Source organism: Bradyrhizobium sp. LM2.9 (assembly GCF_054056555.1).
Window position 1 is genome coordinate 230,685 of the sequence record NZ_JBSRYJ010000001.1, and the last position, 100,882, is coordinate 331,566.

Annotated in this window: 88 protein-coding genes and 20 pseudogenes (1 of these 108 running past the window's edge); 51 read left to right on the top strand and 57 right to left on the bottom strand. The window is 60.3% G+C overall.

Annotated features, from left to right (window positions below):
* The gene (locus ACVWW3_RS01010; RefSeq protein WP_247396284.1) for an IS3 family transposase occupies positions 1-24 on the bottom strand (it extends 1,109 nt beyond the left edge of the window). Within the gene, positions 1-24 belong to an annotated coding region that runs on past the window's edge; the region does not span the whole gene.
* Between the two features lie 61 nt (positions 25-85).
* Positions 86-328 (bottom strand): annotated as a pseudogene (locus tag ACVWW3_RS01015) (antitoxin Xre/MbcA/ParS toxin-binding domain-containing protein); the annotation flags it as partial.
* A gap of 7 nt (positions 329-335) precedes the next feature.
* On the opposite strand from ACVWW3_RS01015, the pseudogene ACVWW3_RS01020 reads away from it, so the two are divergent.
* A pseudogene (locus ACVWW3_RS01020) lies at positions 336-383 on the top strand (hypothetical protein); the annotation flags it as partial.
* Between the two features lie 76 nt (positions 384-459).
* On the opposite strand, the gene ACVWW3_RS01025 reads toward ACVWW3_RS01020, so the two are convergent.
* From ACVWW3_RS01025 to ACVWW3_RS01035, 3 genes and pseudogenes are all read right to left on the bottom strand, one after another.
* Complete coding sequence (locus tag ACVWW3_RS01025; protein WP_456647562.1) at positions 460-606, bottom strand: hypothetical protein; 147 nt, start codon at positions 604-606, stop codon at positions 460-462.
* A 66-nt stretch (positions 607-672) separates the two neighbouring features.
* Positions 673-891 (bottom strand): hypothetical protein, encoded by a 219-nt coding sequence (locus ACVWW3_RS01030; protein WP_456647497.1) that lies wholly within the window; start codon positions 889-891, stop codon positions 673-675.
* Positions 892-1,260: 369 nt separating this feature from the next.
* Positions 1,261-2,751: pseudogene (locus tag ACVWW3_RS01035) on the bottom strand (CoA-acylating methylmalonate-semialdehyde dehydrogenase).
* A gap of 106 nt (positions 2,752-2,857) precedes the next feature.
* Between ACVWW3_RS01035 and ACVWW3_RS01040 the strand changes: the two are divergent.
* Positions 2,858-3,743, top strand: a pseudogene (locus ACVWW3_RS01040) (LysR family transcriptional regulator).
* On the opposite strand, the gene ACVWW3_RS01045 reads toward ACVWW3_RS01040, so the two are convergent.
* Positions 3,694-3,969 (bottom strand): hypothetical protein, encoded by a 276-nt coding sequence (locus ACVWW3_RS01045; RefSeq protein ID WP_456647563.1) that lies wholly within the window; start codon positions 3,967-3,969, stop codon positions 3,694-3,696. The pseudogene ACVWW3_RS01040 and the gene ACVWW3_RS01045 sit on opposite strands and share 50 nt — an antisense overlap.
* 1,117 nt (positions 3,970-5,086) lie before the next feature.
* Here ACVWW3_RS01045 and ACVWW3_RS01050 point away from each other — a divergent pair.
* The 8 genes and pseudogenes from ACVWW3_RS01050 to ACVWW3_RS01085 all read left to right on the top strand — a co-directional run bounded on the left by ACVWW3_RS01050 (position 5,087) and on the right by ACVWW3_RS01085 (position 14,070).
* Positions 5,087-6,445 carry an NtaA/DmoA family FMN-dependent monooxygenase gene (locus tag ACVWW3_RS01050; RefSeq protein WP_456647498.1) on the top strand — a complete coding sequence of 453 codons (1,359 nt, stop codon included), beginning with the start codon at positions 5,087-5,089 and terminating at the stop codon, positions 6,443-6,445.
* Positions 6,446-6,492: 47 nt separating this feature from the next.
* Positions 6,493-8,196 (top strand): annotated as a pseudogene (locus ACVWW3_RS01055) (ABC transporter substrate-binding protein).
* Positions 8,193-8,669 (top strand): hypothetical protein, encoded by a 477-nt coding sequence (locus ACVWW3_RS01060; protein ID WP_456647499.1) that lies wholly within the window; start codon positions 8,193-8,195, stop codon positions 8,667-8,669. Before ACVWW3_RS01055 ends, ACVWW3_RS01060 begins: the two are co-directional and overlap by 4 nt.
* Positions 8,670-8,719: 50 nt before the next feature.
* A complete protein-coding gene (locus ACVWW3_RS01065) occupies positions 8,720-9,148 on the top strand; it encodes an ABC transporter permease subunit (protein ID WP_456647556.1) in 429 nt (142 codons plus the stop codon).
* Positions 9,145-10,017 carry an ABC transporter permease gene (locus ACVWW3_RS01070; protein ID WP_456647500.1) on the top strand — a complete coding sequence of 291 codons (873 nt, stop codon included), beginning with the start codon at positions 9,145-9,147 and terminating at the stop codon, positions 10,015-10,017. The genes ACVWW3_RS01065 and ACVWW3_RS01070 overlap by 4 nt, the downstream gene beginning before the upstream one ends.
* Position 10,018: 1 nt before the next feature.
* The gene (locus ACVWW3_RS01075) at positions 10,019-11,737 is read left to right on the top strand and encodes a dipeptide ABC transporter ATP-binding protein (RefSeq protein ID WP_456647501.1); all 1,719 of its coding nucleotides are present in this window, start codon (positions 10,019-10,021) and stop codon (positions 11,735-11,737) included.
* 593 nt (positions 11,738-12,330) lie between these two features.
* A complete protein-coding gene (locus ACVWW3_RS01080) occupies positions 12,331-13,281 on the top strand; it encodes a phosphotransferase (RefSeq protein ID WP_456647502.1) in 951 nt (316 codons plus the stop codon).
* Between the two features lie 15 nt (positions 13,282-13,296).
* Complete coding sequence (locus ACVWW3_RS01085; RefSeq protein ID WP_456647503.1) at positions 13,297-14,070, top strand: MFS transporter; 774 nt, start codon at positions 13,297-13,299, stop codon at positions 14,068-14,070.
* 243 nt (positions 14,071-14,313) lie between these two features.
* Here ACVWW3_RS01085 and istB read toward each other — a convergent pair whose 3' ends face one another.
* Both istB and istA read right to left on the bottom strand, forming a co-directional pair.
* Positions 14,314-15,057 (bottom strand): IS21-like element helper ATPase IstB, encoded by a 744-nt coding sequence (istB, locus tag ACVWW3_RS01090; protein ID WP_334518610.1) that lies wholly within the window; start codon positions 15,055-15,057, stop codon positions 14,314-14,316.
* 11 nt (positions 15,058-15,068) lie between these two features.
* A pseudogene (gene istA / locus ACVWW3_RS01095) lies at positions 15,069-16,608 on the bottom strand (IS21 family transposase).
* Between the two features lie 174 nt (positions 16,609-16,782).
* On the opposite strand from istA, the gene ACVWW3_RS01100 reads away from it, so the two are divergent.
* Complete coding sequence (locus ACVWW3_RS01100; protein WP_456647504.1) at positions 16,783-17,364, top strand: hypothetical protein; 582 nt, start codon at positions 16,783-16,785, stop codon at positions 17,362-17,364.
* A gap of 96 nt (positions 17,365-17,460) precedes the next feature.
* Here the strand turns inward: ACVWW3_RS01100 and ACVWW3_RS01105 are convergent, their stop codons facing one another.
* Both ACVWW3_RS01105 and ACVWW3_RS01110 read right to left on the bottom strand, forming a co-directional pair.
* The gene (locus tag ACVWW3_RS01105) at positions 17,461-17,724 is read right to left on the bottom strand and encodes a hypothetical protein (protein WP_456647505.1); all 264 of its coding nucleotides are present in this window, start codon (positions 17,722-17,724) and stop codon (positions 17,461-17,463) included.
* The gene (locus ACVWW3_RS01110) at positions 17,724-18,314 is read right to left on the bottom strand and encodes a hypothetical protein (protein ID WP_456647506.1); all 591 of its coding nucleotides are present in this window, start codon (positions 18,312-18,314) and stop codon (positions 17,724-17,726) included. Before ACVWW3_RS01110 ends, ACVWW3_RS01105 begins: the two co-directional genes overlap by 1 nt.
* A 112-nt stretch (positions 18,315-18,426) precedes the next feature.
* Here ACVWW3_RS01110 and ACVWW3_RS01115 point away from each other — a divergent pair, with 112 nt between their 5' ends.
* A complete protein-coding gene (locus tag ACVWW3_RS01115) occupies positions 18,427-19,284 on the top strand; it encodes a protein-L-isoaspartate O-methyltransferase family protein (protein WP_456647507.1) in 858 nt (285 codons plus the stop codon).
* 88 nt (positions 19,285-19,372) lie between these two features.
* Here ACVWW3_RS01115 and ACVWW3_RS01120 read toward each other — a convergent pair whose 3' ends face one another.
* Together ACVWW3_RS01120 and ACVWW3_RS01125 are read right to left on the bottom strand one after the other, a co-directional pair.
* Positions 19,373-19,669, bottom strand: a complete 297-nt coding sequence (locus ACVWW3_RS01120; protein WP_456647508.1) for a chorismate mutase — start codon at positions 19,667-19,669, stop codon at positions 19,373-19,375.
* A 441-nt stretch (positions 19,670-20,110) separates the two neighbouring features.
* Complete coding sequence (locus tag ACVWW3_RS01125) at positions 20,111-21,328, bottom strand: MFS transporter (protein ID WP_456647509.1); 1,218 nt, start codon at positions 21,326-21,328, stop codon at positions 20,111-20,113.
* A 516-nt stretch (positions 21,329-21,844) separates the two neighbouring features.
* Here ACVWW3_RS01125 and ACVWW3_RS01130 point away from each other — a divergent pair.
* The 4 genes and pseudogenes from ACVWW3_RS01130 to ACVWW3_RS01145 form a co-directional block, all read left to right on the top strand.
* Positions 21,845-22,333 (top strand): GNAT family N-acetyltransferase, encoded by a 489-nt coding sequence (locus tag ACVWW3_RS01130; protein ID WP_247396684.1) that lies wholly within the window; start codon positions 21,845-21,847, stop codon positions 22,331-22,333.
* 821 nt (positions 22,334-23,154) lie between these two features.
* Positions 23,155-23,388, top strand: coding sequence for an NUDIX hydrolase N-terminal domain-containing protein (locus tag ACVWW3_RS01135; protein ID WP_456671813.1), 234 nt, complete (start codon positions 23,155-23,157; stop codon positions 23,386-23,388).
* Positions 23,370-23,780 (top strand): NUDIX domain-containing protein, encoded by a 411-nt coding sequence (locus ACVWW3_RS01140; protein WP_456671814.1) that lies wholly within the window; start codon positions 23,370-23,372, stop codon positions 23,778-23,780. The genes ACVWW3_RS01135 and ACVWW3_RS01140 overlap by 19 nt, the downstream gene beginning before the upstream one ends.
* Before the next feature lie 1,053 nt (positions 23,781-24,833).
* Positions 24,834-24,980 (top strand): annotated as a pseudogene (locus tag ACVWW3_RS01145) (IS3 family transposase); the annotation flags it as partial.
* 498 nt (positions 24,981-25,478) lie between these two features.
* Here the strand turns inward: ACVWW3_RS01145 and ACVWW3_RS01150 are convergent.
* Positions 25,479-25,667 carry a hypothetical protein gene (locus ACVWW3_RS01150; protein ID WP_354105587.1) on the bottom strand — a complete coding sequence of 63 codons (189 nt, stop codon included), beginning with the start codon at positions 25,665-25,667 and terminating at the stop codon, positions 25,479-25,481.
* Positions 25,668-25,964: 297 nt separating this feature from the next.
* Here ACVWW3_RS01150 and ACVWW3_RS01155 point away from each other — a divergent pair, with 297 nt between their 5' ends.
* On the top strand, positions 25,965-27,239 hold the full coding sequence (locus ACVWW3_RS01155; RefSeq protein WP_456647511.1) for an IS256 family transposase: 1,275 nt from the start codon (positions 25,965-25,967) through the stop codon (positions 27,237-27,239).
* Between the two features lie 142 nt (positions 27,240-27,381).
* Here ACVWW3_RS01155 and ACVWW3_RS01160 read toward each other — a convergent pair whose 3' ends face one another.
* Positions 27,382-28,794, bottom strand: a complete 1,413-nt coding sequence (locus ACVWW3_RS01160; protein ID WP_456647558.1) for a caspase family protein — start codon at positions 28,792-28,794, stop codon at positions 27,382-27,384.
* 344 nt (positions 28,795-29,138) lie between these two features.
* On the opposite strand from ACVWW3_RS01160, the gene ACVWW3_RS01165 reads away from it, so the two are divergent.
* The 3 genes from ACVWW3_RS01165 to ACVWW3_RS01175 all read left to right on the top strand — a co-directional run bounded on the left by ACVWW3_RS01165 (position 29,139) and on the right by ACVWW3_RS01175 (position 31,682).
* On the top strand, positions 29,139-30,233 hold the full coding sequence (locus ACVWW3_RS01165; RefSeq protein WP_456647512.1) for a DUF2336 domain-containing protein: 1,095 nt from the start codon (positions 29,139-29,141) through the stop codon (positions 30,231-30,233).
* Positions 30,230-30,574: a PilZ domain-containing protein gene (locus ACVWW3_RS01170; protein ID WP_354105586.1), complete on the top strand. Its 345-nt coding sequence runs from the start codon at positions 30,230-30,232 to the stop codon at positions 30,572-30,574. The genes ACVWW3_RS01165 and ACVWW3_RS01170 overlap by 4 nt, the downstream gene beginning before the upstream one ends.
* A 61-nt stretch (positions 30,575-30,635) precedes the next feature.
* The gene (locus tag ACVWW3_RS01175; protein WP_456647513.1) at positions 30,636-31,682 is read left to right on the top strand and encodes an HD-GYP domain-containing protein; all 1,047 of its coding nucleotides are present in this window, start codon (positions 30,636-30,638) and stop codon (positions 31,680-31,682) included.
* A gap of 258 nt (positions 31,683-31,940) precedes the next feature.
* Here the strand turns inward: ACVWW3_RS01175 and ACVWW3_RS01180 are convergent, their stop codons facing one another.
* From ACVWW3_RS01180 to ACVWW3_RS01195, 4 genes are all read right to left on the bottom strand, one after another.
* Positions 31,941-32,711 carry a molybdate ABC transporter substrate-binding protein gene (locus ACVWW3_RS01180; protein WP_456647514.1) on the bottom strand — a complete coding sequence of 257 codons (771 nt, stop codon included), beginning with the start codon at positions 32,709-32,711 and terminating at the stop codon, positions 31,941-31,943.
* 791 nt (positions 32,712-33,502) lie between these two features.
* Positions 33,503-33,829: a WGR domain-containing protein gene (locus ACVWW3_RS01185; RefSeq protein WP_456671815.1), complete on the bottom strand. Its 327-nt coding sequence runs from the start codon at positions 33,827-33,829 to the stop codon at positions 33,503-33,505.
* A 289-nt stretch (positions 33,830-34,118) separates the two neighbouring features.
* Positions 34,119-34,988, bottom strand: a complete 870-nt coding sequence (locus ACVWW3_RS01190) for an ImmA/IrrE family metallo-endopeptidase (protein ID WP_456671816.1) — start codon at positions 34,986-34,988, stop codon at positions 34,119-34,121.
* Entirely contained in the window at positions 34,988-35,311 is a 324-nt protein-coding gene (locus ACVWW3_RS01195; protein ID WP_247821888.1) for a helix-turn-helix domain-containing protein, read from the bottom strand. Before ACVWW3_RS01195 ends, ACVWW3_RS01190 begins: the two co-directional genes overlap by 1 nt.
* Positions 35,312-35,473: 162 nt before the next feature.
* Between ACVWW3_RS01195 and ACVWW3_RS01200 the strand changes: the two genes are divergently transcribed.
* From ACVWW3_RS01200 to ACVWW3_RS01215, 4 genes are all read left to right on the top strand, one after another.
* Positions 35,474-35,929, top strand: a complete 456-nt coding sequence (locus tag ACVWW3_RS01200; protein ID WP_456647517.1) for a multiubiquitin domain-containing protein — start codon at positions 35,474-35,476, stop codon at positions 35,927-35,929.
* Positions 35,904-37,109: a ThiF family adenylyltransferase gene (locus ACVWW3_RS01205; RefSeq protein ID WP_456647518.1), complete on the top strand. Its 1,206-nt coding sequence runs from the start codon at positions 35,904-35,906 to the stop codon at positions 37,107-37,109. Before ACVWW3_RS01200 ends, ACVWW3_RS01205 begins: the two co-directional genes overlap by 26 nt.
* Complete coding sequence (locus ACVWW3_RS01210; protein WP_456647519.1) at positions 37,106-37,516, top strand: DUF6527 family protein; 411 nt, start codon at positions 37,106-37,108, stop codon at positions 37,514-37,516. The genes ACVWW3_RS01205 and ACVWW3_RS01210 overlap by 4 nt, the downstream gene beginning before the upstream one ends.
* 297 nt (positions 37,517-37,813) lie before the next feature.
* Positions 37,814-41,638 (top strand): nSTAND3 domain-containing NTPase, encoded by a 3,825-nt coding sequence (locus ACVWW3_RS01215; RefSeq protein ID WP_456671817.1) that lies wholly within the window; start codon positions 37,814-37,816, stop codon positions 41,636-41,638.
* Positions 41,639-41,905: 267 nt separating this feature from the next.
* On the opposite strand, the gene ACVWW3_RS01220 is transcribed toward ACVWW3_RS01215, so the two are convergent.
* From ACVWW3_RS01220 to ACVWW3_RS01235, 4 genes and pseudogenes are all read right to left on the bottom strand, one after another.
* Positions 41,906-42,397, bottom strand: a complete 492-nt coding sequence (locus ACVWW3_RS01220; RefSeq protein WP_456671818.1) for a hypothetical protein — start codon at positions 42,395-42,397, stop codon at positions 41,906-41,908.
* Between the two features lie 261 nt (positions 42,398-42,658).
* A pseudogene (locus ACVWW3_RS01225) lies at positions 42,659-43,691 on the bottom strand (nucleotidyl transferase AbiEii/AbiGii toxin family protein).
* A gap of 35 nt (positions 43,692-43,726) precedes the next feature.
* On the bottom strand, positions 43,727-45,103 hold the full coding sequence (gene ltrA, locus ACVWW3_RS01230; RefSeq protein WP_456647524.1) for a group II intron reverse transcriptase/maturase: 1,377 nt from the start codon (positions 45,101-45,103) through the stop codon (positions 43,727-43,729).
* A 471-nt stretch (positions 45,104-45,574) separates the two neighbouring features.
* The gene (locus ACVWW3_RS01235; RefSeq protein WP_456647525.1) at positions 45,575-46,168 is read right to left on the bottom strand and encodes a DUF6088 family protein; all 594 of its coding nucleotides are present in this window, start codon (positions 46,166-46,168) and stop codon (positions 45,575-45,577) included.
* Between the two features lie 773 nt (positions 46,169-46,941).
* On the opposite strand from ACVWW3_RS01235, the gene ACVWW3_RS01240 reads away from it, so the two are divergent.
* Genes ACVWW3_RS01240 through ACVWW3_RS01255 form a run of 4 tightly spaced genes read left to right on the top strand, consistent with a single transcriptional unit; the run spans position 46,942 to position 48,570 of the window.
* Positions 46,942-47,367: a hypothetical protein gene (locus ACVWW3_RS01240; protein WP_456671819.1), complete on the top strand. Its 426-nt coding sequence runs from the start codon at positions 46,942-46,944 to the stop codon at positions 47,365-47,367.
* A complete protein-coding gene (locus ACVWW3_RS01245) occupies positions 47,364-47,516 on the top strand; it encodes a hypothetical protein (protein ID WP_456671820.1) in 153 nt (50 codons plus the stop codon). The genes ACVWW3_RS01240 and ACVWW3_RS01245 overlap by 4 nt, the downstream gene beginning before the upstream one ends.
* Positions 47,513-47,758 (top strand): hypothetical protein, encoded by a 246-nt coding sequence (locus ACVWW3_RS01250; protein WP_456647527.1) that lies wholly within the window; start codon positions 47,513-47,515, stop codon positions 47,756-47,758. Before ACVWW3_RS01245 ends, ACVWW3_RS01250 begins: the two co-directional genes overlap by 4 nt.
* Positions 47,755-48,570 (top strand): hypothetical protein, encoded by an 816-nt coding sequence (locus ACVWW3_RS01255; protein ID WP_456647528.1) that lies wholly within the window; start codon positions 47,755-47,757, stop codon positions 48,568-48,570. The genes ACVWW3_RS01250 and ACVWW3_RS01255 overlap by 4 nt, the downstream gene beginning before the upstream one ends.
* 569 nt (positions 48,571-49,139) lie before the next feature.
* Here ACVWW3_RS01255 and ACVWW3_RS01260 read toward each other — a convergent pair.
* The 7 genes and pseudogenes from ACVWW3_RS01260 to ACVWW3_RS01290 form a co-directional block, all read right to left on the bottom strand.
* Positions 49,140-50,324, bottom strand: a pseudogene (locus tag ACVWW3_RS01260) (extracellular catalytic domain type 1 short-chain-length polyhydroxyalkanoate depolymerase); the annotation flags it as partial.
* Between the two features lie 3 nt (positions 50,325-50,327).
* Complete coding sequence (locus tag ACVWW3_RS01265; protein ID WP_456647529.1) at positions 50,328-50,747, bottom strand: CopG family transcriptional regulator; 420 nt, start codon at positions 50,745-50,747, stop codon at positions 50,328-50,330.
* 126 nt (positions 50,748-50,873) lie between these two features.
* Positions 50,874-51,707, bottom strand: coding sequence for a L,D-transpeptidase family protein (locus ACVWW3_RS01270; RefSeq protein WP_456647530.1), 834 nt, complete (start codon positions 51,705-51,707; stop codon positions 50,874-50,876).
* 183 nt (positions 51,708-51,890) lie between these two features.
* Positions 51,891-52,118 (bottom strand): hypothetical protein, encoded by a 228-nt coding sequence (locus ACVWW3_RS01275; protein WP_456647531.1) that lies wholly within the window; start codon positions 52,116-52,118, stop codon positions 51,891-51,893.
* Between the two features lie 144 nt (positions 52,119-52,262).
* Positions 52,263-52,877, bottom strand: coding sequence for a trimeric intracellular cation channel family protein (locus ACVWW3_RS01280; protein WP_456647532.1), 615 nt, complete (start codon positions 52,875-52,877; stop codon positions 52,263-52,265).
* 17 nt (positions 52,878-52,894) lie between these two features.
* Positions 52,895-54,142 carry a M20 family metallopeptidase gene (locus ACVWW3_RS01285; RefSeq protein ID WP_456647533.1) on the bottom strand — a complete coding sequence of 416 codons (1,248 nt, stop codon included), beginning with the start codon at positions 54,140-54,142 and terminating at the stop codon, positions 52,895-52,897.
* 101 nt (positions 54,143-54,243) lie between these two features.
* Positions 54,244-54,810, bottom strand: a complete 567-nt coding sequence (locus tag ACVWW3_RS01290; protein WP_456647534.1) for an NADPH-dependent FMN reductase — start codon at positions 54,808-54,810, stop codon at positions 54,244-54,246.
* Between the two features lie 285 nt (positions 54,811-55,095).
* On the opposite strand from ACVWW3_RS01290, the gene ACVWW3_RS01295 reads away from it, so the two are divergent.
* Both ACVWW3_RS01295 and ACVWW3_RS01300 read left to right on the top strand, forming a co-directional pair.
* Positions 55,096-55,326, top strand: a complete 231-nt coding sequence (locus ACVWW3_RS01295) for a hypothetical protein (RefSeq protein WP_456647535.1) — start codon at positions 55,096-55,098, stop codon at positions 55,324-55,326.
* Entirely contained in the window at positions 55,319-55,570 is a 252-nt protein-coding gene (locus ACVWW3_RS01300) for a hypothetical protein (protein ID WP_456647536.1), read from the top strand. Before ACVWW3_RS01295 ends, ACVWW3_RS01300 begins: the two co-directional genes overlap by 8 nt.
* An 85-nt stretch (positions 55,571-55,655) precedes the next feature.
* On the opposite strand, the gene ACVWW3_RS01305 is transcribed toward ACVWW3_RS01300, so the two are convergent.
* From ACVWW3_RS01305 to ACVWW3_RS01350, 10 genes and pseudogenes are all read right to left on the bottom strand, one after another.
* A complete protein-coding gene (locus ACVWW3_RS01305; RefSeq protein ID WP_456647537.1) occupies positions 55,656-56,177 on the bottom strand; it encodes a GSU2403 family nucleotidyltransferase fold protein in 522 nt (173 codons plus the stop codon).
* 58 nt (positions 56,178-56,235) lie between these two features.
* On the bottom strand, positions 56,236-56,685 hold the full coding sequence (locus tag ACVWW3_RS01310) for a hypothetical protein (RefSeq protein ID WP_456647538.1): 450 nt from the start codon (positions 56,683-56,685) through the stop codon (positions 56,236-56,238).
* 576 nt (positions 56,686-57,261) lie between these two features.
* On the bottom strand, positions 57,262-58,194 hold the full coding sequence (locus tag ACVWW3_RS01315) for an alkaline phosphatase family protein (protein ID WP_456647539.1): 933 nt from the start codon (positions 58,192-58,194) through the stop codon (positions 57,262-57,264).
* Positions 58,195-58,274: 80 nt separating this feature from the next.
* Entirely contained in the window at positions 58,275-58,778 is a 504-nt protein-coding gene (locus tag ACVWW3_RS01320; protein WP_456647540.1) for an alkaline phosphatase family protein, read from the bottom strand.
* Complete coding sequence (locus tag ACVWW3_RS01325) at positions 58,775-59,632, bottom strand: ABC transporter permease (RefSeq protein ID WP_456647559.1); 858 nt, start codon at positions 59,630-59,632, stop codon at positions 58,775-58,777. Before ACVWW3_RS01325 ends, ACVWW3_RS01320 begins: the two co-directional genes overlap by 4 nt.
* A 24-nt stretch (positions 59,633-59,656) precedes the next feature.
* Positions 59,657-60,591 (bottom strand): annotated as a pseudogene (locus ACVWW3_RS01330) (ABC transporter permease).
* On the bottom strand, positions 60,591-61,589 hold the full coding sequence (locus ACVWW3_RS01335) for an ABC transporter ATP-binding protein (RefSeq protein ID WP_456647541.1): 999 nt from the start codon (positions 61,587-61,589) through the stop codon (positions 60,591-60,593). Before ACVWW3_RS01335 ends, ACVWW3_RS01330 begins: the two are co-directional and overlap by 1 nt.
* A pseudogene (locus tag ACVWW3_RS01340) lies at positions 61,586-62,573 on the bottom strand (ABC transporter ATP-binding protein). Before ACVWW3_RS01340 ends, ACVWW3_RS01335 begins: the two are co-directional and overlap by 4 nt.
* A gap of 128 nt (positions 62,574-62,701) precedes the next feature.
* The gene (locus ACVWW3_RS01345) at positions 62,702-63,832 is read right to left on the bottom strand and encodes an ABC transporter substrate-binding protein (RefSeq protein ID WP_456671821.1); all 1,131 of its coding nucleotides are present in this window, start codon (positions 63,830-63,832) and stop codon (positions 62,702-62,704) included.
* 173 nt (positions 63,833-64,005) lie between these two features.
* Positions 64,006-64,281: a hypothetical protein gene (locus ACVWW3_RS01350; RefSeq protein ID WP_456647334.1), complete on the bottom strand. Its 276-nt coding sequence runs from the start codon at positions 64,279-64,281 to the stop codon at positions 64,006-64,008.
* Positions 64,282-64,627: 346 nt separating this feature from the next.
* On the opposite strand from ACVWW3_RS01350, the gene ACVWW3_RS01355 reads away from it, so the two are divergent.
* The 4 genes and pseudogenes from ACVWW3_RS01355 (at position 64,628) to ACVWW3_RS01370 (ending at position 67,084) form a co-directional block, all read left to right on the top strand.
* Positions 64,628-64,867, top strand: a complete 240-nt coding sequence (locus ACVWW3_RS01355) for a hypothetical protein (protein WP_456647335.1) — start codon at positions 64,628-64,630, stop codon at positions 64,865-64,867.
* Between the two features lie 32 nt (positions 64,868-64,899).
* A pseudogene (locus tag ACVWW3_RS01360) lies at positions 64,900-65,303 on the top strand (CopG family transcriptional regulator).
* A gap of 69 nt (positions 65,304-65,372) precedes the next feature.
* Positions 65,373-66,124, top strand: a protein-coding gene (locus ACVWW3_RS01365) for an IS5 family transposase (RefSeq protein ID WP_247772603.1) whose coding sequence is annotated in 2 segments (ribosomal slippage) — positions 65,373-65,703 and positions 65,703-66,124 — 753 coding nt in all. Because the reading frame shifts where the segments join, the coding sequence is not laid out codon by codon here.
* A 204-nt stretch (positions 66,125-66,328) separates the two neighbouring features.
* Positions 66,329-67,084 (top strand): SDR family NAD(P)-dependent oxidoreductase, encoded by a 756-nt coding sequence (locus ACVWW3_RS01370; protein ID WP_354051472.1) that lies wholly within the window; start codon positions 66,329-66,331, stop codon positions 67,082-67,084.
* A gap of 818 nt (positions 67,085-67,902) precedes the next feature.
* On the opposite strand, the gene ACVWW3_RS01375 is transcribed toward ACVWW3_RS01370, so the two are convergent.
* From ACVWW3_RS01375 to repA, 7 genes and pseudogenes are all read right to left on the bottom strand, one after another.
* Positions 67,903-68,481, bottom strand: coding sequence for a UPF0149 family protein (locus ACVWW3_RS01375; RefSeq protein WP_456647336.1), 579 nt, complete (start codon positions 68,479-68,481; stop codon positions 67,903-67,905).
* Between the two features lie 29 nt (positions 68,482-68,510).
* Positions 68,511-68,816 (bottom strand): transposase domain-containing protein, encoded by a 306-nt coding sequence (locus ACVWW3_RS01380; protein ID WP_456671822.1) that lies wholly within the window; start codon positions 68,814-68,816, stop codon positions 68,511-68,513.
* Between the two features lie 67 nt (positions 68,817-68,883).
* Positions 68,884-68,991: pseudogene (locus tag ACVWW3_RS01385) on the bottom strand (hypothetical protein); the annotation flags it as partial.
* Positions 68,992-69,281: 290 nt separating this feature from the next.
* A pseudogene (locus ACVWW3_RS01390) lies at positions 69,282-69,404 on the bottom strand (DUF736 family protein); the annotation flags it as partial.
* 513 nt (positions 69,405-69,917) lie between these two features.
* Entirely contained in the window at positions 69,918-71,150 is a 1,233-nt protein-coding gene (gene repC, locus ACVWW3_RS01395; protein WP_456647337.1) for a plasmid replication protein RepC, read from the bottom strand.
* Between the two features lie 264 nt (positions 71,151-71,414).
* Positions 71,415-72,431: a plasmid partitioning protein RepB gene (gene repB, locus ACVWW3_RS01400; RefSeq protein ID WP_456647338.1), complete on the bottom strand. Its 1,017-nt coding sequence runs from the start codon at positions 72,429-72,431 to the stop codon at positions 71,415-71,417.
* Positions 72,431-73,635: pseudogene (gene repA, locus ACVWW3_RS01405) on the bottom strand (plasmid partitioning protein RepA). The gene repB and the pseudogene repA overlap by 1 nt, the downstream one beginning before the upstream one ends.
* Positions 73,636-75,933: 2,298 nt before the next feature.
* Here repA and ACVWW3_RS01410 point away from each other — a divergent pair.
* Entirely contained in the window at positions 75,934-77,112 is a 1,179-nt protein-coding gene (locus tag ACVWW3_RS01410; protein ID WP_456647339.1) for an RHE_PE00001 family protein, read from the top strand.
* A 1,110-nt stretch (positions 77,113-78,222) separates the two neighbouring features.
* On the opposite strand, the gene ACVWW3_RS01415 is transcribed toward ACVWW3_RS01410, so the two are convergent.
* Entirely contained in the window at positions 78,223-79,512 is a 1,290-nt protein-coding gene (locus tag ACVWW3_RS01415; protein WP_456647340.1) for an IS4 family transposase, read from the bottom strand.
* 290 nt (positions 79,513-79,802) lie between these two features.
* Here ACVWW3_RS01415 and ACVWW3_RS01420 point away from each other — a divergent pair.
* Positions 79,803-80,515, top strand: a pseudogene (locus tag ACVWW3_RS01420) (IS5 family transposase).
* A gap of 171 nt (positions 80,516-80,686) precedes the next feature.
* Here ACVWW3_RS01420 and ACVWW3_RS01425 read toward each other — a convergent pair.
* A pseudogene (locus ACVWW3_RS01425) lies at positions 80,687-80,779 on the bottom strand (carboxylating nicotinate-nucleotide diphosphorylase); the annotation flags it as partial.
* 27 nt (positions 80,780-80,806) lie between these two features.
* Positions 80,807-81,961, bottom strand: a pseudogene (locus ACVWW3_RS01430) (IS3 family transposase).
* 141 nt (positions 81,962-82,102) lie between these two features.
* On the opposite strand from ACVWW3_RS01430, the gene ACVWW3_RS01435 reads away from it, so the two are divergent.
* Positions 82,103-82,984 carry a hypothetical protein gene (locus ACVWW3_RS01435; RefSeq protein ID WP_456647341.1) on the top strand — a complete coding sequence of 294 codons (882 nt, stop codon included), beginning with the start codon at positions 82,103-82,105 and terminating at the stop codon, positions 82,982-82,984.
* Between the two features lie 57 nt (positions 82,985-83,041).
* On the top strand, positions 83,042-83,599 hold the full coding sequence (locus ACVWW3_RS01440) for a hypothetical protein (protein ID WP_456647342.1): 558 nt from the start codon (positions 83,042-83,044) through the stop codon (positions 83,597-83,599).
* A gap of 178 nt (positions 83,600-83,777) precedes the next feature.
* Here the strand turns inward: ACVWW3_RS01440 and ACVWW3_RS01445 are convergent, their stop codons facing one another.
* Together ACVWW3_RS01445 and ACVWW3_RS01450 are read right to left on the bottom strand one after the other, a co-directional pair.
* Positions 83,778-85,001: a type II toxin-antitoxin system HipA family toxin gene (locus ACVWW3_RS01445; RefSeq protein WP_456647343.1), complete on the bottom strand. Its 1,224-nt coding sequence runs from the start codon at positions 84,999-85,001 to the stop codon at positions 83,778-83,780.
* Positions 84,994-85,569: a helix-turn-helix domain-containing protein gene (locus tag ACVWW3_RS01450; RefSeq protein WP_456647344.1), complete on the bottom strand. Its 576-nt coding sequence runs from the start codon at positions 85,567-85,569 to the stop codon at positions 84,994-84,996. Before ACVWW3_RS01450 ends, ACVWW3_RS01445 begins: the two co-directional genes overlap by 8 nt.
* Before the next feature lie 321 nt (positions 85,570-85,890).
* On the opposite strand from ACVWW3_RS01450, the gene ACVWW3_RS01455 reads away from it, so the two are divergent.
* Positions 85,891-86,301, top strand: coding sequence for a hypothetical protein (locus tag ACVWW3_RS01455; RefSeq protein ID WP_456647345.1), 411 nt, complete (start codon positions 85,891-85,893; stop codon positions 86,299-86,301).
* A gap of 32 nt (positions 86,302-86,333) precedes the next feature.
* Here the strand turns inward: ACVWW3_RS01455 and ACVWW3_RS01460 are convergent, their stop codons facing one another.
* Both ACVWW3_RS01460 and ACVWW3_RS01465 read right to left on the bottom strand, forming a co-directional pair.
* Positions 86,334-87,113: an integrase core domain-containing protein gene (locus ACVWW3_RS01460; RefSeq protein WP_456647544.1), complete on the bottom strand. Its 780-nt coding sequence runs from the start codon at positions 87,111-87,113 to the stop codon at positions 86,334-86,336.
* A gap of 119 nt (positions 87,114-87,232) precedes the next feature.
* Positions 87,233-87,514 (bottom strand): helix-turn-helix domain-containing protein, encoded by a 282-nt coding sequence (locus ACVWW3_RS01465; protein WP_456671823.1) that lies wholly within the window; start codon positions 87,512-87,514, stop codon positions 87,233-87,235.
* Between the two features lie 261 nt (positions 87,515-87,775).
* Between ACVWW3_RS01465 and ACVWW3_RS01470 the strand changes: the two genes are divergently transcribed.
* The 6 genes and pseudogenes from ACVWW3_RS01470 to ACVWW3_RS01495 all read left to right on the top strand — a co-directional run.
* On the top strand, positions 87,776-88,306 hold the full coding sequence (locus tag ACVWW3_RS01470) for a hypothetical protein (RefSeq protein WP_456647346.1): 531 nt from the start codon (positions 87,776-87,778) through the stop codon (positions 88,304-88,306).
* Positions 88,306-88,575: a hypothetical protein gene (locus ACVWW3_RS01475; RefSeq protein WP_456647347.1), complete on the top strand. Its 270-nt coding sequence runs from the start codon at positions 88,306-88,308 to the stop codon at positions 88,573-88,575. Before ACVWW3_RS01470 ends, ACVWW3_RS01475 begins: the two co-directional genes overlap by 1 nt.
* Before the next feature lie 201 nt (positions 88,576-88,776).
* A complete protein-coding gene (locus tag ACVWW3_RS01480) occupies positions 88,777-90,111 on the top strand; it encodes a hypothetical protein (protein ID WP_456647348.1) in 1,335 nt (444 codons plus the stop codon).
* A 60-nt stretch (positions 90,112-90,171) separates the two neighbouring features.
* Complete coding sequence (locus tag ACVWW3_RS01485) at positions 90,172-90,552, top strand: hypothetical protein (protein WP_456647349.1); 381 nt, start codon at positions 90,172-90,174, stop codon at positions 90,550-90,552.
* A 131-nt stretch (positions 90,553-90,683) separates the two neighbouring features.
* Positions 90,684-90,839: a hypothetical protein gene (locus ACVWW3_RS01490; RefSeq protein WP_456647350.1), complete on the top strand. Its 156-nt coding sequence runs from the start codon at positions 90,684-90,686 to the stop codon at positions 90,837-90,839.
* Positions 90,835-91,206: pseudogene (locus tag ACVWW3_RS01495) on the top strand (pantoate--beta-alanine ligase); the annotation flags it as partial. The gene ACVWW3_RS01490 and the pseudogene ACVWW3_RS01495, both read left to right, overlap by 5 nt.
* A 654-nt stretch (positions 91,207-91,860) precedes the next feature.
* On the opposite strand, the gene ACVWW3_RS01500 reads toward ACVWW3_RS01495, so the two are convergent.
* The 4 genes from ACVWW3_RS01500 to ACVWW3_RS01515 all read right to left on the bottom strand — a co-directional run bounded on the left by ACVWW3_RS01500 (position 91,861) and on the right by ACVWW3_RS01515 (position 95,135).
* A complete protein-coding gene (locus ACVWW3_RS01500; RefSeq protein ID WP_456647351.1) occupies positions 91,861-92,466 on the bottom strand; it encodes an anthranilate synthase component II in 606 nt (201 codons plus the stop codon).
* Complete coding sequence (gene pabB / locus ACVWW3_RS01505; protein ID WP_456647352.1) at positions 92,463-93,857, bottom strand: aminodeoxychorismate synthase component I; 1,395 nt, start codon at positions 93,855-93,857, stop codon at positions 92,463-92,465. The genes ACVWW3_RS01500 and pabB overlap by 4 nt, the downstream gene beginning before the upstream one ends.
* Positions 93,858-93,972: 115 nt before the next feature.
* Positions 93,973-94,332, bottom strand: a complete 360-nt coding sequence (locus ACVWW3_RS01510) for a Dabb family protein (protein WP_247401011.1) — start codon at positions 94,330-94,332, stop codon at positions 93,973-93,975.
* A 164-nt stretch (positions 94,333-94,496) separates the two neighbouring features.
* A complete protein-coding gene (locus ACVWW3_RS01515) occupies positions 94,497-95,135 on the bottom strand; it encodes a GntR family transcriptional regulator (RefSeq protein ID WP_456647353.1) in 639 nt (212 codons plus the stop codon).
* Between the two features lie 126 nt (positions 95,136-95,261).
* On the opposite strand from ACVWW3_RS01515, the gene bioB reads away from it, so the two are divergent.
* The 6 genes and pseudogenes from bioB (at position 95,262) to ACVWW3_RS01545 (ending at position 100,637) form a co-directional block, all read left to right on the top strand.
* Entirely contained in the window at positions 95,262-96,257 is a 996-nt protein-coding gene (bioB, locus tag ACVWW3_RS01520) for a biotin synthase BioB (RefSeq protein ID WP_456647545.1), read from the top strand.
* Between the two features lie 49 nt (positions 96,258-96,306).
* Positions 96,307-96,660: an aspartate 1-decarboxylase gene (gene panD / locus ACVWW3_RS01525; RefSeq protein ID WP_456647354.1), complete on the top strand. Its 354-nt coding sequence runs from the start codon at positions 96,307-96,309 to the stop codon at positions 96,658-96,660.
* Positions 96,661-96,742: 82 nt separating this feature from the next.
* Entirely contained in the window at positions 96,743-97,897 is a 1,155-nt protein-coding gene (locus ACVWW3_RS01530) for an 8-amino-7-oxononanoate synthase (protein WP_456647355.1), read from the top strand.
* Positions 97,894-98,526, top strand: a complete 633-nt coding sequence (gene bioD, locus ACVWW3_RS01535; RefSeq protein ID WP_456647356.1) for a dethiobiotin synthase — start codon at positions 97,894-97,896, stop codon at positions 98,524-98,526. Before ACVWW3_RS01530 ends, bioD begins: the two co-directional genes overlap by 4 nt.
* A pseudogene (locus tag ACVWW3_RS01540) lies at positions 98,526-99,789 on the top strand (adenosylmethionine--8-amino-7-oxononanoate transaminase). Before bioD ends, ACVWW3_RS01540 begins: the two are co-directional and overlap by 1 nt.
* A 653-nt stretch (positions 99,790-100,442) precedes the next feature.
* Positions 100,443-100,637 (top strand): hypothetical protein, encoded by a 195-nt coding sequence (locus tag ACVWW3_RS01545; RefSeq protein ID WP_456647357.1) that lies wholly within the window; start codon positions 100,443-100,445, stop codon positions 100,635-100,637.
* Positions 100,638-100,882: the final 245 nt, after the last annotated feature.

Below are 100,882 nucleotides of genomic sequence, written 5' to 3' on the forward strand. Positions count from 1 at the left end.
GTTCCGGCGTGCTCGTCTGCTCATAGTCTCTCCTGTTCACGGCGATTATCGCCGCCTTCAGGCAGAAACTCCACTTAGCGACCTGTTCAAATTTGCGAAGCCGGCTCTGAACGAGCTCGATGCCCGCCGGAGTGGCAAGCAGGTCGATCGGGCGACGCTCGTCTAGACCGATGGCGGGACGCTCGAGCCACTGCTCTGCTTCTTCTTGCGAACCGAACACGTCCGTGGCCTTGGCCAGAACTTCGGCAAACTTCCAGGTCCGCCCACTTTGCTCCTGGCTGAGCGGCTTGTCCGGAGCGTCCTTGCGTCGCTGAAAGGTGCGAAGGCTTCGCGTCGTGTATTGCGCGCTTGATCCAGCGACCGCGATACTCGAAGTGCGGTTCACAAAGGCTTCAGAACGCCAATTGGCTGCGACCGGAAACGCCAGGCGCAGGCCAGCAGGCGTTCGGGGATGCGCTCTCAGCCAAGCACAAATTCGTCGTGATCCCAAGTGTGGTGTCCAATCACAGCTGGAATCTGATCTTCGACCCGACCAGGGCGAAAGGCGCGTACCTGCAGCAGCTTCAGGAAGCGTTCGCGCTCGATAACGCCTTCATCCTTCGACATCACCGCCCTAATTCGGGCGCGTAGCAGCGACTGACCGCGTGTGAAATATCGAAGAGGGGCAGACGTCTACGAGTGATAACCTTCGGAGGTCTGGCGGACCTCGGGAGCGAGTAAAAACCGCCAATCCCACCAAACGGAATGCTGGACATCTCTCATCTTATTGACGTTCTCCCAAATTCGATTGGCCAGCGCCATCGCTTCCTTCACTCGCGTGACCGTGAAGACATTGGGACCGTGCTCAGCTGAAGATCTTTTCGTCCAAAGCCCTTTCGAGATGTCGTTCACGTGCGTCTTCGGCGATCTCGACTGTAAATAAGCGCCGAACTCTCTGACCGCCCATCGGCTTACAACATTGACCCATACATGATGAACATTCCGTTGTTGGTTCAACGAGTTCGGCTGTGTTGGCCGGGGTCAGACCGTGCGGCCAATAACAAGGGAGCGAGCATGACAACAGAGGCCCTCGAGCCGCCGATGGAGATCGACACGGCAAATTTCGAGTCTGGTCGGACGATTGTACAGCGATATTCACGGATTGATGCCGGTGCGACCTCTCTGGCCGCGATGTGCCGGAGTTTGCCAGTTGAGAAGGGACGCGCCAACTGGCGGGCTGAGAAGGCCATGGAGCTGCCACGGCCTTCCATTTGGAGAAGATCAGGACATCGTCGGCATCACAAACTCGGCGCCTGCCCGGATGCCGGTCGGCCAACGGGTCGTGATCGTTTTCAGCTTGGTATAGAAGCGAACGCCCTCGGGGCCATGCATGTGATGGTCGCCGAACATAGAGGCTTTCCATCCCCCGAACGAATGGAATGCCATCGGCACCGGGATCGGTACGTTGATGCCCACCATGCCGACCTGGATCTGATGCGCGAACTCGCGCGCTGCATCGCCGTCCCTGGTGAAGATTGCGGTGCCGTTGCCGAACTCGTGCTGGTTGATCATGTCGGCCGCATCGTCATAGGACTTGGCCCGAGCTACCACGAGCACCGGTCCGAAGATCTCTTCGCGATAGATTTTCATGTCCGTGGTCGCGCGATCAAACAGGCTGCCGCCGATGAAGTAGCCCTTCTCGTAGCCCTGGCGATGGAAATCGCGCCCGTCCACAATCAGCTTCGCGCCTTCGTCAACGCCGGCGTCAATATAGCCTCGGACCTTGTCGAGGTGTTGCTTCGTCACCAGCGGGCCCATCTCGGCCTCGGGGTCGGTACCGGGACCAATGTTAAAGCGCGCGGACCTTGGGCGCCAGCTTTTCGATCAGACGGTCGGCGGTCGTGTCTCCGATCGGGACGGCTACCGAAATTGCCATGCAGCGCTCGCCGGCAGAGCCGTAAGCCGCGCCCATGAGAGCGTCGACCGCCTGGTCCATGTCGGCGTCAGGCATCACGATCATGTGGTTCTTGGCGCCGCCCAGTGCCTGGCAGCGCTTCCCGTGGCTGGTCGCCTGTATCGCGCAATCGGCGTCGAGCCGACGAAGCTGACCGCGACGATATCCGGATCGGTTAGAATGGCGTCCACCGCCTCCTTGTCGCCATGCACGACGTTGAACACGCCGTCGGGCAGCCCGGCCTCCTTCAGCCACTGCGCAAGCACGAGCGAGGCCGAGGGATCGCGCTCTGACGGCTTAAGGATAAACGTATTGCCGCAGGCCAGCGCAACCGGGAACATCCACATCGGGACCATCGCCGGGAAATTGAAAGGCGTGATGCCAGCGACCACCCCGAGCGGTTGACGCAGCGAGTGGCTGTCGACACGGGTACCGACATTCTCGCTGATCTCTCCCTTGAGCAGTTGCGGCGCGCCGGTCGCGAACTCCACCACCTCCATGCCGCGTTGGATCTCGCCCGTGGCATCGGAAAGCACCTTGCCGTGTTCGGCGGTGATCACTTGGGCAAGTTCAGCGATTCGGTCCTCCATGATCCGCAGGAAACGGTTGAGAATACGAGCACGGCGCAGTGGCGGTGTGTTCGCCCAGGCCGGGAAGGCCTTGCGGGCCGCCGCGGCGGCGGACCGCACGTCTTGCGTCGTAGCAAGTCCGAGCGTTGCCGATTGCTCGCCGGTCGCGGGATTGTAAACCGGCGCGGTGCGAGCGCCCCGGCTCGGCACCAACTCGCCATTGATGAAGTTCAGAATAGTCACGGGCATTGGCTGCTCTCCCTAACATGACGCTTGATCGAGCTAGATATGCAGCGCATAAAAATGCGGCATCAACCGCCGAATTCGCGGGCTCCGTTGTGCGGAAAGTGTAGCAATGGATTGGGAGCGCGTTCGTATATTCCTGGAGGTAGCGCGTGCTGGCCAGATTCTGAGGCCTCGAAAAGCCTACGGCTGAATCATGCAACGGTCGCCCGGCAACTGACCGCGCTGGAGAGTTCCTTGAATGCCAAACTGCTCGAACGACACACTACCGGCTGCACGCTGACGCCGGCGGGCGAGGCACTTGTCGCGGCTGCCGAGCGCGCAGAGAGCGAGTTCCTCAAAGTGGGATCGAGCATTGGAGGTGCCGCCGAGGCCCTCACCGGAACGGTGCGCGTAGGGGCGCCGGACGGACTTGGCAACTACTTCCTGGCCGATCGGCTGGGCGCGCTGGCCGCGAAGCACCCGGGCCTTGTCATTCAACTCGTGCCGCTTCCGCGCACATTCTCGCTGTCAAGGCGCGAGGCTGACGTTGCGATCACGCTGGACCGGCCCAAGCAGGGCAAGCTGATCCTGTCCAAACTCACTGACTACACGCTCAGTGTCTATGCTGCTGATGCCTATCTGGCGCGCGAGGGTCTCATCAAAACGCAAGCCGATCTTGCCGGCCGCCTGTTCGTCACCCAGGTCGAGGATTTCGTCTACAGCAGGGCATTGGACTACGCCTCGGTGCTCGGCCGGCTCATGTCGCGACGCTATGAATGCGCAGCGTCGTTGCGCAGATGGAGGCCGTTCGTGGTGGACACGGCGTCGGAATCCTTCATGATTATGTGGCCCACCGCTATCCCGAATTGCGGCGTCTCCTTCCCGACATCCGCTTCGTGCGGAATTACTGGCTGACGTCACATCCTGATACGCACGAAACGCGGCGCATTGCAGAAGTGCATCGCTTCATCGTTGCATCAGTGAAGGCGGCGAGGTTGTCTTTCGAGGCTGCTTGAGCGCCACTGCCGGTTGCACGGGCGGGGCTGTCTGGTTCGTTCCCGCTCCGGCGCATTCCATGAACGCCCGCGCGGAGTACACGAATGCGTCCTTGCGATGAACAACAACCGTGGTGGCCCTGCCGGTCCGTTCGGCAGCGAATGCAGGTGAAGCGACGACGCGCGGCACCAACGACAGCCCGACCGAAGCCGCCACGCAACCGATGATTCCGTCGAGCGTTCCCATTCCATCCAGCGCAGGCTGAAACCAAGATGCGCAAGATATTCCGACAGGCGTCGGGCAGCCTCTGCGGCATCTCCGACGAAGTCGTCACCGCCCCGCCTCGATCAAGACGGTCGTGAGCAACGTTGGAGAATATGTGACGCCGGCAGCCCGCGGCCATTGACGAGCAACGCGCGGCGACGACGAGCTATCGACCAGCGGGCAGCGACGTCGCTGCTGCGTTCGCGGAGCGCCTTCTCTCAGTTCCCTGTTGATCTGTCCGGTTATCGAGAGACATGCGAGCGCAGGCTTGGCCAGGAGGCAAGGAACTTGCTCAAGACGCTTGATCGCGCGCGCCCAAGTCAATCACGTTTCGACGAACTTGACACGGTTTGAACGTCACACCACAGAGGCAAGCGAAGCCACTAAAGCTCATGCTGGCGATGCTCGGGCGGAGAGCGCTGCCCGCGCAACGAGGGTGCCCGGCACACGGCGGGGCTGTGTCCGTTGCCGATCGGTCTGAAAGTTCTTCTATCCTATCGAGGGATACTCGCTAAGGACTCCCATCGCTGACACCTTGCGCGCGCCCGAATCGATGGTGCTCGAGGAGACATACGAGATTTGCAATTGCTCGCCGGGGCATGACTTTGGGATCGAGCTCCGAAAATGCGATAAGCAGGCTGAGGCGCACAAATGCTGCTACCTCGCAGACAACGAGACTGGTCGTAGAAGAGTATGCCAGCGCGCGGTAGCAGATTGAAATACGCAACTATTGCGTTTGATGTCCGCTCGCTTGATCCTGTCGCGATCGAAGGCCGCTGGTGTCGGCCGGGGAGAGGTCATGACAGCCGCTTTGGTCATCGCGCGAGTTGCACGCATTGTAAGGCTCACCAGCAGAGTCTTGGCCAACTACAATAGACGATGTGCCCCGGCCGACCGCCGCTCGACTCATTCGTCAGTGGTCCGGCGGGCTCGCGCTTGGGCAAGTGTTGGACCTTTTCGAGCGCGCGGCTTGCTTCACCTGATCCGCTAATCTCGACCGGCAGCCTCGCCGCGTCCTCGGATGCCGTTCGCTGTCTGCGCGACACCGCAAGAAGCAGCGAGATCGCGTAGCCGAGCCAACACACCCCTTGAACTGCGCATGCCTTTCCGCGCCTGGAGAATTCATGTCTGCTGCAATCCGAACGCTCATCTCGGGCTTAATCTTCACGGCGCGGGCGGACACGCCGCAGCATGGCGTTGGCCGAGCACCAATCCGAGCGCTTTCTTTGACATCGAGCATTATCTTCGCGCAGCGAAGGTGGCCGAGCGCGGCTTGCTCGACGCGGTATTTCTTGCAGATACCCCGGCAATATCTTGGGATATTACCCGCCGACCGCCACTCAACGGGCTTGAACCTACGCTTGTTCTCACCGTAATCGCACGTGAGACGAAGCACATCGGACTGATTGCAACCGCATCGACGACGTACAATGAGCCGTACAACCTGGCGCGTCGTTTCCAATCACTTGATGTCATCAGCGGCGGCCGCGCCGCCTGGAATGCTGTCACGACCTCCAGCCCCGCGACGGTCGGCAATTTCGGTGGGCGCGAGCTCGGCCGCGAGGAGCGCTACAAGCGCGCCGAAGACTTCGTCGAAACCGTCCGTGGACTATGGCTGAGCTGGGGGGATGGAATAATCATCGGCGATCAGGCATCTGGAATCTACGCCAATCCCCAGTTTCGACTGCTCGACCCGAACAGCAATATCTTTAGTGTCCGCGGTCCGCTCACGCACCCCGGTTCGCGACAAGTACATCCGATCATCGTTCAAGCAGGAGGCTCGGACGATGGATTGCGCCTCGCTGCGCGCAGCGCCGATCTGGTGTTCGCTGCTGCCGGCGACCTGGAGACGGCGCTGCGCGAGGCCGGACGCCTGCGTGCGCTGTCGCACCAATTCGGCCGGCGGACAGCGCCGATCATCCTGCCGGGCCTGGTCACCTTCGTTGGCGGCACGGAAGAGGAAGCATATCGCCGCAAGAGAGCGATCGACGAGTTACTCGATCTGCCCGGCGCGCTCGTCGCTTTGGCGCGAGGCATCAATGTGGCGCCCGAAAAGCTCAGCCTGGACAAACCCATTCCCGAAGAGCTGCTGCCCGATCCGAATGACGTCCCATTTTCGGTCGGACATCACCGCACCATCGAAAGCTTGGCGCGCCAAGGCCGGACAGTTGGTGAGATCATAAGCAGCGTTCAAGGCTTCGGCCATCGCGTGATCGCGGGCGCTCCGGAACAGATCGCCGATTCGATCGAGGCATGGTTCCGCGCGGGCGCGGTTGATGGCTTCAACATCATCCCAGATGTGTTGGAGGATGGTGCGCCCGCCTTCATCGATCATGTCGTTCCAATGCTGCAGCGCCGCGGACTGTTTCGCACCGAGTATCGGGAAGAAACCTTGCGTGACCGTTTTGGGCTTGCGCTCCCAGCGGGCGTTGCGTCGCAAGAGCGGGCGACGGCCTGATCAGCCGACGGGCTCGCGGTTTCACTATCAATAGCTTGGAGTTCGATATGTCTCTGTCCGACACACAATCATCTGCGTTTCTCACGGGCCAGCCACACGCTTACAGAAAGCAAAAGGCAACAGCCATTGCAATAGCGCTCTCCACGCTCTCGCAGATCGCCTGTGCGTCCAGCACTTTTGCTCAGGACGGTTCGAGCGACAGTACGAGGCGCGGCGGCATTATTCGATATGGCCACTTTCAGGAGCCGCCTTGCTTGTTCGGAGGATGGGTCCAGCAATGGTATCTACAGCGGCAATATAGCGACAATCTAGTCGCCCGGACCAAGGACGGGGAGATTGTGCCATGGCTGGCCACATCATGGACCATCTCCGACGACAAGAAGGTCTACACGTTTGAGATTAAGCCAAACGTGAAATTCACCGACGGGACACCGCTCGATGCACAGGCAGTCGCCGACAACATCAATGGCTGGCTCAGCAACAATCCGGACCTCCGCAATCCGACGGCCGCTCCTTACCTCAGCGACAACTTTGAATCGGCAGCGGCAATCGCGCCCGCGACACTTCGACTAACGCTAAAGGCGCCGTTCCAGCCGTTGCTCAATGTTCTCGCCCAGTCGTCCCAGGGCATTCTGTCGCCAACCGCGCTCAAGCGTGGACTTGCGGTGAACTGCGAGAACCCGGTCGGATCGGGTCCATTCATCGTCCAGAAGTGGAATCGGGGAAAAGAGGTTATATTCCGCCGCAATCCCGACTACAACTCGGCGCCGGCAACTGCCAAGCACCAGGGACCGGCTTACGTTGACGGGATCCAGTGGAAGTTCTTCCCTGATCAGACCGTTCGGTATGGCTCTCTGCTAACCGGGGAATCTGATGCAGCTTACGACGTTCCAGCCGTCGCTTGGAAAGATGCCAACTCGCGCTTCACTGTCTTGCGGCACATTACGGGTGGCACGCCCCTGCGCTTGGCGTTGTATACGGCTCGCTCACCTTTTGACGATCTGCTCGTTCGCCAGGCGTTTGCCTATGCCGCCGATCGAAGAGCAGCGGTCGAGTCCTCGTTCCTGGGCTCCCTGCCGTTTGAAGGCAATGCTGCGCTAAGCCAAAGCTCGCCCGAATATATCACCGAGCTTGCCCCGTCATACACGTAAGACGTCGGGAAAGCCAATCAGCTCCTGGATCGGGCAGGTTGGACCGAGCGTGACAGCAGGGGTTTTCGCCTCAAGGATGGCAAGCCGCTCGTCGTGCGCATCTCCTATTCGAGCTCATTCCTAAAGCCCGATGGTGAGCAGGCCTTGCAGGTGATCCAACAGCAGGCAAAGTCTGCCGGTTTCGACGTGCGGCTTCAGCCAACGAACCAGGCCGATTTCTTCGCCGGGAAAAACCTCGGTCCGAACGATTACGAGGTCGTCCTTCTCTACTGGGTTGCTCCCGGCGCTGAAATCTTCCGCATCTCCTGGAAGCCTGACCTTAATGGTGAGCTCAATCGCTTCAATCCCTCACGCTACCAGGACCTGGCACTGTGGGACATTATTCAGAAGGCCGAAAAACACTTCGACAATGCCGAGCGAACCGCGCTCTATCAGGAAGCAGAGCGCAAGATCGTCGCTGACGCTCCTGTCGTGGGCTTCGCCGTCCTGGACGTCACTCTAGCTGTGCAAGCACATCTAAAAGATATTTGGCTCGACCGCGGCTCCGTCGGCGAGCCGGTCTTCCATGATAGCTATTTCGACAAGAAATCCGCGCTGTGAAAGTCGCAGCCCGCAGACAGGCCGTGTGGCTCGCACATGGCATCCTGTCCGCCGCAGCGACCGTATGGGCTGCGGCAACATTCACCTTCCTTGTCCAATGTCTGCTGCCAGGTGACCGCGCCCAGATCATCCTCAACGTCGTCAGCGGCAATGTAGGGGCGGCCCCTCGACAAGAGCTTGCGGCGATCAACGCACAATATGGCTTCGACCAGCCGATTTTCTTGCAGTACGCGAAATACATCTCCGGGATCTTGCAGGGGGACCTTGGCCAATCCTACCACCAGCATCGGCCAGTGGCAGCCATCATTGCCGAACAGATTGGGCCAACCGTCCTCCTTGCGGTCGCCGCGCTCGTAACCGCGTGGGTGATCACTATTCTGACCACAGTTTTTGCAGCCGGCAGAGATAACTTCTGGGCGAAGCTGCTGAGCGGGATGCAGGTTCTGTTGGCGACCGTGCCGCCTTATGGCTAGCTACCATCCTGCTCGTTGTCTTTGCCGTACAGCTTCGCATCTTTCCTGTGGTGGGAGGAAATTCGGCGATCGGCCTCATTCTTCCGACCCTGGCGCTGGCGTTGGAACTGTCTGGGCTCTTCGGGCAAGTCGTTACGAGCGAGTTCACGCGTTTGCTCGAGTTGCCCTTTGTAACTTCGGCGCGAACGCGAGGCATGGGCGATCTCGGCGTCCGGTTTCGTCACGTCCTGCGCCATGCAGCTTTGCCAGCAATCACCTTGTCAGGCTGGGCGTTCGGTAAGCTTCTGTCCGGTGCCGTTTTAATTGAGGCCGTCTTTGCCCGACAGGGACTTGGCGGCGTCCTGGTGGCCGCTACATCCACACGCGACGTTCCCGTCGTCTCCGGCGTCATTCTGGTCTCCGCTGGCCTGTTTGTCATTGTCAGCGCGTTCGTCGATTTCGCCTACAGTATCGTTGACCCAAGGATCAAATTGGCATGACTTGCTCTGCCGCGCTGCCACACGTCGTCAAATCCCGCTATTGGAAGGAAGCACTTTCAACGGCACAAGCAATTCCTTTGCGGGTTTGCCTGGCCATAACCATCGTTACGTTCTTTCTCACAGCGGCGGCCGCGCCAAGGCTGCTACAGACTCATGATCCGCTGGCGATTGACCTGGCGTCCTCACTACAGGCCCCGTCGCTCAGCCACTGGCTGGGCACTGATCAGTCCGGTCGCGATTTATACTCCCGCATTGTTGAAGGGGCAGGGCAGTCCCTGGCCATCGGTCTTGGCGCGACCGCGTTGAGCGTGTCGATTGCGCTCGTTCTGGGGTTTGCCGCCGGTCTTTGCGGCGGAGCCATCGATAATGTTTTCAGCCGTTTGCTCGACGCGCTCTTCGCGCTTCCGGTGCTTTTCCTTGCGCTTCTGTTCGTGGCCGTTTTCGGCACGACTGTGCTGACGTTGGTCATCGCGGTCGGGATCGGGACGGCGCCGGGTTATGCCCGGATGATCAGGGGGCAGGTGCTGTCTGTTAAGGGCGCAGGATATGTGGAGGCAGCCAAGGCGCTTGGACATCCGTATTGGCGTATCGTGCGACGGCACATCCTCCCCAATGCCATGAACCCGTTGACCGCGATGATCACGCTTGGCGTCGGCCAGGCCATCATCTGGGCGTCGGGTGTTGCGTTTCTGGGACTCGGTGTTCCCCCTCCAGCCCCTGAATGGGGCGCGCTCCTGAATGCTGGGCGCAACTACGTGATCTATGCGTGGTGGCTCGAGATCATGCCGGGTCTGGCAGTGGTGATCTTTGCTCTCAGCGTGACGGTGATCGGACGTTATCTGCAGAACCGCCTCGAAGGAAAGGGCTGACATGTTGCATGTTCTTCCCCCCCAGCTTCCTCAGCCAAGTCTTCTCAACGTAGATTCGTTGCGCGTGTCGTTCGGACGCGACAATCCAGACGGCACGGCCGTGCGTGGCGTATCGTTCTCGCTTCGACCGGGGCGTTGCCTCGCGATCGTCGGCGAATCCGGCTCGGGCAAGAGCGTAACCGCGCGCGCTCTCGTCGGGCTTGCGGGCCATGGGGCACATGTTCATGCGCACGAGATGAACTTCACAGGCACAGACCTGACTGACCTCAATGAACGTTCATGGCGGCTCATCCGGGGCAAGAAGATCGGCTTCGTGCTGCAGGACGTCCTTCTCTCGCTCGATCCACTCCGTCAGGTCGGCAGGGAAATCGGCGAGGGCCTCCTTCTCCATCGTGCTGTCCACTCCCGTGAGGAACTCAAACGCCGCGTGGTTGAGCTGCTCGAACTCGTTGGGGTTCCTGAGCCTGAGATCAACGCCTGGCAGCTGCCGCATCAATTGTCCGGTGGCCAACGCCAGCGAGCCCTCATTGCGTCGGCGCTCGCACTCGATCCAGACCTCTTGATCGCCGATGAGCCAACCACCGCGCTCGACGTGACCGTGCAGGCACAGGTGCTGGCGCTGCTCGAGGAAACCAAGGTACGGGGCAAGGCTCTGATCCTGATCAGCCATGACCTGGCGGTGGTCTCGCGCATGGCGGATGATGTTCTGGTCATGCGCGAAGGCGAGGTCGTCGAGCGTGGACCAGCTGCGCAGATCTTCGGCGACCCGCAACACGATTACACCTCGCAGCTCCTGAACGCGGTACCCTCGGGACGTCCCCGCGGCTCCCGTTTGTCGTCCACGGCGATTGCACGGCTACCCAAGTCTCTGAGCCCGCTGCAACAACAACCCTCGCCTAAATCCACTGCAATCATCCTCAGTGCGACCAATCTTGTGAAGCGATTCAACGGCCCTGATGGCGTCCCGCGGACAGTGGTTGATGGTGTGTCCTTCGAGCTTCGGTCAGGCGAAACGCTGGGCCTTGTGGGGGAATCAGGATCAGGTAAATCCACCACAGCCCGCCTGGCGATGGCTCTGGATACTCCCGACGAGGGAGCCGTTCTGTTCCAGGGAGAGGCGTGGAGCGAAATCGCCGAACGAAAGCGTAGGGCGCGACGCCGCTCGATCTCCGTGATCTATCAAGATCCGCTCAGCTCGTTTGATCCACGCTGGACCGTCGGCCGCATCATATCTGACAGCCTCCTTGATGTGGACACCGGGTCGGAGCGTCGCCTGCGCGTTATTGAGCTGCTCGAGTCGGTGGGCCTATCGCCAGCATTCCTGGATCGCCGGCCGCTTGAGCTCTCGGGCGGCCAGCGCCAACGCGTCGCGATCGCGCGTGCGATCGCGCCAAAGCCAGCCGTCATCGTCTGCGATGAACCGGTTTCCGCTCTGGATGTCTCGATCCAGGCGCAGGTGCTCGATCTACTCGGCGATCTCAAGGCGCAGCTCGGTATGAGCTATCTCTTCATCTCGCACGATCTCGGCGTTATCCGCCATCTCAGCGACCGGGTCATGGTCATGCGCCATGGACGCGTCGTCGAGAGTGGCGACACGGATGAGGTTTTCCTCAATCCGCGAGCGGACTATACCAAGCGTCTGATTGCTGCCGTACCGCGCCTCGTCCGACCTGTCGTAACCGATCGCTCATCGAGCCTCGTCAGCGGAGAAGTCGCATGAAATGCGCCAGGACTTTCGATTTCGCAAGCCAAGAAGGCGCATAGGGCTAGCGTGCATTGAGGACCAATGCTGCCCGCCGACACCATGTCCCGCCAATCCCATCGGAGCTACTGCTACCTCTTGCCCGCAAACGGACGGAGGACGCGCCTCAACTCAATGGACCACACAGATCCTGATAGGTTGCTGCTGCTTGTAAGGACAGCTCCAAAACGACTCGGCCAGGCGTGGTCGCGCCGGTCCATTGAAGGCGCGCATGCGGTAACTCCAAGCCGCGCAAGCTAGAGTCTGTACTCATAACCCTTGCTGATTGGCGCGAAGCCGGATTCAAAGGCTCATGCACTTCCCGCCCCGCGCATTCGGCACACTCTTGCCGACAGGGCGACGCCACTTGCAATCCCGGTTTGGAATTTCGGACAAGCGCGCAGGCTCAACCTGAGCGCCCTCTGGCATTGCGCCGTTCACACCTGCTTATCCGACCAGAATTCTACACACTCGCATATCTGCTCTGCTCGGCGCATGTCGATCGGCCGTGTCAGGACGGGGCATGGTGTTCGTGTTATCCGAGTGACACCTCGGCAATGGGACAGGTGGAGATGGAACAGAAACTACGCGCGGCTGTCGAGCGAACGATTCACGCCTACGTTGCCGATACCTATGGCCTAACGGGCAGGGTCTCGACAGTTGTGAAAGGTGCGAATTGGACGTTCGTGGTTCGTGACGGCGCCCAAGATCGGGCTTTCGTTCGTCTGTATCGAACGTGGGGCCGCTCCGCTGCCGACGTGGCCAGCGAAATGGCCGTGCTCCGAGCCCTTCAAAGTACGCCTGCGCTTGACGCTTCTCGGCCCCTCATCGACCATGAGGGAAGGTCGTTCTCCACATTCGAATTGCCTGACCGCACCAAGCGCCTTCTTGGCGTCTTCGCGCCGGCTGCGGGGCGGGAACTCGCGGCTACACCGGCCGACTGGTATCGCGCCGGCGTTGCCCTGTCCGATTTGCACCGCCAGACCAGGCTCACGAAACTGGCGCCGAGCAGGGAACTTCTGAGCGAGGCGAGAGACAAGGAGACGCTCGCGATGATCGCCGAGAGGTCTCCAAGGCTTGCCGACGACATCAGCAAATCACTAAATCTGCTCCTGGGCGCCGGTGCAAGCCAGTCGATTGGCCCGACAGGGCTTTGTCATGGCGATGTCAGGCCGATGAACATGCGGGTTCAGGACGAGCGCGTCACATTCTTCGATTTCGATGATTGTGGCCGCGGCCCTCAATGGCTCGACGTGGCGGCCATGGTGCTTTGGCTAGAACTCACGGCCGATGGCCATGTTGGCGCACAGTGGAAGGCCTTCCTGACCGGATATGGCTTGGACGAAAGTGAGTCCTTTGTCTATTTTGTGTGCCGGATGGTGGCTGGACACCAGCTGCGCATACTGCGATTCTTGTTTGACTATTGCGAGCTCGACGGGGCGCTGTGGGCTGATGTTCTGACCCAGGCCAAGACGACCGTGAGCAAGGCAGCCCACCGCCAGCTTCGCGCATTTGTCTCCTGATGCGAGGATCTATTCGTGATTGCCCGCAGCACTCGCGGATACTCAGGCGTAAACTGTGACCGCACCGGCGGGCAGGTTTTCCGAGATCGTTTTGCAGTGAGCCAAGCGAGAGAGATGCACGGGTTCCATTCGCAAGTAATGCAGCGACGTTGCTTCATTGGCTTTTCTTCCATCTCCTTCTTCATCGTCGGCGCCGGGATTGTCATGCCAGCGTGGGTTGCGTTCGATGTGGGCGGATCGAACCTAGTGGGCCTGGTTCTGCTGGCCTCCAGTCTTGCCGGTTTTGCCCTGGCGCCGCTTAGCGGACATCTCGTCGACCGTCACAATCGCCTCAGGGTCACCGCATCGGGACAACTCGTCAGAGCTGTAGGCTTGCTAATGTTGGCTCCGGTACAAGTTTTGCCCGATGCACTCTCGCGTCCTATCCTCCTTCTATCCGCAGTTCTCGGAGCTTTCGGCTACGCGCTTCTAGCAGGCGCGACGAGCGGCATCCTGCAGTCGCTGATTCCCGAGACCGAGCGCATGCGCTTTAACCTGCGATTGTCGTTCTTCAATCAGGGGGGGATGGCTTTGGGCACAGGTGCGGCCGGCTACGCCATCGCTCACGTCGGCAGCGCGACGACCGCCGCCCTGTTTGCCTTCGTGGCGATCTCCGTTCTGCCCCTGTTGAGGAATCTGACCGCGGATCCTAGCGGCACACACCTAGCGAAACGCCTCAATCTGTTTTCGGCTTCTCGTGAAGCGATCAACTATCTTGTGAACGAGCCACAAAGCTGCGGATTCCGATGATCTCGCCCGGGTGTACCGATTTGATCTCGCCCAGGATTCCGAGATGATCTCGCCCACCCTTCCGATTTGATGTCGCTCGGGGCGCGAGGCGTTCTGGCTGTCTGGTTTCTGGCATCGCGAAGCCGCGTGGTCAATCTTGAATCGCGGCTCGAAGGACTTGTTTTTTGCTACTCCTGCTGTGGGCATGTGGGCAACGCCCTTCGCGTTGTCCAAGCGCAGCGGCATGTCCACAGGGCCACGGGCTCAGGCCTTTCGGCCGGGCTTACGGGTTCGCCGCAGGCTCTCGCCGTTGAGATCGATCCGGTGGGCGTTATGGACCAGGCGGTCGAGAACGGCGTCGGCGTAGGTGGGGTCGCCGATCAGCGCGTGCCATTGATCGACGGGAAGCTGGCTGGTGACGATGGTGGAGCGGTGGCCGTAGCGGTCCTCGAGGATCTCCAGGAGGTCGTGGCGGGCCGCGGCGTCGAGCGGCTCGAGGCCCCAGTCGTCGAGGATGAGGAGATCGACGCGGCCGAGCGCGCGCAGCAGGCGGGGGTGGCGGCCGTCACCGCGCGCCAAGGCCAGATCGCTGAACAGTCGCGGGACGCGCTGATAGAGCACGGAGCGATTGTCGCGGCAGGCCTTGTTGCCGAGCGCTGAGGCGAGCCAGCTCTTGCCGACGCCGGAGGGCCCGCAGATCAGCAGGTTGGCGTGGTCATCGATCCAGCGGCCTTCGACCAGCATCGTCAGCAGGCTGCGGTCGAGGCCGCGTGGAGTGCGGTAGTCGATGTCTTCGACGCAGGCCTCCTGGCGCAGCTTGGCGTATTGCAGCCGCTTCGACAGCCGCTTGTCGCGTCGCAATGACGCTTCGCGTTCGAGCAGGAGCGCGAGCCATTCGGCGTGGCCGAGGCTTGCGGCGTCGCCGCCGGCTTCGATGTCGGCGAAGGCCTTGGCCATGCCGTGAAGGCCGAGCGCGTGGAGCTGATCGAGGGTCGGATGGGTAAGCAAGATGAGATCTCCTAATTGTAGTAGCGCGGCCCGCGGATGTTGGGATGAAGGATCGGCGCGTCGTCCGCGGAGCGCTTGGGTGAAGGACGCCGATCGAGATTGTTGGCGAGGATCGATTTGACCGAGCCGTAGGTGCGCGCGCCGATATCGATCGCCCGCATGGCGGCGGCATCGAGCCGCTCGTGCCCGTAGGATCGGGCGAGCCGGATGATGCCGAGACAGGCGCGGAAGCCCTGTTCCGGATGCGCGCGCTCGTCGAGGATCAGGTCGCACAGCGCCGCGGTCGCCGGCCCGATCGAGGCTGCGTCCCTACGGATGCGCTCGATGGTCCAGCCGGCGTAGCGCCGATGACTGGATGCCATGTGCTCCGGCACGGTCGTGTGCTTGTGGTTGCCGCTCATGCGCTGATGCGCGGCGATCCGCTCACCCTTGTGGAATATCTCGACGGTGCGGGCCGTGAAGCGCACCTCGACCTCGGCGCGGACGAAGCGATGCGGAACGCTGTAATAATGCGCCTCGATCTCGACGTGATAATCGATGCTGACCCGGCAGATCCGCCACTCAGCGAACACGTAAGGGCTCTCCGGCAAGGCCTGGAGTGCCGGCCGGTCGATCTCCTCCAGCAGCTTGCGGCGAGTGACGCCGAGCCGCCGGATCGGCCGCTCCTCGTTGAGCCGGGTCAGCAACTCGGCGATCGCCGCGTTGACCTCGGCAAGGCTGTAGAACGTGCGGTGGCGCAGCCGCCCGAGCAGCCAGCGCTCAACCATGAGGACCGCCTGCTCGACCTTGGCCTTGTCCCGTGGCCGTCGCGGCCTGGCCGGCAGAATGGCGGTGCCGTAATGCGCCGCCATGTCGGCATAGCTGCGGTTGATCTGCGGATCGTAGAGGCAGGCCTTGATCACGGCGACCTTGGTGTTGTCCGGCACCAGCAGCGCCGGCACGCCGCCGATCGCCTCGAAGGCACCGACGTGGCCGCTGATCCAATCGGCGAGGCCCTGCGTCCAGGTCGCCTGCGCGTAGGTGAAGCTCGATGCGCCGAGCACTGCGACGAAGATCTGCGCGGCGCGCCGCTCGCCGGTCAGCCGGTCGATCACCACCGGCACGCCGTCGCCGGCATAGTCGACGAACAGCTTGTCGCCGGCCGCATGCGACTGGCGCATCGTCACCGACAGGCGGCCTTCCCAGGCCCGATAGAGCTCGCAGAACCGCGAATAGCGATACCCGCCGGGTTCGCCCGCGATGTACTCCTCCCACACAATCGACAGCGTCCACGTGCTTGCGCTTGAGCTCGCGATGCACCGCCGCCCAGTCCGGCTCGGCCTGCCGCCGATGGCCCCGCCGGGTGCCCGGACCGGCTCCGGCGCTGGCGAACAGCCGGGCCTCCAGCACCGTGTCGGTGACGTCGTCTGGCAACGGCCAGGTCAGCCCCGCCGCCTCGAACCGGCGGATCGTCAACCGCACCGTCGAAGGGGCCGTGCCGACCCGCCGCGCAATCTCGCGGGTCGGCATCCCGGCCGACTTCAATCTGATCACCTCGCGCACATGGCGCATCGCAAACCTCTCCGTCGGCATCCAGGTCCCCCTTCGCAAAGCCGAAAGGCGGGACCGTAGCGGAGCCAGAAGAGGCCTCGTCACCCCGGGCGACATCATCCCGGAATGGTGGGCGAGATCATCTCGGAACGGCGGGCGACATCAAATCGGAACGGTGGGCGAGATCATTCCGGAATGGTGGGCGACATCGAGCGGAATCAGCAACAAAGCCTATCCGCGTCGGTATCAGTGGGCCTGGTATTTGCCGTAATTCAGATCACAAATCTGTTGTTACCTGGATTCGTCAGTCATTCGCTCGGCGGAGGTAGTCGCCTCTTCGGTACACTCGAGATGACGGCTGCGATTGCGGGCATGGCCGCTCTAGCCGCTGCGGGGATCCCAGCGGTGGCCAGAAGAATGGCTCGTATGACGACGCCCCTTGTGGCCGGCGCGGCGGGCTCGTTGCTCATCCTGGGCTTTGCGACCGACCCGCTTGTCGCAATTGTGCTCTATGCGGCGGCTGGGATGCTGTGGAACCTGTCGCGGGCGGCGGCGAACGGAGATCTCTTAACCGTGGTCGATTCGGCGCTAATCGGACGCGTTCAGGCCTTTACTAGTCTTTTAACCGGAGCGGTTGGTGCGCTGATCTTCCTGCTTCCCACTTTGCTTCCGAATACGACGGAAGCTCAGCTCTACATGGCATGCGGCGTGATGATCTTAGTCGCGACCGCGCTCCTCGCTCTCTGGACTCGCCGCGGCAGACCCGCTCGCACCTGACAGGTCAGCATCGACGATGGGCGATGCCGCCGAGTTCTGGGGCCGAAGGGCGACATCGTGGACGCTCGCGGACGATATCCCCCGGCATACTATTGTCTATTGCTGATTTTTCTCCGCTTGCTCAACGCCGCCAATACTGCCGCCGACGCCAGTTCTCCCGCGCCCGTCGCGGTCTTGTTTCACGCCAACATCCGCCCCCGCAGCCCTGATGAGTTTTCTGAGCTCTTGAGCCGTATTAGCGACCTTCCATCCTTGACGGTCGGACATCTGGCGCACCTCCTCATCGGTGGCGGAAAGGATTTCCACGCTCAGCGATTCGAACAGTCGCTCCAGATCGAGACTCGGGTGCCAGCGTGTCATCACTTGTTCCAGTACTGGTGTTGGCGCAGCAACGTGCGCCTCATCCGTCGTCGTGTCGTGTCGTAATCGAGCTCGGACATCTCATGGATCTTGCAAATCTCTCTAGCCGCCAGACCATCAGCCATGCCTGCCATGATTTTCAGCGCCAGTGGATCACCCTCAAACAGCCGATAGATGTTGGCCAGCGTCTGTGCGGCAACCAAGATCCGCTCCGGATCGGGCACCTCGTCGGCATCTCCACCGGGCCCGCTCCGCTGGTCCTCGTTATCGCGGCTCACGAACAGCCTTTGCTCAAGCCGCGCACGACGCCAATGGTCGTTGCAGATGCTGCGCATCACGCCCGACAGGAAGCCCAGGATGGGCACGCCGGGCGGCCAGGGGCGCGAGCCGTCGAGGGTGCGTGCAATCGCCTCGTGGAGGATGTCGCTCCAGGAGAGCCCTCCCGGGAGGTCGCGGCTCCACAATCGTGCAAGAGCTTTGAGCCGCACGAGATCGATATCGGACAGCGCATCTATCGCAGATGCGACATCAGTCGCATGGGCGACCGCGTTGGCAGGATGGGGAGTAATAGTCAATGGTTCGATGTTCACACTGCTATGCGCTCCAGCTAGCCCAGTGCGGACAGCCGAAGAAAAACATTTCTGACGTGTCTGCCCGACCGGAGTTCAGACGCATCGTCTGTATCGAAACAGGAGAGCCTTCATGGACGACACGTTGGCAGCGGCGCGCCGTTGGTATGCAGAAGACCTGCGATACAAAGTCCCGGTCCTGCGTAACCCGAAGCTGATCGAGGCTTTTGCCACCGTTCGGCGCGAGCAATTCGTAGGTCCCGGACCGTGGAGCATCATCTCCGACCCATACAGCGACCCATTTCTGACCCCTGATGACGACCCGCGCTGGCTCTACCATGACGTTCTCGTGACGATCGATGCGAGTCGTAACCTCAACAATGGAATGCCCAGCTTCTGGGCCCGCAATTTTGACCATCTTAACATCGCCCGCGGCGAGCAGGTACTTCAGGTCGGTGCCGGCACCGGATACTATTCGGCGGTGCTGGCCGAGATTGTCGGACCCGCTGGTCGTGTGACGGCGATCGAAACCGACCCAGAGTTGGCGTCGCGGGCCCGAGTAAACCTCGAGAGCTGGCCCCAGGTCGATGTCGTCTCGGGCGACGGCCGGACGGTAGATGTCGGCGAGCTTGATATCGCCATCGTGTTCGCTGGAGCCACTCACCCATCCCGTGTCTGGCTTGATCGCCTTGTCGAAGGTGGCCGGCTTCTGATGCCTATGACCGACGAAACCTGGAAAGGCTTTCTTCTCCATGTGGTACGGCGTCGAGACCACTTCGAGGCCTCTTCCATTGGTGCCGTCTCCATCTATCCTTGCACGGGTGGACGCGATGCGGACGCTGCAAGACGTCTACATGACACGATCGACGGGTTGCCGCTTCGCAACCTTCCAATTCGCGCGTTGCACGTAGGTGAGCCGAGATCTAGCGACTCAGAGAATGTGTGGTTTAAGGGCCCGGGCTTCTGGTTGGGGCGTGATCCTCCAGACTAAGACGGTCAGCACTGATCGAGCGCATACGGCTTCAGCCAAGCTTGAAGATCGGCGGCTCGGACGAGAGCGCGCGGGCGGTCGCGCATTTTTACACGTCGGCGTTTGCTCCACGAGTAAGGTCGTGATGCAGGATCACTTCTTTGATAATGAATGATAGGAACTTCTCGGCGAACTCTGGGTCAAGGCTAGCTGCCTGTGCGAGCGTACGTAGTCTTTCTATCTGGCGTTCCTCACGAGCTGGATCTGCCGAAGGCAATTGAAGTCGCGCTTTTAGTTCTCCGACCTGCCGAGTGCACCTGAAACGTTCCGCGAGAATGTGGATAAGGGCCGCATCGAGATTGTCGATGCTGCTCCGCAGTTCGTTCAATTCGGACGGAGGTTCCAAGTTCGCGTCTCCTTTCTATGCAACCATACTTTCCAGCTTGACAACAGGTCTCTGCCTGAAACATTTTCAGGCTTTCCGAGTCACTGGGCCCTGACAGCCCGGTCTGATTGAACGAATTCGATCAATCTCAGTACGCCACCTCGGCATTGAAAGCATTTCTGACTCTGAGCGCAGTAAATCAGTATTGACCCATGTGGCCATCGAGGCCGGCGGGTGCTGGATAGCCAGGTGGCCAACAATCTCAAGAATACGTTACTGCACTTTCAGTGCTCGGCATAATAACCGCATCCGCGGCGCCTAGCCTGCTGCCAGGCGCCGCGGTGCGGGCCAGCGCATTTTTACTTTCGAAGAGATTGAGTAGATGGGCGCGGTGAAGGATCGTCGAGCGTGCCAAGTGGTGGATGCCGTTGCTCTATGAGGTCTGGTCATAGGGTCGTATGCCTAGTCGAACCCGCGGAATGCCGGAGTGGCAGCTTCTGCAGCTGCAACTTCACTCATAAAGGCAACAGCCAGTCCGAAGCCGATGAGGCCAATCAGGATCGACCCTACAGCAAGGGATGTGACCCCGCTAGTTTCAACGAGGATACCGCCGAGAAAGGCCCCGCTGGCTATTCCTGCAAAGGTGGTCGAGCTGTTCATTGCCAAAACTAGCTTCGACCTCTCCCCGGCTAGATCGAGAAGCCGGTGCTGGATCGGAACGAGATACATGTAACTCGCGTTGCCCCAAAGAAATGCGATGAGCACGGTTAAGGCACCATGATGCCCGAACCCTACCAGAGCTACGAGAACGATTAGTTGTGCGCCGATCACCGCAATGAGAACTTTGTAGGGGCCGAAGCGATCAGTTAGAAAGCCGCACGCTGCGTTTCCTGTCACAGCTCCGAAACCGTACGCAAAGAGCGCGCCTGAGAGCAGCGGCACGCCTGTAAGCAGAGAACCGGTGATAATGACGCTCACATAGGAGTAAACAACGAACTCGGAAATGACCACGAATAGGGTAACCGAAAGAACACCGTAGATAGCCTTGGGGAAGTCTTTCGAAGCCGGGCCATTTCCGCGCTCCGGCGCCTTTGCAGAGACACCGGACATCATAGGGGCAAAGATCAGCAATGCCAGGAGCCCCGCAACTGCCACGAAACCGAATGCGAAACGCCAGCCGATGGCATCAGCGATCCAGCTGGTCGCCGGAACACCCGCGACTTGTGAAACGGTCATACCACCGAAGATAAGGGACAACGCCGACCCTTTGCGACCGGGCGGCAGGAGCTCGGTTGCCAATGCGGTGGCCGCCGGGGTGAACATGGCTGCGCCGTAGGCTGAAATGACGCGAGCTGCAGCCAGGGTTGCAAAGTTCGGAGCGATCGCACAGATCACGTTGCCGATGATGAAGATTGAAACGGATAGGATCTGGACATTGCGGCGGCTTGCGGCCCGGAACATCCAGGCATTCAGCGGCGCAAAAACCGCGTAGGAGAGTGCGTAGATTGAGATTATCCATCCCGCCGCACCGGTTGAAATGTTGAGGTCACGAGAAATCACTTCTAGTGCCCCGATGATGACAAACGTATCTAAGCCAATAGCGAACGCAGCGATCATCAGAGCGGCAAGGATTAGCTTTGTTCGTTTATCAGGAGGAGATAAGCTCATGATTCTGGCCATTCAGTTCATCGCGAGGTGTTCAACGCCGTCATGCAACTCAGGATAAGGGCCGGCCGATGGTCGTGCCTGAATACCCGGGGACGACGGCCAAGCTGCCACGGCCCCAGCACCTCTCCACATCCTGTGTGATCTCAAGCTCGGCGGGATATTCGAGCACCAATCTGCGTAAGCCCCGCATCATACAAGCCTTCCAGAAGTTTTTTCGCTACAACCGGCGCTGTTGTTTCGAAAAGCGGCTTATTTGATGCTTTTGCGTCGATCTACCCCACCCCGGCGAGCTCGGCGAGTATGACGTCTCGCAGCTTGGCCCCTTCGAAGTGGAGATATTTCACGCTGGCATGACGCGTACATCTTCTCGCCCGGCCGGGCGTGCAAATGCGGAGCGTCAGGATGCAGCGATTCGGTGCACGCGACCCGCTACAGATCACGATTTGGCTCATCCCGCTGCAATTTTGCGGGAATGCTGCGGCCACAATCTGAGATAAGTTTTGGTGGATGGTTGCGAAGGAATCACCAATGAGCAGCACAAAAGTTGATGGCGAAACGGTATTGCGCGCGGCTTGCACTGGCGATGCCCAGGCGCTCTATGACGTGACGGCACAATCGGTTCAAGAACTGGCAATCACCCATTACAAGCCCGAGCAACTGGAGGGGTGGATGGGAGAACGTACTGCCAAATATTACGAGGATGTCATCGCTGCGGGCACCACGATCATAGCCGAGCAGAACGGCGAGGTATTGGGGTTCGTCGACTCAGTTCCTGGCGAGGTGACCCGCCTTTTCGTTTTGCCGAAGGCAGCAGGCCGCGGAATTGGTGAGCGATTGCTCAAAGCTGGTCTTGAAGCCGCGGCAAAGGAACACCCAGGACCAATCAAAATCGAGTCAACCTTGAACGCGCAACGGTTCTATGAACGTCATGGCTTCAGGGCCATCCAGAAGGGCTACTTCTCTCATGGGCTTGGCGGAGATCCGATCGAGATTGTCCTCATGGAAATGGCACGATAGAGCAGAGTGCAGAGCACTTGGTCCTCAGATATCATCTCTATCTGCAGGCCGGCGCGATTTCGAAACATCATGATCGAGCCTTCCTCCTAAGCCGCACGACGTGCCGCCATGAACAACCTAGACCATCGTCTCACCTCTTCCGATCGCACGTACGAAGCTCATTTCGACCGCTCGAACCATCGGTGCCTTCGGTGCCTTCGCCATTGGTTCGAACACATTTGTCATCATCGAAGCAGTCGATGTCAGCTTGCCCACTATGCTGCGCCTTAGACCCCAATTCGCTCTTCGGACCGGCCACCCTGCCACAGCGGAGCTAGTTTTTAATCAGTCGCCGCCGCGTAGCCTCGAGTTCGGCGATTTGCGAGGACGCGCGGTATGGAGGCGACCGGCGCAAGCATTCACGCGGGCCTCTGATGCAGGCCGATCTCCAGGACATCCCGCCAAGCGCAAACTGCGGACTCGTGCGCTGGAACTTGCGACCTCATAACATCGCTCACGCCGCACAAGCGCGCTCAGCTCAAAATGACGTACCAGGGGCCGTCACAGGACCCGTACACAGAAGCTGGGGCAGGAGATCCCGATCTTCAGGAGGCCGCGTCGCGGCGAATTCCGCCCTTCGTTGTCCGATGATCGCCGCGCTGGGCATTCAAGACCCTGCCTCGCAATCCGTTTTTGCGGGAGCGACTTCGCTGGAATGCGCGGCGACTCGGGATTGGTCATTTATGGCTGTTTGCGCTGACTCGGGCTGAATTCCAAAGCATAAGCTTTCGCCTCAATGCGCCGCTTGCTATGATATCACCGGAATGATGACGGAGTGCGCTATGGAGCCTCAGTGGCTGACGTATGGGAAGCGATTGCAAGCTATTGCGTCTAGTGGGCTCCATTTTGCGCGAGATCAATTTGATCGAGAACGTTACGAGGAGATTGCCTCCATAGCCAATGAAATGCTCGCCGACTTGGGAAGTGTTCCCATCGAGAGGATAGAAGGGCTCCCATCTCTGATTTCGCGAAGGGCTATGCGACACCGAAAGTCGATGTGCGCGGAGCGATCGTAGAAGAGAACAAGGTCCTTCTGGTCCGTGAGAAGAGCGATGGTCTTTGGGCCTTGCCTGGCGGCTTTGCAGACGTTGGCCTTTCTGCTGCCCAAAATATCGCAAAGGAGTTGTACGAAGAGGCCGGATTGAAAGTGTCTGTTCGTCGCCTCTACGGGGTCCGACACAAGGCCGGCGCTTCCTATTCGCCTGATGTCCGGGATTTCTACAAAGTTTTCTTTCTTTGCGATAGGCTCTCAGGCGGTGAGGCCCGGCCCAGATTGGAGACGAGCGAGGCGATCTTTTTCCCGAAAGATCGGCTACCTCCGCTGTCGCGAGGTAGAACTATCGAGAGTGACGTTGAAGCAGCCTTCGCATTCGCAACTGACGCGAACAAACCTGCCTTCTTCGATTGAGAGCTCGATCCATTCTCTTGGTCCGCACTCTTTCGTCCGTCAACAACGATGTTGCCGAATGAAGAGCTCCGCATGACAGAGAGAATCATTCGGGCGCCATCAACCACGGCGCCTTGCGCGTGCTTTTGAAAGTCGGTCGCTGGTCGCTATCTTCACTTCTAGTGAACGTCGCGACCGAGCCCTTCGGCACTCATTCGGTGGTGTAGTGCGGACGCGCACAACGCTCAATGGGTTTCGGGTGCGTCATCGCAGCTCAACGTAGCTGACATTGGTCAAGCAGCTTCATTAGCGATCACGTCGACCAACAAAAGTAAGGGCGCTGAAATTCGACTGCATTGGTGACCGCCTCTATGCCACGCTCAAATGCGTTCGCCTCGCTCGCGAGCAATCATAATTGCGCATTCGATACGACCCAAACGTGTGGCCTCTTGACCTTTGCAGGAGCCCGCTCTACCCAGCTGAACTAGGTGTGCATCTCTTTTCGCAGCCTACCTGTCTTCGAAGTTCAAGTGTTGGAAAACCTTCAACTCAGCGAGTTTTCAAAGAACAGCCCTCGCTACCGGCGTACGTGGCGCTAACGGCTCCCTTACTGTTCATCTGCTTACGAGGTACTTACACGAAGAGCCTTCCGGCTGGAGCAGCTTGCGGACAGTCTCTCAAAGCACAGAAATTTCAGCTCCGTCGAATCGAAATGCCCTTTGACGCCCACACTCGGAGAACGATCACGTTACGCGGCGCTGCTTATCTAGCCCACCGGAGACGTTCGCTGCGGCCATCTATCAACGGGCACAGGAAGCCGTCTCGTGCGCTCTCGGAACGCAGTGCCGATAGGGGTCCCAGTCGAACGCCGATTGACAGGTTCGTCGGCAGATGCGGCTTTCTTTGAACCCACTGCTTGTCGTTGAGCCAGAACAGTCCTTTGCGCATCGAAGCCCCCGTCCGAATCACTGTTGGGCACGGGAATCAGAATGGGCAAATTAGGTACAGACCCTAGCTAGGCCGGTGAACCGTCTCGGGTTTGCCGGAGGCTCCAACTCCTGAGAGGACGGAGCCATGACGAGCAAGACGACGAACAAGTTTTCACCCGAGGTCCGGACCCGAGCGGTTCGGATGGTTTTGGATCACGCCGGCGAGCACCCGTCGCGCTGGGCGGCAGTGAGGACAATCGCGGCCAAGATCGGCTGCACGTCGCAGACTGTGCCGCCGAAGCAATTGAAACGATCGCCGCCGCCGCGCCTCAGCTTGAACGCGTCGCTGACGCCCTGGAGACGATCACTGCTTTGCTTGCGAGCTGCATCGGGGTTGGCTCAGCTCGGTGCTACGCCGACGGCGAGCGGTTTAGCAAAGAAGTGCCGACGAACTATCTGCGCACCGGCAACGGCGCCAAGCCGTTTACGTGAGACGCGGACAACGCGGAGAGCGGCAATGACTGATCGCGACGTAGTTAAAGCACTGAACGCACTCGCAGAAACGCCCAATCAAGCAGCGGTGAAGCTAGACGCGATTAGCCGCAGCGTTGTCGCGAGCGGGCTCTTGCCGCACGTTGCACCGGGCTCGCCAGTCGCGCGCATGGTAGAGCAGGGTGAGCGGTACGCCGCAATGCTGCCGCAACCCGCTGAGCGCACGAAGTGGACACCGCCGAAAGTATAGTTCAAGGGCAGGCCGCGCAGCATATTCGCTGCGCAGCTCTGTTTTTTGTCAGCGTTGGTGACCCAGGCCGATGCCCAACACGAGGGCCTTTTGGCGCAGAGAACCGATAGTTCGCTTCATCTCCTTCGAGATTTTCAGGACTGGCGTTCGATCCTTCGAGTACTTCTTGAGCGACCGTAAATCAGCGGGTGTCCACTCGCGGCGCGTCGGCTTCTTCTTCTTGGCAGGACGTTTCAAGTTAGCTCCTTAGTTCTTCGAGGGACGGCGCTGTTAGCACAACGACTGCGATCTACAAACTAACAAGTAGGTAATAGCGAGCGGGCCGCAGGACATCAGCCAGTTAACACTGAACTTGATCGTCATCGTGTCGGCAATGGCTGCCAGCGGTCCAATCTCGTCTCCCCACCGGATCCACTGACAGAGTTCAATTTCTAGGGGGATGCCCCGGGTTCTCTTGAATTTCTGAAGAGGTCGGCGTTGCCCACCTTGAGCCGGTAGGCTCGGGGAGCTGATTCCACAAAGGAGAGCAACGCCATGACGAGAGATATCACACCGGCTGGTTGGCCGGCGACCGGGGCTGTGGACGAAGCGTTTGCGGAAGTGCGAGCGAGCTTCGATCGGTTCTGCCTTGCGGCAGGGATCGAGGCGCTCGGCACGATGATGGAGGCGGATGTGACGGCGGCCTGCGGGCCGCGCCACGGTCGCGATGTGGCGCGGCGGGCGCACCGTTGGGGCCGAACGCGGGGAGGGATTGGTTTCCACGGCGGCAAGATCGAGGTCGAGCGCCCGCTGATCCGGGGCGTGGATGGCCGCGAGGTCACGATCCCGAGCTGGGAAACGGCGGCGCAGGAGGACTGGCTCGGTCGCTGGGCGATTAACCTGATGCTGATCAATGTGTCGACGCGCCGGTTCGGCCGCGCTGTCCGGCTGCCCGAGGGTGACGTGCCGGCACCGCCCGGATCGGGAGTTTCGAAGTCGGCGGCCTCGCGGCGGTTCGTAGCGCTGTCGGCGGCGCGGCTAGCCGACTTCATGGCTGCCGATTTGTCCGCGCTCGACCTTCTGGTGGTCCAAATCGACGGGCTGCATCTCGGCGGCGATCTCGTGCTAGTCGCCGCGATCGGGGTTGATGGCGAAGGCAACAAGCACCCGCTGGCGCTGGTGGAAGGGGCGATCGAGAACGCCGCAACGGTTCAGGCCCTGCTGGACAACCTGGTCTCGCGCGGGCTCGACCCGACCATGCCAAGACTGTTCATCGTCGACGGAGCGAAGGCGTTGTCGAAGGCGATCCGCCGCACCTTCGGTTCGGCCGCTGCGATCCAGCGCTGCCAGATCCACAAGGCGCGCAACATCATGGAACGCCTGCCGAAAGAGCATCATGCGGCCACCCGTCGGGTGCTGCGCCAGGCCTGGGAGCTCGATGACGCCGACAAGGCTGAAAAATTGATCCGCAATCTCGCGCGTCGACTCGACCAGCAATGGCCCGGCGTAGCGGCCAGCATCCTCGAAGGCCTCGACGAAATCCTGACTGTCGTCCGGTTGAAGCTGCCGAAGGAGCTTCGTCGATCGCTCGCCTGCACCAACATCGCCGAGAACATGATGGGCACCATTCGCCGCGTCACGCGCAACGTCAAACGCTGGCGCGATGCCGGTATGGCCTTGCGATGGGTCGCGGCCGGCATGATCGAGGCCAACAAGGGCTTCCGACGATTGAAGGCGCGTAAGCAATTGTCGGTTCTGCGTGCGGCCCTTCAAGCTCGCCACAATCGCATGACGATCAATCCCGTTGCCCACGTCACGAGGGCAGCGTAACATTCATTCCGGCAACGTCGGCCCGACGTAGTTCAACACCGATCGGGACATCCCCATTTCTAGCGGCGCAAGCTCACCCAAGAATTGGGTCCCTCACTTTGCAAAGGTCTTAGAATTTCAACCTGGACTTGTTGATCACGGGCTACCGTCGGAACATACCGTGCATCATACCTCCGAAAAGTTGCCCCGGACCGGCAAACGGTCCGCCACCACTGCCACCGCTACCGCTACCGCCCCGGCGCGCTCGCCGGGCGGGCTTGTCCTCGGAAGGTTCGTCGCTGCTTCCCGAGTTGCTCGCAACAATTTCCCCAAGTAACGCCTTGTGCTGGAGCTTGTTGAGATAGCCGGTCGACGGATAGCCGCGGGCGGCCTGCCATCGCTTGAGTACCGAGCGGGTATCACCGTTGAATGCACCCGTCACCTTGATGTCAAACCCGAGCCCGTTGAGACGACGCTGCACGTCGCGGCGTTGACCCTTGTCGAGGCCGATCTGATCTTCGGTGAGCTGGCTGGCATCATCGGCGAAGGTGGCAGGATCGACACCGGAGGTAAGGTTACGGGCAGTGGTCGACGGGCCGTTCTCGATGGCCGCGAGCCGCGCCAGCGCCAACGCCCTGAACTGACCGTTTGGGTATGCCGAGATATATGCGTTGAGTTCTTCGGGCTTGTTGGTCTCTTTCACCGAACGCCAGTACTCAAGCTCGATACCGTCGGAATGACTGCTGGTGTTGGCGGCCGGTGCGCTGGTGGAGTTGCTCGGTGTGGCGTTGGCAAGCTGGGTCTGCTGCGCTGGATTGAGGTAGACGGCACCGATCAGGTTGGTGTGGCCCCAGGGAAGCTGACCTTTTTGCGTCTCCTCGTTGACCTGCGCGCGGACTGAGGTCATGGCCTGCTGGATCTCGACCCCCGGCTTGGTGATGTTGTCGATCAGCGCGCGGGTGAAAGGGCTATTGTTGCCCTCCTGGCCGTCGAGCGCTGTTTGGTCTGGGCCAGTTGCAAACGCGATCAGAGTGCCTTCGCCGGACTTCATTTCGGCCAAGCCGCTCTGCACGTTGACGCCACGGGTCGTCGAGTTGGCCTTGATCTTGGCAGCGAAGGGATTGTCTCGGCAGGCATCGAGAAACACCAGCTTGACTTTGGCGGCGCTCATGGTCTGGTCGAGGGTCAGGTCGATGTTGATGGCCGCGCCAAGCTTGACGTCCATCTCGGACTTGATGTCGGCGTCGACGGGCAGCAAATAGTTGCTGCCGTCAACCGCGATGCCGTGGCCGGCATAATAAAACACTGCGACGTCGGAGCCCTGTGTTTTGCGGCCGAAGTCCAGCAGCTTGGCCGTCATCTGATCGCGGGTGAGGTTCGAGCCTTCGATTACCTCGAATCCGACATTGCGCAGCGTCGCCGCCATTGCCTTGGCGTCGATCGGCGGGTTGGGCAATGGCGTCACCTGCCTGTAGGCGCCGTTGCCGACGACGAAGGCGACGCGCTTCTCAGCAAGGGCTGCATTCGCGCTCGCTAGAAGAGCTGCTGCCGTTGATGTTGCGATGAAAAAGCGCACGAATGTTGCAAATAAGAGGCGCATGATCTTGTCTCCTCGCTTGCCTGCAAATGATGCTCCATTCCCGCCAACCTGACAGTTGAGTGCAATACTGAACCGATCCCGGAGAGCGGATTGTGATCTAAATCACGCCGGTATCGTGGGCCTTCATCGAACTGGCGGCGCGCTCTCCCGGAAGCGCAAGCTTATTCTTCGTGAACGCGACCGCCAAGCGCCAAGGTCGAGCGACGAAGCGGTGCTGAAGCGAAGCGCTGTTCAGGCGAATAAGAACATACTGCACGCATGTCAGGTATCGCATAAAAGGTATCTTAACAACTTTAGCGCGTAATACCTTCGATATTAGAATGAATCTGGGCCAGCCAATGAGGGCAATTTCTGCGGCCGATCTCATTACTGAGTTGGATGCCACCATCGCGAGGAGCTCATCCGAACGTTGTGCGCGCATGCTCTGGCGCACCACCGAGCTGCTCGTCGACGGTAATAACCGATTGCAAGAGCCGCAGGTCGGCCTGCTTGACGACGTTCTAATGCGCTTAGCCCGGCGGATTGCGCCGGGGACGCTCGCCGAGCTCAGCACGACGCTCGCCGAGCTGGGTACTGCGCCGATGAAGACCCTGCGACGTCTCGCCTCGTGCGGCGATCCGGCGGTCGCAGTCCCGATCCTTATGAAATCTCCCGCCCTATCGCCGGCTGATCTCGTGGCGATCGCGACGTCCGGCAGCGAGGATCACCTTCTCGCCATTGCTGGCCGGCGCAGGATCGAAAGCCCAGTGACTGAGGCAATATTGCAGCGCGGCAGCAGCAAGACTTGTCTGGCCGTCATCAGCAATCCGGGCGCTGAATTCTCAGGCGCGGCCTATGCCAACTTGGTCCGTAGGGCTGTGGAGGACGACGAGATCACGAAAGCGCTGACGCTGAGGCCAGACACCCCGGACATGGTGGTTCGGGAGCTGCTGTCGGCATCGCCACGGCCAGCGAATAAGGCTTCCAACGCAACCGCTTCCTCGCAAGTATTAGCGACAGCGAAGCGACCTTACGACACTGAGTACGCCGCTGCGAGGCCGGAGATCATATCGCTCAATCGGAGCGGAAAGCTGAGCGACTCGACTGTCAATCGGTTCGCGATCCGGCGTGAGAGAGCCAACCTGTTCACGGCGTTGTCGGTGCTGTCGGGAGCACCGATTGAGGCCATCGAGCTGCTTATGGCAGAGTCCGGTTACGAAGGTCCGGTTATGGCGTGCCGGGCATCGCGCTTGGATTGGCAGACCACGTTAGCCGTCCTCAACACTCGCGGCGCGGGGCTTTCATTAGGCGAACGCGCACGAGCTCAGGAGCTGTTTGAAGCGCTTCATCTCTCGACCAGCCAATGGTCCGTTCGTTGGGGAGAAATGTCCGCCGGCGCCCATGGTCGTACTGCAAGATCGGCAGGAAACCAATGAAATTCCACGGTCGCAAGGCGTCTCGGGTGCGCATGGACAACAGACAGCCCGTGAACCTGATGGGCTCCGACGGCACTTGGCGGCGAAGCTGCGTCTTGCTCGATATCTCGAACACCGGCGCCAAGATCGAAGTCGAAGGGACGCTCGATGTTCTTTCGGCCAAGGAGTTCTTCATGCTGCTGTCGTCGACGGGACTGGCCTATCGACGCTGCGAGCTGGTCTGGATCGACGGAACCACGGCTGGCGTCCACTTTATCCAGGCAAATGGCAAGAAGGCCCAAACGACAGCGAGCCACAGAGGCGTGCAAACCAACTTGAGCCGAGCAGTGTCATCGAAGTGAGCCAATAACCTTGCACCACCGGCCCATTCGGACCGGCACCCGACGAACGCAGGCACCAGTCATGCTCGTGCACGTATTGGCCGACACTTCCGAGAAGCTCTTCGGGCTCTGCTCGCTTTTTGGAGGGCAGTTCACCGTTGCCGGCGAGCGGCTCGATGTAGAAGCAAAGCTTCCGCACGCTGCTGCTGCGGTCGTCGTCCGTGCCGACCTGCGGGCGGTCGAAAACATTGCCGCACTGAAAAGGAGAGCTGCGCGGTTCGCCAAAGCAAAGAAGCGCATCTTCCTCGTCGAGCAAACCTCCCACTTTTGCATCTCGCAAGCTTATGCGCTGGGCGCAACGTTGGTGTTGCCTGGCAAGATCGACGTGACCAAGCTCCTGGCCGCTTTGGCTGATCCAGGCCACGAAACTGGGTCGACGAGCGGCATCTCGCAGCCTGACAATACGGTTGAGGCCGCAGCAACCGCCATTGCGTCGATGTTCACCTCGATCACCCTCGGGGAGCGGGTTGACGTCGCCGGTCCCAAAGAGGCCGGCCGCAAGATCACCAACCGAATTTCCGAGCATGGGCTATCCGATTGGCTGGCCACTGTGCGGCGCCATCACGAGGGAACGTTCCAGCACTGCCTGCTCGTGACCGGCGTCGCGGTCGATTTCGGCCTCAGTCTCGGCTTCCGTAACAGTGACATTGAACGGCTCTCCACTGCTGCCATGTTCCACGACATAGGAAAGGCGAGGGTGCCCTTGGCGATCCTGGACAAGCCAGGACGCCTCGACGACAACGAGCGAGCGTTGGTCGAAACCCACCCGGCGACGGGTTACCATGTGCTGAAGGGGCACAAGGACATCTCACCTGAAGTCCTCGATGCGGTCCGGCACCATCACGAATATCTCGATGGCAGCGGCTATCCTGACGGCCTTTGCGCCGAGAACATCACCGACATCGTTCGCATTCTCACCATTTCGGATATCTTTGCGGCGCTGATCGAACACCGGCCGTACAAGCCGACAATGCCGCGCGCGGCGGCATACGAGATTCTCTGCGGCATGAGGGGAAAGCTGGAGAGGGCGCTAGTGGCCTCCTTCAAGCATGTTGCGCTTACGAGATGAATTCTGCTGAAACCTATGCAGGGATACTCCAACTCTCGACTCAAGGCGTGATCGGAGACGGTCTCATTTCCATGCACTTCGGCTTCTGGCCCATCGCGTCCCTCCGCGCGGTGCAGCCGCTGGTCTGGAGTCCAGCGGAAAGCGGAAGTCACCGGCCGAGGGGCGAACCGACGCGGTTGACCCAACTCGGACATCTCCATTGGGAGGAAAAATAGTCTCCGAAGGCGCGCAGCCGTGTGGCGCGCCACTCGCTCCTATTCAAACCCCTTTGCTCCTAACGGTCTGGGCGGCAGGCGAGGTAAGGAATGTGACCAACGTTCTTGCGGCATCAGTCTGGTTGCCGCCGGTAACGACGCCAGGGGCGAATTGGGTGTAGTTCTGAATCGTCGACGGCAACGGGCCAACGAACTCGACGGATGGCTGGGCCAAGACTTCGCTGATTTGATTGAACCCGATCTCAACATCGCCGCTGGCAACGCTTGCGTACAGCACTTTCCCGGGCGGAGAGAGCTTGGTCTTGGGTTTCATTTCCTCAGCGATGCCCAATCGTTCGAGCAAGCTGGCCATGTAGATGCCACTGGCACCCCCACCGGCCGGATCAGGATAAGTAATCGAGCTTGCGGCCAACATCGCACGTTTGAAGGCGTCGGCTGAACTGATGTCGGGCTTCGCGGCACCCTTGCGCACAAAGGCACTAACACCGCCCTTCGCGATGACGATGCGGTCGCCCGCCATGACTTTGTCTTGCGCTCGAAGTTGGCCCATCAGTGGCGCAGCGTTTATCACAAGATCGGCAGCCTCACCCTTTTGAAAACGGTCCGCGATAGCGCCCGCATTTCCGTAAGCTACGGTTACTTTGTGTCCCGAGGATCTTTCAAAATCCGGGACCAGTACGTCGATCGCCGGGTGCAAAGCCACGGCGCATAGAAGCTTGATTTCGGCACCGCTGGCGGCAAACCCAGTGACGCCGATAAAGGCAACTCCAAGTACGAGTTTTGCAGAGAATCTCAGTATGATGCGCCCATTCATCTTCTCTCTCCCTCAGAACCTTTGAACTGACCGCTCTATTGCGCACGCAGCTTAGTGAGAGTTTGGAATGTGCGGCCGATGGCACCGAGGTGAGCCTAGAATTAATAGAAATTGCATCGCCGGCACTTCTTCTATCAAATTTATCTCAGTCCGGCACCGACCCGGAAGTTCTTTAACGACTGATATCGGGCACAAGCCGGATGGCGTGCGCTGCGAGGGATAGCCGGACGATTTCCGTGCCTTCACCCGCTTCGCCGGAAAGGCTCGCGAATCTGGCTGAGCCGCAACAGACGTCGAAAGCACAGGGACAATTCTGCCTGCAGTCAGCACCGCCGCGTGAACGTGCCAACGCGGACCGCGAGGCGAGCCACGCTTGAAGCTTAGGACCTTATGGGCGGCATAGTTGTCGACGCGAGACGAAGCGGTTTAGAAGAGGAGGTCTGGGAAATTGCCGCAGCATCGCGACAGCGTGCCAGCGCGCAATGGCTGCTACTAGAACTCGACGACCGCATGATATTCGCTCGCCGGCCGGCGATTGAAGCGGGCACTCGGTCACGTCCACGAAAGGACCTTCCATGCAGAGCGGGGTTATCGGAGCTCGGAATATCGGCGCGACTTTGACGCAGAAGCTTTCGGCAACCGAGCGAGAAGCCTGCCGAGCACATGGCGTAAGACGTTATGGGACTAACCAAGTCCATCCATTTGAAATTATTACAGAATTGTAGTTCGCATAACATAGATTATGGAATACTTTCGCAATTCTTTGCGAAGCTGGTCGAAACGACTTCCGATTACTCTAATATACTTTCTTTGGCCTTTCGTCCATCCCAGCCATCTCGCGTCGGTTCGTACGCTCGCTCCAGGCATGGCGAATGCCGCTGGACGTAACCACGACGGGTTTTTCGGCTGAGCCAGGACTCGAGGGCTTCGACGGCCTGCACGTGACCATCGAACAGATCGAGCCGCCGTCGACCGCGCCCGCCGAGACGACCCCATTCGCGCACCAAGGCCGTATCGCCAAACAGCGTCGGCTCGATCGTGAGCACGTAGAACCGAGCCATGTTGCGGGCCGGATCGCGACGCTCGAGCACGAGATATTGCACCGTGAGTTCAGACATGCGCCAGAATCGCAATTAGCGAATCGACCGTCCAATTAAATAAATGAATCGATCAGGACCAAGGATTCAGAAATTTCATGCGGGCAGGCAACGAGACAGTCGCGGTCAGGCTCACGATAGCCGGCTGAGCTGAAGCCCGCAGGCTCTGGCCGCGCTGTTGGCGGCGTACGCCTTAGAGGCTCGGCAGGAAGTTTGTCCAGATCTTGCTTCCAGCGGACCGCAGGCAGCGTCGCCGCGCCGGGGCGCACGGGGCTGGCGCTGAGGCTGGTGTCCTGCAGTTAAGCTTACGTCAGCGACGATTCCAGTTGCTGTCGTCATCTTCATCATCTTCCTCCGAAGGCTCCGCGGAAAGAAGAATGAGTGCGTAGCCTTGTTGTTGGCGATGGACTTGCTCGAACAAGGTTGGTGCGCGATGGCCGCGAGAAACATCCAGCCATTGCGCCGCATCGGTCTCCTCAATCTCGCTCGTGACCGATTGTTCGTGGTTTTTGCGAATGAGAAGGGAAGCCTTAGGAACTGGATCGCCCCACCGGACTGAAATGAACGGGAAAGAGCCCTTACGGTAAAAGTAACGCAAGACGCGCCTGTTGTGCGTAACGACGAAAGCGACAGGCTCTTCACGATAGTCGACATAAGCGCGCCCGAGAACCTCTTTGCTTACTTCGTACCGCTCAGCAAGTCGAACGACCTCCCCCAAATCGGGATCACGGCTCGAGTTTGCCTCCTTGCGAAAATGATGCGGTGGCACAAGCAGCAAGGACGAGAACCGATTGGCCTCGGCCTCCCAACGCCGGCGCATGTCGGCGATTTTCGGATCGAGTTCCAAGAGATCGCTCATCGAACAAAGGAAGCGGTCTTCTTTCCCGGGCCGGTGCGCCGGAATCAAGAAATGCCCCAGCTCGTGGCCGATGGTGAACCGTCGCCGCTCGGCCTTCATTCGTCGTTGCACCAGAACGACGCCGCGCGATTTTGTCTCGTTGGTGATCAAACCGCCTATGAATCCGTCGCTCTCAAGCTCTTTGATTTCTTCGATGCCGAGCTGGATCGCTAGCTTTTCAACCGGGATCGGGATCGGGAGATCAGGCTCGGCTTTGAAGATCTCAATCACGAGTCTTTCCGGCGAGCCGACATCGGCGAGATCGATCCGTGATACGGCCATTACTCTTTCTTCGCTTCTTTTAGGCCACGCATGATGGTCTCGATGGTTTTTAGATCCGACTTACTTAGCGTCTTCAAGTCGCGGTAGAGCGCGACCAGCTCGGAAGGCTCGCTCGATGCGTTCGGATCTTCTTCCAATAGCTCTGACACACTAATCCTGAAATGCGTCGCCAGCCGTTCGATGAGTTCGCGAGAGGGGTTGGCACTGTTGCCCTGCTCGAGGTCCCAGATGTGGGTCTTCGACGTTTGGACCCCGTCGGCAACCTGCTGAAGAGATTGCCGTCTGGCAGCGCGCAATTCCTTGATCTTCGTCGCGAGTGACATTCCAGTTCCTTCATGGATTCAGTTACTTATACCCCCACTCTGTTCGATCTGTCGATACGAAATCGTAGGCTATTGACAGCCCGGCCGTTAGATATTACATGACGATTACGTTCAACAATGGCGGGACACCTGAGCAGCGCCCCGATGAAGAGGATCTTTGGAATGTCTGAGGCTGAAGCTGAAAAGAACCATCTGGTTCGCATCCATATCGATCGTCAGACCTTCGAGTCGCCGAACCCGACAACGGGAGCTGCTCTCTACGCACTGGGCGACGCGGGGCCGCATAAGAAGCTGTTCCGCGAAGTCGACGGCAATCACGACGACGAATTCATCCCGCGCGAAGATGAACATGTGCGCCTCAAGGAGGATGACCATTTCTATTCGCAGAAGGCGACGACGATCTTCGTGAACGGAACGCCTGAAGCGTGGCCGCATCGGAAGATTTCTTACGACCAGGTTGTAAAGCTAGCCTTCCCTCACGGCCCGACCGGCGGCGATATCCGCTACAGCGTGTCATGGACGAAGCCCGACGGACAGGAAGGATCTTTGCGCCCCGGCCAGTCGGTCGCCGTTGTCGAGGAGATGATTTTCGATGTCCGTAACACCGATAAATCCTAAGCTCAGCGCCGACCTGACGAAGCTTGAGGCGGAAGGCTTCCGCCTCAAGCTCGTTCAAGGTTCGGCCTACCATCTTCTGATCGAGGGCATTCCGGCCGTCACATCAAAGCGCGAGGTGGTGCTCGGAACACTTTATACCACGCTCGACATCGGTCCGAACGGTGTGACGGTCAATCCCGTCGCCGACCATCAGTGCTGGTGGATCGGAGAGCCCCCCTGCAATGCCGACGGCGAAGTTATGCAGGAAATGATCTCGAACAAGGACCCTGCAGATAAGGGTGACGGCATCAGGACGACTGTAGGCTTTTCGCGGAAACGCGGCGACAAAGGTTCCTATCCGGATTATCATGAGAAGATTTGGACCTATGTGCGCTTGATCTGGCACGAGGCCCAGGCTATCGACCCTGACTGCGACCCGCGCAGCGACAAGCCCGTGCCGGCGATCGTTGAAGTCTCGCGGCGAGTTTTTCATTATCCAGACATGGCGACAACGCGGGCCGGGATTGGCGCGGCGACCACGAAGCTGCTTGCTAATCGGGTTGCGATCATCGGCCTCGGCGGCACGGGGTCCTACATTCTCGACCTTATGGCCAAGACGCCCGTCGCGGAGCTTCATCTGTTCGACGGCGATGTGTTCGCCGTCCACAATGCCTTTCGCTCCCCTGGCGCTCCCGCGAAGGAAGAACTAAAAGACCCAAGGAAAGTCGATTGGTTCGCCGACATTTACGATCGGATGCGCACCGGCATTATCCGGCACCCGTACTACGTAGGCACCGAGCAGCTTGCAGAGTTGAAGAAATTTGACTTCGTTTTTGTCGCGATCGACAACGCCAAGGCACGAAAGGTCATCCTCGAAGGCCTGATCGCCTTCAACATCCCCTTCATCGATGTCGGAATCGATATCTCAATCGACAATCAGGGGTTCCTGCGTGGCCAAAGCCGTTTCACAGTCGGCACGCCAGAGCATTATAGTCATATCCCGGAGGTCGTATCGTTCGACGTTCCGGCCGAAAACGATATCTATCGAAATATCCAAGTGGCGGACCTCAACATGCTGAATGCCGCCATGGCCGTCAAGAAATGGAAGAAACTACGCGGCTTCTACGCTGACGATATACGCGAGCATCACTCGCTCTACACCGTTGCGACCCACGGCCTGACTAAGGAAGACAAAGCGTGAGAATTAACGAGTTCAGGCCCGCATTCGCCGATTTCATCCCGAAGACATTGGACGACGGGGTCCTTTATATTTCGCGGCGCTTTAGCACAGCAAGCCACCGCTGCGCATGCGGATGCGGCACCAAAATCGTGACGCCAATCCGCGAGACGGACTATCACCTCACCGAACGTGCCGGGCTGGTTTCCTTGACACCGTCGATCGGCAATTGGGACCATCCTTGCCAATCGCACTATTGGATCCGAGACAACAAGGTCGTATGGGTCGGCGCTATGTCGAAAGATGCGATCCGTGCGGGACGCATTCGCGACGATGCCGATCGAGGGGCCTATTTTGCACAAGTGGCATGGCCTTGGTGGCGTCGTTTGGCACGCAGCTTGACGGATTGGTGGAACAGGATGTTTGGCTGATCGCGTAACAAATGGCCATATGCCCTCGGCGCCCCAAGGAGAGCAGCGCATAGCCGATGAGCAACGCATGAGCGATCTTTCGACCGGTGCAAAGGTTTTTCGAGTTCTCAGCCTTGATGGCGGCGGAGCGAAAGGCTTTTGCACCCTCGGAGCGCTCAAGGAGATTGAAGGGATAGCCGGAAGCCCCTCTGCGAGACGTTAGATCTCATCTACGGTACTTCGACCGGCGCTATCGTCGCGGCGTTGACGCTCTTCCGACAATTGGCCCACGCGCCGCCTGATCAATTAACGTATGAAATGAAGCCGATGTCGATTGCGATAACCGCCCCCCAAAAGTTCGATTTCCAAGATCTCGTTTGCATCGAATTGATGCTTCGCTTCGAGGCAAATCCCGGCCTCACCCTCCTTGTCGAGGGCGACGAGGATGCCGAAATGGCCCTGCCACGATCGGCACTCGCGCCTCTCACGGTCGAGGTGCAAGTAAAGGGCGCGAGCGGGCCGGTAGCAATGGCCAAAATCGTCGACTGCCTGGCGCATTGTCCGGACCGCCAGGTGAGTGGTTGTCTCTTCGAGCGGATTCTTGGCTCTCCCGACAGAATCGCCCTTCTTGTCATGTCGGGGCGATGCGACGACGCGGCTTCCGCCTTCGTTCTGCCCTTCAACTGGGATGGGACGGCTCCGCCAGTCGGTCGGATCAAGACGGCGACCGCGGCAGCATTCCTACAAGAATTCGGATCGCTACCCGCGAGCTCGGACTCAGACCTCATGACCAGGAGGAAGGCCCACCGGGACGCGCTCGTCTCGAAGCTCACTACCGATGCGGTTCGTCAGGTGCTCGACAGGGTCATCGTTTTCGAACGTATCGGCGATGGCGATCTTCGGATTGCCTGCGAACAGCATCTCAAAAAGCAGTTCCGCATTCCACAGGATCGCATCGTCGACATCGTCAACCGGCTACACAAGAGGATCAAGGACGCAAAGAGCGACGGAACCGATGCCGTTCCGGCGATGCGCGCGGTCCTAGCGGAGGCATCCCCGGCCTCGCTTCGCCCCCAAGGCTATGTGTCTCGTGGTGTTGAATCCGAACTGATCGCGACATTGACGGACAGGAACTGTCTTCTGCTGTCGGGCCCACCCCGTTGTGGCAAGTCGGCCGCGGCGCGGTGGGTCGCCGCCGAGTTCGAGCAACTCGGATACGACGTTCAGCAAGGATCTGATCTGGAAACAGCAAACCGCTTCCTGCTCGAGCCGGGAAACGCGCAACGTCTTTTTGTCCTGGACGACCCGCTCGGCGGCGCGCATCTCGATCCCGAGGCGGGTCGCGTATTTGAACGATTGGCGACACTGCTCTCGCGGCTATCTGTTCGGCGGAAAGTCATCGTCGCGCAGTCGCAGGATGCGATCTTTCACACGTTGGGGCTGACCGAGCTCCGAGCGTGCACCGTCTCCGGAAATGCCTGGACCGATCTCGGGCAGTATTCTCCAGACTTCTTGCAGAGTCTGTGGATTCAACTGGCAACGCGCGCAAACACGCCGCCATCGTTGCGTGCTCGAATGGCCACAGCGCTTGCCAACGGGGATAATGAACTTGAACCCGGCTGTCTGCAACATTTGGTCCTATCCAACGACTTGTCCGATGACATGCCGCTGGACCAGGCTGTTCGCCTCGCCCGCGAGCCTGCACGAAGCCTCGGCCATGCCCTTGCGGCGCAACCCTCCATGGCCGATCTCCTCGCCGCACTTGCGATAGCGTCAACGCCCAGTGCGCCAGTCGATGCGCGCGAACTGGCCTTCGCGCTGGACGACGCTGCGACATCCCTGCCGGGGAAAGTTGCCTCCGCGTTTCCGGGACTCCAGCTCGGCGGAACTCCTCCGGCCGAGATCACGCCGACCTATGACAAGGAGCCCGCCCTAAAGCGGGAAGCGGAAATCGATCTGGAGAAACTCGAGCGCCGCGGAATCGTGGCCGTGACGTCCCCGCGGATCGCGTTCACGCATCCGTACTACCGTGCCTGCGCGGAAGCGATCCTCGATGGCCCGAGCGCCCGCATTGCGGCCGGTATTGTGCGGATGGCGGAACGAGCGTTGTTTAGCCTTTCCCCGCTCACGTCACGCGCGGCAGCGCGAAATCTCGACTGGCTTTTCCGGGCGACGGCGAGCAGACAGGATGCACAGCACAAGCTGATCTCGATCTGTGTCGACGGTCTGCACTCGATCTATCCGGCAACGCGGGACCTGTGTTTCGCCTTTCTGGTTCGCCATTTGACGGACCTGTCGGACGAGCTGAAAAGCGAGCTCCCCGGCTGGGTCCGGACCATCGCGCACACGAGCCTGGATGGCATTCGCTGGCGGGATGGCGAAGCTGTCTTTCCAAGCGAAAGCATCGTCGATGGCCGTGAGCGGTTCATGCGTTACCTACGGCAGGTGAAGCAGGCCGATGTTTCGGTCGAGCTGAAGACGCTCGAAAGTGACGACGCATCATACCTCTGTCCCGAAAGAGCGACCGAGGCGCTCGCCTATTTCAAGCGCAAGCCAGCAAAGCTTACGCTCCGGGCAATGGGCCGATTGCTCAGCTACGACGAAGCCGTATTGCGCGCCGAAGCAGCAAAACTCTGGTTGCTTCGAAACCGCTCCGACGATCGTGCCCTGCTCTCCCGTATCTTTGAGGACGAGAATCCAGCCGTCATTTTGGGCGCGTTCAAGGGCGTCTGCCTGGGCTGGAGCGAATTCTCGGCAAGCCGGCAGGCGAGCATTCTGAATCACCTCATACGTGTCGCGGCCAATCCGTTTGTCGCGCTGCTTCTGCTTGATCGCCTCGTTGTCTTCAATCGGGTGGAATACATGGGTGAAAACCCACCATGGTCGGTGTTTGGCGCGCTAATGCCAATTGTGCTTGCGGTCCTTCCCGCCGATGCCAATTTTTCGGAGTCCCGTCTGTACGCGGCCATGGGGGAGGCGTGTGAAAGGCTGCCGGTCGACGCGGTTATTCCGATCCTGACAAGTTGGACATCCTGGATCGAACGTGAAATTGCTCGCGGCATCATGCCCGACGAGTACGCCCTGGCCGTCTCGGAAATCCTGCTGGACGTGACGAAAACGCGGGCTAGCCTCCGCCAAGATTTGGTGAAGCGTCTCCTCGCCCTGCTAGGAACGACCGCCGCGGCGGGGATCATTCGCGACTTCATCGATGCCTGGCCGAACCTTGATCAGTCGGAACGGGACCGCCTTATTGACGTTCTCACCAGAGATCGCGCGGATCTGCGTTGGTTGCAAGCGGTCGTGCTGACAAGACGCGTTGTGCCACCCGAACTGCAAGACCTCATTCTTGGGAATCCTTCGGCCCTTTCGGCCGATGCGTCCGATATAATCCGGAACACTCCCCCTTCTCTTCTCGACGCGGCCGTGTCGGTCTATTGCGGCCGTCCACAACCACTTTGGTGGCTTGGAACGCATCATACGCCGGGGACGATCTGGAAGGCTGTCACCCGAGAGATCGCTCTGCAGCCGGCACATTCCAAGTTCGACACCGTGCTGGCGGACATTATCTATCAGCAAGACGATAAGCGGATCGTCTCGATTGTAGAAAGCGTCGAGCCCGAGCATCTCGAAAAACTCTTCGAGATGTTGCTTCATCACAGGCTTGAAACGAATGGAAATTATTTGCGCAAGGCATGGGGTGCATTATTTGGACGTGTCAAGGGCGCGACCAGCGACGCCTGGCTTGACCGTATCAACCAGCTTGCCCCCGTCATGCTCGACGACCTCGAAGAGATAAGCAGATGGTTGCCTGAATTGCAGACGGAGCAGCTGTTCGAGCGGCTCAAAGCCGATCTGACGCCGCTTCTCCTTCTCGACAGGCTTGGCGACTTGCCCCAGGAGGCCTTGGCTTCGCTTAGGGACGACTCGATCACGGCATTGAAAGGTCTCCTGAAAGCTGCTCCGCCTCGGCTCTTCGGAACGTACGATCGCATCGGTCGCGAGTGCGAAAGTCTAGGACTGCAGGACGCCGAGCTTGCTTCCATGTTGGAGAATGAGCGCGCAAAAATCTTTGCCGTACGCAAAGAACGCGAACGTGCAAGACGCGGCGATAATGCGCTGCCAGACTGTTGGGTCTCTCCCTAGTCAAAAACGGCCGTAACGGCTTGCTCGCGCGTTTGCGTGTCGGGGGGCACTGTAAGAGCAGCCCCGCCTGGTCACGAGGCAGGATAGAGGTTGTCGAGGCCTCGTCCCGAAAGCCGCCACGAGCTTGTGCCCAACCGCGGGGATGTGACCGGTGCCCTGGCGCATCGACTTTCAAGGCATATGTGCCGACACAATGAGCGATTAAATTGGACCGACGCGAAACTAAGACGCGGGTGATCACGCGATCTCGTGGATAAAGCTATCGCCTCAGGACCCAAAGCCTGCATGGCGATCCTTATGCGGCTCGTTCAAGACACCGGCGAGCCGGAGGCCTTCGAGGATACCTTCGATCCGCTGATCTCGCAGTGTTGCGGCAAGCAGTGCGACGGCCTCCGTTTGGTCAACGGTGAAGCGAACGTCACGCGAGCGTTGCAGCAGAGCGTCGAGCAATGAGGGAGCGCTTGCGGTGTGGTGGCGAAGTGTCGATGCGGCCTCTGCCGCCAGGTACGTCGCCAAATCGGTATCGCCTGCCAGGCTTGGATCGGGCTCGACATCCGCACGCTGATTGATCGCCTCTCGCAGCATCGAACTCTGCCGCTTTGCGTCCATCGCGAGCATGAACACCGCATCCGCCAGCTGCTCGCGCGGCAGGCTTCTCAAGTCCGCAATGCGCTCCCGAATGTCGTCGCCAGGACTCGTCTCGCGCCAACTTGCCCGCCGCGCACGCTGATGGGATCCACTTGTTTGCTTTTGAACCATCGTCTCGTCTCCAGCGGAGCGATATATCCCCCCGTAGCATGAAGCGAAAGCGTAAACTCAGGCCGCTGCTTGGTCGCGGCGGCGCTAAAGTTCCGTCGGTGCCGCAGCTTCGGAACGCGTGAATTTCGTGATCCGATCGCGCCTGCGCGTCATAAACGCGAGCCTGCAAGAAAATCGGAAGCTGGATTTTGTATGCTGACCGGTAGTTTATGTGGGCGCGACCGTCGCTCGCCTGGGTGATCGCAATTTCCTGTGCGACAGCTAGCTGCACGTTCGGTGCGCGTGGGCGGCGGTATAAGTCGCCTTGTTCGCCCGTTCTTCGAGTTCCGCGCACCGACTCATCAATCCATCAAAGGTCTCGGGCTCGTCGAGCAAGAGTCCGTCGGCGATCATATACTTGTAGTCTTCTTCCAAGACGGCTCGCGGATTTTCCCTCAGGGACGAGCTTCAAGGCCCCACCTACAGCCTTGTTGTACTCGATGACCGCCCCGGCAGTATCTTTTTCTGAGAAGAACCATGACTTGTGCTCCGCAACCATTGCAGCAAGTTTCCGATCCTTCAGTGCCGATTCCGTAATTCCTGCATCGTCCAATCTCACAAGGTCATACCAGTGGCGAGCGAAGCGTTCGCCTTTCAGTTTCCCTTGAACGCAAAAGACATGGATCGCAGTCGCCTTCTCCCAGAAGGTTCGCTCCGCTTTCATGGTCTTGGGCTTGGCGGTCGGAAATTCGACAGTTTCAAGGTACTGGGCAGCGTCGCAAACGACGTCATGGAGTTCGCTCGGCTCCCCTGTCGATCGTGCGCCGAATTCGAGCATCACAGCGGGGCTCACATAGCCGCTACCAGTCTCCAAGGGATCGTACGTGACGAAAATCTTGTCGTCCTTGGCTTCAGCCTTGGCGCTGAGCTTCTCATCTCGCAAGCGCTTATTGATGACGGGCAACGCCTTTTCCTTGACCCAGACTGGGAGGCGTTCTCGTGCCTTGTCGCTCCACTTTTTGCTTTGACTGCGGCTCTGAGGGACCGGATTGTCCTCGCTTGTGCTCACCAGGTCCGGAGCTATCGCGCGAATGTCGTAGGTGAGATCGACGTCTTCCGAGAAACGGCGGATTGCGCCGTAAGCCTTCGAAAGGGACGTTCCGCCCTTGAAGACCAGATGGTCGCCCAGTGGCGAGGAAAAAAGCGCATTCAGGCACCAAACGACCCAAACATCTTTTTCGAGAAGATGTGCAGGTCGTCCTGAGTTTGAATCGGGATAGGGGGACGCCTCGCGGCGTCGCCCCTCCCACACCACCGTACGTACGGGTCCGTATACGGCGGTTCGGTGGATTATGCGGGTCTCGGAGCCGCGATGGAAGCCAAGCCGAGTGACCTGAAGAAGACAGTTTGCAAGGCAATGTTAAGCGCAGGGCTCGCTGCCAACCGCCAAGGGCCATGTGGGCTGCCGGCAGTTTGAGCCGCCAGATCCCGGCCGACACCACGGCGTCGCAGTTCGGCAAAGCGAGTGCGACCACGCTTCCACTGCTTCCAGGCGATGGCGCGCAACCGCCGCCTGATCCACTGATCGAGTGCGCTCAACACCGACGGGGTTTGGCAGAAGCCGAAGTATCCGCGCCAGCCGACAAGGTAAGTGGACAGCTCCTTGGCGATCTGTTCGAGGCTTCGTCCGCACGTGCGTCGCGTCAGCTCCCGGACTCTCGCTTTGAAGCGGGTAATCGCCTGCGGTGCGATACGCCGCCGCGGCTCCTTCCCGCCTGTGAAGCTGAAGCCCAGGAACTTGCGGACGCTCGGCTTGGCAACCGCGCTCTTGGCCTTGTTGACCTTCAGCTTGAGGCGCTTTTCGAGGAACTTCTCGATGCCGGCCATCACCCGCTCGCCGGCCTTTCGACTGCGCACATAGATGTTGCAGTCATCGGCGTAGCGCACGAAGCGGTGGCCGCGCTTCTCCAGCTCCTTGTCCAGCACATCCAGCATCAGGTTCGACAACAGCGGCGAGAGCGGGCCGCCTTGCGGCGTACCTTCCTCCGTCGCGCTGACCAGTCCCCCTTCCAGCACGCCCGCGGTCAGAAAGCCGCGGATCAGCTTCAGGAGGCGCTTGTCAGCAACCCGCTTGGCAACCAGCCCCATCAGGACGTCGTGGTTGACCCGGTCGAAGAACTTCTCCAGGTCGATGTCCACGACAAAGCCGTGGCCGGACGCGATGTACGCCTGCGCCTGTTCCACAGCCTGATGCGCCGAGTGCTTCGGCCGGAAGCCGAAGCTCGTTCCGGAGAACGTTCCGTCCCAATCCGCCTGCAGCACCTGCAGTACCGCCTGTTGGATGAAGCGATCGAGCACCGTGGGGATGCCGAGCGGCCGAGTGCCGCCCGATGCCTTCGGTATCTCGACGCGTCGTACCGGTTGCGGCTTGTAGGTGCCCTCCAGCAACTGGGCTCGGATCGTGGGCCAGTGCTCCTTCAGGTAGGTCGGCAGCTCATCAACGGACATGCCGTCGATGCCTGCCGCACCTTTATTGCGCTTCACTCGCGCCAACGCTTCCTTCAGATTCTCACGCTCGACCACTGCTTCCATCAACGGCCCTGCGACCGCCGGGCGTTCGAGACTGGCTTTCGCCGCACGTGCTTCGGCCTCTTGGGCGGCGGCCTTCGGGGCTTCACCCCTCGCTCCGGTGCCCAAGTTCAGTTCGATCTGTTTCTTCTGCCGCATGGCTCGCACGAGATTACCGCTCTACTGGCCTCTTCCACCGTTCAGGCCTTCGGCAGCGCGCCGCCGCCTACTATGCCCTCGGCTGACTTCTGCACTGCGGTCAGGCCGCCTTGCGACGGCCTCAGTCCCGTTGCCGGGACACAGCACAGACCTCCCGAGGTAAGACCGACCGCCTTCACCGCACCCCCGCCGAATTTACCACCCCGGTCCTTGATGACTGTGGACTTCGCGATCAGTTGCTCGCTCGTCCGGCCGGGTAGGCCTCGTTATCCGGTGCTTGTCCATCGGGCCGCGGCTTTGCTCCACGCTGTCTTCAGACCCCACCTCACGATGACGCCCTTGCGCTTCGCTAATCCTTCGCCGCCATCAGGCTGGATAGAGGACTTCCACCTCCAAGCTGTCGTTCATACTCGGCACACAGCAGCAACGCCGAGCGCCTCTCGGCGCTCGGCGTCAGATAGATTTAGAAACTTATCCAACGCGCAGTTCGCTTACCGGCCTGGCAAGCCAAGTCGGCAATGAAGATGCGGCAGACCTCAGTTCGCTCACTTCAGTCGGGGTCAGTCTTTGACTGACGGACCGCAACGCTTGTCTTGCAGTCTCGGGACCGACCCAGGCAAGCGCGCGCACGACCTCACCTGCTCGACGGTGGGCCAGGGTAAGCTGCCAACGCGGTGCATGCTTGAACTCCACAACTTGCTTGCCAAGATGGAGCTCGCGGGAAGGACCGGAGGTCAGAAAAATCTGCCGAACAGGTACCTGCGTCGTCAAACCAAGGTGGTTGGCCGCCGCAGCGCCGCTGGAAACGATAATTTCACCGCTGCGCGCCTTGGTCTCCTCAATGACTTTTTCGACCGACGGAGCTCTAGTCCCGAAACGGCTTTCGACCGGACGCAAATATACCCCTCGCCTCGCGCGCAGGAGTTTTCCTCGCTCGGCAAGACGCGAAAGGGCCTGATCGACGGCAGCACGCTTTCCAAGGTGCAAAAGCGCCTTGGCAGCGATGGGCGCGCCTTCGGGCAGTTCTTTGGTAACTTCCAAAATCCGGGTGCTCAGGGGGGGCATGGCACTCACTCCAGTGTCAGAAACATAGGAGAACTTCTGACAGTCTACAAGCATTTGAATTGAGAAAAGGTTCACCAATTTCCCAAGTATGGGACCGATTCGGCCCTTTCAAGGGTTCCTAGACGGGTTTTGGGCCCGAACTACCCTCACGGGCGATCACGCCTGACCAGCCGTTTCAAACCTGCCCAAGAGGCTATGTCGACCATTCTGGCCCCCTATTTAGTGGCCTCCGAGCGGAAGAAAATAAGTCGAGCACGGCGGCCAGCGATTTCAGCTCAAGTTCAAACCCGTTTCCTTCAGCTTCGGGGCTCCAACGGACTGGCCACCCAGCTGGTCTCCGACCGATCTTGCGGTCCGCGAGCCGCCGCCAACAAAGCAAACGCGGCCCCGTTCTGGTTTTCGTTCAGTTCGAGAAGCCTTTTCAAGTTACTCAGCGCGAAAAAAGGTTTCAGCCGATCATTAGATGCGCAAAAGTGTTTTGAGCGCGAGCATTGTCATGCCCAAAAGGACATACCGACTCAACTATTCGCCCCCGATCGACCCGCGGGATCAAGAGATCAAGGCATTACGACGCGAGCTGTCCGACCTTCGCCATGACCTGCCTCAAGAGATTGCTGACCTGCTGACCAGCTACTATGGCTTCACGACGCGGGCTGAGTGGGAAAAATGGAAGCGCGATACCGCCGGAGCCGTGATCCAGCACGCCAAGGTCGATCCGGCGCTGGCCTCATATCCCGGCATCGAAGAGCGCGCGGTATGCCCGTTATGTGGGGATGGCACGAGCGCATTCGGCGCGCGGCGGGTTCGCCTACCTAGGCGGGCTGGAACGTCACCTGACGGGTTACGGCAATATGCACCAATGCACGGTGCTCGGCACGGCATTCAAGCTCGGGGCCGATTACCTGCACGAAACGTTGCTCGCCAGCGACCGCGCCGAAAAGGAGCGCGAGCAGGAGCGACAGCAGTTGGAACCGATGGTGCAGCATGCGGCGCAGGCTCCTCCGGCCTTTCTGTACCAGAACGAGTGGCGCGGCCCCGCGCGAGGCGAGGCAAAGATGGGTGAGTCCGAGCAGCGGCTACACGATCTCGGCTTCGAGATCATCATCGAGGGCAATGTTCGGACCTACAGGTTCGTCCAGGACGACTGGCTTGTCCCCTTGCCGATCCGCGTGGCGCCAACAAGATCGAATTCGAGGTGACAAGCCTCAGCAAGCCGAAGAAAACGGCGCGGCATTGGCGCGCCAATACCTTCTATATGCTCGACAGCTACGCACTCGACATCCCCGGCAAATTCCGAAAGCGGCTCCAGGAGGCCATCGAAAGCTTCGGTGAGGCGGCGAAGTCATGACCTGTCCCGTCAAGGCCTCGCAGTCCGAGCAAGGATCCTATTATGCGAAGACTAGCACGCCTGGCTGGCTGCGCCTGATTGTACAATGGGACGGCGACGAAGTCCCCTATGTCGACTTCTCCGGCTTGAGCCAATGGGCCTCTAGCATCGCCCGATGCGCAGGTGCGAAATACACGCAGATCAAGGCAAGGTTGTTTCCGAAAGAAGTAGCCGACATCGCGGGGCACCTGGAAGCGCGATGAAACTCGACCGCAACACCCGGATCGGAGGGCAGCCGGCCAAGCTCGTCCGCGACCTGCTGGCCGATGCCACGAACTCCGATGGCTTTTTTGCCGATCTGGTGGACGAGCACCTCTTCAGGACATGGTGGCGCGCAACCATCGATGAGTTGATCGAAACCGGCAAGCTCGATGGATCCAATCGCGGCCACGCTCTGCGCCTTTGGACGACCGCACGCAGCCGCGACAAGATCTTCGGGGTGCGCCTGCCCAAGGTACCGGATTTTACCGTTCAGATGCACTGCCTGATCGAAGCGTTGCTCGCGCACGAGCTGATCTGCGACGAGGGCCGGGAGAGCGACGGCCGGACGGTCTATCGGGTTACCGACGAGGGCCACGCAACCGGAATGAAATCCCTGGTTCCACGTATGAACCGCGCGGCCGCTGAGGCTTTGCTCGCTGAGGTCCTCGCACGCGTTGCCAGGATCAACAATGACGGCGAGCTCCTCCACTATGTCACTGAGGTGCGCGTGTTCGGCTCCTACCTCACCGACAGCGATGATCTCGGCGACCTCGACGTCGCCATCAAGATGGAGCGCAGGCGGATTGCGGGCGAGTGGGTGAAGGCTGCCCAGGCTCTCGCCGATAAGAGCGGCAGGACCTTGGACTTTTTTCAGAGGCTGACATTCCCGGAGACGGAAGTCCGGCGCAGGATCAAGCGCTGTTTGCCGCGCATCTCGCTGCACGAAACGAGCGAGCTCGACGAGAACCCGCAGATGGGCGGCAAGGCCGTCTACAGCTTCACTCCGCCCCCGGACAAGACGCAAATCTCCTGAGGCATGCCTGCCGCTAGGGCCGCGCCCGCGCTGTCCTGCTAATCTTTCCATCCGGCGCCGAACAGTTGGGAAAGCAGCGCGCCGACCTCGTAGCGCGGCAGTTTCCGAATCTCGCGCAGGGCTGGGCCAGAGATCCCCATAGGCGCGCGCTTCGTTGGTTCGGCGCTTGTCCCGAGATGATGTTCTAGAGCGCTCGTCAATTCCGACGTCCATTGCCACCCGCTTACGACGCCGCCGCTCGAGCTGAGACAGCAACAAGGGGACCGCCGATTCTTTCAACTAGCGCCGGCCGGTCTACCATGGGAGTTCTTGAAAACAGCTGGGTGCGCTGGCGGCAACTTGTCCCAGATCATCTGTCGCAGCCGAAGAGCAGCGCTGATGATTTGACCCAGTGGTCTCAAGCGGCAAATCGACGAAACGATCAGGCAGAGCGACTTAGAACGCGGCAGCAGCGAAGAGGCTTACTCGTCCGTCAGCCCCTTCCATTCGCGATACTGCCTTATAAACGCGGGACATGCCGAAGCCAGTCGGTCAGGATCGATGCGACCTGACCGACTTATGTACTGATACCCACCAAGAGAATGCTCGAGGAAGAAGCGCAGCATTTCCCTCGTCGCATCCGGCCCCCGAGCATCGGTATAGGAGCCTGCGGGACTGCCGCCCGACCACGCGTGTCCGGCGCCGTCGACGTTCCAGTGTTCGGAGATCGCCCGGCCGCCCCCGTCGATCGGAACGGTGCGAGTATAGGCATGCCCGTCGGGTACGCGTCCGCGAAGCACCTTCCGCGTCGGTCTCGTCGCTCCGGCCGACTGCTCGATGATCTGATCGCCATTCTTTGGATGGACCGTCGTGTCGCGATTGCCATGGAAAACGATGGTCGGCACAGAAGTTTTGCCGTTGGTAATTGCCTTGGACTCGCCTCCCTGCCGCATGGCGGCGAACGCAGAGGGAAGATCGCTCGCGGCGCCGCACGCCAAGCCCGAATGAACACCGACGGCAGCGTAAAGGTCGGGATACGTCGCGCCCATGATGGCGGCGGCGGCCCCGCCGGCCGACAATCCCGCGACGTAGACGCGCTTCGGATCGATCGCATGGTCGCGCATGACTTGGCGGGTGATGCCGGCGATCATAGACGGCTCGCCTCCGCCGCGGCGCTGGTCGCCCGTCCGAAACCAGTTCCAGCACTTCGACTGATTGGCTCCGCTCGGCTGTTCGGGATAGACGACGAAGCAATTCCGCTCCTCTGCCATGAAGTTCATCCGGGTGCCGGCGGCGAAATCGTCCGGCGATTGGGTGCAACCATGGAGCATGACGATCAGGGGGAGCTGTTTCCGCTGAGCGCGGCTCGGGATGAACAGCTTGTAGGTCCGGCTTCCCGCTGCGTTGCTGAAGGTACCGGCGATGAACTGGGTGCTCTCGGGCGCGAGATCCGACGTTGACGGCGGAGCGCGTCCGATCGGACCTTGCAGGCCCAAGCCGGAAAACGTCCTCGTGCCATCGAGCGGCAAGGTGCCTTTGCGTCCTTGAACAGGGCGAGGCTGCGTCGGCCGGCTTTCCCTCTTCTCAACGACGTCGGCCTTGGCATCGATGGTTGGCGGCTCGAGCCGCGCAAGCGGAGCCTGAGCGCCGCTGCGAGACGTCGGTGTTGGGGCGCTTCCGCCCTGAAGCATGCGCTGCAGGAGTGCGGTGGCTTGGACCAGTTGGCCGGAACGCGTGAGGCGGGTCGCTTCGCGGACTATGTCTTGATTCAGCATTGTTCACCTCGTTCTGTCGGCGAGAGCGGCCTTGACCGCGGGAGTGGCATGAAGCGCCCCCAGCACCGACACCGACGCGATGGTGGCGCGGGCCAACTCGGGAGTGACGTCCTGGGCGATGGTGGCCAGGCCCAAAACATTGATCTGCAGCATCTCGCCGGCACGGCGCGCCGCTTCAAGATCTTCGCGGGTGTAGTTGCGCAGCCCGAGATCCAGGCTTTTCCGGGCCGTTGATTGTCTCACGACATCTGCATGGCGTTCGAGCTGGTTCCGGATAGCCGTCCGGATGAAATCGGTACGGTTCGAATAGAACCCCTCCTGCACCATGAGATCGACGTGACCGAGGTCGACATAGCCAAGGTTGATCGTGATCTTCTCGCTGTCGGGAGTTTTGGGTCGCAGCTCACGCAGATTATCGGCCATGTAACACCCTTCTTACCATCCAGAGGGATGGTCATAGGATGCCAAATGGATGTTTTATGGCTTAGTTCAAGGGGGCGGCTGGCCTCTGAAGCTGTAAGCGCCGACCTGAGCAGAGTCGTCAGGGGATCACTTCACGCGGTCGACGAATTCCACCGGCGTGCCCTTGGAGAGGCGTTCCGCGACACGCTCGGCATCCCAATTCGTGAGCCGGACGCAGCCGTGCGATTCCGACTTGGAAACTTTTCCCGGGAACGGCGTGCCGTGGATCCCGTAGCCGTCGCCGGAGAGATTGATCCACATCGAGCCGACAGGATTGTTCGGGCCCGGCCTGATGGTGAACGGCTTGCGGGAGTGAACGCCCTTGAAATGGTAAGCCGGATTGTAGCGGTAGGTCGGATTGCGATCGATCTCCGTCACCTTCAAGGTGCCGGAGGGGGATGGTTTCTCCTCACTGCCGATCGTCGCGGGGTAGAATCCTATCAGCGCGTTCGACTTGTCGAATAGCTTGACCGTCTGCCGGCTCTTGTTGACTTCGACCTTGGCCGCCTTCTCTGAAGTCTGCTCGGCTCCGGAGTCGATCACGACGATGGCCTCGCCGGCGCGGTCGAAGTGCCTTCCCGGATTCAGGGCGGACAGCAGATCCTCGCTCATGTGAAACTTCTCGGCCAAGCCTTCGCGCGGGCTGCCGTAGGACAGCTTCGGAATGTCCTTCATGTCCTCCATCTTCGCAGGCAGCTTCTTGAGGAACGGCCCTGCGACGTCCTCGTCCGCGATGGTGTAGTTCATCGTCACCGGGCGGTCATCCGCAGCAAGCTTTCCCCAAACATCGGCGTTGAGGTCGTCGGAGACCGGCAATTGCTGCGCCTCTTCGAAGGCCCGCAGTGCCTTCTTCGCGTTCTCCCCGAACCTTCCGTCGATCTCGCCTGGCGAGAAGTGCGCCCGCTCGAGCAGGACCTGCAACCGGACCCCCCGCCGGGGTCGGCCTCTCGTTGGACAGGGTCTTCTTCGAGGGCTCGGCCGCGTCGATCGCGGCAGGCTTCATTTCAGTGGCACGCGCGGGGCTGGTGACGCCCGCCAGCACCATGCCGATGACAATGCATCCGGAGGACACATGCCAGCCTGGCTTGCGGTGGCGTCGGTGGATCACTTCTGGTCCGCAGGCGCCTGTGCGTTCGCCTTGTTGGCGTCGGCCTTGTTCGCTTCGTGATGACCGACGGCGCAGCCGGCCGCAGCGCCGAGCTTGCCGTGTCCCGCCATGTGCCCGGCAACGCCGCCGACGATGGCCCCCTTGATGCAGCCCTTAGCATCCGCGCCGGTTGCGAAAGCCAGCGAAATAGCGGCCGCGCAAGCCGCTGCCAAAATCAATCTCATGAGCGTTCTCCATCCTGAAGGTTAAGGGTGCAACGGACTCGAACACACTCCGTTCCGTGCGCAGCGCAAGGCGATCGACAGCGGGCTGGCGAGCGCCGACGAGCACCTCTGAACCTCCGAACGCGTTTGGCCGGCCGGGTCGCATTAGTCCATGAACTTCGCAACCGGAAGCCGCCAGCCACGCTTCATTGCCATGACGCGCAGCGAGAAGCATGAAATCAGCGCCACCGCCGTCACCGGCGCGACTGGCAACTGCAACATGTGCCCAACCACCACGATGGCCGCGGCCGCAAGCGCCGCGACCGCATATAGCTCTGCACGGAGCACAGTAGGAATCTCGGCGAGCAGCACGTCGCGCACCATCCCGCCGCCGATCCCGGTGACCATGCCCAGCACTATGGCCATGAGCGGGTTCAGCCCGTGGGCAATTGCCTTCGATGCGCCGGTGACGGCGAAAAGCGCGAGACCTGCGCCGTCGAAGATGAGGACCGCGTTCGACATCCGCACGATCAAGGAAGAGAAGAAGAACGTGATGACACCAGCGAAGAGCGATACGCCGAGGTAGCGCCAGTCGGCGATAGCACCGGGAGGAACGACGCCGATCAGGAGATCCCGGGTGATGCCGCCCGAATTGGCCGCCGCGAACGACAGCACCAGAATGCCGAACAAGTCCAATTTTCGCTTGGCCCCCGCCAGCGCCCCGCTGAGCGCGAAGACAAAGGTGCCGGCCAGATCAAGCACAAGCGGAAGCGCTTGCATGATGCCGTTTTCCGGCACTATGCCGGCAACCAGGCGCGAGCCGCGACCACCAGCGCCTCCACGCCGGTTTGCAGGGTGGGGTGCAGAACAGGTGCGAATTTCGGACTGTGGTTCACTGGCAACTCGGTGAGCTTGTTCGCCGCTTTCGCCTTGGCGTAGGTCTCCGGATCGGTACCGCCGACAAACCAGAAAACCGAGGGCACGTGCCATTCGGTCCCGAACGACCTGAAGTCCTCGCTCGCAGGGGCGGGTCCCGTTGCCCTTACCCGTTCGGTGCCGAAATGACCCCGGAATGCGCCCACCACGCGTTCGCTGGCATCCCGGTCGTTCACGTTGAGAGGATAGTGGTCCAGCGAGGTGATCTCCGGTTTGCGAGGGGCGCCGGAGGCCGCCGCCTCGGCATTGACGATCCGCTCGATGGCAGCCAGGACGCGCGTCCTTACTCCGGCATCGAAAGTCCGTACGTTCAGCTTGATGATGGCCTCGTCCGGAATGACGTTTTCTTTCGTCCCCGCCTGCAGGACGCCGATAGTCACGACTGCAGCTTCCGCAGCGGCGATCTCGCGCGAAACGATGGTCTGCAGCCGCAGCACGGTGGCCGCCGCCATCACCACCGGATCGATGCTCGCCTGCGGCATCGACCCGTGCGCGCCGCGACCGAACAGGCGAATTTGCAAGCTGTCGGCGGCGGAGGTGATCGCGCCTGCACGTCCGGCAACGGTGCCCGACGGCCCAACCATGACATGCTGCCCAAGAATTACATCGGGTTTCGGGAAACGCTTGAACAGGCCGTCGTCGATCATGGCCTGCGCGCCTTCCGCCGTCTCTTCGGCGGGCTGAAAAACCGCCATGATCGTCCCGTGCCAGGTGGTCCGGGCCTCGGCGAGCAATTGGGTGGCGCCTACAAGCCAGGTTACGTGCATGTCGTGACCGCACATATGACTGACGGGGACGGTGTTTCCGTCGCGATCTTTGGCCGTGATCTTGCTGGCGTAGGCAAGCCCGGTTGCTTCCTCGACGGGCAGTGCGTCCATGTCCGCGCGCAGCACGACCGTCGGTCCCTCGCCGTTCCGTAGCAAGCCGACCACGCCGGTCTTGCCGACGCCCGCCGTGACTTCGAAACCCGCGGCGCGAAGTCGGTCGGCCGCCAACGTCGCCGTGCGGATCTCCTGCATCGACAACTCGGGATGCGAATGCACATCCTTGTAGAGTTCGGCCAGGTCGGGAAGCATTGCGTCAAGGCTGCCTAGTGCGGGATCGGACATGGGCCACTCCATCGCAGGACTTGAAGCAAAGGAAGCTTTTCCCTTTTCACAATCCGGCGCAAGCAGATCGAGCCGGAATAGCGCTGGCTTGCAGAGGGCCCCTAAGCCTGGTTGGAGGTGTTAGCGGACACCCACGCGGCATAGGACTGCATGAAGCCCTGAAGGAATTTCCGCGTTTCCTCGTTGACCAGCTTTCCGTCCGCGTCGAACAGTCTGTCGGCGCCGCCAATATAAGCTTCCGGTTGCGGCATCGCGGGCACGTCGAGGAATACCAACGACTGTCTCAGATGATGGTTGGCGCCGAAGCCGCCGATGCCGCCCGGCGAGGCGCTGACGACAGCGCCAGGCTTGCCGCTCCAGGCGCTCTTGCCGTAGGGCCGCGATCCCACATCCAGGGCGTTCTTCAACGCGGCAGGCACCGAGCGATTGTACTCGGGGGTGACAAAAAGGACGGAATCCGCCGCCCGTACACGCTCGCGGAACGCCGTCCATTCCGCTGGCGGATCGTCATCGCCGTCCTGGTTGTAGAGCGGCAGTTGGCCGATCTCGACGATGCCCAGCTTTAGTCCGGCTGGCGCCAGTTCAGCGAGCGCATTGGCCACCATGCGATTGATCGAAGCCTTCCGGAGGCTACCGACGATCACGGCGACGTCGCGGGGCTGATCCATGCGGTTCCCTTTCGATGTTTTTGAAATCGACTCCGACCTAACCCCGCAAAAGACCAATGGCTCCTCGGTCGGGAGTGGCTACACGATCCGATCCGGCAACAACGGCGCGACGGACGGACTCGAAAACTGAAATTAAGGCCGACTTCCGTCCCGTGCCGGCCGCGGGCTTCTTCGCGGCTTCCTTCGCAGGCTCATCCCCGAGATTCATCCGCCGACGGCCGCCGCGCCCTGGGAATTCGGGGGAGAGCCTCTTGACTCGCATGAACGAAACGGGAACATAAAAGCATGAAAGCTGCTCCCAATCGGACTATTCCCGCCGTCGACGATTTCGATGCCGCCGCCGACGAGGCGATAGCGGCTTGCGGCGGCGATGCCCGGAAAACCGTGAAGGTCCTATTGGTCGCGAACGAGTTTCTGCAGGTGCAGCTCGACGAGCTCCGCTCGAAGGTGTCGACCGGCTACGCCCGGGGGCGACTTCCAGAGCCGCGCAAACGCAAGGATGAGGCAGATGGCTGACGTGACCTACTATGTCGCTCTACCGTTCGTTTTCTCCGACGACGGCGTGGCCGCCGGGGAGGCAACGGAGTGCTTCAGCGCCAATGCCGCGGTCATGCGGGCCGAGGCGCTATCCCGGAAGCCCGGTCATGCCGGCGCCGTCGCGTTCTCGCGGACCGGAGATCCGTCCAGCGGCGACTTCACCGACGCCACGCTGATCCGGAAGTTCGGCGACGACGTGCCAGACGACCTGAGTGCGCTGTGAAGCTCGACTGGCTCCGTGGCGAGATGCCGATGAGCAGCAGCATCATGCTGATCATATGCCGGCCTCGGTCTTTCGAACCCGACTGTTAGGCGCGGGCCGCGGTGTCTTTCTTGGCGAAAAGCGGCTCCGCGCTGTCTACCACTTCTTTCGGAAGCATCTTCAGCTGCTCTGCGTCGAATGGTAGGTGAGTGAGATAGTTCGCGACCAGAGCCCCGACGGCTTCCGCCTGTGCTGCATCTCGTTGTCGCTTGAGCGGCTCCCTGTCCGCACGCCGGGACAACCAAAGCTTATGGGCGGCCCAAACCCGCGGGTCTGGAGCGACGATGCGCACCGGTTCGCCCTTCTCGTTGATCGCGGTTGCCTCGAAAGCCGGCGAATTCTGCAGCCAATCGAGTCGTTCGATTTGAACGGCAGTCAGGTCTTCGGGGTCCGAGCCGATTTTATCCGCGGCCTTCTTCCAAGGAGAGCTCTGCATAGGTTTGATCAGATCGACGAGATAGCCGTCCCGGTTTACGGCGCGGAACGTCTGCTTGGCGCGCTCGAAGCTGGTGTCGACACGTTGGAGTATCTTCAGCAACGACGACTCGGAAACGTCGTCGTCCGCCACAAACGTAAGGCCGCCTCGCGCGTCGAACAGAAGATCGATTCTGACGCCGGAGGAGGCCTCAGCCGGAGGAGGCCTCATAAGCGTAGATGGCGTTTGTTCCGAGAATCCGAATGCCGAAACCTAACATTCCGAAGCCATCGAGAGCGCGCATAATGCGGGCACCGATCAGAGGGACGCGACCCAAGCCGAGTGCGCGATTGACCGCGGCTTGACGGTCCATCGTGTCGCGCAAGTTCCTCAGTCGGTTATCCGCCGCTGCTCGCTTAGCCTCGAAGTCGACCTTCATCTTTTCGGTTTCGGCCGAGCGCGTGCCGAGCGAGCTTTGCTTTCGGAGGCCCGCTTTATCGTAGTAGCTCCGGACGAGGTATTCGTGGCCTTTGGACTCTACCCAGGTCAGGGAACCGCGATGAACATCGGACGCCTCCTTGGCATCCCGCAAGGCCTGAAAGCGCTGCTGGCTATTGACCATCTCGCGGCGCTGATCATTGTTAAGCTCTTGAAAATCCACGGTTTCAACACTTCGATCAGTTTGACGTCCCAACTGTTGAAACTGTATTTAATCGTTACAAATCAAAGGTTTCAACAGTTCCACCGCAGATGCAGCCAAACTGTTGAAACGGGGAACTTTTGTCTCCATTCGGTGGCCGTCCATCCGCCTTGCTACCCGCCTCCATCGAACCACCGGTCCAGCGCCTGTCTATCGGTTTCTTTTTCCGCGCACGCAACATCGCGATCCAATTGATAGATGAGATCTGCCAACTGTCGATCGTGCAACGAAGGCACCAGGTCGTCTTGCTTCGTTTTCAATCACCCGCAGGCGGACGCCTTCTTAGTAGTGCTTGAAAGCTTCTCTCAGATGCTTCGGCAGCCATCATTCGTAGTTGGCAAGATCGACCCGGAGAGCACTGTCGTACCGGCTCCGGGCAAAACGGCTACGGAGGAGTTCCTGATACTCCTCGGCCCGCTTACCTCGCGCTCTGGCCAGACGCGCGTGCTTGGAGATGGCGCGGCTTCCGGACGAGCTGCGGGACAGCATGCCGGCGCTCGCTGCCGGTCCCGCTCCCGCATGCGAAAGCCACCAGGTTCACGCGGCGTTCTCTGCAAAGCCGCCTTCGATATAGGCTGCGGCTCCTACCTGTATGCGGCGCAAGACCTGGTGGTAAGTGGAGGAGCTTGCCTCGTTGACGGTCTCTACGACCGACGCGGGTGCAGCCCGGGGCAATGTCGCAAACGTCTCGTTGAGGACGCGCCCATCCATTTGGCTAGGAGCGACAATTCCCAGGAGATGCAGAATGGTCGGCGCGATGTCGCAGATTCCCGACGGAACTTCTGAAAGGCTGCCCGAGCGGAAGGCAGGTCCGGCGAGAATGCCGACCGCCTCCATCTCTTTAGGATGCAAGCCGCCGTGTACTCCCAGTCCGATCGGCGCGTCGTTGCTCCAGGTTCGGCCGATGAGGCCGAATGGATCGACTTCACTATCGGCACGATAGGAGAACAGGATGTCGCTGGATCGGGCATGATCTGCCATCACAAGTTGGCGCGCAAAACTGCCGGGCGCGATGCCCTCGATGTCATTTCTTCCAGCGGTGAAGATCGGTCCGCACCACGGCGCCTTGGTCATTGCTGCGACGGCTCGCCGGATGTTCAGCTCCGAGGGGTCTGCCAGATAAATGGCTCCCACCTGCCCGGGAACGAGAATCGCATTTACGTCTTGCCCAGGCGCCGAGCCGCAACGGAATCCGGCATCTCTGAGCACGTGGTGAACGTCAGCCTGCGCATTGACGCTCACGTGTCCATGATCTGAGACGGCAATGATGTGGACGTCCTGCCGCCGGCCTTCAGCCTCCCACCAGTCCAGAACGCGACCGAATTGCTGGTCGGCCCAGGCGAGCGCTTCCAAGATCCGTACCCCTGCCGTGCCGCAGTAATGAGACGAGGTGTCCGGTTCGCCAAAGGAGAGAATAAAGGAGAGAATGGTGACGTCCGGCCGAAGCTGTGGCCAGACGATGTCGAGCAAAGCCGCCGTCAGATAGCTCTGCGCTGCGAGGTCGGGCGTTCCTGCAGGCGGGGGCGCCGGGGGCGGACCGATTCGAGCATTCAGCGCCTCGAGAAGAGATCGGGAAGTCGTAGCCGCGCGAAGTGCCCCGAGATTGTGGGATGACCGAGCGTGCGCGCCTTGTGATTGAACAAGCGGGTCGTCCCGGCAGAATTCGACGCGAGCACCGCGAGCGTCTTGCCGTGGGCGGCAAGAACCTCGCCGAGCGATGGCACGCCCATAAGACGCCCGCCGCTCAACGTATCCAGGGTTTCGACCAGTTGGTCATCCGCTGTGTCGACGTAGCGGGACGGCACCACTGCACGGTCGAGGTATTGGTTCCCAACCATGCCATAGCGCCCGGGTGATGCGCCGGTAACAAGGCTAGGCATCGCCGCCCGCGTTTCGCTCGGATAGACCGTGGCATTCCGGGCGAGGGTCACCCCCTGCCGCTGCAGCCTGTGAAGATGAGGAGTCGCTGTAGCATTTATGAGATCGGGACGGAGCCCATCGAAACTTACAAGGATGACGCGTCGGGTAGCAGAATGGGTCACAGAGGCCTTCACGATAATGTCTTGTCCATGCGGTCGCGCAGCCAGTCCCCCACCAAGGAGATGGACAGTGTGGTGAGCGAGATGATCAGCGACGAGGGCACGAGTATCCAGGGCGCGCGGGTCAGATAGTCACGACCATAGCCGACCATATTGCCGAGCGAAGTGAGCGGCGGCTGCACGCCCAGACCAAGGAAGCTCAGACCACTCTCGAGCAGAATAATATCCGGAAAGGCAAGAGTCATGGTGACGATCAGGGTTGAGGCGATGTTCGGTAGGATGTGGCGCAGGTAAAGGCGGCAAGGTCGCGCGCCCAGCTGGCGTACGGCGACCACATAGCCCTGCGTGTTCGCGCTCATCGCGAGCGCGCGCGTGACGCGCGCGTAGCGCTCCCAGCCATGAAGGCCAAGGAGGGCCACGAAGAGCAGCAGAGAGTTACCGACAAAAGCAAGTACCGCGAGCGCCAGAACGAGAAACGGCATGCTGGCCTGGAAATCGACACATGCGAGGATGACCTGTTCGACCCAGCCGCGGAAATGGGCAGCGAGAAAGCCTAGCGTGGTACCCAGGCATGCGCCTATCAGCGTGGCTCCAAAGGCAATGAAAAGGCTCATCCGGATCGATATCAGTAAGCGAGCCAGCAGGTCCCTGCCAAGCTCGTCGGTGCCGAACAGATGCAATACGTGCCCCCCGAAGCCAATAGGCGCGGCGAGACGATGCCGAAGATCAAGTGCGGCATAATCATACGGAGCGAGACGATCTGCCAGGATCGCGATGACGAGCATGAGCGCGAGCCAAGCGATGGCGCCTTGCACAGCAACATTGCGCCAACGAAGTACTCTCTTCTTCTTAACGTGAGCAAACGACATCTGTCCGGTAGACATTTCCGCCATCTACGCTCCTCCAGCAGAGCGCGTATCGCGCAGACGCGGATCGAGCATACCGTAAAGGAGATCGACTGCGAGGTTCGTCGCGATCATGGCGGCTGCCACCAGCAGCAAGATGCATTGGACCACAGCCAGATCGCAACTTACGACGGAGACGACGAGCAGGCTGCCGATTCCCGGCCAGGAAAAGACGCTTTCGACGAGCACCGTCCCCGCGATTAAGTTGCCCACCATCAAACCCACGATGGTCAACACTGGTATGGCGGCATTGGGCAGGGCATGACTCGTCACGACTCTGCGCCATGGCACACCCTTGGCACTCGCCGTGCGGATATAGGCTTGCCCGAGCACCTCGAGCATGGCGCTGCGGGTGAACCGAGCCAGAACGGCCGCGCCGCCAAGGCCAAGCGTGACCACCGGCAGGACCATATGGCGCACGCTGCCCGCACCCCCTGAAGGAAACCAGGGAAGCTCGACCGCAAAGGCGAGCACGAGTACGAGCCCGAGCACAAATGAAGGCACGGTGAAGCCCGCTACCGTCACCATCATCACCAGACGGTCGGTGAAACTGTCGCGCTTGAGGGCTGCATAGATGCCGGCCGGAATGCCTAGGAGAAGATTGAGGGCGAGTGCCGGAGCAGTGAGCATCAGCGTGACCGGGATGCGTTCGGCAACAACCGTGGCGGCAGTACGCCCGTCCCGCATGGATTGGCCGAGATCTCCTTGGACGACCGCAAGACATATTTTACGTATTGGACCCAGAGTGGTGCATCGAGCCCCCAAGCCTTGCGAAACGCCTCGACCGCGTCGGCCGACGTTTCGGGCGACAGCATCGCGCGAGCGGGATCGCCAGAGGCTCGCAGAACCACGAAGGCGAATGTGACTACCATCGCTATGGTGAGCACGGCGCGAGCCACCCGAACCATGATGAAGCGGGTCATCAGGCGACGCTCCCAAGTTGAAGACCATCCCTGTTGATCAAATGGCAAGCGACCCTGCGTCCTGCGCCTACGGATGTGAGCTCGGGCACAATCCGTGCGCAGGCCGGAAGAGCCGCCGGACAACGTGGATGGAAGGCGCAGCCGGCGGGCCGCGCCGACGGATTGGGCTGATCACCTTGCAGGATCGTCCACTCGCTACGCCGTCCAGGCTTGGGTACGGCAGAAACCAGCGCTTTTGAATACGGATGCAAGGGGGCGCGCAGAACTGCATCGGCCGAGCCTTCTTCGACGATCGATCCGAGATACATCACGGCGATGCGATCACTGATCTGCCGAACGACGCGCAGGTCATGGCTGATGAAGATCATCGCCATGCGCCGCCGCTCCTGCAGGTCACGCAGAAGATTGACGACTTGGGCCTGGATCGAGACGTCGAGCGCGGACACCGGCTCGTCGCACACGATGAGGTCCGGATCGGTCGCGAGTGCCCGTGCCAACACTGCACGCTGGCGTTGGCCACCTGAGAGTTCATGAGGATGGCGCGCGCCGTGATCGGTTCTGAGGCCGACGTCAGCGAGGAGCCTATTGATCAGGTCCGCTCTTTCGGACTTGCTGCCGATCTGATGAATTTCGAGCGGTTCTGCGATTTGCGCCCCGATGATCAACCGGCGATCGAGCGCCCCCAGCGGGTCCTGAAATACCATTTGGATTCGCATCCTGAGATGCCTCCAACGGATATCGCCCATCGGCGGCAACTCTTCTCCGCCGAAGCGGACGGTGCCCGCATCCGGTCGTTCCAGGCCAATGATAAGCCGGCCTGCGGTGGATTTTCCGCAGCCCGATTCGCCAACAAGTCCGAGCGTCTCGCCGCTGGCCAGAGACAGCGACAGTCCATTGACGGCGTGGACCGTCGAGTGACCCCGAAACAGGCCTTGGCGCAAGGAATATCGTCGGACAAGGCCATGGGGTTGGAGAAGCGGTGCGACCGTCATCGTCATGCGGCGACGGTCTCGTCGTGGCACCGCTGGCCGGTGACATGCAGGCAGGCAATTCTGTGGTCGGCATTATCGTCCACAGAAGTCAATTCGACAGTGCATTCACCACACCGGTCCGTGCGCAGGTCGCAGCGTGGCGCGAAGGGACATCCTGGCGGGAGGTCCGCCGGGCTCGGAACGACACCGGGAATGGCGGCGAGCCGCTGCCGAGCGCCCGTCCAGATTCGGGAGGGCCCCGACAAGCCCGCGTGTATATGGATGAGTGGGATGGTCGAACAGACGCACGGCGGGTGCTTCTTCAATGATGTGCCCGGCGTAAAGGACCAGCACGCGCTCGCAGATCTCGGCGACAACGCCCAGATCATGTGAGATCAGGACCAGCGCCATGCCTCTTTCGCGTTGAATCTCTTGCAGAAGCTCAAGGATCTGCGCCTGAATAGTGACGTCCAAAGCGGTGGTGGGTTCATCGGCGATGAGGACGTCGGGCTGTCCCGCAAGCGCCATGGCAATCATGACCCGCTGATTCTGCCCACCGGAAAACTCGTGCGGATAGGCGCCAAGCCGTCGCGTCGCATCGGGAATGCCGACCTGATCCAGCAGACGACGCGCTTCGCTCAGCGCGCTGCGCCTGTCCATTCCACGATGCAGCTGCAGAGATTCGCTGATCTGGTCGCCCACGGTACGCACGGGATTGAGCGCGCTGGTCGGATCCTGAAAGATCATTGCAATTCGGCCACCACGCACCTGTTCCAGATGACGGGCGGGAGCATGGAGAAGCTCTTGGCCAGCAAAGCGTACGCTGCCTGCCGTCCGGGCGCGCGACCCCAAGAGGCCAAGCGCCGCAAGCCATGTCACCGACTTTCCGCAACCACTTTCGCCGACCATGCCCAGCGCTTCGCCACGGCGGAGGCTAAGATTTATTCCACGCAGCACCGGCGCCTCGTCGAGAGCAACCTGCAACCCGGTAATCTCGAGAAGTGGTGTCATCTGATCTGCCTGTCCTGCCAGCGTCATCGCGGCTGCTCCACTCGAGCGGCATCGCAAGGACTGTAGAAACGGGGCGGCCCACGAGGTGGAGCTGCGCGCAATTGCAGGAACGCGTCCGTCATCCTGAGTCAGGTCCGGATCAACGCGCTGTTGAATGGGCCGAAATTGAGATCGAGCGTCAGCCCCGGCAGCCAGGGTACATCGCGCCGCTTGCCATAGAACTGGCCCGACACATGCAGGATCACGCAGGGCAGATCCACCTCATTGATGATCTCGAGCATGCGGCGGACGATTGAACGGCGCTGCTCGGGCTCAGCGGTCTCCTGAAGCTGCGCGCCCAAGGCGAAATACTCCTCGTTCTTCCAGACCCCGACCGACTTCGGCAGGGTGCCGCTGGGGCCGTATTCACGCCAGGGATGGCCGAGATGATCCAGAAACAACGCCGTGTTAGAGGTGTCGAAAATCGCCCGCACCGGCTGGCGCTGAACTTGCGCGAAATTTTCCATCATCTCGATCTTGACGTTCAGGCCGACTGCACGCCACATCTCGATCATGGTTTGCGCGCCAGAGATCTGATTGGGGTAGTAGTTGTTGAGGAGCCGATAAATGATCTGCTCTCCTTTGTAGCCCGCCGCAGCGACCAGCTCCTTGGCCTTATCGGGATCATAACGCAGGGCGGGGAAATCCTCGATGTAGCCCTGGCCATAACTCGCGAGTTGATAGCCATTCGGAATCGGCAGACGGTTCGCCCACAGGCTCTCGATCAAGAGCTTGCGATCGAGCGCAAGGCTCATCGCACGGCGGATCCGCACATCTTTCAGCACTGGATCGTTCTGGTCGAGCACGAGCGAGCGGATATTCTGTACTGGCCCGCCCGAGATCTGGAGATCGGCGCGCTTCTCGATACGCTCGAATTGATCGGGTGGGATGTCAGTGATGATGTCGAGCTCGTTGGCAAGAAGGCCGTTCACGCGCGCGGAAAGCTCGGGAATAATGCGATACTCGACGCCCTCAAATGGTGGCCGTCCGCCCCAATATGCATCGTGCGCAGTCAACGTGACATGGATGTCGAGCTTGTGATTGACGAGCTTGTACGGGCCGCTCCCTACAGGAGCTGCCGTCCAGCGCTCCCACGAGCCCGCGGCGATGAACGCGCGCTTACAGACGATCTCCGCGCCCCAGGAGGCCAGACGCTGCTCAAGCAGTGCGTCGTTCCCTTTGGCGTGGACAATGACCGTATAGGGATCGACGATATCCACTCTGTCGATCCGGTCCAGCGACTCAGCGCATCGGACATTCCGCTGCGGCCCGGTCCCAACAGGTGGTCGGGCCCCAGGCTAAAGGCGACATCTTCGGCAGTCAGCGGGCTTCCGTCATGGAACGCCATGCCTTTGCGCAGGAAGAGCCGCAGCGACTGCGCATCGACTCGCCCCTAACGTTCGGCCAATGCCGGCCGCAGCGCCATCCCATTGGCGTGGTCAAAGGCAATGAGGCTATCAAACAGCTGTGGCATGATCCGCCGAATGGCGGTGTCGGTTGCGATGACTGGGTCAAACGTGCGGGGAAAGCCGGACATGCCAACTCTTAATCGCCGCCGGGCTGGTTTCTTGCCGTCGCTCTCAGCCCAGGCGGTGCTCGCGGTCGGCAACAAGCCTGCTGCGACCGCACCAGTCAAAGCCTCTCGCCGTGTCAGATGGCTGCGGGTCATCACCGTCTCCCGGAATTCGCTTCAATCAGTACGGAACGCATAGCCTTGAGCTTGCGGTGATCAGCAGATCCTCGCAGAGGCCGAAAACTAAGATCGCTGATCTCGTGCTTGCCAAACGTGCCCGTCGTTAGAGCCGCGAAATGCTACGCTGCGATGACATTCATCGAGTAAGTCGATGTTCACGTGCGCATATGAGATGACATGAGGCTTCCGGGCAGAGAAAGGTGCCTCCTCGGGCTCGCTCCCGGTTGGGTTGAGGACGCTGCCCAACTAAAGCGTCATCAGCGCTCTCACTGTTAGCGCAACCAACATGGTCTCGAGTGATAAAGTATCGCGCGGAAACGATGTGCCCCCTTCGGCCGACAACGAGAGCGACGTAGAGGATCCGAAGACGGCCGATCGCCGGCAGCAGCCGGAACTGGATCGCGAACCCGCGGAGAAGAAAAAATCCCCGGACAACGAGTTCGCTTCGGAATTTGCAGACGACCTCGATGAGGATGCCCCGCGGCTCAGGCGCATGACCGACATGATGCAGGGCGTTGCGCGCCAGGCATCGCTCGATCCCGGCGACGATCTCGGCTTGTGAGGCAAGCCATCGCGCCGAAGAAGAAGGTCCAGATGTCGGTGTATCTCGATCCGGACGTCATGAAGACGCTGTCGGCCTATGCCGTCCGGCGAGAGCAGTCGATGTCGCTTATCGCCGAAGCCGCCATTGCGTCCTTCTGTCACCGGACGCTGACGAGCGTCGGGAAGCAGCGATTGCCAAGCGCCTCGATCAAGTCGATCGCCGCATCGCACGGCTTGAGCGCGACACGGGGATCTCGGTCGAGACGCTGGCATTGTTCGTTCGATTCTGGCTCACCACGACGCCGCCGCTCCCAGAACCGGCTGCGAAGGCGGCGCGGGCGCAGGGGAGCGCGCGGTGGGACAGTTTCGTCGCGGCACTCGGACGACGGCTCAGTCAAGGACCGAATCTGCGACAGGAGATCCCGGAGGATACCCAGGAGAGCGAGTCGACGTGAAGGGGCGTCGACTAGGGTCTGTTGGGATTCAGGATTCTCATCGGGGCTTGGTTGTGATTCAAGCTTGGGATGGACCGATTCGTTTTGACTGACGCCCAATGGGCGAAGATGGAGCCGCATTGTCTTGGCAAGCCGGGAGATCCGGGCCGCAGCGGCAAGGACAACCGACTGTTTGTCGAGGCCGTTCTGTGGATCGCCCGAACCGGCAGTCCCTGGCGGGATCTGCCGGCGATGTTCGGCCACTGGAACAGCACATTCACGCGCTTTCGCGACTGGGTGAAGGCGGATGTCTGGAAGCGGCTGTTCGAGGCCATCTCCGACGATCCCGACATGGAATACGCCATGGTCGACGCCACCATCGTCAAGGTCCACCGCCACGGTCAGGGCGCAAAAGGGGGACGCAAAGCCAGGCGATCGGCCGCTCGAAAGGCGGCATGACCACCAAAATTCTGGCGCTCACCGATGCGCTCGGCAATCTCGTGCGCTTCGTGCTCCTGCCGGGACAGCGTTTCGATACGGTGGGCGTGCCGCCACTCATCGAGGGATTGGCCTTCAACGCGCTGATCGCTGATAAGGCCTTCGATAGCAACGCCATCATCGCCGAACTCGAAGCGCGTGGCGCCAAAGTCGTCATCTCCCAGCATCCGCGCCGTGCACAGCCTCTCGCCATCGACAAGGAGATGTACAAATGGCGGCATCTCATCGAGAACTTCTTCGGCAAGCTCAAGGAATTCAAGCGCATCGCAATGCGCGCCGACAAGACCGACCAGAGCTTCACTTCAATGATCTATCTGGCCGCGGCCGCGATAAACTCCAGATGAATCCCAACAGACCCTAGTCAGATGATCGCTTGCCGCGTGGACGAAAATCCAGCCGCAGTGGCGATCCAAGACCGTGCACGGCCCATGCGCAACGATTGATGCGCCTTGAACTCAGATCTTGATCAAATCGAAAAGGTCCTTAGCTGAATAAAGCAAGCGCGGAGCGATTTCCTATGTGCTGCCTCGCTTTCGGAGATTCAATGGATGGGACGATTAGACGGTAAAGGCGTTCTGGTGACGGGCGGCTCTCGTGGCATCGGCGCGGCAATTGCCCGCCGACTGGCGCACGAAGGCGCATACGTGATCATCAATTTTCGTGAATCAAAGGCGAAAGCCGAGCAAGTGGTCTCCGACATTGCTGCAACTGGAGGATGGGCGGAAACCTTTCAAGCGGATATTGCAGATATTCGTCAGCTCCAATCCCTTATAGGGCATGCGGCGGCGCGTCTCAATGCAGCCGGCCGACGGCTGGACGTCCTTGTGAACAACGCGGGTGTCGCAGAATCGGGATTCGTTGAACGAATCGAAGAGGCTGACATCGACCAACAGTTCGCAACTAACGTAAAGTCCGTTCTTTTAGGGGCTCAGGCCGTTGCGCGCGTCTTTGGCGAGCAAGGCGGCGCTATCATCAATATCAGCTCGATAAGTGCTCGTCTCCCAGGCCCGGGCTACGCCGTCTACGCGGGAACCAAGGCTGCGATGGAGGCCATCACCGTTGCGCTAGCGCGCGAACTCGGTCCCCGCGGAGTGCGCGTAAATGCGGTTGCCCCCGGCACAACTGATACGGACATGACGCGCCGCGTCCTTACGGCGGAACTGGAAGAAATGACAGTAAATCGAACCGCACTCCGGCGCCTCGGACGCCCCGATGATATTGCGAAGGTAGTTGCTTTTCTCGCCTCGGATGATGCGTCATGGGTGACGGGTGAGATCATTACGGCGAGCGGAGGATTGCGTTGACGGATGACTCCCGCAACGCAGTCATAATCGCCTTGTGCAATAGCCGAGGGGCCATGCTCCCGTCGTGTATTCCGACACGGAACGTCCCCACCAGGCGAGATCTGCTTACGAGAGCAGGACTGACTTGCTCATTTTCGGCAGCAAACCACATCTGAAGGGACTAAGACTAAAGGGCTCGCTGAACAAGCGAACAAGCTATCTCCTTAGTGCCGAGGCTGCCGATGTGGTTCCGACGCGGCCCCCCGCGACGAGCACACTGTGACATACGAGAGACTGCGCGACATCCGACGCGGCGGAGCAGACCGCCCCAGGTGGTCCAAAGGTACGCACATCGAGTCCAAGCGTGAGCCTGCTCGCTTTAGACTTGCATTCGATACCTCCGCCCCACGGTATAGATATTTGTTTCTGTTGCGAGCAGGCATTCCAAATCCGAACCTCTAGCGTCGCGTGATAGAAGAAAAACTCATCCCTTGCTTGGTCGCTCGATCGGCTGCATCACGCTATGACCGGGTAATTACCGACGATTTGACGCGTCCGGCAGCTGACGAACCCTCAAAAAAGAAGCGCAATCGTGCCAAAAGGCACGGGAGCAAAATGCCAAGGTTCAATTGGAAGCCGTGAGCGGAGTTGCGGCCCCGTTGGGGCCGGTTGGTCGCCACCACGCTGACTGATCCTTCATTGAACAGACTATCTTCTGGGCGCCCGAGGTCCCGCCGACGGTTTTTTCCGGTACGGTCCGCGCCGCTCATAAGCTCGCAGTCAGATCATTCGCTTCGTCCAGAACGTCTAACCGGTATGAGGTCCCACGTTTGCGGTGATCAGCGGGCGCGCGCGTAGCGGATCGACATCCAGTACTGGCGGATGGCCTCGACGTCCGGCGGAATATCGGCGTAAGCGCGCCAGGTCTCGCGGCTGCTTTGTGGTGGTCCGAGCAACGGCTGCTCCTGATCGTCGCGACAGTGCAGCAGAATGGGCAGAAGCGGGCCGTGATTGACATTGCTGGTGTCCAGCAACGGCGCCCACGCCGACAGCCTGAGCCGCATCGCGCCATAAAAACCTTGGCACCAGGGACGCGGATCGACGTCGCCATTGATTTTGCGCCGGTGCATCGGGACGAACTGGCCAGGCGTGGTCGAAAGGATCTGACTGATCTCGTTATGGCGCAGCGCGACGGCGGAGATCGCGGCGAACTCCGGGGTGCCGCCGTGGTTGAAAGCATCGGCATCGATGGCGAGCAGTGGGCAGATCCAGTCGAGCGGGCTCATCGACACTGGTCCGGCCACGATCGCGGCGACGTAACCGTCCAGCATGGGGAGATTGGTGGCGGCAGGATGCTGATCGACGCGAGCCTGGAGCCATCGCTCGAGGTCCGCAATCGGCATCGCGGCGGCGGCCATCGACGACGATGCCTTATGGCGACGTGGGCTCACGCGGCAGCCTGCGCAGTGCGCTGGCGGGCCGCCTTCCAGTTCCAGGCGAGCAGCTCGTGCAGCTGATGGCTCTTGGTTCGCCCGGAGGCGATGCGCTCCAGCACGTCGGCCAGGTAGGCCTGCGGGTCGAGCTCATGGAGCTTTGCTGTGTTCACGATCGACGCCAGGATCGCCCAGCTCTCGGCGCCACCTTCGCTGCCGCTGAACAATGAGTTGCGCCTTCCAATGGCAATCGGGCGCATGGAGCGCTCGACCGTATTGCTGTCGACCTCGATGCGGCCGTCGCGGAGAAACAGCCTCAACCCGTCCACAGTGGTTGAGCGCGTAGTTGATGGCCTCCGTCAGCTTCGACTGGGAGAAGAGCTGGTCGACCATCTCGGTCAGTCGCGCCTTGAGCGCTGCCATCAGCGGTCCAGCCCTGGTGCAGCGGGCGGCCAGCCGCTGCTCGGCACTGCTGCCGCGGATCGCTGCTTCGATGCTCTACAACACCGGGCATGGTCATCTCGGTTGGACCTTGTCAGCCGCGGCGACCGATGCCCTTGCAGCTCTGGTGCTACGCGGCGAAACGCGAACGGATGATGGATTGCACCGACGTCAGCAATTGCGCAAACGAGCGAGTGAATGGGCTAACGTCGCCTGCGCGGCGGGGAGCGGCAGTCGCGCTGCTTGGGCCGCGGTTCTTCTATGGTTTCGACGACGGCCATGGGCGTGTCTTGCCAAGATAGGAAGAAGGCCTCGCGTCACGGCAGAGCCCTCTGGCGGGACCCTCAGTCCTGGTTCGGTCGCAACCAGATCAACTGCATGCCTTCCGCCCCCTCAACCTTAATCTGGGTGGCGTAGATCGGCGCGGGGAAGCTCGGATCGTCCCGCTTGATAGACAGGTACTCGCCTCGGGTTGAATATCTTCTGCGAGGCCTACGTAGATCCATACTACGCGGTGCTCTGTTGAGTTGAGAACGGTGCCGCCCGGCGCCGACCCTCAAAGGAGAACCGCACCCACTCCCATCGAGCAGAACGGTCCGTCATTGCGGCGCCGATCTCGTCTCTTCGAGTAGGCTTTCTCCAGAAGCTCATCGAAAGACTCTCGCTACACGGCTGCGGTTGGATGGGTCGGAGTTGCACCAGACGGCGAATGTCTGTTGCACCAGAACGGCTTGCTCGACCATCTCTACGTCCGACGAGATTAGCGTCCCCAGGGCTCGGCCCTGAGTCCGCGAACCGCGCACATACATCGGCTGCTCAGCGGCGCCTTCATCACGAGGCTGGAAGAACAGCGTGAGGATTGGGGGAACTTTTGCCATGACGATCTCTCCGAACGGCTTTGCGTCGACACCGCAGCAGCCGGTTGGACTGGCCTCTTCGATCCACGACAAACGCTAGGTTTGGGACGGCGCCTCATCGCCTCACGCCCGCTGCTTGTCTCGCCGGCGAGAATTGATCTGCGCCATCAGGATCGGGCCAAGCGAAAATTCGCCGACCTCGGCTTTTCGCGTCAGACCGCGCAAATAACCGCCGGCGGAATTGATAGCCGTCCCGCGCTGCAGGATGCAGGCGACGAGGATGGCCGCGGGCACCTCGCCCATAACCTTTTGAGCCTCCTCCCAGGCGCTCGGGCTGATCCCCAGCATCGATCGTACAACGGCCGCTGTGGCCAGGAAATCGCGCCAGTTCGAAACCCCACCCTTCGCATAATCGACGATGTCAGGACACGCACTCAGGACCATTCCTAACGGATACGCCCCCTCCCCGACTCGCGAGGGTTGAGATTTGGGCTCAGCTCCCGCCGCCCTGCCCTCTCGAAGGACAGGTTCAAGATCAATAGGGGAGTCTGCTTTTGAATTCTGTATGTGGCGCTCAGAATGGGACTCATTGGCGCCCGGATTCTTCGATTTGATGTGTGCTTCCAGAAGATTGAGCACGTCGTCGGCAAGCTGAGACAACTCATCAGCGATCGGCTCGAGCTCCCGGCGCGTAGCCGTGCGCGGAATCTGATCGACGATCGCGCGGAAGGCAGCGTGCACAACCTGCCAATCGGCAGGCCCCTGCCCTCCCCTTCGCGTCGGAACGGCTTCCTCGATGCCAGTTGTAATCATCTTCGCGATGTCGCGCCGGCACAGCGTGATGCGCTCTCGTACGAGCTTGAGTGCGCGGGCTTCGGCTTCGATATCGGCTGCCAGGCTCTCGAACTCCTCCGAGCGCACGACCAGCGGCGACAGATCGAAGCCGAAGGCGAGCTCGATGTCGCCGGCATTGTCCTTCCGCGCATACCGCTTGCCATTGGGACTGTCGCGCCGGACGATCAGGCCCGCGTCGACCAGCACGGAGAGGTGACGTCGCAGCGTTGAGGCCGGCATGCCGTGCGCCCGCCGACTGAGTTGATGATTGGACGGGAAGACAATCAGCTCGCCTGCCCCCGTCAGTGCGGTCTCGGGATGGAACGTTAAGAGCGCGTTCAAGACCGACAGCGCGCGCTCCGACACGCCAAGGCGCGGCCGTGCCGTGCAGATGGCGTGGAAGATCTTCCACTTATGGACGATCTTTTCGGGCGGACGTTCGGTTGCGACCATCTGGCTTGCCACATGGGCAAGCGTCAGCGATCGCCGCCCAAAGGGCGTCGTTGGGGAGTGTGACTGCATGTCTTTGCCTCATGCGGGCAAAGAAAATCCGCTCACCAAAACGGCGCCGTCGCTAAAGACGCTTGACTGCGATTCGTGAAAGTGATTCTCTGTCAGTCGCCAAACGTGACGAGAGAAGGCTTTCGGACGGAGACGTTCCGGGGGCCTTTTTTCTTTTCCGCTATGCTCCTACGGGTGAGAGGACGGAAACGCGGGTACGCATCGCGCTGCCCGACCGTGTGAGGTCCAGGCAGCGCCATATCCAAAGCGGCAAGACGCCCGATGTCACTCATCGGTGCCTCCATCGAGAAATGCCCGGTAGAGTTCCGGCAGCCGCGAAATCACAAAGTCTCCAAACGCAGGCGCGGCCTTTTCATCTACAGCTAGCGTGATGCGATCTGCGCGACGTTCAATCTTCACGATCTTTTTGCCTCCGTCGTCCGCCCAGATTGTCGGCCGTGCAACTTTGGGCTTGCGGGGCGCCAGCGCGGCGAAAGTTATTGCGAACCGTTCATCGGAAGTAGCGCGCACAAACCGATCGCTGGCAACGCTGTCGGCCAATACCTTTTGGTCGGGGCGACCTACAAGCCGCTCTGCCAACTCCATCCAGCGCCGGCGGCCGGTTTTTGGCGCTGGCCCGATTGCATCGAGTAGGCTCCGGGGAAGGGCTCGCGCGACCGTGATGAGGCGGGAGAGCTCCGTCTTGTCGACGCTGAGCGCCGCCATGATGATCTCGCGCTTGAATCCACGATCCTCGAGCGCAGCGGCGTAAGTTGCCCGCTCAATAAAGGACAGATCCTCCCGCTCACCATTCTCCTTGCCTTGTGCCACCACCAGGTCTTCGTCGCTAAGGTCGCGGACCACGGCCCGCGCAGGGCGGCCAAGTTCAGCGAGCGCACGAACGCGACGATGGCCATAGGCAATCTGAAACCGGCCCGGGTTGGACGGATGCGGACGAAGGAGGATCGGAACCAATTGCCCATTGGCGCGGATCGATTCAACGAGAGCGGAGTGCTTCTCGTCCACGCTCGTCATACGATCGGGAACGATCGAGGCGTCAATCAAATCTGGGGCGATCTCGACGACGGTTTGACCGGTGGTGAGTTGCTCGGTCAAGGCCTTGGCGGCGTCGCGCTCCGCGGACAACATCTCGAGCGAGCGGCTCATGGCGCCGACAGCCCCACGCGACCCGAGTGTTGGCTGGGTTGGTCTCCGATTGTCGCTGGGCTCACCTGACGGTTGTTCGTTGACCGCGGTCAACTTGTCATCGATGAGGTCAGCAAGCAGGTTTTTTCGACCCATTAGGCCCTCCCCCACGCAGCCTGGACGAGGCTTTGGATTTCACCATTGACGCTGTCCAGCGATTCCATGGCGCGGTCGTAGGTAGCCCGTGTGAACTGATCGCGGCTGACCTCATAGAGCGTTTGCTTCGTGATGCCGGCGTCCGAGATCGCCGTACTTTTCAGCATCATGTTCGTGACCATGCGGTCGCCAAACAGCGAGCGCATAAAGCCGACCATTTGGGCCTGCGGTCCATCGCCGGGCTCATAACGCGTGACGAGATAGCGCATCCAATCGTAATTCATGTTGCCGCCTGCTTTGGCCACGACGGCAAGGAGGTCGGATGTCATGATTAGAAATTGGCACATCGACATGACATCGAGCATTTGCGGATGCACAGGGATCAGAATTGCCGTTGCTGCGCAGAGCGCAGAAAGCGTGAGAAATCCGAGTTGAGGCGGACAATCGATCACGACAATATCGTAGCGGTCCTGGACCGTGGCGAGGGCACGGGCAACGCGGGCGAAGAACAGCGGGTCACCCGACTGGCGCGCAGCTAGCGCTTTCGGGGTTTCATGTTCGAATTCCATCAGTTCGATGTTGCCGGGAACGATGTCGAGCCCCGAAAAGTAAGTCTGCCGAATGATCTCATTCAGTTCGCGACGCGCGTCGTCGTAGCGGATGGCGCCGTACAGAGTTCCGTTTTCCTCGACGTCAAACTCTGGCTGGTAGCCGTGCAGCGCGGAGAGCGAGGCCTGCGGATCCAGATCGATCGCAAGCACTCGATAGCCCTGCAAGGTGAGATGTTGGGCGAGATGCGCGGCCGTGGTGGTCTTCCCCGACCCTCCCTTGAAATTAACGACCCCAATGACTTGCAACTGTTCGCCCGCGACGCGATACGGTCGGTATCGGCGCGCGCGCCCTTGCCGGATTCATCGAGATAAGCACGAAGATCTTGAATATCGTCAAATGTGTACGACCTTCGACCCGATGGGCTGGTGTCCGGCTGAGGGCCCCTGCCCTCCAGCGACAATTGGCGGAGGTAGCCGTCATTGACGCCGACGAGTTTAGCGACTTCGCCAGATGTAAACCGGCGCAGATGCTTGCGTGCTTTTGGCGGGAACAGCTTCGTTCGGTGGGCGTGGAGCTTGGCCGACAGTTCCCGCGCGTCCGCCGCGATCGTGTCGTGGATCGCCTGCGGCGCGCCAGGCGTGATTGTCGCCATCGCTTGTTGGTCGTTCAGGGCCACGGCTTTCTCGCGTAGTTACGAATTTCGGATGCACGGCATGCGCAAAGCGTGGCTATTACGCCCGATTCTGGCCGGTCTCGCAACAGTTAAAGGGTAAACCAATCCTTAACGGTCCGAATCGGCCCACGGTGGTCTAAAGTTGACCGCGGTCAACTCTCGGCACGTTGCCTGCGCGGCTGCTGCGGTTCCGAAGGCGCCGCTCTTAACAGAAGTTGACCGCGGTCAACTTTCTCCAGTCGAGCCCGACACAATTCCCGCAATCGACTCGCGCTCGAACTCTATCACCCCCCATTCGGATCAAAATACAGCGTTGGGCCCTGGCGCGCTCCGCTCAGCCGCCACCGCACCATCCGCTGCGCGGCGCCCGGGCCGAGACCGTGCAGACGCGAAGGATGGCAAGGTCGAGAGTACCCGGACCAGTCACGAGCAAGTCGTCCAGCCCACCACCACATGCGGAGCGCGTGCGTTTGCGCCGACCCGTCGCGTGCTGGCTTGGAAAGGCGAGCCGACACGGCGAGCGCTGCAGCGAGGGAAAGTCCCCTCTTTCACAGATAAAGCCGGCGCGCTCCCAGCCGCCGAAGCCGCATGATCACCGGCTGCGAACATATCGCGCTCGCACAGCACGACCGCGACGTCAGCCCGCATACCGCGACGATCAAGGGCTTTGGCAGATAGTCGGCTCCCAAACGGCACACCACCCCTGAAGCAGTGGACCTCGCGCGGCAGGCGTTCGAGCATAGGCACGGGGGTTGAGGACCTGTTATCCCTCGCGGGGTGTCCTATGCGGATCATCCGCCGTGCCATCCCGTGTTGCTGGGTCCCACGCTCCACGCGGCTGGCGGGACTAAGAAAGCAGCAGGGATGGAGGAGGGCACCGCCGGCGGCGAGCAAGACGTAGACCGGAGCCGGTCGGCGATTAGTGTCGCCGAAGCCCGGCTCGGCCAATCCAGTTCGGAAGGAACGGCATCTCTTCTCTTTCGCGGAACGGGCCACAACGCGGATCCACGACGGTGCAGCCCATTCCCGCTCGCAGCCGAGGGCGAATGCGGATGTAGTCGGCGGAGGCTTCCAGTTTACGCTGTTCCTTGGCGCCTTCCGCCACCATCCAGGTCGCACCGCGCCGAGGGTTTGCCCGAGCGGGTCTCGGACCGGTTGTCTTGAAACCACGCAGGCGCGGGCGAGGGCATCGACGAGCTTGTAGTCGCCCGGGACGGATCAAGGTCAGCTAGGACGACATCGATAGAAGCAAAGCGCCGGCGCGCCGCGTGTCCGGACGGAAAGGGCAGCGGGGGAGTGGAAGGACGGAAGAATTAGGGGAGGCGTTTATCAGCCGTTAACCATAAAATTTCAGTCAATGAGCCGCACGTCGACCTGAGGCCGCCCGTCACTGGAAAGCCAGCGACCTTGGCGGTCCTACTAACAGCGACCTCCTCCCGTATTCCGTGTATCGAATGACCGTAGGTGGCGTCTAGAGAAGCATGCCATCGCCTTGCACATCGAGAATCCGCAGACCGAAGCGATGGCGCGGAATGCGGCGGTGGTAGAGAAAGGTTCGCCTCACCCGAACAGTGCACCGGCACGCGCTCATGAGCTCGAGATAGAGCCGAGGTCGTTTTTCCTCGACCGCGGCGTCCAGTTCTACCCGGATATGCCAAAAGGGGGCAACTCAGCGGCGGACAGCCCGCCAAAAGGATTCCGCGACGGCCTGTATGAGGAGATTCATCGGCGCATCGCCCTTCAGCGCGCTCATCAGCGACTGAGACGAGGCATGCGAGCTTTTGGCTCGCCTGCAGGAAATCGGAACGCGTCTGACGTCGCCGCAGGCCGTGGGGAGGGGCGGTTGCCGTGGCGCCGGCACTAACTCTTTCGGTCAGCGCCACCGCGGAGGCGCTCGAAGATTAGCTAGCTGATGCTCATTGCCGCAGTCCCGGTGCAGCCTGAGACCGCACGGCTCGCTCGACGCCTTTCTCCCTTTGGGCAAGGGCGGTCCGGCCGGCGTCAATTTCCGGGGCGTGTTTTTACCTACGCTTCACCTTGCATTCCGCGTAGCCCGATTTTCGAGGGCGGCCTGCTTTGCCGGGGAGGGCGCAGTCACCGGAAAGGTGCGGCTGGTCCGGAATAGGGGTAGGGGTTGGCACGAGTGGCGATTTGTGGTTGATCTGAAGCTTGGCGCTGGTGATTTACAGCGCTGCGCGTGCTGATCGCACTGCGGCGGCACCCGACCGATAAGGCGTGCTTATCGATAGCGAGAGGAGAGCGGGAACAGGCCTCGCTATGACGGAACATAAAGGTGTGTTAGGTTCCGTTTCGCCGTTTCCTCTTAAGGTTATCAAGGCCTTGTCTTCCGGCTACAAAATCGCCGATCCACTGCCTTGGGCTCAGCTCGCGGGGCCGCTTGCCGCGGCCGAGGATGCTGTCGCCCGCCTCGACGAGCGACTGGCCAAAAGCCCAATCTGTGACGGTGCGATCAGCCGAATGCACTTCGCCGACGCTTGCGCCACTCTGTGGCTTGACGGCGAACTTGTCCACCTCGATGACCTCGTGCTCCACGACGCCGGCATGGACGTCCGCGCCCCCACCCACGAGCTGACCCGGGCTCACGCCGTGCTGCGCGCCCGTCGGCGCATTGCCGACGCGAAGCCCAATTGGGCGCTGTCGGTTTCCGGACTGGCTGACCTTCGGGGCCGGCGCGAGCGAGAGGAGGTCGAGGAACGTCTCGGGCTCAACGAGGACGCAGAGCGGGACGCGGTGGGTTTCGACAGACCGCTTGGCGTCATGAACGCCGATCCCCATCTGGTCGCAGCCTTCGCCGCGGTCGACGCCGCCAACGCCAAGGCGGAGCGCAGACTCGCCGACGAGCTTCGGTCGTGGCCAGAGCGGGACTCGCTCGTCTACGATCCGGACTGGGACGAGGACGGCCGCCTCGACGACTGGCGCGCCGTCGTCGATGAGACCCGCAAGCTGCCGCCGACTCTGGCGGCTGCAATCACCGCGGATGCCTGGGACGCGATTGAACCGCTCGAGCACACGCCTTGGCTAGGGTGCCTGCTCGCAGCTAGCGTGTTGCGCGACCGCGGCAAGACACGCTGGTATCTGTTGTGCCTGCATGGCGGGCTGAAAAGCATCTCGCGTGAGCGTCGGCGGGCACGTGACGTCGCAGCGCGGCTGGTTGTGCAGCTCGAGGCCATGACGGCCGCCGCCGAGGCCGGCCTAAAGGACCACGACCGCTGGCTGATGACCAGAAACCTCCTCGCCCGAAAACTCGCGGGCCGGCGCGCCACTTCAAAACTGCCGGCGCTCCTCGACTACGTGCTGACCCGCCCGATTGTCTCGTCCGGCATGATCGCGGCGGAGCTTGGGATCACGGCCCGTGCGGCCCAAAACCTCGTCGCCGAACTCGACCTTCGCGAGACGACTGGCCGGGGACGCTATCGCGCGTGGGGCATCCTGTAGAGCGCGAGCCGCAAGCAACGTGAATTCCGTGCAAAGAGCGTAATGGGCGAGCATTCGTGCGCCGCAGAACATCAGTGAGGCAGCACGGAAGACGGGATCCCATAAGGCGTCAATGGAATCGGCGATGCCGGAGGCATTGAAGGAGTTGACGCGGATCCACACGCTGCTCGAGAAGCACTAGCGCCGACTTCGTGGTGCTTCTTCGAGATCATGAAGGGCCTGCTGGTCACGATCGGGCTTCTGGGTACCCTCCATAAATTCCTGGCGAACACCTATGCGAGGTCGAGCGAGTGGCCGCACCACATGGTGACGCAGCGGGAATCACCCATGAGTCCCCTAATGATACGGGCGCGCAAGGGTTCTCACCACTCACGTTGACCGGATGTTCATCGTTTCCATGAGCGGCGTTTACCAGTGCACGCGGTCACTGCGTGAAACCACCTGTGGTCGCTTGCGTGCGCTGCACGCGCAACGCCGATTAACGCCCCAGCAACCTAAATTAGATACTCACGGAAAACTCGAATCGCACGGATGTACTGCGGTTCGATTTTTCTGGCGTAAGCGTAGCGTCCGCGTAGCGACTTTTACGTTTGCGTACCCGTCCGAAGGGCGCGCGGTTCGCGTCCTTCGGCACTGGTCTCTGCATTCGCATTGATGCCTGGAGAGACCGCCTACTAGCACACCGCCTCTCCGTTGGCGCCTCAGCCGTTCGCGCGCCGCCGCTCGCAATCCCCAATCGGTCCCAGGCCCGCGACGCTGCGCGCTCGCTGAGGATTCAGCCGCTCGAACCGCTGAAGCAGGCGGAAGCACGCCAGAAACTCTGGAAGGCGATGCTGGTGACCAGATCTGGCTGCCCGAGGTCGGCAAGTCAACGCACTACCACGCCTAGTGGGTGCGTCGGTCCTGGGTCGCCGAGATGAAGAAGATGACACGAGCGCCGTCCACACCTTCTACCGGCCTTGCGCCTGGGGCGACGGCAGCGAGGAACCAAGCTGGGGCACCCCCGCGCAGACCGCCGCACTCTCCCCCGAACTCGCCCAGGAAGCCAAGAGCTCGGCCGAGATGGCGTGAGCGAACGGCGGTAACCTTTCTTACGTCTCCCCGCTTGCGCTAGGGCATGCACATATCTCTGAGGCTCCATCCTGCTGCGACGGCATGGAAGTATTGGAGACCGTTGCTGAAGGTGATTGGACCTGGCGGCCTGGAAGATGGATAGCCGTCCCAACCGCCGAGGCGGCCGATGATCCAGGCGGCCCAGGCTAGGCTGTCAGGCAGATGCGGGTTCTTCAGCCGCTTACTTTTGGCTTCGTACTGCTGGTTCAGGGCAGTCAGCGTAGCCATCTCGCTGGTGTTGAAGGCGATGTGGATGGACTGCTGTCTGCCGTCACGCGCTTGCAGGAGCTGGATGGTGATCACAGCCGCCTTGGCAGCGATGGCGACCAGCTTCAGAAGCCGGTCGGCGGTCCCAATTTGGCTGTCTTCGAGCTTGAGGCCTTGTGTCTTGAGGACACGGAAGAACTGCTCGATGATCCAGCGCTGCTTGTACCATTCGACGATACGCCAGGCGTCATCTGCACCGGTGACCCCGTGAGAGGTGAGAAGACACCAGCGCAGCGGTTCGACGTCGGAGCCGGCGTTGATCTCGCGGACGTCAACGACGGCCAGATGTAAGCTTTTCGGCAAATGGCGCAGGAACTTGCTTTGCGGTCGAGCCAGTTCGATTGCACCAAAGCGAAGCTCGAGGTTGGCCTGACGTGCCGGCCGCTGCGCTCTCGGAGGCAATTGGACCGTACGACGCTCCATCGGCACCATAGCCTCGATGGCCGCATACAAACCCGCCATGTCGGCCAGCTTGCGATCATGCTTGCTGCGGGCGATCACGTGATAGCCCTGCTCGGCCGCGCTGGCATAAAGGGCAAAGATGTCACTCTCGCGGTCACCAAGCAGGGTCACCCTTGCGGCTTTCGCAAGCAGCGGCTTGGCCGCAAGGGCGGTGGCAGTCCAGCGCTGCGATTCCTTGTCCGACAGCTCGCGGCTGTCATGCGAGACGGTCCGACGGCCCTCACGCGTCCACACTTCGCCGCTCAAAAGTCCCAGGCAGGTGCCATTGTCTGCATCCACCGCCAGCAACGGGTGCAGCAGCACGCCGTGGTTATTGCCCTTGCCGATTTCCCCAAGCCCGCGACGGCGTTGCGGTGTGGTCTTGAAGTGGATCTCACTGGTGTCCTGGATCGCCAAAACGTGGCGGCCCTCGACAGCTGCAACCGTGCTTTCACTCCAGCTTTCGATGATCCGCTCCGCTGTCACCTTGTCATGACCGAGAAAGCGGTTGAACCGCACCTCCAGGTTACGGTCTCCTCTCGAAAGCTGCCGCAGGCAGACATTCTTGCCAGCAACCATGCGTCCGACAAGCGCCGCCCCCCTTTATCGAGACGACGATCCCCGAACCGGCCCAGCGTCCAGTCAATTCGTGACAGCATGGCGGCACCTCCATCCGATCAGAAGTGCCGTCATAGAGATCACACGGATTCCCGATTCTGGAACCCCTCACCCTCGACCCGAGTCAATCCGTCGCACCAGATATGTGCATGCCCTAGGGTCTGTTGGGATTCAGGATTCTCATGCGGGCCTGGTTGTGATTCAAGCTTGGGATGGACCGATTCGTTTTGACCGACGCCCAGTGGGCGAAGATGGAGCCGCTTTGTCTTGGAAAGCCGGGCGATCCCGGCCGCCGCGGCAAGGACAACCGACTATTTGTCGAAGCCGTGCTGTGGATCGCCCGAACCGGCAGTCCCTGGCGGGATCTGCCAGCCTCGTTCGGCCACTGGAACAGCGTCTTCACGCGCTTCCGCGACTGGGTAAGGGCGGATATCTGGAAGCGGCTGTTCGAGGCTGTCTCCGACGATCCCGACATGGAATACGCCATGGTCGACGCCACCATCGTCAAGGTCCACCGCCACGGACAGGGCGCAAAAGGGGGACGCAAAGCCAGGCGATCGGCCGTTCGAAGGGCGGCATGACCACCAAAATCCTGGCGCTCACTGATGCGCTTGGCAATCTCGTGCGCTTCGTGCTGCTGCCCGGACAGCGCTTCGACACGGTGGGTGTGCCGCCGCTCATCGAGGGATTGATCTTCGACGCGTTGATTGCGGACAAAGCGTTCGACAGTAACGCCATCATTGCCGAACTCGACACGCGCGGCGCCAAGGCTGTCATCTCCCAGCATCCGCGTCGGGCAAAGCCTCTCGCCATCGACAAGGAGATGTACAAATGGCGGCATCTCGTCGAAAACTTCTTCGGCAAGCTCAAGGAATTCAAGCGCATCGCAATGCGCGCCGACAAGACCGATCAGAGCTTCGCCTCAATGATCTATCTGGCCGCAGCCGTGATAAACTCCCGATGAATCCCAACAGACCCTAGCCCGCTTGCGGGGAGACGTGAGATCGCTCTTGCGATGCGGGGGTACAGGTCTCTCGACAGTCGAATACGTGGAGAGATGCCTCTCACCCCAGTCCTCTCGGCGCGAGCAAATCTCGTTGCGGCCCCGTAGGAGGGGGAGAGGGAGAAGACCTCCTCAGGCCTCGATATCCAGCGCACAGTCGAAATTCGACGCTGAATGCGTCAGTGCGCCGGCTGAGGCGTAGTCCACGCCGGTGGCCGCGATTGAGCTGCACCCGGTTCTGTTGACACCGGCTTAAGCTAATCCGACCTTCCGTTCGAACTCCATAGGGCTCAGATATCCGATCGTCGAATGCCTTCGCTTCGGATTGTAGAAGCGCTCGATGTAGTCGAACACGTCGGCCTTGGCCTCGTTGCGTGACCGGTACACTTTGCGCGCTGTTCGCTCGGTCTTCAAGGACGAGAAGAAGCTCTCCATTGCAGCGTTGTCCCAGACATTGCCTGACCGGCTCATCGAGCAGACCACGCCGTGATCGGCCATCAGCCTCTGGAACTGTTCGCTGGTGTATTGGCTGCCGCGATCGGAATGATGCAACAGCGCGTCCGGCTTGCCTCGTCGCCAGATCGCCATCACCAGGGCATCGGTGACGAGCTGTGCCGTCATTGCTGTACTCATTGACCAGCCGACCACCCGCCGCGAGAACAGATCAACGACTGCGGCCACATAGAGCCAACCCTCCGCCGTCCAAACATAGGTGAAGTCAGCGATCCATTTGCGATTGGGAGCGGGCGCTTCGAAGGAGCGGTCGAGCACGGTTGGGAGCGACGGCGGCGATCTGCCGCTCACCCAGATCGGGCGGCAGTCGACGCCGTCGTGGGCGTGCTTTAAGGGCCTGCAGCCGCATCAATCGTTCGATCCGGTGCAGCCCGCAAGATATCCCTTCGGCCAGCAGGTCGTGCCACACCCGCCTGGCGCCATAGGTCCGGTCGCTGGCCAGGAAGCTGGCTCGAACCTTCGCGCCAAGCTCTTCTTCGGTCCGGCTGCGTTCACTGCGCGGCCGTGTCAGCCAGGCATAGAAGCCACCCCGCGAGACACCGAGCGCCTCGCACAACCATTCCGCCGGCTAGATCCTTCGGTGCTTCGCAACGAAACCGAACTTCACGTCGATTCCTTCGCGAAGTAGGCCGCGGCTTTTTTTAGGATGTCCCGTTCGGCTTTAAGCTTGATGACCTCGCGCTTCAGCTGCGCGATCTCCAGTTGCTCTGGCTTCATCTGACCGTGGCCAGGGAATGCATGTTGCGGATCGTCCGCAAGCTGCTTCACCCAACTGCGCAACTGTGTCGGATGAATACCAAGGTCTTTGGACGCCTGCGCATACGACACGCCGCGCTGCTTGATCAGCCGCACGGCCTCAAGCTTGAACTCCCGCGTAAACTGCCTTCTCTCCATGACGCACCTCCTGCTCCATAAAACACCTAACTTGGTGTCTTCGGAACCGGGTGCAGCTCACACAGTCTTTGCCAGGGCTCGACGCGCGCCACGTGTGTTACTCTCGTCAAAGTTGATTCGGACTTCCATTGAGTGTGAACCTTGTCGAAACGAAAGCGCCGCCGAGCGGCCCCGATCGACTATGCCAAAGGCGCAGATTATCTTCCCGTTGAGCGCGGCAACTACGCTACTGAGTATAGCCGCGAGGAGTTCTATGCGCCCCGATATGGTCTTGACGACGTTGGCCCGATCAATCTCTGGAGTGCTCCAACTCGAATTAGCCTAGGCGAATCTCTCACCGTTCTTTCTGTCTTGTACGTGTGCTCCATTTCTGCGTTCAACGCGGGCTATTTTTCTAGGATACCCGGTCACTTCACCGAGCTTTTTACCTTCTCGGACCTCATCGGAACGAATATCCAGATTCTGCAGTATTTCATTTCCGCCTTTTCCATCTTCTGCACGTTCAGCTTCTTTGGCGGGCTGTTGCTGGCCACGCTAGACATCAATATTAGTGCCACCGCCGAACGCGTTGCTCTTCGCTATCACATCAATTCATTTTTATTTTTGGTTGCGTTCTTGGTCCTGTGGTTCGTCGTGATGGCGATGTTCGCATTCTTGGACTACTTCAAGATAACGACCTTCACAATTTTGGTTCTGCCAGAGTTTATCTTTCAGGGCGTGCTAATCTTCTACTTCTGGGTTGGCTACAAGTACAACCAAGGCTCGTTCCGCAGTGTCTTGGTTCCCGTCCTGATAGGATTGGTGATGTTTTCGACTGCATCAGGCCGTGCTTGGCTCAAGAGTGAGATCGCTGGAACGGACGGCATCCAATCCCTCTTCCTTCAAGACGGCGTGTGCATCGATAGGAAGATTCTCAGAGCTTCATCAAATGGCTTCTTGCTCTACAATCCGGGCATGGAGGAGTTTGAATTTCGTTCGAAGGACACGATCAAGACAATCTTCCAGCGTCGAAGCTGCTCATGATTCGCTCACTCGGATGGTGAGAGAGGACGGGTCGATGCCTGCATATTCGGTGCTCCAATGAATTTTCGAGAAGCTGGAAAGACTCTTATCCTTGTGTCCGGTTGGGTCGCGACGCTTTTCATTGGGGTTCTCGACCTGCCGCAAAAAATTCATTCGTTCGCTGAAACACTACCGACTGCCAAAGAAGATGTTGCAACGTGGTGGAATCTCAATACAGAGTTCACCGGCTCATGGACCGACGAGGGCGATATAACCTTAACCAGCGATGCAATGCCGGTTGCGCTGAAAATGCGCGTTTACGGCGGGAAGGTCGACGGGGAAATATGGTCTAACGGTCTGAGCGGCACGATCCATCCCACCATTCTCCTAGGCGGCGAACTCCGTCACGGCAAACTGGACGCCTATGCTTTCGACTACATTGGTGGGAAGGAGGCTGTTTATGCCATCTTCAACATCGAGAAAAAGGGCGACAACCTAGTTCTGAGGACACGCGAACAATCGGTCCAGTTCTTTCCGAAAGAAACAGAGCTTTTCGCTAACCCCGATGCTTTGAAGGACAAGCCGCTGACAAATTTTGATTTGATTCTGAAGACGCTCAAATCGCAGAAGAGGTGAGGTGGTAGGCGCGATGCCCTCACTGTGGCTGGCGCCTTCGCGAATAACTTCCGCGTCTCCCTTGGGGTCCGGAAATTGTCAAGGCCTCCAAGCTGAGGCCGAATTCCCGCCCGACGAGATCCCGGACCAGATCCTCGAAGTCCGCCGGCGAAAGGTTTCCAAAATCGTAAGCCACGGCTCAGAGCTCGTTATAGATCGGGATCGAAGCGGCGTGTGCGTCGACGACTTCGACGACTTTCTTTTCCAGCGGGAGATCGCCCTTGCGTTCGGACCATATCTTCTTGAAGCGCTGGACGATTTCCGCGGCCGTGTCGAGGGCGAGCGCTTCCGAGATCTTCGCCTTCGCCGCCAGATGCGTGAGCTCGTCCTTGGAGAATTCGGTCATCCTCTTCGTGCGCGAGTAGTTCAGCGCCATCTTGTCGTCCGCGATATACGGTATCGTAGATAGCAAATCGTAGGCGGGCGACAGGACGGGCGTGCGGCGGTCGGGGTAGATCAACGACCAATTCTTCAGATGCATGTCGGCGTTGCCGATCAGCGTGCTGAACACGAGGCGTCGGACAAACTCGGCGACGCCGGCTTCGCCGGTCTCGATGCCGAGCACGCGCGCGATGCTTCGATAGTTGGCCTTGTCGTACTTCTCGTCCGGAAGCACGCCGAATACCTGCGCGAAGTCCTCCATGTGGACCGGTCCGTCGGCGGAGCGGTCGAACCGCTTGACGGCGAGCGCACGTCCCTTCAGCTCGCCGATTCCTTCCGGAAGCCCCTTGATCGAGTCGACGTCGATCAGTTGGAGCTCGGGCACTTCCATGCCCATCTCCTTCGCCAGGGTCATCATGGAGAATTCGTTTTCGGGCACGCCCGGGTACTGATGGGACGGAAGCTTGACTATCCACGAACCGCCGACGCCCTCGACGGGAATGGTCAGACCGGCTTTTTTGGGACCGTTCTTGAGCGCGGAGAACTTCAGCTGCACGCCCGCGAGCGAGAAGCGCAGCATGTTCTGCCGCTCGTCCGGTGTGAGATCCTCCTGGACTTGGGAAGGCAACGCTTCTCCTTCCGCCGGATGGACTGACAGGGCGCCCGGGAGGTCCCGGCCCAGCATCCAGAGAAGAAAGAATTCGCGCTTTTCCTTCACGCCCGCGCGTTCCGCGAGGTAGCGACGCAGCGGGCCCTCCGGCAGAAGATTGGAGAAGAAGGGCGGAACGACCTGCTGATACGGCTTGAACGAGGTGAGCAGATTTCCGAACGTGTCCTTGAAGGACAGGCTCAATGTTGGGCGTGCGGCGCCGTCGATGTAGTTCTGGTTGAAGGCGAGCAGCGACCGGTCGCCCTGCACGAGCGTGAGGGTCGCTACCGGGTTGTCGTGCAGGCGTACGTCCAGGACCGATACGTCAGGCATCGTCATCCTCTTCGAGAGCGTAGGCCGGGCGAGGGGCCTCTACGGGATGCGCGATCCGGTTGCGTAGACCTTGCAATACGCCTGCGGAATTTTCCAGCACTGGCTTGGGGATAGGTTCGGCGCGATAGCCTCGCAGTGTATCGACGATGTCTTTGACAAGGTTCAGGTCAGTTTTCGAAAGATGGACCTGCTTCAGAAAGCGCAAGTATTCGGCGATGCGGTCCAGCGCAGCGGAGCTACCGTGGCGCTTCCTTTGTCCGGAAACGATGCGTTCGGCCTTGACGAAGAGGTTTGACGGTCCTTCCTCGAGGGAGAATTCGTTGAAGTTTGAGCGCAGGACGCCCTCCACCGCGGGAAGCAGCTTCTTGGGCACGAGTACGACCTCGAGGTCAAGTGCCCGGACCATCTGGATGAAGCTGGACAGGCCCGGTTCGACGCGACCGGTCTCTATCTGGGAGATGTGTGCCTGGGTCAGACCCGATCGGACCGCCAACGCACGCTGGCTTATGCGCTCTTGCGTCCGTTTCGCCTGAACGGTCCGGACAAGCTCTTCGCTCGGATACGACATGATATATAATCCTAATCATAGGATTTCTTCGATAAGAATTCTATATCATGGTGACGCCCCCAATTTCAAGGTCGATAACTATTATTATCACCGAAGGCAGCTTGATAATAGAAGAACATCAAATAACGATGACAATCAGGGGCGCGACAACGTAGCGCCATTGGTCGAACGCCATGGTGAGCCGGCTCTGAAGCCCCCACATGTCGGTTCCCGGCTGTCGATGCCACCGGAAGACCCACCTTCGGGATTTTCGCGCGAAAACCCCGATTGGCGTCCGCGAGCCCAGCCAAACTGCGCCGGGCAGAACACGGAGGTAGAACGATGTACGCCGACACGGAAGGCTATTTCGGGCAGGCAAGCGGGATCCCCTACAGTCGGCTCCACGAGCTTCGGGGTCGAGATATCACGAACTTTCAGGACAAGATCGAGCGTCTTCGCCGCGAGGGAATCCGGCTCTCACCAAAGCTTGAATGGGATGCATTCGTGACGGCCTATACTCTTCACGACGAAGTGCCCCTTCACTCGTACCCGCGTCGCATCATGCCCTTGATGCGGCAGCTCCGGGAGCAGGAGGAGCGAGCACGCGCGAACATTTCGGAGTTCGATCCTTCCACATTCGACAAGAACGACGCGGCCGAAGAGCTCCAGTTCCGCTTCACCACGAGTGCTTCCCTGATCGGCGATTTGTACCTCGTCTACATTCGGGAGGCTGTCCAGCGGATGGATGGGTAACAGAACAGCCCGGATGGATGGGTGACACTGGTTCATGATTTGGTCGGCTGCGGCGCTGCGCTAGCGCAGCGCCGCAGCTTTCGTGTTTTCTGGTCGATGATGCCGATGGGCACGTCGAAGAAGCGCACTTGCCAGCATCCGTCCTCGGTTTCCTCGACGGCGACTTTTTCACCGTCGAGGGCACTGCAGATGTGGATGAGTTCGCCGTGCCATTTGATCTCGCCGTTGGAGCGGACCTGGCGTACCGCGGCCTCGGCTGGATAATCCGGCTCGGGAAGCCGCCTTGGCATCGCACGAGGCGAAGTCTGATAGACGCTGGCAGGTGGGTGCTGGCCAAGCGATTCGTGCGGCCGTTCTTCGTTGTAGTCGCGCACAAATGCCGCGAAGCGACGAGCTTGCGCGGCCTGGGTTGGCGGCGGTGGCCGCATGGCTTCCAGAAGCGTAAGGTGAAAACGCTCGTGTCGGCCGTTCTGCTGCGGATGGCCAGGATCAATCCGTTCATGGCGGATGCCAAGCTTGATCCACCATACCGACAGCGCCGTCAGACCCGTGATCCCGGTCGAGGCGAACGGCGAGCCGTTGTCGGAGCGGATTATCTGCGGCAAGCCGTACTCGCGAAACGCCCGCTCCAGCGGCGGTTGGCACTCGGCATATTGCGTGCTGCCCGTCGCCGCCAGGCTAATCAAATAGCGGCTGAAGCCATCGGTCACCGTGAACGGTTCAACGCGAGAGCCGTCGCCCAGTCGTATCCAGCCCTTGTGGTCGAGGGCCCATACATGGTTGGCGTGCTGAGGCACCGTCAATTGCCCCATACGCGGCGGCGCACGTCGCCGAGGCCGACGGCTGCTAACCAGTCCCGCTCGTTTGAGAATCTCGCCTGCCGTCGAGGCCGACGGCCAATCGATATCCCCTTGGCGAGCCTCAAGCTTGCTTACGATCTTGCGCGGTCCCCAGCTCGGCCGCTCAAGCCGAAGCCCCACAATCGCATCCACGATGTGCTGCGGCGTCGCTCGCCCATGCACCCCCGCGCCGCGTGCGAGCGATCCGTAAGCCCTCCAGGCCCTTCCAGCTGATAACGATCCAACCATTTGTAACCGGTCTTGCGACTAATCTCGTAGCGTTCGCAAAGCTCCGTCATCGTCCACATTCCGCTTCGCTGATCCGCGATGAAGCTAACCCGTTGGTCCATTGCGCAGCTCTCTCGCCAAGGCATCGGCTGATCCTCCCAGCCGACAGAGAACTGTCACCCATCCATCCGGTCTACTTTGTTACCTATCTATCTGGTCTGGACAAGGCGCTCACGGCCCATGAGAAGGAGACCCTGACCGCCGAAGAAAAGTGCAATCTGTATTGCGCTGCGGCCGCTCTGCAGACTCTCGTCGATATCTGGGACGAAGCCGCGAGCCTGATGAACAAGCTCAACGTAGGCGCCGAGGGCCAGCTCGGCTTCGAATTTCTGGGCATCGAGGAAATCGTGACCGTCGTCGACGTCGCAGAGAAGGCATTCGACTTTTATGCGGAGGTCGAACTCGTCCTCAAGAACGAGATGTCGTCGACTGCCGACGAGAAGACGCGAACTCATCTGCAGAAGGACCGCGAGATTGCGGCGACCAACATGGCCGCCATCGCTTCGTACGGCTTCGACTGGCGGAAGGCTCCCATGGAATTCCTGGAAATCGTCGGTCCACGTTTGGAGGCGCAGACCCTCCGGGACCGTGCGAATGCCCTGGCGACACGCTCGGTCTCGCTGAAGCTCTCGATGGGCCTTTTCGAGCGCCATCCCGATCACGTCGTGCTCGGACGTAACCTCGTTTACATGGCCATCCAGCGGCGCGACAAGGAAGTCGCCGTAGCGGCGGCGAAAAAGCTGGTCGACCTGCTGGGGCATCAGCTTGAGCAGACCCTGGAGGTGAAACTCGCGAGACGCAAGCCACTCGGAGAGGAGCCCCACCTCGAAATCGACGACGAAGTGCGTTCCTGGTTCGCAAGTGAGAGGATTTCGTGATGACTCCCAATTCGATAACGTTGGGTATCTTCGTCGGCCTCGCCGCCCTGTCGAGCGCGTCCGGCGTCAGCGCTAAAACGGCTTCCGACAACAATGCGGTGATCAGCGCCATCGCAAGCACGATCGCTCCTTATCCTTCGCGTATCGGCTCGGGCCCGTCGCCCGTCGGCTATGGCGGCTTGGTTGGCCCCTCGTTTCGCGTGATGCCTGCCGTCACGCCAGTGAAGTTCGAGCAGCCGATCAAGATATGCGGTACCGGTAGGGTCTGAACTTCGAGAGCCATCTTGTACGCAGCGAAATGGGGCGCCTTTGGCGCCCCATTTTTCGTTGGGCTTTTCCTAGGAAAATCCCCTCGGACCCGAACGCGGGCGGAAACCGGTGCCCAAAGCCGAGAGGCGGAGGAAATCGATTGCTAATGGGTTGGCGTGGCGCGCTCCGTCGGAGCGCGATGTGACAACAAGAGGTCCATCATGTCGCAATCCAATGCTTTCGAATTTTGTCGTCGCTGGACGTTGGCCTTGTTCGGAACGCTGATCATTACGTTCATGGTCTCGACGGCTGGGGTGATGCCGGCCCGCGCCCTCTTCGCCGAGACGGCGGCCGCCGGACTGCTGATCAATCATTTTGGCAATGTCGCGAACGACCTGATCGACAAGGGCCGCGACTCCGGCGATTTCCTGCTTTGGCGACTGGGGATCCAACTGCAGGGAGTGATCGACGCCTGGAAGAAGGCCAATTCATCCCTGCTGAACGAAGGCTTCGACAAGCTGGACCGCGCCTCGCAGGATCTCTTCCGTAAGTTGGAAAGTGAGATTGAGACCGTCAGAAACGAGAAGGATATCACCGTCGACCAGGTCGAGCGTCTGACAGGTGAGTGGTCGGCGATCATCTCCCAGACGGCGATCGGTAGTGGAGACCCGAGCGTGCTCAATACCACGCCGCGGGTGATCGTGCCCGACGGGGGATCAATTATACCGCTCGCGGTCACCGGCACCAATCTTCCCGCCGCCGACGCCACCATCGACATCGGCTCGCGGCATGACGACAAGCCGATCGTACCGTCTGCGCAGCAGATCCAGTTCAGCGTGATGCGAAGCGAACTCGCGTTTCCTGAGGACGAGAGCACCTCGCTCACTATGCCGCTGTCGTACCGCACCCAGCCGACCAAGTGGTACAAGCCGTGGACGTGGTTCTCCCGCGCGCGTAGCCGAAACGACCTGTCGGTGGTGCTGCTCCCGAAGCGCCTGGCCAAGTATGAGATCCGTACGCGCGTACTGACTGACGTGAAGCTGACCGACACGCGTACCATCAATTTGGGCCAGTTCCGCGGACGGAATTCGCGGGTCCCGCGGGCCGTTGCCGCACCCGATGCGGCCCTCGGTTGGCATCTCGACCTTACGCGGCGCCAGGACATCCATCTGCTGCCTGGCGGTGGCGATCACGGCCGCTGCGAAGGTATTGAAGACGCGTCGATTACCGAGAATGGGCTCACAATGTTCGCTCGGGTCGATAACCGCGACAATTGGCTAGGCACCCACGACGCCTGGGTCGACTGCTCGATCAGCCTGCCTGTCTACAGGATGGAGACCCGAGAGGAAGACGGGCCGACCCGGACCGGCGAGTTGAGCTGGAATCGCGACGAAACTTTCGAACTGCCGCCCAACCTGCGATCGGTCCACGTCGACGTCACAACGTTCGACCGGCGATCCCGGGTGTTCACCGGCGCGGGATCCGACCGGTTCTTCGATGTCAAATCCGAAGGACGGTCGCTGATTTTCAGACCACGCCCTCCGCGGGACCTCTAACGACCGCGCGTTCGAGGGGCTATCAGCCCCTCGCATCGCCTTGAGACAGGAGTGGAGTCTATGAAGCGAAGCATCCTTGGCCTGGTCGTGCTCTTGATGTTGCCGCTGACTGGATCGCGGGCAAGCGATGTGGTCACGGTCTGGGTCGAACCGTCGCAGAGCGTCGACGTCTATTGGCAGGTGAACCTCTCGGGCAAAGTGTGCGTGGCGGCTGATATCGACGGGCGGCCCGCCTGCCTCGAGTATTGGTGGATCCGGTGGCCGACGACGTCGATCAAGTCGCTCGGCCGCCGCTGTGGCGCAACATCCTTCTCGGTTCCCGGACTTGCTGATCTCGCCGTCGGTGGCAAGCTGCGCGCCGGCAGTGCGGAGGCCAAGACACGCATCCGGGGTACGGCCTCGGAGCGGGTCGCGCACGATCTCTTCCGGGGTGAGTTCTGACTCTTCAGGGGTGAATTGTGAAGAGGATCCCGGAGGAATTGTGGCTTCGAACAAGGCAGATCGGGTGGTCGGTTGTCCACCGCCGACCCTGTCGTCTATGTTGAACGCCGCCTTCGGCGCTGGAGACGAGCATGACTCTGCCGACGCGCAGCAAACAGAAGAAGGCCGAAAACGAGTCCTATGCCATTCTGATCTACACGCTGTGCAAAGGCGCAATGTTCCGGAACATGACGGGAAAGCGACTACGGCATCAGGGCGGGTGGCGAATAACTAAGAAACAAAATTGAGATCGTCACAGTCCCCACGATCCGCAAAACCGACGGGACTCGCGATGAGCAGTCGCAACCGGTCTCTCATCCAGGAAGAACGTCGGCGCGCCGGCGCCAACAGAGGTGGCCTCTTCGCGGCGCGCACTGAGTTTCAGGCAGGAGAGCGCGACGGGAAAGAGCTGCTGGTTATCGCCGAACAATATCTGGAGACCGTCGACCGCCTGCAATATCTCGAGCTTTCGACGCCGATACGCTCGAGCCAGTTGAGAGCCCGCTACATCGGCCTGCCACCTTGTGCGCGGCAGCCTACATCGGCTCGACGCACCTCATCGACAACGTATTGCTCGACCGTATCTGCCCGGTAGCGGCGCCGAGCTGCCTATGAGCTCTGCCCCGACACGCCCGTCTCATGCTCCTTCAGATCCCTATGATCCGCTGTTCCGAAAAGCGGCTGCGCTTCATGCTCCAGTCCGTGTCGTGGGCCAGAACGAACTTCAAATGGATTAAAATCCGCGGGGCAAGGTCAGACCGCGACTACCGAACAAGTTAGTCGCAGATTGATCGCTCTCCCGCCGCTTCTGATGGAGGCGGTGAAATCCCCGAAAGATAGCAGTCAAACGCAGGATTTAAGCGAGAGCTCGCCATTCATTGCGAAAATGCATACGATCTCTTGGGGCACGCTCGACGACCATCGTCAACTCCGATGCATCTAGATGAATCATGTGACGGCAAATAGAGATCGCCGCGAAATATCGCTCATGACCGACGAACAGTGCGAGCTTGAACGCTGCAAGCAAGAGATTACGCGTCTCAAACAGTTGGTCGTGCAGCTGTCAGAAATTGTTTTACGCAACGTTGTAAGAAGCACGAAGGCCAACCCCATGAGTCTCTGAGCGACCCCCACCGGCCGGCGGAAACGAAGGGCACGCGGTTCTCCGCAGCGCGGCATCCACCCTTCCGGGCTGCGGGGCGCCCTGGCCGCCGCCGGCGGGTAATAGTTGGCTTCGCGAGATAGCAGCCCCACTTCCAACCCACGACCTCACGTTGTTGTCTTATCCTGCTGCGAGCGATAAGTCTCTGCGAGTCCCAAGAAGTTTTTAAGCACCACGTGCCCGTCTTGGGTAAGTATCGATTCCGGGTGGAACTGCACACCAAAAGTTGCTTGATAGCGATGTGCGAGGGCCATGATCTCGCCCTCGTCGGAACGCGCTCTCACCGTAAGATTCGGTGCGCATGACTCATCGAGCTCAATAACAAGAGAATGGTAGCGGCCAACGCAAAGTGGCGACGGTAGCTCGCGGAATAGCCCTCGGCCGTCATGCGTTACATACGAGGACCGACCGTGCATAGGGCAACGTGCACGCGCCACCCGTCCGCCGAATACGCTCCCAATACACTGGTGTCCCAGGCAGATGCCGAGAATTGGAACGCGACCCGAAAGTTCACGGACGACGGCCGTAGATACTCCGGCCTCAATTGGAGTGCACGGACCGGGGGAGATGACCACTGCGCGCGGCTTAAGGTCAATGAGGTCGCTGACGCTGACCACGTCATTCCGGAATACTTCCGTTGCTTCACCAAGCTCCTGGAAATAGCGGGCAATGTTGAAGACGAAGGAGTCGTAGTTGTCGATGATGACAATCAAAGCGCACCGGATGTTTCAGCACGAAATGCGTCAAAGATTCGCTGCGCCTTGGCAAGCGTCTCCTCGTATTCTGCCGCCGGGTCCGACATCGCCGTTATACCGCTACCTGCATGAAATACAGCCATATCGTCGTCGATCGTTACAGTGCGGATCGCGATATTCGTATCCATCTGCCCGTTGAAGCCGATGAAACCGATCGCCCCGCAATAGACCTCGCGCGCCACACGCTCGATTTCCGTAATTATCTGCATCGCTCGCACCTTGGGCGCCCCCGTAATGGAGCCACCAGGAAAGCAAGCTCGCAGTAGCGTAACCGCATCTTCGTCTCCCGCAAGTGTACCCATAACGATGGAGACGAGGTGATGCACTGAGGCGTAGGATTCGAGATCGCACAGGGCTGGGACGTCGACCGAATGTGGAGTGCAAACGCGTGATAGATCGTTACGCAGGAGGTCGACGATCATAATGTTCTCGGCTCGATCCTTTTCGGACGCAACGAGCATGTGAGCGCGGCGCTTGTCTTCGTCGGAATCTGCGGAACGCGCGATCGTGCCTTTGATCGGTCGTGTTTCGACCTTTGTTCCGTCGAGCTTCAGGAATCGCTCAGGCGAGCTCGATGCGATGGTCAGCTTGCCATACCGCAGGAGCGCCCCAAAGGGTGCCGGGTTCAACGACCGCAGTTGGCGGTAGAAGGTGAGCGGATCGAATATAGTCGACAGCCTGGCCGTGAAGCGCTGCGCAATGTTGGCTTGGAAGAGGTCTCCGGCCAGAATCAGATCAATGACACGCTGTACCGCCGCAATGTATGCTTCACGGCCGAAGTTGGAATTCCATGCACCCGCTGTGCCGGGGAGCACGATCCGCAGCGACTTTGGGTTGGCAAGCAGGGCTGCGAACTCATCGGCTCGACGACGTGCGCGCTCGCCGCGACGTGCGGGATCCTGCTCCGGCCATCCGGTCGAGACGATCCAGCATCTGTTGTTGCGGTGGTCGTAGCTGACGACCACGTCGTAAAGATGCAGAATGGATTGGGGCAAACGCTGACCGGGAATTGCCGGCGCCGGCAATCGCTCCAGCGTCCTGTTCAAATCGTAAGCGAAGAAGCCAGCCGCGCCTGCCTGAAATGGCGGGAGATCGGGACGATGCTCTTGCCGATAGTTGGCGAGAAGAGTGCGAAGAACTTCCCATGGATCGCCATCGATATCTTCGCCGTTGCAACTCGCCCGTCCACCCGCGACTATGTAGGTGCTGAATGGATCGCAGGTCACATATGAGTAACGCCCGAGCAACTCATGCGTTGCTGCGCTATCGAGAAACGAGAGGTGCGGTCGATGCGCGAGACATTGCACCGCTGTGATAGGCTCAATCCACTGTAGTTCACGGACGTGCATCGGCTATGAGTCACCGGCGACTGGCGTGCTGTGAGACACGCTTCGAATATGATCCCGACCACAACGAGAGCGACGCTGGTCGGAGCGCCGCAAGCTCTCGAGATTGACTGTCAGCCTAAGCCCCGTCGGTGGATACGATGCGCGGACTAAGTTGGACTACGCCTGCCGCTGAGACGAAACGCGCATCTGTTGATAAGTCATAGTCGGCCGCGAGGCGCAGCTCGCGCAGTGGTCGTGCTCGCCTGATCGATTCCTGGTAGAGGTCATGCGCTTTGTAGGCTGCGAGTTCCGTCTCGTTGTCGAACTCACCATAGACCACGACGTCGATATCGTTGCCGAACTGGTCGGCCTTGCGATTGCGAGCAATCTCGAGCCGCCGGGCATGCGAGATCGTGGTGAGAAGCGATAGGCCTTCGATCATTTGGTCGATATGGGCCTTATCTTTGGCGGTAAACAAGACAATGTGACGGATCATGGATGGCCATAGGTTAAAATCGCGAGTAGGTCGCATAGCTATCTTGGAATCGAGCCCGCTGCAACGCTAGCGCCACATGCCGCGTCGCGCGGCAAACAGAGAGGGGCTTGACACTCTTGCGATGGCCTGCGGTCTGAAGCGGAGCCCGCCAGATCTCATTCTGGTCAGGACGCGGGAAGGGCAAGCCGCTCAATCGTTTGAATGTGCCGCGCGAGCAGGTTGCAAGCTTGATCGACGTTGCGCGCTCGCAGTGCCTGCAGAATCAGGCGGTGATCCTGATTGGATCGCGGTCGGCCGCCAGCATTGCGCGCCATCGCGAAGACCAATCGCGAATTTGCAAGCTGTAGTCCGTCGAGACTGGCGAGCAGGCGCGGCATCGCGCACGGCGCCACCAGCGCCTGGTGAAAGGCGCGATTGGCCATCTCAAAATCCTGAATCGTCTGGGCATTGTCTCCTTCAATCAGGGCAAGCTCAATTCGTGCCAAATGGGTGGATGTGAACTTTGGCGCCGCATTGCGCAATGCGACCACTTCGAGCGCGGCACGCATCTCGGCGATCTCTTTCACTGAAGTGGTATCAAGCGGGGCAACCCGAACGCCGCGACGGGGCACAGCGACGACAAGATGTTGCGCCTCCAATTGCCGAAAAGCCTCGCGTACCGGGACATGGCTCGAGTTGAACTCCCGCGCGACATGATCCTGCCGCAGCGGGGCATCTGGCTGGATGGCGCCGCTGATTATGCGCTCTCCGATTGACTCGGCAATGCGCCAGGCAACGGTCGTACTCTCGCCGTCGGTCATCATAGATTATCTATCGAAAAAGTGGGTGCGTTCGCGGGCGGCGTGGATTAGCATCAAAACAAAGATCAACGATCATAGATAATCGCCAGTATTATCTATTATCAAGCATGGATGGGAACGCAAGTCTTAATGATTGCCTCTGGGAGAGTAGAGCGGAACGACAGTAGAAACGGCGCACAGCTCCGCAGTAACTGGGAGCGCGCCGAGGCCCAAGCGCTCTACAGCCTGCCGTTTGCCGACCTGATGTTTCAGGCGCAGAGCGTTCATCGCGACAACTTCGATCCAAACCATGTCGAAACCGCAAGCCTGCTCAGCATCAAGACCGGCGGCTGTCCGGAAGATTGCGGCTACTGCTCCCAGAGCGCGCATTACCAGACCGGTCTGAAAGCGACCCGCCTGATGGATTGCGCCGATGTGGTCGCCAGCGCACAGCGCGCCAAAGATGCCGGCGCGAGCCGCTTCTGCATGGCCGCGGCCTGGCGCAGTCCAAAAGACCGCGATCTCGATCAGGTCTGCTATATGGTTAGCGCGGTCAAAGGTCTTGGAATGGAAACCTGCGTCACGCTCGGCATGCTGACCCCGAACCAGGCCATACAGCTCTTTGAGGCTGGACTCGACTTCTACAATCACAACGTCGACACCTCGCCGGAGTTCTACGGCAAGATCATCAGCACCCGTACTTTGCAGGATCGCATCGACACACTCGCACATGTTCGAGAGGCCGGTGTCAAGGTGTGCAGCGGCGGCATTATCGGCATGGGCGAGCGCGTCGAGGACCGCCTTGGCATGCTCGTGCTGCTCGCCAATCTCCCCAGCCATCCAGAGAGCGTTCCAATCAACATGTGGAACGAGGTCGAGGGCGTGCCCGTCAACGACACCGCGGAGCGTCCCGAACCCTTTGCGCTGGTCCGCCTGGTAGCGACTGCTCGGATCATGATGCCGAAGAGCGTCGTCCGGTTGTCCGCTGGACGGCAGTATATGACCGATGAACTGCAGGCGCTGTGCTTTTTTGCCGGCGCGAATTCGATCTTCATCGGCGACACGCTCTTGACCACCAAGAACCCGCAGCGCGATCGCGACGCGAACTTGCTGGACCGGCTCGGCATCGCGTCCAGCCTGGCCTGAATCAATCAGAGCATCGCGCGGCCGCGCGCAAATCCAGCTTGGGCGAGAAATGCAGATTACGTTGATGAAAGGCAAAATCCATCGCGCCTCGGTCACCGAAGCCGACCTGCACTATGAAGGTTCGATTTCGATTGACCGTGCGCTGCTGAATGCTGCTGGATTTTTGATCAACGAACGCGTTGAAATCTACAACATCGATACTGGAGCGCGGTTTGCCACCTATGTGATCGAAGCGCCTACAGGATCAGGGATCATAGGTCTGAATGGTGCGGCTGCGCGACTCGCAATGCCAGGAGACAAAGTTATTATCGTTGCATATGCCTCCTTTGACGAAGCCGAAGCAAACAATTTCAAGCCGCACGTTGTGCTGGTCGACCGAGAAAATCGCATCTTGCCAGGCTGAAGCCAAGGGCCCGAAACTGAAGCCTTGTTCTTCGCTGCCATCAGACCCTTTGTAAGATCGATCGCTACTGTCCGAGTGAAGAATGAATCCAATCCATGCGACCAAAGTTGCCGATTATGTCGTAGCCTTGCACGCCCTGAAAGAAGACGACCGGCTGCGCGGCCTCAAGCCGCGTGCGGGGATCGATTTCGCGTCGAACGACTATCTTGCGCTGGCGAGCGCGCCGCGCATGAAAAAGGCCGTCTTGGACGCGCTCGAGGCCGGCACACCGATCGGAGCCGGCGGGTCGCGGCTTTTGCGCGGCAATTGCGAGGAGCACGAACGTCTCGAAGCAGAAGCTGCAAGTTTCTTTGCGGCGGAGACAGCGCTTTTCTTTGGCGGCGGTTATGTTGCAAATTTCGCTGTCCTGACAACGCTGCCGCAGCGGGGTGATTTGCTCGTTCTCGATTCTCTGGTGCACGCGAGTATTCATGAAGGCGCGCGAGCTGGCCGGGCCCAATTTCGGACAAGCGCGCACAACGATCCGGAGTCGCTCGAAAGCGCGATTCGTGACTGGCGGGCCGGTGGCGGAATGGGCCGCATCTGGATCCTGGTCGAAAGTCTCTACAGCATGGACGGCGACTTTGCGCCTCTCAAGGATATGGTCGCGCTCGCCGACCGGCATGATGCGTTCCTGATGGTAGATGAGGCCCACGCAACAGGCGTTTACGGCGAGCAGGGACGAGGGCTCACCGCGCCCTATGAGGGACGCGAAAATCTGCTGGTCGTTCATACCTGCGGCAAGGCGCTGGGCGCCGCCGGCGCGCTCGTTACTGCGTCCGGCGTGCTGCGAGACTTTATGGTCAATCGTTGCCGACCATTCATCTTCGCGACCGCGCCATCGCCGCTGATGGCTGTCGCCGTGAGGGAGGCGATTCTGATCCTGCAGCAGGAACCCGAGCGACAGCAGCGTCTCACCAAGCTGGTCGCGTTCGCGCATCGGGAGATGAGAGAGCGCGGTTGGAAAAGTCCTTCGGATTCGCAGATCGTGCCATGCATCGTAGGCGACAATGCGCGCACGATGCGGCTCGCCTCTGCATTGCAGGCTCGCGGGTACGATATCCGCGGAATCCGGCCGCCAACCGTGCCGGCGGGCACGGCCCGGTTGCGAATTTCACTGACGCTTAACGTGGAGGAGGACGACGTGCGTACAATGCTCGATACCTTGATCGAGGAGACGAAAGGCGAGCTTCAATGAGTGCCAAAATCGTCGTAACGGGCACAGGTACCGGAATTGGAAAGACGGTGTTTTCCGCGGGGCTCGCCAATCTCCTCGGAGCGGACTATTGGAAGCCGATTCAAGCTGGCCTCAAGGGAGAAACCGATACCGAGGTCGTCGCTTGTCTTGGCGGCCTCTCGGCCGATCGCATCCTGCCGGAACGCTACCGCCTTCAGACCCCTGCTTCTCCCCATCATTCTGCCGAACTTGACGGAGTTCGCATCGAGGCGGATTTGCTCGATGTGCCTGATACTGGGGAGCGACCATTGGTGATCGAGGGCGCGGGCGGGCTGATGGTGCCGCTGAGCGGCGACACACTCTACATTGATGTCTTCGAGCGATGGCGGCTTCCAGTGGTGCTTTGCGCAAGCACAGCGCTGGGCACCATCAATCACTCGCTGCTGTCGATAGAGGCTCTCCGAAAACGTGAAATCCGCATTCTTGGGATGGCCTTCATTGGCGAAAGAAATGCTGAGACTCAGGTTGCGATTCGCGAGATGGGGCGGGTGCGCTGGCTAGGGCGATTGCCATGGCTTTCTCCCCTCACGGCAGACACGCTGCAGGCCGCATTCCAAGCCTCATTCCGTGCTGATGATTTCAATCCGTGATGCCGAAGACAAAGTCGCCGATCTGGCATCCGTTCACGCAACACGCGCTTCAAGGCGAAATGACAAAGGTTGTGCGTGCTGATGGTGCTTATCTCCACACAGCAGATGGGCGCCGCATTATCGATGCAATCTCATCCTGGTGGGTCGTAACGCACGGTCACTGCCATCCACATATTGTAAGCGCCATTCAGGAACAAGCCGGTAAGCTCAATCAGATCATCTTTGCCGGCTATACCCACGATCCGGCTGAGGAGCTTGCTGCGCAACTTTTGAAGCTCGCGCCCCATGGTCTCGACTATGTCTTCTTCTCCGACAGCGGCTCTACCAGTGTCGAAGTCGCCTTGAAGATGGCACTCGGGTATTGGCGATAATATCGGTCAGCAGCGAAGACGCATTGTCGTGATGCAACACTCCTACCACGGCGATACGGTTGGGGCGATGTCCGTTGGTGCCAGAGGCGTGTTCAACGCGGCGTACGGGCCGCTGCTATTCGACGTTACCTCGATTCCGTTCCCAGCGAGAGGTCGTGAGCAGGCGACGCTCGCTGCGCTCGAGTCCGCATGCCGAAACGAAATGCCAGCCGCCTTTATTGTGGAACCTCTGATATTGGGGGCGGGCGGGATGCTGATGTACCCAGCCTGGGTGCTAACAGTGATGAAGCGGATCTGTGAGGCGTCGGACGTGCTGTTCATTGCCGACGAGGTCATGACCGGCTGGGGCCGCACCGGATCGCTATTTGCTTGCGAGCAGGCCAATGTCACGCCCGATATCGCTTGCTATTCGAAAGGTCTCACGGGAGGGGCGCTCCCACTCGCGGTTACGCTCTGCCGTGCGGACATTTTCGACGCGCATTATTCGAAAGATCGTATGCGTACGTTCTATCATTCGAGTTCATATACGGCGAATCCGGTAGCCAGTGCCGCTGCAAAAGCGAACCTGGATCTTTGGTGGCATCGGGACTCCCGCGAGCGCGCCGCTTCGCTCGCCGCCATGCAAGAGCGGGCAATTGAGCCATTCCGCGCCGACGCGCGCTTTGAAAACGTTCGTCGTTCCGGGACCATCACAGCGCTTGATTTGAAAACGAGCGATGGCGGCTATTTGGCGGACATCGGTCCGAAGCTTCAGGCTTTCTTTAACGACCGCAATCTGCTGCTGCGCCCGCTCGGCAATACCATCTACGTGATGCCGCCCTATTGCGTCACCGCGGCCGATCTCGACGAAATCTACGCTGGCATCAGCGATGCTGCCGATGCGCTGGTTTGAAGCGCGCTTTTCGAGTTCGGACTCGCGCTCCTCCTCGGTAGCGGTTCTCATCACCTCAGAAAGAAGGCCGAAAGACGGCGTCAGGTACAAAGCACGCTTGCGTTAATGAAATCCGTGGCTTCCTGGGAATTGACCAATGAAGCTTGGGAGTGACGGACCATGTCGGTAGCGCAAGCCGGCTTGGTGGCTTGCAGTTCCTGATGTCAGTCCGCATCAGATTTTTGATCTTGCTGTCGCCGCGGGGCTCCCGGCACGATCACGAAGCAGGACCAGTGCTGACCGCAGGTCGCCAATAGCAGAGGCGTTGAAATCCACCGAAGAAGCCGGAGATCCAACAGCATTTGGGCGCGATCACGGGACTTATTGGATTGATCGATTGTCTGAAGTGCTCCAATGTAATGCTGAAACGACACAAATGTGAAGCCGAGACAACACTCTCATTTGATCGAGACTGTTCGTTGCGTACAATGTCTGGGGAACAAAGGCGCAAGATCTGGCAAAGTCAGCGTGCCACAGCCAGAACATGGGGCAACGCCGCCGGGAGATATGATGTTGGACCGTGACGGTGACTTGATCTTTCAGCTTCTGCTTTACCTTAGTCTAGTGCTTATTGTTGCGTCTCTGATGGGCTTAAGCGCGGCGGGGATTGCAGCATGGTCGAGCGAATGACCGTCAGCAAGTATCAGTTCGCGTGCGAGCTGCGGCAGTTGATCGAGAAGCACATCGGCCCGTCGAGCACGTTCGAAGACTACGTCCTCATAATCGGGGAGCTGGAAGGGGCGAAGAACAGGCTGGAGCTGGAGTCCGAGAAGTTCCCGGACGAGGAGGTCGACGCCTGCGAATTATAGCGAGCGCTTCGCACTGCACAGATCTGGTAGACGGAGGATAGTCCCGCAGGATATGTCGATTGAGCAATTTGCGCCAGCAGCTCATCCTTCGCCGTGAGATGCTGCGCATTCTGAGCCCGGTGGACTGACCGCGAGCAATCATGATCGGGTTGAAGTGGCGGCGCTGCGCCGGCAGCGCGCCTCAGAACCGACCTATGACGCGGCTGAATGCCGGAATCGAGTAGATATCCAAAGTGGATAGACGC

What these genes read in the sequence shown, in the direction of transcription:
- ACVWW3_RS01490 (WP_456647350.1), top strand. Translation starts at nt 90,684, where the DNA reads ATGACTCTGCCGACGCGCAGCAAACAGAAGAAGGCCGAAAACGAGTCC.
- ACVWW3_RS01215 (WP_456671817.1), top strand. Translation starts at nt 37,814, where the DNA reads ATGAAGCCGATGTCGATTGCGATAACCGCCCCCCAAAAGTTCGATTTC.
- ACVWW3_RS01115 (WP_456647507.1), top strand. Translation starts at nt 18,427, where the DNA reads ATGGACGACACGTTGGCAGCGGCGCGCCGTTGGTATGCAGAAGACCTG.
- ACVWW3_RS01025 (WP_456647562.1), bottom strand. Translation starts at nt 606, where the DNA reads ATGTCGAAGGATGAAGGCGTTATCGAGCGCGAACGCTTCCTGAAGCTG.
- ACVWW3_RS01050 (WP_456647498.1), top strand. Translation starts at nt 5,087, where the DNA reads ATGCCTTTCCGCGCCTGGAGAATTCATGTCTGCTGCAATCCGAACGCT.
- ACVWW3_RS01455 (WP_456647345.1), top strand. Translation starts at nt 85,891, where the DNA reads ATGTACGCCGACACGGAAGGCTATTTCGGGCAGGCAAGCGGGATCCCC.
- ACVWW3_RS01295 (WP_456647535.1), top strand. Translation starts at nt 55,096, where the DNA reads ATGAAAGCTGCTCCCAATCGGACTATTCCCGCCGTCGACGATTTCGAT.
- ACVWW3_RS01415 (WP_456647340.1), bottom strand. Translation starts at nt 79,512, where the DNA reads ATGGTTGCTGGCAAGAATGTCTGCCTGCGGCAGCTTTCGAGAGGAGAC.
- ACVWW3_RS01465 (WP_456671823.1), bottom strand. Translation starts at nt 87,514, where the DNA reads ATGCCTTGGCGAGAGAGCTGCGCAATGGACCAACGGGTTAGCTTCATC.
- ACVWW3_RS01180 (WP_456647514.1), bottom strand. Translation starts at nt 32,711, where the DNA reads ATGAATGGGCGCATCATACTGAGATTCTCTGCAAAACTCGTACTTGGA.
- ACVWW3_RS01250 (WP_456647527.1), top strand. Translation starts at nt 47,513, where the DNA reads ATGACCTGTCCCGTCAAGGCCTCGCAGTCCGAGCAAGGATCCTATTAT.
- ACVWW3_RS01170 (WP_354105586.1), top strand. Translation starts at nt 30,230, where the DNA reads ATGAAATTCCACGGTCGCAAGGCGTCTCGGGTGCGCATGGACAACAGA.
- ACVWW3_RS01350 (WP_456647334.1), bottom strand. Translation starts at nt 64,281, where the DNA reads ATGACCCGCAGCCATCTGACACGGCGAGAGGCTTTGACTGGTGCGGTC.
- ACVWW3_RS01300 (WP_456647536.1), top strand. Translation starts at nt 55,319, where the DNA reads ATGGCTGACGTGACCTACTATGTCGCTCTACCGTTCGTTTTCTCCGAC.
- ACVWW3_RS01265 (WP_456647529.1), bottom strand. Translation starts at nt 50,747, where the DNA reads ATGGCCGATAATCTGCGTGAGCTGCGACCCAAAACTCCCGACAGCGAG.
- ACVWW3_RS01205 (WP_456647518.1), top strand. Translation starts at nt 35,904, where the DNA reads ATGTCCGTAACACCGATAAATCCTAAGCTCAGCGCCGACCTGACGAAG.
- ACVWW3_RS01335 (WP_456647541.1), bottom strand. Translation starts at nt 61,589, where the DNA reads ATGACGATGACGGTCGCACCGCTTCTCCAACCCCATGGCCTTGTCCGA.
- pabB (WP_456647352.1), bottom strand. Translation starts at nt 93,857, where the DNA reads ATGCACGTCCGTGAACTACAGTGGATTGAGCCTATCACAGCGGTGCAA.
- ACVWW3_RS01135 (WP_456671813.1), top strand. Translation starts at nt 23,155, where the DNA reads ATGGAGCCTCAGTGGCTGACGTATGGGAAGCGATTGCAAGCTATTGCG.
- ACVWW3_RS01105 (WP_456647505.1), bottom strand. Translation starts at nt 17,724, where the DNA reads ATGACACGCTGGCACCCGAGTCTCGATCTGGAGCGACTGTTCGAATCG.
- ACVWW3_RS01130 (WP_247396684.1), top strand. Translation starts at nt 21,845, where the DNA reads ATGAGCAGCACAAAAGTTGATGGCGAAACGGTATTGCGCGCGGCTTGC.
- ltrA (WP_456647524.1), bottom strand. Translation starts at nt 45,103, where the DNA reads ATGCGGCAGAAGAAACAGATCGAACTGAACTTGGGCACCGGAGCGAGG.
- ACVWW3_RS01240 (WP_456671819.1), top strand. Translation starts at nt 46,942, where the DNA reads ATGGCACGAGCGCATTCGGCGCGCGGCGGGTTCGCCTACCTAGGCGGG.
- repC (WP_456647337.1), bottom strand. Translation starts at nt 71,150, where the DNA reads ATGCAGTCACACTCCCCAACGACGCCCTTTGGGCGGCGATCGCTGACG.
- ACVWW3_RS01255 (WP_456647528.1), top strand. Translation starts at nt 47,755, where the DNA reads ATGAAACTCGACCGCAACACCCGGATCGGAGGGCAGCCGGCCAAGCTC.
- ACVWW3_RS01370 (WP_354051472.1), top strand. Translation starts at nt 66,329, where the DNA reads ATGGGACGATTAGACGGTAAAGGCGTTCTGGTGACGGGCGGCTCTCGT.
- ACVWW3_RS01175 (WP_456647513.1), top strand. Translation starts at nt 30,636, where the DNA reads ATGCTCGTGCACGTATTGGCCGACACTTCCGAGAAGCTCTTCGGGCTC.
- ACVWW3_RS01045 (WP_456647563.1), bottom strand. Translation starts at nt 3,969, where the DNA reads ATGGGAACGCTCGACGGAATCATCGGTTGCGTGGCGGCTTCGGTCGGG.
- repB (WP_456647338.1), bottom strand. Translation starts at nt 72,431, where the DNA reads ATGGGTCGAAAAAACCTGCTTGCTGACCTCATCGATGACAAGTTGACC.
- ACVWW3_RS01235 (WP_456647525.1), bottom strand. Translation starts at nt 46,168, where the DNA reads ATGCCCCCCCTGAGCACCCGGATTTTGGAAGTTACCAAAGAACTGCCC.
- ACVWW3_RS01485 (WP_456647349.1), top strand. Translation starts at nt 90,172, where the DNA reads ATGAAGCGAAGCATCCTTGGCCTGGTCGTGCTCTTGATGTTGCCGCTG.
- panD (WP_456647354.1), top strand. Translation starts at nt 96,307, where the DNA reads ATGCAGATTACGTTGATGAAAGGCAAAATCCATCGCGCCTCGGTCACC.
- ACVWW3_RS01070 (WP_456647500.1), top strand. Translation starts at nt 9,145, where the DNA reads ATGACTTGCTCTGCCGCGCTGCCACACGTCGTCAAATCCCGCTATTGG.
- ACVWW3_RS01460 (WP_456647544.1), bottom strand. Translation starts at nt 87,113, where the DNA reads ATGGGGCAATTGACGGTGCCTCAGCACGCCAACCATGTATGGGCCCTC.
- ACVWW3_RS01290 (WP_456647534.1), bottom strand. Translation starts at nt 54,810, where the DNA reads ATGGATCAGCCCCGCGACGTCGCCGTGATCGTCGGTAGCCTCCGGAAG.
- ACVWW3_RS01165 (WP_456647512.1), top strand. Translation starts at nt 29,139, where the DNA reads ATGAATCTGGGCCAGCCAATGAGGGCAATTTCTGCGGCCGATCTCATT.
- ACVWW3_RS01185 (WP_456671815.1), bottom strand. Translation starts at nt 33,829, where the DNA reads ATGTCTGAACTCACGGTGCAATATCTCGTGCTCGAGCGTCGCGATCCG.
- bioD (WP_456647356.1), top strand. Translation starts at nt 97,894, where the DNA reads ATGAGTGCCAAAATCGTCGTAACGGGCACAGGTACCGGAATTGGAAAG.
- ACVWW3_RS01220 (WP_456671818.1), bottom strand. Translation starts at nt 42,397, where the DNA reads ATGGTTCAAAAGCAAACAAGTGGATCCCATCAGCGTGCGCGGCGGGCA.
- ACVWW3_RS01280 (WP_456647532.1), bottom strand. Translation starts at nt 52,877, where the DNA reads ATGCAAGCGCTTCCGCTTGTGCTTGATCTGGCCGGCACCTTTGTCTTC.
- ACVWW3_RS01530 (WP_456647355.1), top strand. Translation starts at nt 96,743, where the DNA reads ATGAATCCAATCCATGCGACCAAAGTTGCCGATTATGTCGTAGCCTTG.
- ACVWW3_RS01285 (WP_456647533.1), bottom strand. Translation starts at nt 54,142, where the DNA reads ATGTCCGATCCCGCACTAGGCAGCCTTGACGCAATGCTTCCCGACCTG.
- ACVWW3_RS01125 (WP_456647509.1), bottom strand. Translation starts at nt 21,328, where the DNA reads ATGGCCAGAATCATGAGCTTATCTCCTCCTGATAAACGAACAAAGCTA.
- ACVWW3_RS01510 (WP_247401011.1), bottom strand. Translation starts at nt 94,332, where the DNA reads ATGATCCGTCACATTGTCTTGTTTACCGCCAAAGATAAGGCCCATATC.
- ACVWW3_RS01200 (WP_456647517.1), top strand. Translation starts at nt 35,474, where the DNA reads ATGTCTGAGGCTGAAGCTGAAAAGAACCATCTGGTTCGCATCCATATC.
- ACVWW3_RS01075 (WP_456647501.1), top strand. Translation starts at nt 10,019, where the DNA reads ATGTTGCATGTTCTTCCCCCCCAGCTTCCTCAGCCAAGTCTTCTCAAC.
- ACVWW3_RS01480 (WP_456647348.1), top strand. Translation starts at nt 88,777, where the DNA reads ATGTCGCAATCCAATGCTTTCGAATTTTGTCGTCGCTGGACGTTGGCC.
- ACVWW3_RS01545 (WP_456647357.1), top strand. Translation starts at nt 100,443, where the DNA reads ATGGTCGAGCGAATGACCGTCAGCAAGTATCAGTTCGCGTGCGAGCTG.
- ACVWW3_RS01450 (WP_456647344.1), bottom strand. Translation starts at nt 85,569, where the DNA reads ATGTCGTATCCGAGCGAAGAGCTTGTCCGGACCGTTCAGGCGAAACGG.
- ACVWW3_RS01375 (WP_456647336.1), bottom strand. Translation starts at nt 68,481, where the DNA reads ATGGCCGCCGCCGCGATGCCGATTGCGGACCTCGAGCGATGGCTCCAG.
- ACVWW3_RS01190 (WP_456671816.1), bottom strand. Translation starts at nt 34,988, where the DNA reads ATGGCCGTATCACGGATCGATCTCGCCGATGTCGGCTCGCCGGAAAGA.
- ACVWW3_RS01440 (WP_456647342.1), top strand. Translation starts at nt 83,042, where the DNA reads ATGAATTTTCGAGAAGCTGGAAAGACTCTTATCCTTGTGTCCGGTTGG.
- ACVWW3_RS01410 (WP_456647339.1), top strand. Translation starts at nt 75,934, where the DNA reads ATGACGGAACATAAAGGTGTGTTAGGTTCCGTTTCGCCGTTTCCTCTT.
- ACVWW3_RS01080 (WP_456647502.1), top strand. Translation starts at nt 12,331, where the DNA reads ATGGAACAGAAACTACGCGCGGCTGTCGAGCGAACGATTCACGCCTAC.
- ACVWW3_RS01100 (WP_456647504.1), top strand. Translation starts at nt 16,783, where the DNA reads ATGGTGGGCGACATCGAGCGGAATCAGCAACAAAGCCTATCCGCGTCG.
- ACVWW3_RS01445 (WP_456647343.1), bottom strand. Translation starts at nt 85,001, where the DNA reads ATGCCTGACGTATCGGTCCTGGACGTACGCCTGCACGACAACCCGGTA.
- ACVWW3_RS01515 (WP_456647353.1), bottom strand. Translation starts at nt 95,135, where the DNA reads ATGATGACCGACGGCGAGAGTACGACCGTTGCCTGGCGCATTGCCGAG.
- ACVWW3_RS01275 (WP_456647531.1), bottom strand. Translation starts at nt 52,118, where the DNA reads ATGAGATTGATTTTGGCAGCGGCTTGCGCGGCCGCTATTTCGCTGGCT.
- ACVWW3_RS01475 (WP_456647347.1), top strand. Translation starts at nt 88,306, where the DNA reads ATGACTCCCAATTCGATAACGTTGGGTATCTTCGTCGGCCTCGCCGCC.
- ACVWW3_RS01195 (WP_247821888.1), bottom strand. Translation starts at nt 35,311, where the DNA reads ATGTCACTCGCGACGAAGATCAAGGAATTGCGCGCTGCCAGACGGCAA.
- ACVWW3_RS01325 (WP_456647559.1), bottom strand. Translation starts at nt 59,632, where the DNA reads ATGTCGTTTGCTCACGTTAAGAAGAAGAGAGTACTTCGTTGGCGCAAT.
- ACVWW3_RS01155 (WP_456647511.1), top strand. Translation starts at nt 25,965, where the DNA reads ATGACGAGAGATATCACACCGGCTGGTTGGCCGGCGACCGGGGCTGTG.
- bioB (WP_456647545.1), top strand. Translation starts at nt 95,262, where the DNA reads ATGATTGCCTCTGGGAGAGTAGAGCGGAACGACAGTAGAAACGGCGCA.